General features: G+C 58.6%; 104 protein-coding genes, 1 tRNA gene and 4 pseudogenes. 64 read left to right on the top strand and 45 right to left on the bottom strand.

Annotated elements, in window-relative coordinates; genetic code table 11:
* Positions 1 to 178: 178 nt before the first annotated feature.
* The gene (locus PRI8871_RS15730) at positions 179 to 652 is read right to left on the bottom strand and encodes a hypothetical protein (RefSeq protein ID WP_108887199.1); all 474 of its coding nucleotides are present in this window, start codon (positions 650 to 652) and stop codon (positions 179 to 181) included.
* Between the two features lie 296 nt (positions 653 to 948).
* On the opposite strand from PRI8871_RS15730, the gene PRI8871_RS15725 reads away from it, so the two are divergent.
* Positions 949 to 1,752, top strand: coding sequence for a hypothetical protein (locus tag PRI8871_RS15725; protein ID WP_108887198.1), 804 nt, complete (start codon positions 949 to 951; stop codon positions 1,750 to 1,752).
* A gap of 2 nt (positions 1,753 to 1,754) precedes the next feature.
* Here the strand turns inward: PRI8871_RS15725 and PRI8871_RS15720 are convergent, their stop codons facing one another.
* Positions 1,755 to 2,093, bottom strand: coding sequence for a hypothetical protein (locus PRI8871_RS15720; protein ID WP_108887197.1), 339 nt, complete (start codon positions 2,091 to 2,093; stop codon positions 1,755 to 1,757).
* A 38-nt stretch (positions 2,094 to 2,131) separates the two neighbouring features.
* Here PRI8871_RS15720 and PRI8871_RS15715 point away from each other — a divergent pair, with 38 nt between their 5' ends.
* The 4 genes from PRI8871_RS15715 (at position 2,132) to PRI8871_RS15705 (ending at position 6,065) form a co-directional block, all read left to right on the top strand.
* Entirely contained in the window at positions 2,132 to 2,851 is a 720-nt protein-coding gene (locus PRI8871_RS15715) for a recombinase family protein (RefSeq protein ID WP_108887196.1), read from the top strand.
* Positions 2,844 to 3,005 (top strand): hypothetical protein, encoded by a 162-nt coding sequence (locus PRI8871_RS19680; protein WP_181389491.1) that lies wholly within the window; start codon positions 2,844 to 2,846, stop codon positions 3,003 to 3,005. The genes PRI8871_RS15715 and PRI8871_RS19680 overlap by 8 nt, the downstream gene beginning before the upstream one ends.
* 168 nt (positions 3,006 to 3,173) lie before the next feature.
* Positions 3,174 to 4,925: an ATP-binding protein gene (locus tag PRI8871_RS15710; RefSeq protein WP_108887195.1), complete on the top strand. Its 1,752-nt coding sequence runs from the start codon at positions 3,174 to 3,176 to the stop codon at positions 4,923 to 4,925.
* A gap of 327 nt (positions 4,926 to 5,252) precedes the next feature.
* Positions 5,253 to 6,065 (top strand): hypothetical protein, encoded by an 813-nt coding sequence (locus PRI8871_RS15705; RefSeq protein ID WP_108887194.1) that lies wholly within the window; start codon positions 5,253 to 5,255, stop codon positions 6,063 to 6,065.
* Between the two features lie 10 nt (positions 6,066 to 6,075).
* Here the strand turns inward: PRI8871_RS15705 and PRI8871_RS19675 are convergent, their stop codons facing one another.
* The 4 genes from PRI8871_RS19675 to PRI8871_RS15690 are packed head-to-tail and all read right to left on the bottom strand — an operon-like array spanning position 6,076 to position 8,568.
* Complete coding sequence (locus PRI8871_RS19675) at positions 6,076 to 6,429, bottom strand: hypothetical protein (RefSeq protein ID WP_181389490.1); 354 nt, start codon at positions 6,427 to 6,429, stop codon at positions 6,076 to 6,078.
* A 50-nt stretch (positions 6,430 to 6,479) separates the two neighbouring features.
* The gene (locus tag PRI8871_RS15700) at positions 6,480 to 7,811 is read right to left on the bottom strand and encodes a relaxase/mobilization nuclease domain-containing protein (RefSeq protein ID WP_108887193.1); all 1,332 of its coding nucleotides are present in this window, start codon (positions 7,809 to 7,811) and stop codon (positions 6,480 to 6,482) included.
* The gene (locus PRI8871_RS20235; protein WP_370742131.1) at positions 7,808 to 8,302 is read right to left on the bottom strand and encodes a plasmid mobilization protein; all 495 of its coding nucleotides are present in this window, start codon (positions 8,300 to 8,302) and stop codon (positions 7,808 to 7,810) included. The genes PRI8871_RS15700 and PRI8871_RS20235 overlap by 4 nt, the downstream gene beginning before the upstream one ends.
* Positions 8,299 to 8,568 carry a hypothetical protein gene (locus PRI8871_RS15690; RefSeq protein ID WP_219929032.1) on the bottom strand — a complete coding sequence of 90 codons (270 nt, stop codon included), beginning with the start codon at positions 8,566 to 8,568 and terminating at the stop codon, positions 8,299 to 8,301. Before PRI8871_RS15690 ends, PRI8871_RS20235 begins: the two co-directional genes overlap by 4 nt.
* Positions 8,569 to 8,686: 118 nt before the next feature.
* Here PRI8871_RS15690 and PRI8871_RS15685 point away from each other — a divergent pair, with 118 nt between their 5' ends.
* On the top strand, positions 8,687 to 9,367 hold the full coding sequence (locus PRI8871_RS15685; RefSeq protein ID WP_146188697.1) for a hypothetical protein: 681 nt from the start codon (positions 8,687 to 8,689) through the stop codon (positions 9,365 to 9,367).
* Here PRI8871_RS15685 and PRI8871_RS15680 read toward each other — a convergent pair.
* Positions 9,364 to 10,074, bottom strand: a complete 711-nt coding sequence (locus tag PRI8871_RS15680; protein ID WP_146188696.1) for a hypothetical protein — start codon at positions 10,072 to 10,074, stop codon at positions 9,364 to 9,366. The two genes, PRI8871_RS15685 and PRI8871_RS15680, sit on opposite strands and share 4 nt — an antisense overlap.
* A gap of 178 nt (positions 10,075 to 10,252) precedes the next feature.
* Positions 10,253 to 10,600 (bottom strand): helix-turn-helix domain-containing protein, encoded by a 348-nt coding sequence (locus tag PRI8871_RS15675; RefSeq protein ID WP_108887189.1) that lies wholly within the window; start codon positions 10,598 to 10,600, stop codon positions 10,253 to 10,255.
* A 178-nt stretch (positions 10,601 to 10,778) separates the two neighbouring features.
* Here PRI8871_RS15675 and PRI8871_RS15670 point away from each other — a divergent pair, with 178 nt between their 5' ends.
* On the top strand, positions 10,779 to 11,930 hold the full coding sequence (locus PRI8871_RS15670) for an RsmB/NOP family class I SAM-dependent RNA methyltransferase (protein ID WP_108887188.1): 1,152 nt from the start codon (positions 10,779 to 10,781) through the stop codon (positions 11,928 to 11,930).
* Here PRI8871_RS15670 and tkt read toward each other — a convergent pair.
* On the bottom strand, positions 11,927 to 13,918 hold the full coding sequence (gene tkt, locus PRI8871_RS15665) for a transketolase (RefSeq protein ID WP_108887187.1): 1,992 nt from the start codon (positions 13,916 to 13,918) through the stop codon (positions 11,927 to 11,929). The genes PRI8871_RS15670 and tkt overlap by 4 nt on opposite strands.
* Positions 13,919 to 14,133: 215 nt before the next feature.
* Between tkt and PRI8871_RS15660 the strand changes: the two genes are divergently transcribed.
* Positions 14,134 to 16,371, top strand: coding sequence for an ATP-binding protein (locus PRI8871_RS15660; protein WP_245897885.1), 2,238 nt, complete (start codon positions 14,134 to 14,136; stop codon positions 16,369 to 16,371).
* On the opposite strand, the gene PRI8871_RS15655 is transcribed toward PRI8871_RS15660, so the two are convergent.
* Positions 16,368 to 16,970, bottom strand: coding sequence for a sulfotransferase family protein (locus PRI8871_RS15655; RefSeq protein ID WP_108887186.1), 603 nt, complete (start codon positions 16,968 to 16,970; stop codon positions 16,368 to 16,370). The two genes, PRI8871_RS15660 and PRI8871_RS15655, sit on opposite strands and share 4 nt — an antisense overlap.
* A gap of 196 nt (positions 16,971 to 17,166) precedes the next feature.
* Here PRI8871_RS15655 and recA point away from each other — a divergent pair, with 196 nt between their 5' ends.
* From recA to PRI8871_RS15630, 5 genes are all read left to right on the top strand, one after another.
* A complete protein-coding gene (gene recA / locus PRI8871_RS15650; protein WP_108887185.1) occupies positions 17,167 to 18,240 on the top strand; it encodes a recombinase RecA in 1,074 nt (357 codons plus the stop codon).
* 137 nt (positions 18,241 to 18,377) lie between these two features.
* Positions 18,378 to 21,050 (top strand): alanine--tRNA ligase, encoded by a 2,673-nt coding sequence (gene alaS / locus PRI8871_RS15645; protein WP_108887184.1) that lies wholly within the window; start codon positions 18,378 to 18,380, stop codon positions 21,048 to 21,050.
* 53 nt (positions 21,051 to 21,103) lie between these two features.
* Positions 21,104 to 21,391: a DUF1330 domain-containing protein gene (locus PRI8871_RS15640; protein ID WP_108887183.1), complete on the top strand. Its 288-nt coding sequence runs from the start codon at positions 21,104 to 21,106 to the stop codon at positions 21,389 to 21,391.
* A gap of 345 nt (positions 21,392 to 21,736) precedes the next feature.
* Positions 21,737 to 22,009: a hypothetical protein gene (locus PRI8871_RS15635; protein ID WP_108887182.1), complete on the top strand. Its 273-nt coding sequence runs from the start codon at positions 21,737 to 21,739 to the stop codon at positions 22,007 to 22,009.
* 147 nt (positions 22,010 to 22,156) lie between these two features.
* Positions 22,157 to 22,432 carry a hypothetical protein gene (locus PRI8871_RS15630; RefSeq protein ID WP_108887181.1) on the top strand — a complete coding sequence of 92 codons (276 nt, stop codon included), beginning with the start codon at positions 22,157 to 22,159 and terminating at the stop codon, positions 22,430 to 22,432.
* A 42-nt stretch (positions 22,433 to 22,474) separates the two neighbouring features.
* Here the strand turns inward: PRI8871_RS15630 and typA are convergent, their stop codons facing one another.
* The 3 genes from typA to paaZ form a co-directional block, all read right to left on the bottom strand.
* Entirely contained in the window at positions 22,475 to 24,292 is a 1,818-nt protein-coding gene (gene typA / locus PRI8871_RS15625) for a translational GTPase TypA (RefSeq protein ID WP_108887180.1), read from the bottom strand.
* A gap of 225 nt (positions 24,293 to 24,517) precedes the next feature.
* Positions 24,518 to 25,294, bottom strand: a complete 777-nt coding sequence (locus PRI8871_RS15620) for a PaaX family transcriptional regulator C-terminal domain-containing protein (protein WP_108887179.1) — start codon at positions 25,292 to 25,294, stop codon at positions 24,518 to 24,520.
* Positions 25,295 to 25,324: 30 nt separating this feature from the next.
* On the bottom strand, positions 25,325 to 27,355 hold the full coding sequence (gene paaZ, locus PRI8871_RS15615) for a phenylacetic acid degradation bifunctional protein PaaZ (RefSeq protein WP_108887178.1): 2,031 nt from the start codon (positions 27,353 to 27,355) through the stop codon (positions 25,325 to 25,327).
* 118 nt (positions 27,356 to 27,473) lie between these two features.
* Between paaZ and paaG the strand changes: the two genes are divergently transcribed.
* From paaG to PRI8871_RS15590, 5 genes are all read left to right on the top strand, one after another.
* The gene (gene paaG / locus PRI8871_RS15610; protein WP_108887177.1) at positions 27,474 to 28,265 is read left to right on the top strand and encodes a 2-(1,2-epoxy-1,2-dihydrophenyl)acetyl-CoA isomerase PaaG; all 792 of its coding nucleotides are present in this window, start codon (positions 27,474 to 27,476) and stop codon (positions 28,263 to 28,265) included.
* Positions 28,262 to 28,687 carry a hydroxyphenylacetyl-CoA thioesterase PaaI gene (gene paaI / locus PRI8871_RS15605; protein WP_108887176.1) on the top strand — a complete coding sequence of 142 codons (426 nt, stop codon included), beginning with the start codon at positions 28,262 to 28,264 and terminating at the stop codon, positions 28,685 to 28,687. Before paaG ends, paaI begins: the two co-directional genes overlap by 4 nt.
* A gap of 12 nt (positions 28,688 to 28,699) precedes the next feature.
* The gene (paaK, locus tag PRI8871_RS15600; RefSeq protein ID WP_108887175.1) at positions 28,700 to 30,010 is read left to right on the top strand and encodes a phenylacetate--CoA ligase PaaK; all 1,311 of its coding nucleotides are present in this window, start codon (positions 28,700 to 28,702) and stop codon (positions 30,008 to 30,010) included.
* Positions 30,011 to 30,014: 4 nt separating this feature from the next.
* Positions 30,015 to 30,611 carry a TetR/AcrR family transcriptional regulator gene (locus PRI8871_RS15595; RefSeq protein WP_108887174.1) on the top strand — a complete coding sequence of 199 codons (597 nt, stop codon included), beginning with the start codon at positions 30,015 to 30,017 and terminating at the stop codon, positions 30,609 to 30,611.
* A 479-nt stretch (positions 30,612 to 31,090) separates the two neighbouring features.
* On the top strand, positions 31,091 to 31,366 hold the full coding sequence (locus PRI8871_RS15590; protein WP_108887173.1) for a transposase: 276 nt from the start codon (positions 31,091 to 31,093) through the stop codon (positions 31,364 to 31,366).
* 199 nt (positions 31,367 to 31,565) lie between these two features.
* Here PRI8871_RS15590 and PRI8871_RS15585 read toward each other — a convergent pair.
* Positions 31,566 to 32,721: pseudogene (locus PRI8871_RS15585) on the bottom strand (IS3 family transposase).
* A gap of 60 nt (positions 32,722 to 32,781) precedes the next feature.
* Here PRI8871_RS15585 and PRI8871_RS15580 point away from each other — a divergent pair.
* The 3 genes and pseudogenes from PRI8871_RS15580 to PRI8871_RS15570 all read left to right on the top strand — a co-directional run.
* Positions 32,782 to 33,504 (top strand): annotated as a pseudogene (locus PRI8871_RS15580) (IS3 family transposase); the annotation flags it as partial.
* Between the two features lie 26 nt (positions 33,505 to 33,530).
* Positions 33,531 to 34,283, top strand: a pseudogene (locus tag PRI8871_RS15575) (IS3 family transposase); the annotation flags it as partial.
* An 81-nt stretch (positions 34,284 to 34,364) separates the two neighbouring features.
* Complete coding sequence (locus tag PRI8871_RS15570) at positions 34,365 to 34,961, top strand: M10 family metallopeptidase C-terminal domain-containing protein (protein WP_108887171.1); 597 nt, start codon at positions 34,365 to 34,367, stop codon at positions 34,959 to 34,961.
* Positions 34,962 to 35,032: 71 nt separating this feature from the next.
* Here the strand turns inward: PRI8871_RS15570 and PRI8871_RS15565 are convergent, their stop codons facing one another.
* From PRI8871_RS15565 to PRI8871_RS15530, 8 genes are all read right to left on the bottom strand, one after another.
* A complete protein-coding gene (locus PRI8871_RS15565) occupies positions 35,033 to 36,109 on the bottom strand; it encodes a 2Fe-2S iron-sulfur cluster-binding protein (RefSeq protein WP_108887170.1) in 1,077 nt (358 codons plus the stop codon).
* Between the two features lie 10 nt (positions 36,110 to 36,119).
* Complete coding sequence (paaD, locus tag PRI8871_RS15560) at positions 36,120 to 36,578, bottom strand: 1,2-phenylacetyl-CoA epoxidase subunit PaaD (protein WP_108887169.1); 459 nt, start codon at positions 36,576 to 36,578, stop codon at positions 36,120 to 36,122.
* Positions 36,579 to 36,580: 2 nt separating this feature from the next.
* Positions 36,581 to 37,336, bottom strand: coding sequence for a 1,2-phenylacetyl-CoA epoxidase subunit PaaC (gene paaC / locus PRI8871_RS15555; protein ID WP_108887168.1), 756 nt, complete (start codon positions 37,334 to 37,336; stop codon positions 36,581 to 36,583).
* Positions 37,336 to 37,620: a 1,2-phenylacetyl-CoA epoxidase subunit PaaB gene (gene paaB / locus PRI8871_RS15550; RefSeq protein ID WP_108887167.1), complete on the bottom strand. Its 285-nt coding sequence runs from the start codon at positions 37,618 to 37,620 to the stop codon at positions 37,336 to 37,338. The genes paaC and paaB overlap by 1 nt, the downstream gene beginning before the upstream one ends.
* A 4-nt stretch (positions 37,621 to 37,624) precedes the next feature.
* Positions 37,625 to 38,029 (bottom strand): VOC family protein, encoded by a 405-nt coding sequence (locus tag PRI8871_RS15545; RefSeq protein WP_108887166.1) that lies wholly within the window; start codon positions 38,027 to 38,029, stop codon positions 37,625 to 37,627.
* Complete coding sequence (paaA, locus tag PRI8871_RS15540) at positions 38,029 to 39,018, bottom strand: 1,2-phenylacetyl-CoA epoxidase subunit PaaA (RefSeq protein WP_108887165.1); 990 nt, start codon at positions 39,016 to 39,018, stop codon at positions 38,029 to 38,031. The genes PRI8871_RS15545 and paaA overlap by 1 nt, the downstream gene beginning before the upstream one ends.
* A 162-nt stretch (positions 39,019 to 39,180) precedes the next feature.
* Positions 39,181 to 44,307, bottom strand: a complete 5,127-nt coding sequence (locus PRI8871_RS15535) for an Ig-like domain-containing protein (protein WP_108887164.1) — start codon at positions 44,305 to 44,307, stop codon at positions 39,181 to 39,183.
* Positions 44,308 to 44,610: 303 nt separating this feature from the next.
* A tRNA-Ser gene (locus PRI8871_RS15530) sits at positions 44,611 to 44,700 on the bottom strand.
* Positions 44,701 to 44,862: 162 nt separating this feature from the next.
* On the opposite strand from PRI8871_RS15530, the gene PRI8871_RS15525 reads away from it, so the two are divergent.
* The 7 genes from PRI8871_RS15525 to PRI8871_RS15495 all read left to right on the top strand — a co-directional run bounded on the left by PRI8871_RS15525 (position 44,863) and on the right by PRI8871_RS15495 (position 51,025).
* On the top strand, positions 44,863 to 45,675 hold the full coding sequence (locus PRI8871_RS15525; protein WP_108887163.1) for a DUF2059 domain-containing protein: 813 nt from the start codon (positions 44,863 to 44,865) through the stop codon (positions 45,673 to 45,675).
* A gap of 200 nt (positions 45,676 to 45,875) precedes the next feature.
* Positions 45,876 to 46,454: a 50S ribosomal protein L21 gene (locus tag PRI8871_RS15520; protein ID WP_108887162.1), complete on the top strand. Its 579-nt coding sequence runs from the start codon at positions 45,876 to 45,878 to the stop codon at positions 46,452 to 46,454.
* Positions 46,455 to 46,466: 12 nt separating this feature from the next.
* The gene (gene rpmA, locus PRI8871_RS15515; protein ID WP_108887161.1) at positions 46,467 to 46,736 is read left to right on the top strand and encodes a 50S ribosomal protein L27; all 270 of its coding nucleotides are present in this window, start codon (positions 46,467 to 46,469) and stop codon (positions 46,734 to 46,736) included.
* A gap of 202 nt (positions 46,737 to 46,938) precedes the next feature.
* Positions 46,939 to 47,478: a GNAT family N-acetyltransferase gene (locus tag PRI8871_RS15510; protein ID WP_108887160.1), complete on the top strand. Its 540-nt coding sequence runs from the start codon at positions 46,939 to 46,941 to the stop codon at positions 47,476 to 47,478.
* Between the two features lie 84 nt (positions 47,479 to 47,562).
* Positions 47,563 to 48,609 carry a GTPase ObgE gene (obgE, locus tag PRI8871_RS15505; RefSeq protein WP_108887159.1) on the top strand — a complete coding sequence of 349 codons (1,047 nt, stop codon included), beginning with the start codon at positions 47,563 to 47,565 and terminating at the stop codon, positions 48,607 to 48,609.
* Positions 48,597 to 49,733 carry a glutamate 5-kinase gene (gene proB, locus PRI8871_RS15500; RefSeq protein ID WP_108887158.1) on the top strand — a complete coding sequence of 379 codons (1,137 nt, stop codon included), beginning with the start codon at positions 48,597 to 48,599 and terminating at the stop codon, positions 49,731 to 49,733. Before obgE ends, proB begins: the two co-directional genes overlap by 13 nt.
* 26 nt (positions 49,734 to 49,759) lie before the next feature.
* Entirely contained in the window at positions 49,760 to 51,025 is a 1,266-nt protein-coding gene (locus PRI8871_RS15495; RefSeq protein ID WP_108887157.1) for a glutamate-5-semialdehyde dehydrogenase, read from the top strand.
* On the opposite strand, the gene PRI8871_RS15490 is transcribed toward PRI8871_RS15495, so the two are convergent.
* Positions 51,022 to 51,621: a histidine phosphotransferase family protein gene (locus tag PRI8871_RS15490; protein WP_181389487.1), complete on the bottom strand. Its 600-nt coding sequence runs from the start codon at positions 51,619 to 51,621 to the stop codon at positions 51,022 to 51,024. The genes PRI8871_RS15495 and PRI8871_RS15490 overlap by 4 nt on opposite strands.
* Positions 51,622 to 51,645: 24 nt before the next feature.
* Between PRI8871_RS15490 and PRI8871_RS15485 the strand changes: the two genes are divergently transcribed.
* The 3 genes from PRI8871_RS15485 (at position 51,646) to olsA (ending at position 53,552) form a co-directional block, all read left to right on the top strand.
* The gene (locus PRI8871_RS15485; RefSeq protein WP_108887155.1) at positions 51,646 to 51,834 is read left to right on the top strand and encodes a DUF3553 domain-containing protein; all 189 of its coding nucleotides are present in this window, start codon (positions 51,646 to 51,648) and stop codon (positions 51,832 to 51,834) included.
* Positions 51,835 to 51,957: 123 nt separating this feature from the next.
* A complete protein-coding gene (olsB, locus tag PRI8871_RS15480; protein WP_108887154.1) occupies positions 51,958 to 52,722 on the top strand; it encodes an L-ornithine N(alpha)-acyltransferase in 765 nt (254 codons plus the stop codon).
* Positions 52,719 to 53,552, top strand: a complete 834-nt coding sequence (gene olsA, locus PRI8871_RS15475) for a lyso-ornithine lipid O-acyltransferase (protein WP_108887153.1) — start codon at positions 52,719 to 52,721, stop codon at positions 53,550 to 53,552. Before olsB ends, olsA begins: the two co-directional genes overlap by 4 nt.
* A gap of 1 nt (position 53,553) precedes the next feature.
* Here the strand turns inward: olsA and PRI8871_RS15470 are convergent, their stop codons facing one another.
* On the bottom strand, positions 53,554 to 54,177 hold the full coding sequence (locus PRI8871_RS15470) for a thiamine phosphate synthase (RefSeq protein WP_108887152.1): 624 nt from the start codon (positions 54,175 to 54,177) through the stop codon (positions 53,554 to 53,556).
* Between the two features lie 199 nt (positions 54,178 to 54,376).
* Here PRI8871_RS15470 and PRI8871_RS15465 point away from each other — a divergent pair, with 199 nt between their 5' ends.
* From PRI8871_RS15465 to PRI8871_RS15455, 3 genes are read left to right on the top strand one after another with little or no spacing between them, the layout of a single operon-like run.
* A complete protein-coding gene (locus tag PRI8871_RS15465) occupies positions 54,377 to 55,123 on the top strand; it encodes an RNA methyltransferase (RefSeq protein WP_108887151.1) in 747 nt (248 codons plus the stop codon).
* A 57-nt stretch (positions 55,124 to 55,180) separates the two neighbouring features.
* Positions 55,181 to 56,323, top strand: coding sequence for a heme A synthase (gene ctaA, locus PRI8871_RS15460; protein ID WP_108887150.1), 1,143 nt, complete (start codon positions 55,181 to 55,183; stop codon positions 56,321 to 56,323).
* Between the two features lies 1 nt (position 56,324).
* A complete protein-coding gene (locus PRI8871_RS15455; RefSeq protein WP_108887149.1) occupies positions 56,325 to 57,803 on the top strand; it encodes a carboxypeptidase M32 in 1,479 nt (492 codons plus the stop codon).
* Here PRI8871_RS15455 and PRI8871_RS15450 read toward each other — a convergent pair.
* The 3 genes from PRI8871_RS15450 to PRI8871_RS19825 all read right to left on the bottom strand — a co-directional run bounded on the left by PRI8871_RS15450 (position 57,788) and on the right by PRI8871_RS19825 (position 61,515).
* Positions 57,788 to 58,477: a hypothetical protein gene (locus PRI8871_RS15450; protein ID WP_108887148.1), complete on the bottom strand. Its 690-nt coding sequence runs from the start codon at positions 58,475 to 58,477 to the stop codon at positions 57,788 to 57,790. The two genes, PRI8871_RS15455 and PRI8871_RS15450, sit on opposite strands and share 16 nt — an antisense overlap.
* Positions 58,478 to 58,594: 117 nt before the next feature.
* Positions 58,595 to 61,321 carry a DNA gyrase subunit A gene (gyrA, locus tag PRI8871_RS15445; protein ID WP_108887147.1) on the bottom strand — a complete coding sequence of 909 codons (2,727 nt, stop codon included), beginning with the start codon at positions 61,319 to 61,321 and terminating at the stop codon, positions 58,595 to 58,597.
* Between the two features lie 44 nt (positions 61,322 to 61,365).
* Positions 61,366 to 61,515, bottom strand: a complete 150-nt coding sequence (locus PRI8871_RS19825; protein WP_219929031.1) for a hypothetical protein — start codon at positions 61,513 to 61,515, stop codon at positions 61,366 to 61,368.
* Here PRI8871_RS19825 and PRI8871_RS15440 point away from each other — a divergent pair.
* The gene (locus tag PRI8871_RS15440; protein ID WP_108887146.1) at positions 61,514 to 61,783 is read left to right on the top strand and encodes an usg protein; all 270 of its coding nucleotides are present in this window, start codon (positions 61,514 to 61,516) and stop codon (positions 61,781 to 61,783) included. The genes PRI8871_RS19825 and PRI8871_RS15440 overlap by 2 nt on opposite strands.
* A gap of 79 nt (positions 61,784 to 61,862) precedes the next feature.
* Here PRI8871_RS15440 and PRI8871_RS15435 read toward each other — a convergent pair whose 3' ends face one another.
* The 6 genes from PRI8871_RS15435 to PRI8871_RS15410 all read right to left on the bottom strand — a co-directional run bounded on the left by PRI8871_RS15435 (position 61,863) and on the right by PRI8871_RS15410 (position 67,632).
* Positions 61,863 to 63,164, bottom strand: a complete 1,302-nt coding sequence (locus PRI8871_RS15435) for a branched-chain amino acid ABC transporter permease (protein ID WP_108887145.1) — start codon at positions 63,162 to 63,164, stop codon at positions 61,863 to 61,865.
* Positions 63,161 to 64,171, bottom strand: coding sequence for a branched-chain amino acid ABC transporter permease (locus tag PRI8871_RS15430; protein WP_108887144.1), 1,011 nt, complete (start codon positions 64,169 to 64,171; stop codon positions 63,161 to 63,163). The genes PRI8871_RS15435 and PRI8871_RS15430 overlap by 4 nt, the downstream gene beginning before the upstream one ends.
* Positions 64,172 to 64,217: 46 nt before the next feature.
* On the bottom strand, positions 64,218 to 64,676 hold the full coding sequence (locus PRI8871_RS15425; protein WP_108887143.1) for a hypothetical protein: 459 nt from the start codon (positions 64,674 to 64,676) through the stop codon (positions 64,218 to 64,220).
* Positions 64,677 to 64,689: 13 nt separating this feature from the next.
* Positions 64,690 to 65,403 (bottom strand): ABC transporter ATP-binding protein, encoded by a 714-nt coding sequence (locus PRI8871_RS15420; RefSeq protein WP_108887142.1) that lies wholly within the window; start codon positions 65,401 to 65,403, stop codon positions 64,690 to 64,692.
* Positions 65,404 to 65,553: 150 nt separating this feature from the next.
* Positions 65,554 to 66,330 carry an ABC transporter ATP-binding protein gene (locus PRI8871_RS15415; protein WP_108887141.1) on the bottom strand — a complete coding sequence of 259 codons (777 nt, stop codon included), beginning with the start codon at positions 66,328 to 66,330 and terminating at the stop codon, positions 65,554 to 65,556.
* Between the two features lie 105 nt (positions 66,331 to 66,435).
* Positions 66,436 to 67,632, bottom strand: a complete 1,197-nt coding sequence (locus tag PRI8871_RS15410) for an ABC transporter substrate-binding protein (RefSeq protein WP_108887140.1) — start codon at positions 67,630 to 67,632, stop codon at positions 66,436 to 66,438.
* Between the two features lie 386 nt (positions 67,633 to 68,018).
* Here PRI8871_RS15410 and PRI8871_RS15405 point away from each other — a divergent pair, with 386 nt between their 5' ends.
* Positions 68,019 to 68,429, top strand: coding sequence for a hypothetical protein (locus PRI8871_RS15405; RefSeq protein ID WP_108887139.1), 411 nt, complete (start codon positions 68,019 to 68,021; stop codon positions 68,427 to 68,429).
* Here PRI8871_RS15405 and PRI8871_RS15400 read toward each other — a convergent pair.
* Positions 68,426 to 69,424: a GlxA family transcriptional regulator gene (locus PRI8871_RS15400; RefSeq protein WP_108887138.1), complete on the bottom strand. Its 999-nt coding sequence runs from the start codon at positions 69,422 to 69,424 to the stop codon at positions 68,426 to 68,428. The genes PRI8871_RS15405 and PRI8871_RS15400 overlap by 4 nt on opposite strands.
* Positions 69,425 to 69,594: 170 nt before the next feature.
* On the opposite strand from PRI8871_RS15400, the gene PRI8871_RS15395 reads away from it, so the two are divergent.
* Positions 69,595 to 70,965: a class II 3-deoxy-7-phosphoheptulonate synthase gene (locus tag PRI8871_RS15395; protein ID WP_108887137.1), complete on the top strand. Its 1,371-nt coding sequence runs from the start codon at positions 69,595 to 69,597 to the stop codon at positions 70,963 to 70,965.
* Positions 70,966 to 71,048: 83 nt separating this feature from the next.
* Here the strand turns inward: PRI8871_RS15395 and PRI8871_RS15390 are convergent, their stop codons facing one another.
* Positions 71,049 to 71,690, bottom strand: coding sequence for a PAS domain-containing protein (locus PRI8871_RS15390; RefSeq protein WP_108887136.1), 642 nt, complete (start codon positions 71,688 to 71,690; stop codon positions 71,049 to 71,051).
* A 200-nt stretch (positions 71,691 to 71,890) separates the two neighbouring features.
* Here PRI8871_RS15390 and PRI8871_RS15385 point away from each other — a divergent pair, with 200 nt between their 5' ends.
* From PRI8871_RS15385 to PRI8871_RS15365, 5 genes are all read left to right on the top strand, one after another.
* Positions 71,891 to 72,769 (top strand): YicC/YloC family endoribonuclease, encoded by an 879-nt coding sequence (locus PRI8871_RS15385; protein WP_245897884.1) that lies wholly within the window; start codon positions 71,891 to 71,893, stop codon positions 72,767 to 72,769.
* Positions 72,770 to 72,773: 4 nt separating this feature from the next.
* Positions 72,774 to 73,418, top strand: a complete 645-nt coding sequence (gene gmk / locus PRI8871_RS15380) for a guanylate kinase (protein WP_108887134.1) — start codon at positions 72,774 to 72,776, stop codon at positions 73,416 to 73,418.
* Complete coding sequence (locus PRI8871_RS15375; RefSeq protein ID WP_108887133.1) at positions 73,415 to 73,936, top strand: gamma carbonic anhydrase family protein; 522 nt, start codon at positions 73,415 to 73,417, stop codon at positions 73,934 to 73,936. The genes gmk and PRI8871_RS15375 overlap by 4 nt, the downstream gene beginning before the upstream one ends.
* A gap of 92 nt (positions 73,937 to 74,028) precedes the next feature.
* Entirely contained in the window at positions 74,029 to 75,204 is a 1,176-nt protein-coding gene (locus PRI8871_RS15370) for a trans-sulfuration enzyme family protein (protein ID WP_108887132.1), read from the top strand.
* A gap of 3 nt (positions 75,205 to 75,207) precedes the next feature.
* Positions 75,208 to 76,248 (top strand): sensor histidine kinase, encoded by a 1,041-nt coding sequence (locus PRI8871_RS15365; protein ID WP_108887131.1) that lies wholly within the window; start codon positions 75,208 to 75,210, stop codon positions 76,246 to 76,248.
* On the opposite strand, the gene PRI8871_RS15360 is transcribed toward PRI8871_RS15365, so the two are convergent.
* Together PRI8871_RS15360 and PRI8871_RS15355 are read right to left on the bottom strand one after the other, a co-directional pair.
* The gene (locus PRI8871_RS15360) at positions 76,245 to 77,369 is read right to left on the bottom strand and encodes a glycosyltransferase family 61 protein (protein ID WP_108887130.1); all 1,125 of its coding nucleotides are present in this window, start codon (positions 77,367 to 77,369) and stop codon (positions 76,245 to 76,247) included. The two genes, PRI8871_RS15365 and PRI8871_RS15360, sit on opposite strands and share 4 nt — an antisense overlap.
* A gap of 1 nt (position 77,370) precedes the next feature.
* Positions 77,371 to 78,054 carry an FkbM family methyltransferase gene (locus PRI8871_RS15355; RefSeq protein WP_108887200.1) on the bottom strand — a complete coding sequence of 228 codons (684 nt, stop codon included), beginning with the start codon at positions 78,052 to 78,054 and terminating at the stop codon, positions 77,371 to 77,373.
* A 342-nt stretch (positions 78,055 to 78,396) separates the two neighbouring features.
* Here PRI8871_RS15355 and PRI8871_RS15350 point away from each other — a divergent pair, with 342 nt between their 5' ends.
* From PRI8871_RS15350 to phoB, 6 genes are all read left to right on the top strand, one after another.
* Positions 78,397 to 79,425, top strand: a complete 1,029-nt coding sequence (locus tag PRI8871_RS15350; RefSeq protein ID WP_108887129.1) for a substrate-binding domain-containing protein — start codon at positions 78,397 to 78,399, stop codon at positions 79,423 to 79,425.
* An 83-nt stretch (positions 79,426 to 79,508) separates the two neighbouring features.
* Complete coding sequence (pstC, locus tag PRI8871_RS15345) at positions 79,509 to 80,981, top strand: phosphate ABC transporter permease subunit PstC (RefSeq protein ID WP_108887128.1); 1,473 nt, start codon at positions 79,509 to 79,511, stop codon at positions 80,979 to 80,981.
* Entirely contained in the window at positions 80,978 to 82,306 is a 1,329-nt protein-coding gene (gene pstA / locus PRI8871_RS15340) for a phosphate ABC transporter permease PstA (protein ID WP_108887127.1), read from the top strand. Before pstC ends, pstA begins: the two co-directional genes overlap by 4 nt.
* Positions 82,307 to 82,322: 16 nt before the next feature.
* On the top strand, positions 82,323 to 83,120 hold the full coding sequence (gene pstB, locus PRI8871_RS15335) for a phosphate ABC transporter ATP-binding protein PstB (protein ID WP_108887126.1): 798 nt from the start codon (positions 82,323 to 82,325) through the stop codon (positions 83,118 to 83,120).
* Between the two features lies 1 nt (position 83,121).
* A complete protein-coding gene (gene phoU, locus PRI8871_RS15330; protein WP_108887125.1) occupies positions 83,122 to 83,871 on the top strand; it encodes a phosphate signaling complex protein PhoU in 750 nt (249 codons plus the stop codon).
* A gap of 6 nt (positions 83,872 to 83,877) precedes the next feature.
* Positions 83,878 to 84,567, top strand: a complete 690-nt coding sequence (gene phoB, locus PRI8871_RS15325; protein WP_108887124.1) for a phosphate regulon transcriptional regulator PhoB — start codon at positions 83,878 to 83,880, stop codon at positions 84,565 to 84,567.
* Between the two features lie 126 nt (positions 84,568 to 84,693).
* Here phoB and PRI8871_RS15320 read toward each other — a convergent pair whose 3' ends face one another.
* Complete coding sequence (locus PRI8871_RS15320; RefSeq protein WP_108887123.1) at positions 84,694 to 85,572, bottom strand: LysR substrate-binding domain-containing protein; 879 nt, start codon at positions 85,570 to 85,572, stop codon at positions 84,694 to 84,696.
* 89 nt (positions 85,573 to 85,661) lie between these two features.
* On the opposite strand from PRI8871_RS15320, the gene PRI8871_RS15315 reads away from it, so the two are divergent.
* The gene (locus PRI8871_RS15315) at positions 85,662 to 86,882 is read left to right on the top strand and encodes an acyl-CoA dehydrogenase (protein ID WP_108887122.1); all 1,221 of its coding nucleotides are present in this window, start codon (positions 85,662 to 85,664) and stop codon (positions 86,880 to 86,882) included.
* Between the two features lie 239 nt (positions 86,883 to 87,121).
* Positions 87,122 to 87,883 (top strand): LuxR family transcriptional regulator, encoded by a 762-nt coding sequence (locus PRI8871_RS15310; RefSeq protein ID WP_108887121.1) that lies wholly within the window; start codon positions 87,122 to 87,124, stop codon positions 87,881 to 87,883.
* A gap of 478 nt (positions 87,884 to 88,361) precedes the next feature.
* Here the strand turns inward: PRI8871_RS15310 and tsf are convergent, their stop codons facing one another.
* Together tsf and rpsB are read right to left on the bottom strand one after the other, a co-directional pair.
* Positions 88,362 to 89,237 (bottom strand): translation elongation factor Ts, encoded by an 876-nt coding sequence (gene tsf, locus PRI8871_RS15305; RefSeq protein ID WP_108887120.1) that lies wholly within the window; start codon positions 89,235 to 89,237, stop codon positions 88,362 to 88,364.
* An 84-nt stretch (positions 89,238 to 89,321) separates the two neighbouring features.
* Positions 89,322 to 90,086, bottom strand: a complete 765-nt coding sequence (gene rpsB / locus PRI8871_RS15300; protein WP_108887119.1) for a 30S ribosomal protein S2 — start codon at positions 90,084 to 90,086, stop codon at positions 89,322 to 89,324.
* Positions 90,087 to 90,321: 235 nt separating this feature from the next.
* On the opposite strand from rpsB, the gene PRI8871_RS15295 reads away from it, so the two are divergent.
* A complete protein-coding gene (locus PRI8871_RS15295; RefSeq protein WP_108887118.1) occupies positions 90,322 to 90,891 on the top strand; it encodes a helix-hairpin-helix domain-containing protein in 570 nt (189 codons plus the stop codon).
* Here the strand turns inward: PRI8871_RS15295 and PRI8871_RS15290 are convergent.
* Positions 90,888 to 92,192: a HupE/UreJ family protein gene (locus tag PRI8871_RS15290; RefSeq protein ID WP_108887117.1), complete on the bottom strand. Its 1,305-nt coding sequence runs from the start codon at positions 92,190 to 92,192 to the stop codon at positions 90,888 to 90,890. The two genes, PRI8871_RS15295 and PRI8871_RS15290, sit on opposite strands and share 4 nt — an antisense overlap.
* A 190-nt stretch (positions 92,193 to 92,382) precedes the next feature.
* Here PRI8871_RS15290 and PRI8871_RS15285 point away from each other — a divergent pair, with 190 nt between their 5' ends.
* From PRI8871_RS15285 to PRI8871_RS15275, 3 genes are all read left to right on the top strand, one after another.
* Positions 92,383 to 93,276: a PfkB family carbohydrate kinase gene (locus PRI8871_RS15285; RefSeq protein ID WP_108887116.1), complete on the top strand. Its 894-nt coding sequence runs from the start codon at positions 92,383 to 92,385 to the stop codon at positions 93,274 to 93,276.
* Positions 93,273 to 94,184 (top strand): pseudouridine-5'-phosphate glycosidase, encoded by a 912-nt coding sequence (locus PRI8871_RS15280; RefSeq protein ID WP_108887115.1) that lies wholly within the window; start codon positions 93,273 to 93,275, stop codon positions 94,182 to 94,184. Before PRI8871_RS15285 ends, PRI8871_RS15280 begins: the two co-directional genes overlap by 4 nt.
* Before the next feature lie 82 nt (positions 94,185 to 94,266).
* On the top strand, positions 94,267 to 94,965 hold the full coding sequence (locus PRI8871_RS15275) for a DUF502 domain-containing protein (RefSeq protein ID WP_108887114.1): 699 nt from the start codon (positions 94,267 to 94,269) through the stop codon (positions 94,963 to 94,965).
* On the opposite strand, the gene PRI8871_RS15270 is transcribed toward PRI8871_RS15275, so the two are convergent.
* Positions 94,962 to 95,993, bottom strand: a complete 1,032-nt coding sequence (locus PRI8871_RS15270) for a patatin-like phospholipase family protein (protein ID WP_108887113.1) — start codon at positions 95,991 to 95,993, stop codon at positions 94,962 to 94,964. The two genes, PRI8871_RS15275 and PRI8871_RS15270, sit on opposite strands and share 4 nt — an antisense overlap.
* Before the next feature lie 138 nt (positions 95,994 to 96,131).
* Positions 96,132 to 96,905: a 3-hydroxybutyrate dehydrogenase gene (locus PRI8871_RS15265; protein ID WP_108887112.1), complete on the bottom strand. Its 774-nt coding sequence runs from the start codon at positions 96,903 to 96,905 to the stop codon at positions 96,132 to 96,134.
* Positions 96,906 to 97,206: 301 nt separating this feature from the next.
* Between PRI8871_RS15265 and PRI8871_RS15260 the strand changes: the two genes are divergently transcribed.
* From PRI8871_RS15260 to PRI8871_RS15250, 3 genes are all read left to right on the top strand, one after another.
* A complete protein-coding gene (locus tag PRI8871_RS15260) occupies positions 97,207 to 99,015 on the top strand; it encodes an extracellular solute-binding protein (RefSeq protein WP_245897882.1) in 1,809 nt (602 codons plus the stop codon).
* Positions 99,012 to 99,131, top strand: coding sequence for an entericidin EcnA/B family protein (locus PRI8871_RS15255; RefSeq protein ID WP_108887110.1), 120 nt, complete (start codon positions 99,012 to 99,014; stop codon positions 99,129 to 99,131). Before PRI8871_RS15260 ends, PRI8871_RS15255 begins: the two co-directional genes overlap by 4 nt.
* Positions 99,132 to 99,192: 61 nt before the next feature.
* Entirely contained in the window at positions 99,193 to 99,408 is a 216-nt protein-coding gene (locus PRI8871_RS15250) for a hypothetical protein (protein WP_146188695.1), read from the top strand.
* 2 nt (positions 99,409 to 99,410) lie between these two features.
* Here the strand turns inward: PRI8871_RS15250 and PRI8871_RS15245 are convergent, their stop codons facing one another.
* Entirely contained in the window at positions 99,411 to 100,037 is a 627-nt protein-coding gene (locus tag PRI8871_RS15245; RefSeq protein ID WP_108887108.1) for a helix-turn-helix domain-containing protein, read from the bottom strand.
* Between the two features lie 68 nt (positions 100,038 to 100,105).
* Here PRI8871_RS15245 and PRI8871_RS15240 point away from each other — a divergent pair, with 68 nt between their 5' ends.
* From PRI8871_RS15240 to PRI8871_RS15210, 7 genes are all read left to right on the top strand, one after another.
* Positions 100,106 to 101,611 (top strand): class I adenylate-forming enzyme family protein, encoded by a 1,506-nt coding sequence (locus PRI8871_RS15240; protein ID WP_108887107.1) that lies wholly within the window; start codon positions 100,106 to 100,108, stop codon positions 101,609 to 101,611.
* Positions 101,612 to 101,676: 65 nt separating this feature from the next.
* Positions 101,677 to 102,309: a DsbA family oxidoreductase gene (locus PRI8871_RS15235; protein WP_108887106.1), complete on the top strand. Its 633-nt coding sequence runs from the start codon at positions 101,677 to 101,679 to the stop codon at positions 102,307 to 102,309.
* A 4-nt stretch (positions 102,310 to 102,313) separates the two neighbouring features.
* Complete coding sequence (locus PRI8871_RS15230; protein WP_108887105.1) at positions 102,314 to 102,679, top strand: potassium channel family protein; 366 nt, start codon at positions 102,314 to 102,316, stop codon at positions 102,677 to 102,679.
* Between the two features lie 115 nt (positions 102,680 to 102,794).
* Complete coding sequence (locus PRI8871_RS15225; protein ID WP_108887104.1) at positions 102,795 to 104,006, top strand: multidrug effflux MFS transporter; 1,212 nt, start codon at positions 102,795 to 102,797, stop codon at positions 104,004 to 104,006.
* 89 nt (positions 104,007 to 104,095) lie between these two features.
* Complete coding sequence (locus tag PRI8871_RS15220; protein WP_108887103.1) at positions 104,096 to 105,310, top strand: NADP-dependent isocitrate dehydrogenase; 1,215 nt, start codon at positions 104,096 to 104,098, stop codon at positions 105,308 to 105,310.
* Positions 105,311 to 105,424: 114 nt separating this feature from the next.
* Positions 105,425 to 105,631 (top strand): hypothetical protein, encoded by a 207-nt coding sequence (locus tag PRI8871_RS15215; protein ID WP_108887102.1) that lies wholly within the window; start codon positions 105,425 to 105,427, stop codon positions 105,629 to 105,631.
* Positions 105,632 to 105,641: 10 nt separating this feature from the next.
* Positions 105,642 to 106,625: a DUF6976 family protein gene (locus PRI8871_RS15210; protein ID WP_108887101.1), complete on the top strand. Its 984-nt coding sequence runs from the start codon at positions 105,642 to 105,644 to the stop codon at positions 106,623 to 106,625.
* A 565-nt stretch (positions 106,626 to 107,190) separates the two neighbouring features.
* Here PRI8871_RS15210 and PRI8871_RS15205 read toward each other — a convergent pair.
* A pseudogene (locus PRI8871_RS15205) lies at positions 107,191 to 107,372 on the bottom strand (aldehyde dehydrogenase (NADP(+))); the annotation flags it as partial.

The raw sequence follows: 107,372 nt of genomic DNA, 5'->3' as shown, positions 1-107,372 counted from the left end.
CGCCTGCTTCGTGCTCGGTCAGGATGCCGATGATCTGTTCGTCCGTGAATCTCGTTCGCTTCATTGTCCGTCCTCAAGTTGGATCGGACTCTAATCAACGGTGGAGGAAAAATCCCGTGGCAGGTCATGAGCCATGATTGGTTGTGATGATCGGCCAAGGGGGCGTAAGCAGTGGGTGTCACACCAAAGGTGAAACTTCGTCAAGTTCGATCTGAGAAACAGTGCCATCTATGATCCGATGAAACTGACCGATTGCATTTTTCGCTCTTTGGTCTTGGAGTTCCGCTGCACCTTTGTGACGCTCAAGGAGCGCGATCACTTCTTCCCACTGGCGCGCAGAGGAAAACATAGATGCTTTTTCGATGGTTTCACGGCTGTTTTGGGCTGTTTGCAGGCCGAGGCTGATTTCATCAAGCAATTGACCGACCAAGCCGTCAATCTGCTCAAGTGGTTCGGCGGTATCTTCAGGTATTGCTGCGAGTCTGTGACGGAGATGGATTTTCTCAGTTTGAAGGAATTGTGCCGTTTTGTGAAGTTGCGTCTCGAATTCTGTGTTGAGCTTTGACGCTGATAGACGGAGCGAGCCAACATGATGTGCTGCGCCCTGTTGCAGGCCAAGTACCTGTAAAAAGTAGCCGAAGAAATTAGACATTTTTTGATCTTACGTGCTGTGCAGAAATTATCACTATTGTCGGAATACAAAAACCATTTTTTTGGAGTTTGTTCTACGCGGTTTTAACCAGAACTAAACTGAAAGATCAATTGATTGAGATTGAACACTATTTGCACCATAGGTTGAAAATGGTGTATAATTTTGGGGTATGGTATTGAATTTAAGCGATAAAGTTATGCATTCGGGTGGTCGGGTATCATTGGGGCTCTACCGTGTGCCTTGCAATGCAAGGCACACGCGGTGTCCGGTAGGACACCGCCGAAAAGGCGGTTTCGATGGTTGATGTGATAGAGCCGCCGCGTGATGATTATAAGCTCCATTCCGCTCGCATGGCGACGGCGGAAGCTACACAGGATCAGGACGACTACAACAACGCTGTGTCCGGTGCGGATGTCGGACGCATACAGAGGCATGGCGTGCGTCAGGAAATTGACCCGATGACAGGGGAGAAGAAAGGTTCGGCGGCGGCGCGCCATGCGCGCACGTTGCAATGGCTTTTGGAAAATGATGTTGGGTATTCCACCGCGCATCGCGCTGCCACGCAGGCCATCACAGAGACATTCGAGCTTGCCGATGATATTTTGGAGCGCCTCATGCGGCAAAAGGCGGATATCGCGCTGGATATCAAAGAGGCATTGGACGACGCGCCAACTTTGCCCGATGGTCGCAAGGTTTTTCGTGATGCGAACGGGGAGGTTTATGACGAAAACGGTGAGCGCGTTGACAATGAAATCGCCGCGCATATTCAATGGATGGGCAACGAGCCGAGCTATGAGCACTATGTAGCTTTGCGCGAGAAGCAGACAAAAACCGAGGCTGCAATCCTTGATGTGAAACGCGCGGAGGCCGATCTTGGCGATTTGCAAAACGAGCTAAACCGCGAAGACCCGCCCGCCGCTATTAGTCGAGTGCAGGAAATTGAAGTTGAAGCGGAAGACATCCAGCAAAATTTACGAAATATAGAGGCAGCTTTAACCGCCGAAGTCAGCGCCTACGTCTCTAACAAGGACGTTCAGGTTGCAACAGACCACGATTTCACATCCACCGCACCGACTGGCCGACTCAAGATCGGCGGTTAGCTTTAACCAAACTCACCGCATGCATTTTCGACAACTGCCAAAATGACGGTGGTGGGATGATATCCGCCATATTGCCCCATAAAGTCGAGTATCTCGCCGTTGCGAGTGTTTGTTTTGTCTCCGAAATACCAATCATTTAAACACTGTGCTAACTCAGGCTTGGTTTGCGAGGCTATTGCGGCAGCCATCCCTACCGATGAAAATAGAAAGCTGTTTTGGGAAGGTTCGTCCCAGACCAAAAAATCTTTGGCGGTGAGTCCTTCCGCCACAGATTCCTGTGGGTAAATCATGTTCAACGCTATCGCGCCTATTGCCCCACACCACGTTGCTATGCTGTTCATAATCCATGGTTTTTTGTCATTCGCCGTCTTTACGGCATATGGAAACAGAGATAAATACAAACCCAAGGAATGCGGGGCTTTGCAAGCCTCGCTCTCCGCAGGTTGAGCCGAAAACAAGAGTGCGCGGAAAGGATCATTTTCGCACAAGCGCTAGCACCAAAGCCCGTCGCCATGGTTATATCCGTGTCTCCACTCGCGCGCAGGCCACAGATCGTCAAACCGAAGCCCTGCGCCTCGAATGCGATGCCCTACACATAGAGCATGTCTCCGCCGTTGCCGACGCACGTCCAGTCTTTGAAAAGGTCATGCGCTCCCTGCGCCCCGGCGACACATTCATTGTTCTGGATTTAGATCGGGCGTTCCGATCATCGGTCGACGCGATGCTCACAGCCGCTGATCTAAGAAACCGCAACGTCGCCTTCCGCATCCTGTCGTTACAAGTCGATACCACCACGCCGGAAGGAGAGTTGTTTTATACGCTGCTCGCTGCCTTCGCTCAGTTTGAGCGCCGCATTATTTCGCGCCGGACCCGCGAAGGGTTGGCCGCTGCAAGGAAGCGTGGCGCAAAGCTGGGCAGGCCTCGCATGCTGGATGAAGCACAAGTTTTAGCAGCCTATCTTGCGGTGGAATCCGGCGAACCCACACAAGCCGTTGCAACCGCATTCGGTGTCGCCCGCTCCACGCTGGAGCGCGCTTTTCATCAGCATGGATTAAATTACCCAGTCACCCGAAAAAAAAAGGAAAATTGCTATGAGTAAAACTATCTACGGTATTACCGAAGCCGAATTATTCCGTCTCAAATGCGCCTATTCGGCAGTTCGTGATCCGATCATTCGAGCTGAGTTCTTGCGCACGGTTGAAGCTTGGGCGCACGATCAATGGAATTGTTCGGGGAAACAGACGCAAAAGTAGACTGTTGCGAAGGCGCAGAGCATTCTAAGTTATGAGAAGTACGCTCGTGAGAGCGTCCCGTCGCTTTGCGCCTCTGCACAGCAATTCATGATATCTCACGGCATGCCATTTTACACCATGTTTAGTTTCAGTGTTCACCATGATAGCAACTTGTAGTAGATTTGTAATATGTCCGATTCCGCATACTTCCAAGTTGACCCGCAACTTGCCCGCCTTTTGGGCGAAACATACCGCTCAAGTGAACAGGCATTGAAAGAGTTGATCGACAATGCTTGGGATGCAGATGCAATTAGAGTAGATGTAAGCCTTCCAAAGCCTATGACCCAAGATGCGATCATCGTGCGCGACAACGGTATGGGCATGAATGAGGCACAAATTCGGTCTGAGTACCTTAAGATTGCGCGCGACAAACGCGCTGGCGGGAAGCAGGTTTCTTCGAAATTCAAGCGAAGGCTAAAAGGGCGCAAGGGTATCGGTAAATTTGCAGGTCTGACGGTGGCATCAAAAATGCTCCTGACGTCATGGCATGAGACTTCAACATGTCGTTTGGAGTTAGACAAAAAAATCCTTACGGAGCACAAAGGTGACCTTGAACGTGTGCCATTAAATTTTGAAGTCATTGCTGAGGCTTCTGAGAAAACAGGAACGCAAATTACGCTAACCGACTTGGATCAAAGCCTTAACTTCCCGAGGCCACACGAATTGAAACGCCTGCTTTTTCGTGAGTATGGCCGAAATCCTGAATTTCAAATTTTTGTAGATGGTGATAGCGTCGGGTTTCGCGATTTGCCTGGCCACTACGAAGACGCAACAGGGATTGCAGGTCCCGAAGGCGCGAAGCTGCGTTTCACCATCACAGATGAAAAGTCAAAAATGAAGGATCCAGGGATAAGCCTTCGCGTCGATGGCAAGATCGTGGGTCGACCATCGTATTTCGGTTTGGATGATGACCCGGAGATACCGCCTAAATTGCTGAAACAGGTCGCGGGCGAAGTCGAGATAGAAGAAGTTGCGGGTTTAGTCACTGCCGATTGGGGCGACTTGAACCAAAGTAGCAAAGTGTTGGAGCAGGTTGCTTCATTCGTCCGCGAAAAGGTTAAAGTGGCACTTTCGCAAACGCACTCAAAGCAAATTTCCGCGCAGAAGGCACGGCTCCAACGAAAAATCAAGCAGCGGCTTGAGAAACTTCCTGAAAACAGGAGAGCATCGGCCCAGCAAGCTATCGAGAAGATACTTGGCCGCTTCTATGGGGAGTCCGACGATAAGATTGCCGTGATTATCGACGTTGCGCTGGATGCTATGGAGTTGGACGGATATTGGGCGGTTCTCGATCAAATCAACAAAGCGTCAAACGGTGAGGTTCAAGACTTTGCAGATGCGCTTGACAGCTTCGGTTTGCTGGAACTCGCAAATATTGGATCACAAGCCCGTAACCGCGACATGTTTCTCACCCATCTTCACAGTCTTGCGCGCGATCAAAAGACTACGGAAGCAGCGATGCACACCGCACTTGAAAGGAACCTTTGGGTCTTCGGGATGGACAAAACGCTGATTGCGACAAACCAAACCTTCCGAAGGATCGTGTCTGACTATTTAGGTTCAAAATACAAAGGCAAGCGGGCAGATAAGCGGCCAGATCTTTTCCTCGGTGGTAGCATCTCAGGCCAGTATCTTTTGATTGAATTCAAACGACCCGACAAGGTGATCGGTAGAAAGGAAATCTCTCAGGCAGAAGACTACCGTGATGGTCTGCGACCATTACTTCCTTCTGATGCCAGAATTGACGTCATCATCATTGGCAAGAAGCGAAATCCTGAGGTCGCGTCGTTGGCAGAAGGTGTTGTTGTAGAGAGCTATGAAAGCCGGATTGCAAGTTCGCGCTCTGAAATTGACTGGATATTGAAACAACTGACAAGTTGACTGGGTAGCAGGTGAGCAATCGCACGATGACTGTCATGGCAGTCTTGGGTGAGATCGGAGTGCGTTACGCGACTACGTGTAATACACTTCGCCGAATGTGTTACAGAGCCTGTGGCGTATGTCCTTCATAGATAAGAGAACACGCAAGATGTGCGGCGTGTTACGCCGCATCTTGTACTGCGGGCGGCTCCGCCGTCCTCGGCAAAGGAGGCGTGCCGCCCCCTGTTGCATACCCCCTGCTGGCACTTGGATGATCCAGTTGAAATAGCGTTGGATGGCAGGTTATGCTCTCTACGGAATTTGAAAAAAGCAATTTTGAGGATTCACATGACACAGAGGTTGTCTAATTTGCTCGTTGGTTTAATTTCTGCCGCTTCGCTTTTAATCTACGCATTTGGCAAGAGTTTATCAGGCAAAACACTGAGTTTTCCTTTTTTTCCGGACACGCAACTAACAAGTGGCGTCGTCCTTGAAGTGTTCAGCATTACAATTGCGATATTAGGGGGGGCGCTAGTTCGCTTCGTTTCCATGTACCTTTTGAGAAAATATCGTGTTAGGAAGTTTGTAATGGGGGCAAAACATGTTGAAGGGCATTGGCTTCTTCATACGCGTCCGGGTGAGCATATTGGTAGCGATAACTCACTTTTTTATCCGGGTGTCGCGCTGATAAAGTACTCCATCGACAATCAAGAAACCGTGGTCGTGACGACAAGATTGACTGAAAGCCTTGGGACGTTCAGAACAATCTCTGAAGTAGCGCATCTCCGCACATCAGGTCCGATTGTTAGGTATTTGAATTTCTTTGACTTTAACGGCGAGAATTACCAAGGCAAGCGTGGATTCTCAAATGGTAAGTTTGTTCCAACCGATTTCTTTCGAGCGGCTCCCAGATATCTTGAAGCATCGATTTCCACGGAAGGAAGCGGAGAGACATTTCGCCAAGAGGGAATTAGGATACCCGACGGTAAAGCAAAGCGTTTCGAGCTAAAATATGGTGACGAATGGGTGAAAAAGTACCTCACTAGCGTGATTGCCAGTGATGTTGACTACAAATGGCTGCGGGAAAAAATCGAAGGTTCAACAGGTGTTGAAATAAAAGTAGACGATTTGTTTTCCACCAGCTCGGAAGGGAAAGCGTAGAAGAAAAGCCCTAGGGGTATTCGAAGTTGAGCAAGCTTCCTGCCGCGAGTGTTGCCATGTCTCTATTGCCGCTATTGAGGTGTGCAATAATTCTTCTTTCACCCTCTCGCTGTGCGTCTGAGTCAGTTGGAGCGGTTGAGAACTTGCGTACTAATTGTATGGATTCTATGTCAACTACCCCGGTCGGCGACCTGTGAATTGAGAATTGAAACTCTTCAAACAGTTCTAAACGTTGGCGTCTGTTTAGCTTATTGGGGTCTATTTTTGCGATATTATTCGTTTGCCAAGGATTTGAGTTTTGAAACTCTGTGAACAGCTTCAACCGCTTACTTGTATTTTTAAAGTACTCCAATAATTTGATCATATTCCATATATGCAATATAATTTGGCAATTTGTCAAACTTTTACGCGCGATCACCGCTCCAAGTTCGGCCCATCACGCGCTCTGTTGCGGCGTTTGGGGCGGGTGGTGCGGTTTTTGCGGTCTCGTATGAAGGCTTCTTTGGCGCGTTGGCGTTCGGCTTTTTTGGAGGCTTCTAGGGCGTTGAAGTCGTCGCGTAGTTCTTTGATGGTGTTTGCGCGTTTTTGTTGTGTGGCTTGGGCGCGGGATTGAGTTTGCGCCAATTGTTGCACTTGGCGAGCGGCTGCGGCTCGGCGTTCTTGTTCATCGCGTTGGAGGGCTTGTTCCTGAGCGCGGGCGTTATCTTCGAGCGTTTTGCGTCGCTGTCCAGTGATCCGGTCTATGAGGCCGCGCCAGCCTGTGCGGATTTTGGCGTTTCGGGCGATTTGTGCCTCACGCTCCCGCTTTTGTTGGGCTTGGTGCAATTGCGCTGCCTCCCGAACCTGACGGGCGCGGAGGCAGGATTGTTCTTCTTTTTGACGAGCTGCTTCTTCGGCTTTGTGGCGTTCTTCCTCACGGCGCAGTTCATCAAGGCGGGTTTGCACATCCTGCGCCGCCTCGTTTTGCGCGGTGGCGACATCGGGCAGGGTGGATAAATCGCCCAGACGGTCGCGCACCTGCTTCGCTTTGATGCCGACATAGCGGGAGACTGCGTAGGTCTCACCCTTATAATCGACTGCGATAGCGCCGCGCCGATCTCCGCGCGCCAGCACAAAGCCATGCGCCCGCAGGGCTTGCGCCAAGGCAGCGCGGCTATCGCTTACCGCCCAAGCATCTTGGAATATCTCTTTGGTTTTGGCGGGGTCACGTTCGGCGCGTTTGCATTGCTGCCATTCCGAAAGGGAGAAATTACGCGGATCACGTTCTTCATGCCGCACAAACCCTCGCGGCATCTGCCAGCCGTGATCACGGTATAGCTCTCTCGCCACGTCTTGCAGTTTGGAATGCGAAAACGAAAGCTGCACCGCCTTCATGTTCTCGATGTCGATCCGACACCATACGGCGTGCGCATGGCGGCGCGTTTGCCCATCCGCGCCTTTCTTCTCATGGAAAACAATGGCGCGGGGCTGGTTGGTCAGGCCAAGGGATTTTTCGACGCGGGCAACCGCATCCTCAAAATCTTCGGGCGAGGCGTCCGCATCTTTGGGCGGGTTCAACGACAAGGAAAACAAATGCTGTTTGCACTTTGTGCCGCGACTGATGGCATGGCTTTCTTGAAACGCGCCCAACAGATCATTTGCCGCAAAGCCGCGTATGTCATGCACGGTAACGCGCTCATTCTCATCCTTCAAAAGATGCCGCGCCAAGTCCCGCGCCCCGCCGCGTTGATTGCCAACGAGGATCATGGCACGCGCTCCGTTTTGAGGCCGAGCGCGATGATCAAATCCGCCCGCATCGCGGCGATATTGACGCAAGCCATTTTGATGGCGAGCGCGGTGGGCGCGTCGATTTGGACAACACCATTCTCTATCGCCCAATCCAATTGACCGAGATCATCGGCAAGGTTGCTGCGCCCGAGCAACCCCAGAACTCGCCCTAACGCCTCATAATCTTTCACCGGAAACTTGCCCCGTGTCTTGCGCGGTTTGGCATCCGCCCCAAACAAGCGTTCCCGCATATACGCGCTGCGCGACATGCCAGCGGAATCGTGGGCAAGCTGCGCTTTTTCCTCATCAGTCACACGCAGTGAAATTGTATGCGTTGCTTGTCGTTTGGCGGTTGCGGTCTCGGATGCGGGTTGTGGAACTTGCACAGGGGCAGGGGGCGTTGTTTGGGTTGAAAGCCCCTTTGCCACCCGCAAGAACGTATCCGTGATATTGTCCGGTAGCTTCTTCATGGCTTCGGCTCCGAAATATCAAAATCCACATCCCGAAGCTGTTCTTCCCAAGCCGACAGTGCCTCAAACACCGCATCGAGGTTATCCACATCACCGTAGTCCGAGGCGGAAAATGCCTTTGTCGAAGCAAATGATTTTGCTAGATTTGGATGCTCTTTGGAGTTCGAAACCCCTCCGTCTGAGCGCGCCATTTTCCATATCTTTGATTCCGCGTTTGCAGCTGGCAGAACCAGATTGCCGTTTCGGTCTGTTCCGAGTGCGGACAAAAGTACCTGTTTTTTTCATTTTGGGACAAATGTCTTCAAATGCAAGTCATTGGCAAACATGGCTTTTATGGTTGTGCGCGCATCGCTAGGAATCAACCGAAGATACAGGGGGATTCCAATGGATGCAGATCAACTCGAACTTTCACAACTTATGGTAACCAGCCAACTCCTCGAACGGCTCTCTCAGGGGGGGTATTCGCTGCGAATGCCGGCTGATTTCAGCGAAGTTCCGGCGCTGGTTGAGACGACGGGGCGTGAACGGCAGATGCCGATGATGGATGTCACACGGCATGATTTCACCCAAGGGACAGCATTTTGGTTGTTTCTGGAAAAGGACGGCGAAGTGATCGGCGGGGCCGCAGCACGGCTGGAGGATCTGGGTTCAGAGACATATCCAGCCTTTCTGTCGCGGATTGCCGTGTCCTACTATGGCGCGATACACGGACAATCCCCGGTAGAGAATGTGGCCCGCCCAGTGGTTGACCTGTTGAAGGGGCGGTTGGTCTATATTGGCGAATTGCAAATCAAGAAGGGCCATCAGGGGGATATGGCGGCGGTCAAGACATTCATGAAAATTCTGATGTCGATTGCCGCCAGCAAATGGCGGAATTTCGATGCGATGTATGCTTTTGTTTCCGAACGCCATCGGCTATTGGCCGTTGAATATGGGTTTACGGTACAGGTGAAAAACGCCATCCGCTGGCGCAACGATCCGCCTCCGGGGTGGGCAAATTCACACCGCATGGTTGTGTTGCGGCGCGTTGATTTTGAAAACGAGTTTTCCGGACGGCTGGATTAGGCAAGGGTTCTGGCAAACAGCAAGGTCAGCTCTTTGCCATTTTCATCAATCACAGGGGCAAGCACCCGGCGATAGCGCTTGTGGATGTTTCGCCCCGCGATCGAGACATCAATCGTGATGTCCTCAACCCGGTAAGGCACGGACCGGGCCTCAACATGGGCCTTCATCGTGCTTGAAATGATTTTGTGATCAAAGCGCCCGACCTTGTCGACAAAGTCATCGACGCTGTGGATGTCGAAGGTCACGCTGGCCAAACTGAACCGGCCAAGGCGTTCGGGTTGAAGCGTGCGGTCTTCGGGGCGGATGGGGCGATATAGATCGACGTGGTCCTTGATCGGCTCAAAGTTATCCAAGCGGCCGCCATTGACCTGAAGCCAATTCAACAACGTATCCGTGTCTAAGTGCTGGCCGTTTTGTCGAGCCTTTTCACGCGCTCTGAAAAGGGCGGATTCGACGATTTGTTCAGCCGTTTCCATGATCAAATCTGGGGATGAATCCTGAACTGCGGAACAGGCCAGAGAATCCGATAGGAAATGTTCCATCGGAAAGCGTAAGGCCTGTGAGATGGTGAAAAGCTCTCGGGCGGTGAATTCGACGCCCTTATTGATTTTCCCGTTTATGGTCTTGTAGTTGAGCCCGGTTTTTAAACAGACTTGACGCAAGCTCGTATTGCGGATTGCGCAGGCTTCTAAAAGCAGGTCCTTCATGGGGCATCCATTGGAGGTGAAAAATATGTCTCTATCTGGCGACACGCTAGCTTTTACCGTTGAGCGATACAACCCTTGCGTGATTAGTTGTTGGTAAGTGCTCGGGGGCCTGTAACTATGTCGTTGTTTTATAAAGACAAGCTGTCAAATCGCGATATCGACCTTCTTGAGGAAGAGATCACTCATATGTGGTTGCGGGCTGTTCTTGAGTCGCCTCCTGGGCTTCAAGAAGCCCTTCTGCGTAGGCCTGCATGCGCACACGCAAATGCGGTGGTAAGCTCGTGTAGAGACGCATTATCTCAATTGGGCCTGACAGTTCCGGGTTGCCAAGGAACTGGTCCAAAGTAACCCCGAAAAAGGCGGCGATCCGTGCGGCGTCTTCCACGTTGGTCGTGGCCGCGTCGCGGGCGACCAGTTTTCGAAGCTGGGGCAAGGATACCCCGCTGCCCCGTGCAACCTCTGGCAGCTTGATTTTATCGTCCGCCAAACGGGCAAGAAGGGCTTCGCGGAAGGTCTTTTGGGCCATTGGCAGAGTCCGATTTTGGTAAAATTGAGCGGATGTTTACAATTGTCTATTTTTTCAATGTGGACAATAGTCGTTTGTGTGTCTTGAGGGGGCTGTTTGCGACAGTGCCTGCAAATGTGGCGGTGTTCACGGCTGTTGGTTCGCGGTAAGACGGGCGAAACCCACCGCAGGATGGCCCATGACCCCCGACGCCCGCATTGCCGCCGCTATTGAAATTCTTGACGACATGGGCCGTGGCAAAGCCGCTGAGCCAGCGCTGTCGCAATGGGCGCGCGGCCATCGATTTGCTGGTTCCAAGGACCGTGCCGCCATTCGGGACATCGTGTTTGACGCCCTGCGCAAGCGCCGCAGTGCTGCCGCATCAGGCGGGGGCGAGTCTGGCCGGGCTTTGCTTCAAGGTTGGGTTCGGCTTGATGGGCAAGACCCCGATGCCATCTTCACCGGGCAAGGCTTTGCGCCGGCTCCGGTTTCGGAAAGTGAGCGTGCAGCGTGGGGCGATCCTTCCGGGCGGGATATGATGGACCTGCCGGACTGGCTGGCGGACCGGTTTGCGGCATCGCTGGGCGATGAGGTCGAACAGGTCTGCGCCGTTCAACGGGACCGTGCGCCGGTGTTCCTGCGGGTGAACGCGCTTTTGTCGGATATGGGCAAGGCGCAGGCGGCTTTGGCGGCGGAAGGGATTGAGACCCGCGCTTGCGAAACCGCGCCGAACGCGCTGGAAGTTCTGGAAAACGCACGGCGTGTGTCCGGGTCTGCCGCTTATCGGGATGGTCTGGTTGAGGTGCAAGACGCAGCCAGTCAGGCGGTGATTTCGGCCTTACCCTTGGCGCATGGCCTGCGGGTTCTGGACTATTGCGCGGGCGGCGGTGGCAAGGCGTTGGCGATGGCCGCCGATCTGCGCGGGCCGGTCGATGTGCATGACGTGGATCAGCGCCGCATGGCCGACATCCCCGACCGGGCGCAACGGGCTGGGGCGCAGCTGATCCCGGTCAAAGCGCCGAAAGGCCCCTATGACCTGATCCTATGCGATGCGCCGTGCAGTGGTGCAGGCACGTGGCGCCGTGCGCCTGAGGCGAAATGGGCGCTGACGCCTGAACGACTGGCCGATCTAAACCGCATTCAACGGCAGATCCTGGACACCTGTGCGCCGATGGTCGCTGCGGGCGGCGTGCTGGCCTATGCCACATGTTCGGTGTTGGATGAAGAAAACGCCGATCAAGTCACGGCGTTCTTGGCCGATCATCCTGATTTCACGCTGGAACGGCAAGACCGCCACTTGCCCGGGCCTGACGGCGACGGGCTGTTCGTGGCGGTCCTGCGTAAGGCTTAAAGGCGCTCTTTCACGGCGGCGACAACGGCGTCTGCCGTGATGCCGAAATGCTTGAACAGATCGGTTTCCGCACCCGACGCGCCAAAACCGGTCATGCCGATGAACGCGCCGTCTTCGCCGATGTAGCGATCCCAGCCAAAGCGCACGGCGGCTTCGATCCCGACGCGCACGGTGCCACGGCCCACAACACTGTCGCGATAGGCTTTGTCCTGCTGCTCAAATAGCTCCCAGCTGGGCATGGAAACCACAGCGGTTGCGATGCCCTCGTCCTCAAGCGCCTTTTGCGCGTCCAGCGCGATGGCGACTTCCGATCCGGTGGCCAAAAGCGTGGCCTTGCGCGGGCCTGACGCGTCAGACAGCACGTAGGCCCCAAGGGCGGCACGGTTTTCCACCTCATAGCCAGTGCGCACCGGCGGCAGCGGCTGGCGCGAGCAGATGATGTTCGTCGGGCCGTTCTTGCGGCTTAGGGCAATCTCCCATGCTTCGGCCATTTCCGTACCGTCGGCAGGGCGCAGCGTGACCATGTTGGGATAGGCGCGCAGGCTGGCCAGATACTCCACCGGCTGGTGGGTCGGGCCGTTCTTGCCGATGCCGATCGAGTCATGGCTGAAGACGAACACGCCTGGAATGCCCATCAGCGCGGCCATGCGCAGGGTGTGGCGCATATAATCCGAGAACACGAGGAAAGTCGTCCCGACCGAGACAACGCCGCCATGGGTCGTCATGCCATTCATTATGGCGCCCATTGCAAATTCGCGCACGCCGTAATGTATATAGCGGCCCGAGCGGTCGTCGGCGGTAAACGGTGCCAATTGGCGTTTGTGCTGAGTGGCGGCCTCAAGATCCGGCGCGCCCGAGATCAATTCGGGGATGGCGTCGGCCATACCGGCCAGCACTTCGCCCGAAGCACGGATACCGGCGCGGGCTTCGCCATCGGCCATACGTTGCTTGACCGAATGGATCGCGACCTCCCAGCCTTCAGGCAGATCGCCCGCGATGCGGCGGTTGAACTCGGCGCGCTTGGCCTCGGGCAGGGCGGCAAGGCGCGCTTCCCAGGCCTGACGCTCGGCTGCGCCGCGCTGGCCCGCAAGGTGCCAATTGTCATAGATCGCTTGCGGGATCTCAAATGCCGGATGCGGCCAGTTCAGATTGGCGCGGGCGGCGTCGGTATCCTCGACAAAGATCTTGCCGCCATGGGCCGCGCGATCATTCTGGATGCGCGGAATGCCAAAGCCGATGAAGGTTCGGCAGGCAATCATAGAGGGGCGCGGATCGGCCTTGGCGGCCTCAATCGCGGCAGCCACGGCCAGCGCGTCATGCCCATCCACGGATTGCACATGCCAGCCGTTGTTTTCAAAACGCACGCATTGATCTTCGGTCACGGCCTGATCGGTGGGGCCGTCATCGGTCATGCGGTTGTCGTCCCACAGATAGACCAGCTTGCCCAACTTCAGATGCCCCGCGATGGCGATGGCCTCGGCCGCGATACCCTCCATCAAGCAGCCGTCGCCGGTATAGGCATAGGTGTGGTGATCGACGATATCGTCACCGAATTCGGCATTCAGGATCTGCTCGGCAATGGCCATGCCCACGGCGTTGGTGATGCCCTGACCCAGTGGGCCGGTGGTGGTTTCGATCCCGGCCTCGATGTCAAATTCGGGGTGCCCCGCAGTGTGCGAGCCCAATACGCGGAAGCTTTTGACCTGCTCAAGGTCGATCTTGTCATAGCCCGCAAGGTGCAGCATCGCATACAGCAGCATCGAGCCATGGCCCGCTGAATGCACAAAACGGTCGCGGTCGGGCCAGTTTGGCACCTTGGGGTCAAATTTCATCTGCTGGCTGACAAGGCCCGTCACGATATCGGCCCCGCCCAAAGGCGTGCCCGGATGGCCATCGGCGGCGCGTACAATCGCATCCATCGCCAAAAAGCGGATGGCATGCCCCATCTGGCGCAAGTCTTCTGCGGTCAGTTGCGATGTCGCGGTCATATCTGCGCTCTCCTGTTCGTGCATCCAGCGATTGGTGGGTAGCCCGAGCGGTAGCCCAATCACAATTTCGGAATTGTGAAGGATCGTTAAGGAAATCTAAACTGTTCTTGAATTTACAGTAAGCAGACGATCGAGGTTGGTGTATCCTTAGGGTTGTGCGTTTGGAAGGGTTTCTTTTAAATGGAGAATCTCAGGTGCCTCGACTGGAGATGACCATGCAGAAAGACATTGGCGGCAGCATTTTTCGATGGCGGCAGACGGTGGCTGTATCGGTGCTTCTGATCCTGATCGGCAGCTATCTTGTGCTGGCGATGGACGGTGCAGGCACAATAGGTTTGGCTGGCATTGCTTTGGCGGCATGTTTCTTCGCCTTGGCGTTTTTCCCAATTGTTTGGGATTTTTTACACTTAAGGGCGGGTAGACAGGCGCTTATGCTGGCCCATAACTCCGACGCGGCGCATTGGATCACCGATTCCCGCCTGCGGATCAAGGCGGGCAATACAGCGGCCCACCGGTTTGGCGGCGATGCCCAGTCGCTCGTCGATGCTTTGGGGATGGTCTATGCGGATGCCGCCCATGTTCTGGACGTGCTACAGCAGGACGAAACCGGCGATGGCGCAACCAGTTTCGAACGGATCACCCCAATGGGCCGGTCCCGCCTGACGCTGTATCGTATCGGTTGGGGCGGGCGGTATTGGCGTCTGGAGACCGATTATTTACCCGAGCCTGCGCGGGTGTCCGAAGGCGCGGTGCCGACGATTTTGTTTGACCGAAAGGGGCGTCTGCTTGGGGCCAATGCCGCGGCACGGGCCTTGCCGGAATTTGGCGAAACCGGTGGTGCGCTGATTGATCAGTTGTTGGCGCAACAGGGCGTGGCGCAAATCGAGGGGATCAACGTGATCTGGCTCCCTGCGCCTGCGGGGATGCAGCAGGTGGCCTTGGTGCCAAGCGCATCGCCCGCGTCGCAAGGCGGCGGGATTGAGGATATGCCGCTGGCGCTGTTGCGGGTGGATCTGGATGGCGAAATTCTTGAGGCCAATCATACCGCGCGGACGCTGCTGGGCGTCGATCAGACAGAGGGGCTGCGCCTCAATGCGGTGATGCAAGGCATGGGGCGTTCGGTGACCGAATGGCTGGCCTCGGCGGCCAATGACCCGCGTGCCAGCAGTTCAGAATTCGCCCGGCTGTCCCGCAAAGATCGTGAAATCATCGTACACATCACTCTGACCCGGATCAAACGCGATGGGGGGACAGGCTATTTCGCGGTGTTGAATGACGCGACAGAACTGAAGACCCTTGAGGCGCAGTTTGTGCAGGGGCAGAAGATGCAGGCTATCGGCCAATTGGCCGGGGGCGTCGCGCATGACTTCAACAATCTTTTGACTGCGATTTCAGGGCATTGCGACCTGTTGTTGCTGCGCCATGATCAGGGCGATCCAGACTATGGAGATCTCATCCAGATCCATCAGAACGCGAACCGCGCCGCCGCTTTGGTCGGGCAACTTCTGGCCTTTTCGCGCAAACAGACCTTGCAGACCGAATTGATTGACCTGCGCTATACCATGTCCGACCTTACGCATCTGATGAACCGCCTTGTTGGAGAAAAGGTCACGCTCACCTTCGATCAGCAACCGATGTTGCCGCGCATTCGGGCGGACAAACGTCAGTTGGAACAGGTGATGATGAACCTGGTCGTGAATGCTCGGGATGCCATGCCCGATGGGGGTAACATTACGATCAAGACGGATGAGCTTGTTTTAAAAGAAGAACTGCATCGCGACAATGCGACCGTCCCGCCGGGAAAATACGTCCGATTGCAAGTGTCCGACGAAGGCTGCGGGATTGCGCCCAGCAAGTTGACCCAGATTTTTGAACCCTTCTACACGACCAAGCGCACGGGCGAAGGCACGGGGCTTGGACTGTCGATGGTTTACGGCATCGTCAAGCAAAGCGGCGGCTTTATCTTTGTCGATAGCAAACTGGACCAAGGCACTGTTTTCACGCTGTTAATGCCCGCTCAGATCCGCAGCGACGCCCCCGAAAAACCGCAGGCACCACCGCAGGTCGCGCCCAGTCCGGACGGGCCGCAATCGGGCACTGTTCTGCTGGTTGAGGATGAGGCCCCTGTGCGCGCCTTTGCCTCGCGTGCGCTGCGCCTAAGGGGGCATTCGGTAATTGAGGCCGATTCAGCCGAAGCCGCGATGCAGCTGATGGAGGATGCGGGGTTACATGTTGATGTCGTGGTCACCGATGTTGTCATGCCCGGCATGGACGGGCCGACTTGGGTGCGTCTTGCCCGCGAAGCCCGGCCCAATCTGAAGGTCATTTTCGTTTCGGGCTATGCCGAGGATGTGTTCAACGCGACCGACGGGGATGTGCCCAATTCGGTGTTCCTGCCCAAGCCGTTTTCGCTTCAGGAATTGACCGAAACCGTTCAGGCGCAATTGGGTTAAAGCGCCCCTTTGGCACTGCGCCAGATAGTGAATTCATCGGGGCAGGTCTGCGCCAACAGATCCCGCGTTGCCCCGGTTAGTTCCAGCGGCATCGAGGGCGATACATTGACCTGCGGCAAGGTGATCTTGGTCTGAAGGCGGTCTTCCAAGAACCCAAGGATCTTGGGCTGATCTTCATACTGAAACAGATGGCTGACCTTGGTGCCATTTGGGCGCGGCTCCACGAACTTGGCTTGACTGCCGACATTGGCGAAAGCGGGCCTTTGATCCATGCAATAGGCCCGCACGAATTCATCAAATGTGACCGATTTGGTCGAGCCGGGCTTGCCATCCAGAAACGGGCGTTGGCGATACCTGTACCAACTGCCCAGCCAGCTGACCGGTTCGCGCACCACGGCCATCATATCCATATGATCCGCGCCGACCTTTTCCAGCATGGGCCGGAAGAATCGATTATAGCGATAAACTGGCGCGTGCTTCAGTTCTGGCGGATCCTGCACGATCAGCCCTGCGCGATCTGCCAGCGCCTTGGCATAGGCCGATGTTCCGGTTTTCGGCACCGCTAGCATGACCAGACGTTCTTTCCAAAAGATTATCAAAGCAGAGCCTTTCTGTCGAATGCAGCCGTAAATTGCAGGTCGGGCTTAATCTATCCTTAACGATCTGCCTCAACACTCGTGAAATGAAAAGTTTCACTTGAAATGTTCTTGTTTTGGTCTCATATGGGTGAGAACAAGAGGCGAACAAAAGCAGCAATTGCCGCCCGTGCGCGGCTGTGGAATAAGGAGCCAGACCATGGCAACGGCGGATCTTTTGACGATGGATACCAAGAAGAACGCGGACCGGCAGAAGGCTCTGGACAGCGCGCTGTCGCAGATCGAACGCCAGTTCGGCAAAGGCTCGATCATGAAACTTGGCGGTGAAAACGCCATGAAGGATATCGAAGCGACCTCGACCGGCTCTCTGGGTTTGGACATTGCGCTTGGCATCGGCGGCCTGCCCAAGGGCCGGATCATCGAAATTTATGGGCCAGAAAGCTCTGGTAAGACCACGCTGACGCTGCATTGCATCGCCGAAGAACAGAAAAAAGGCGGCATCTGCGCCTTTGTGGACGCCGAACACGCGCTTGATCCGGGCTATGCGAAAAAGCTGGGTGTGAACCTGGATGAGCTGCTGATCTCGCAGCCTGACACAGGGGAACAGGCGCTGGAAATCACCGATACGCTGGTGCGCTCGGGCGCCGTTAGCTTGGTCGTCGTCGATTCGGTTGCGGCTCTGACGCCGAAATCCGAACTTGAAGGCGATATGGGCGACAGCAGTGTGGGCGTTCATGCCCGCTTGATGAGCCAGGCGATGCGCAAACTGACCGGCTCGATCGCGCGCAGCAATTGCATGGTGATCTTCATCAACCAGATTCGCATGAAGATCGGCGTGATGTTCGGCAGCCCCGAAACCACCACCGGCGGCAACGCGCTTAAATTCTACAGCTCGGTGCGTCTGGATATTCGCCGCATTGGCGCGATTAAGGACCGCGACGAAGTGGTTGGCAACCAGACCCGCGTCAAAGTCGTCAAGAACAAGGTGGCCCCGCCGTTCAAACAGGTGGAATTCGACATCATGTATGGCGAAGGCATTTCCAAGATGGGCGAATTGCTGGATCTGGGCGTAAAGGCCGGTGTGGTCGATAAGTCCGGCGCGTGGTTCAGCTATGGCGATGAACGGATCGGGCAGGGGCGTGAGAACGCCAAGAACTTCCTGCGCGAAAACACCCGCATGGCGCTGGAGATCGAGGATAAGATCCGCGCGGCGCATGGGCTTGATTTTCATATGCCCGATGACGACGGCTCGGAAGAGATTTTGGACGATTGATCCAAATCCGCTTTGGACACAGGACAAGGCATCCTTCGGGGTGCCTTGTTGCGTTTTGGGCGCCCTTGTTATGGACACCGCACCATCGCAGGGATAAACCTGCCGGGACCGCCGAAACTTAAGGCCAGAGACCGCTTATGCCGACGTTGAATGATATCCGCTCGACCTTCTTGGGTTACTTTGAAAAGCAAGGCCATCAGGTCGTGCCCTCAAGCCCGTTGGTTCCCCGCAATGACCCGACCCTGATGTTCGCAAACTCGGGCATGGTTCAGTTCAAGAACCTGTTCACCGGGGTTGAGACGCGCGACTACAAGCGCGCCACCACCGCGCAGAAATGTGTCCGCGCAGGCGGCAAGCACAACGACTTGGACAACGTCGGGTATACCGCGCGTCACCATACGTTTTTTGAAATGCTGGGCAACTTCAGCTTTGGCGATTACTTCAAGACTGAGGCGATCCCTTTTGCGTGGGAATTGATCACCAAGGACTTCGGCATTCCGAAGGACAAGCTGTACACCACCGTCTATCACACCGATGACGAAGCCTTTGAGATGTGGAAGAAAATCGGTGTTCCGGAAAGCCGGATCATCCGCATCGCCACCTCTGACAACTTCTGGCAGATGGGGCCGACCGGTCCTTGCGGCCCCTGCACCGAGATCTTCTATGATCACGGCGAAAAATTCTGGGGTGGCCCTCCGGGATCGCCCGAAGAAGACGGTGACCGGTTCATCGAGATCTGGAACATAGTCTTCATGCAGAACGAACAGTTCGAAGATGGCTCGATGCGGGCGCTGGACATGCAGTCCATCGACACCGGCATGGGCATTGAACGTGTGGCGGCGCTGCTGCAAGGCACGAATGACAACTACGCCACCGACTTGATGCGCAGCCTGATTGAGGCCAGCGCCGATGCCACCAGCAGTGACCCGGATGGCCCCGGCAAAACGCATCACCGCGTGATCGCCGACCACCTGCGGTCGACCTCGTTCCTGATTGCCGATGGTGTGATGCCGTCGAATGATGGGCGCGGCTATGTTCTGCGCCGGATTATGCGCCGTGCGATGCGCCATGCGCACCTGCTGGGCGCACAAGATCCGCTGATGCACCGTTTGGTTCCGGCGCTTGTCCGTCAGATGGGCGCGGCTTACCCGGAACTGGCGCAGGCCCAATCGCTGATTCAGGAAACACTGAAGCTGGAAGAAACCCGGTTCAAGCAAACGCTGGATCGCGGGCTGAAGCTGCTGGACGACGAATTGGCCGATCTGCCGGACGGGAAGAACCTGCCGGGCGAGGCGGCGTTCAAGCTCTATGACACCTACGGTTTCCCGCTGGACCTGACGCAGGATGCGCTGCGTGAAAAGGGCCGCGCGGTCGATACCGACGGGTTTGATGCCGCGATGGCCGAACAGAAGGCCAAGGCGCGTGCCGCTTGGGCCGGTACGGGCGAGGCGGCGGATGCCACGGTTTGGTTCGACATTGCCGATAAGCACGGTGCGACCGATTTTCTTGGCTATGACACCGAAATCGCCGAAGGCCAGATCATCGCCATCGTCCGGGACGGCACCGCGATTGATCGCCTGAACGAAGGCGAAAGCGGCTGGGTGGTGATGAACCAGACACCGTTCTATGCGGAATCAGGTGGTCAGGTGGGCGACACCGGCTATCTGCGCCGCCTTGAGGACGAAGATCATCAGGCCCGCGTGACCGACACGCAAAAAATGGCCGGTGGCGGCGTCTTTGCCCATAACATCACCGTGGAACGCGGCACCTTCACCAAGGGTGAGCCGGTCGCGCTTGAGGTTGATCATGGCCGCCGTGGTGCGATCCGCGCCAACCACTCGGCCACGCACCTGCTGCACGAAGCGCTGCGCAATGCGCTTGGCGATCACGTGGCGCAGCGCGGCTCGCTCAATGCACCGGACCGTCTGCGCTTTGACTTCAGCCACGGTAAGGCCCTGAGTGCCGACGAGTTGCGCAAGGTTGAGGATGAGGTGAACACCTACATCCGTCAGAACACCGCTGTGGACACCCGGATCATGACGCCCGACGATGCCCGCGCCATTGGTGCACAGGCGCTGTTCGGTGAAAAATACGGGGATGAGGTGCGCGTCGTGTCGATGGGCCGCGCCGATACGGGCAAAGGCTCGGACGGTAAGACCTATTCGCTTGAACTCTGCGGCGGTACGCATGTCAAACAGACCGGCGATATCGGTGCCTTTGTTCTGCTGGGCGATAGCGCATCTTCGGCCGGTGTTCGCCGGATCGAAGCGCTGACCGGCGAAGGCGCGCAGCGATACGTTGCCGATAGCATGGCCGTTCTGGGGGCTGCACTGCTAGAGCTGAAGGCCAAGCCGGATGAGCTGGTCGCGCGGATCAAGGGCGAGATGTCAAAAGTCAAGGAACTGACCAACGAAGTTGGCCAGCTGCGCCGCGATCTGGCCATGGCTGGCGGTGCCGGGCAGGGCGGCGGTGCCGAAGCCAAAGACGTAAATGGCGTGAAGTTCCTGGCACAGGTACTGACCGGCGTGTCGGGCAAAGACCTGCCGCCGCTGATTGATGAACATAAGTCGCGCATCGGGTCGGGTGCGGTTCTGCTCATCGCTGACACGGGCGGCAAGGCGGCTGTGGCGGCTGGCGTGACCTCGGATCTGGTGGGCTCTGTGTCGGCTGTGGATCTGGTTAAGGCGGCTGTGGCCGAACTGGGCGGCAAGGGCGGCGGTGGCCGTCCTGACATGGCCCAGGGCGGCGGCCAAAGCGCCGAGAACGCTCAAGGCGCGATCGCGGCGGCTGAGGCAGTGCTGAACGGCTAATCAATCGGGGCGCGGGCAACTGCGCCCCTTTGTTCTTTTGGAAAGGAAGACCCATGCATGCACTTTGGATTGCGCATGTCATCGTCAATGATGCCGAAGCTTACGGCAAATACGCGGCATTGGCTGGCCCGGCGATTGCCGAACATGGCGGCAAGTTTCTGGCCCGTGGTGGGCGCTATGTCCAACTGGAAGGCAAGGACCGCCCGCGCAATGTGGTCGCCCAATTCCCCAGCGTTGAGGCGGCGGAAGCCTGCTATCATTCCGACGCGTATCAAGCGGCCCTGTCTCACGCAAAAGGCGCAGCTGACCGCGATCTGGTGATTGTTGAGTTGACCGACTAAGCGGCGATTGGCCGGTCGGTTTGACCATGAATTGCTTTTGCCCGCATTCAGTTTCAAGCTGAGTGCGGGCTTTTGATTCGCTATAATGGCGATTGTAAGTTTCTGTTTTGCCGACAATTTAAAAAAAGTATCGGATTGTTACCGAAATCGAAACGTATCAGAATGATCCGTTTCACCCAAAATGCGGCAAAACTATGGCCTCTGGGCCACAGATCGCGTGTCAGACCGTGAAAATTTCGCGAAAATCCCGAATTTGAGCGTCAAGGTCCGGAATTACCCTCGCTTGGATCGAAAGATATTCGCTAGTCTTTCCCCACCAAAGTTTTTTCACCTGGGAGAAATATCATGAAAAAGTTGCTCATTGGCGCCGCACTGGTCGCATCGTCCTTCGCCGCACCGGCATTTGCTTGGGAAGGTCAAGTCGTGGCTTGCTACGACAAAGTGTGGGTTCCCGCAAAATATGACTATAGCAAAAAACTGATCATGGCCGCCCACAGCGAGTGGGAACACAATAAGAAGGGCCAAATGGTCAAGGTTTATTACCCTGCGGTCTACAAGCAGTCCAAGCACCTGAAAGAAGCCGGCCACTACGTAGCGGTTCAGGCGCCTTGCAAGTAAGGCCTGCTGTTTAGCACATCAAAGGCGCGGCAATTTCGGCCGCGCCTTTTTTGTTGCTAAAATCGTCTGAAAAACACAGAGCCAACCCATTTGTGCCAAAATCCCAAACGATGCTAACCGTCATTATCGCATGGACCGGAGAACGAAATGCGCAAGGCAGTTGTATCGAGCATCGCTATTTTGGCGCTATCCACCCCGGCTTGGGCCGCACGGGATCCGCATGAAAGGCTGATTGCCTGCTATGAGGAAAAGATGATGCCCGCCACCTATGAGGTGGAAAAGCGTCTGATTTCGCCTCCGATCCGAAAATACGTGCGCCGCAATGGGCGGATCGAACTGGTGGAAGACCCCGCGATTTACCGCGAACTCCGCCATGAGATCGAACCGGCCTACAAGCTGCTCGTGGAAATTCCCTGCGATTGACCCCCAAAGAAAAACCCCGGCGCTGAGGCCGGGGTTTTCGTTTTAGGCTTGTTTGGCCATCCGCTTGCGTTCGTGCGGATCCAGGTAGCGCTTGCGCAGACGGATCGCGTTCGGCGTGACCTCAACCAGTTCGTCGTCGTTGATATAGGCAATGGCCTCTTCCAGCGACAGGGTGACCGGCGTGGTCAGGCGCACGGCTTCGTCGGTGCCCGATGCGCGCACGTTCGTCAGCTTTTTGCCTTTCAGCGGGTTCACTTCCAGATCGTTGTCGCGGCTATGCTCGCCAATGATCATGCCGGTGTACACGGGCGCTTGCGCACCAAGGAACATCTTGCCGCGATCTTCGAGGTTCCACAGCGCATAGGCCACGGTTTCGCCGTTCTCCATCGAGATCAGAACACCCGCGCGACGGCCGGGGATCTGGCCTTTGTACGGGGCCCAGGAATGGAACACACGGTTCAGAACGCCGGTGCCGCGCGTGTCGGTCAGGAATTCGCCGTGATAGCCGATCAGGCCGCGCGACGGCACATGGGCCACGATGCGCGTTTTGCCAGCGTTCTGGCGCATTTCCACCAGATCGCCCTTGCGGGTGCCGGTTAGCTTTTCGATCACCGCGCCCGAATATTCGTCATCCACATCGATGGTGCATTCTTCGATCGGCTCAATACGCTGACCGTTTTCGTCTTCGCGCATGATCACCTGCGGGCGCGAGATCGACAGCTCGAACCCTTCGCGGCGCATGTTTTCAATCAGAACGCCCATCTGAAGTTCGCCGCGACCGGACACTTCGAAGGCTTCGCCGCCGGGGGTGTCTTTGATCTTGATCGCAACGTTGGACTCGGCCTCTTTCATCAGGCGGTCACGGATCACGCGCGACTGAACCTTTTTGCCATCGCGACCAGCCAGCGGGCTGTCGTTGATGCCGAAGGTCACGGTGATGGTGGGCGGATCGATCGGCTGCGCTTCCAGCGGCTTATCCACGGCAAGGGCGCAGATGGTGTCGGCCACGGTGGCCTTCGACATGCCAGCCAAAGACACGATATCACCGGCAACCGCTTCGTCGATATCCTGCATTTGCAGGCCACGGAACGCTTGGATCTTGGTCACGCGGAATTGTTCGATCTTCTGGCCGTGGCGGGTCAGCGCCTGAACGGTCTGGCCAACCTTGGCGCGACCGGTTTCAACGCGGCCCGTCAGAATGCGGCCCACGAACGGGTCAGCACCCAGCGTGGTGGCCAGCATACGGAAATCTTCGTCCTGATGTTTGATCTGCTTGGGGGCAGGCACGTGATCGACGATCAGCTTGAACAGCGTATCGAGGTTCTTGCGCGGCCCGTCCAGATCGGCATCACACCAGCCGTTGCGGCCCGAGGCGTACAGATGCGGGAAATCCAGCTGATCTTCGTCAGCGTCAAGCGAGGCGAAAAGATCAAAGCATTCGTCAAGCGCACGGTCGGGTTCGGCGTCGGGCTTGTCGACCTTGTTCAGCACCACGATCGGGCGCAGGCCCAGTTTCAGCGCTTTGGAGGTCACGAATTTGGTTTGCGGCATCGGGCCTTCTGCGGCGTCCACCAGCAGAACCACACCGTCTACCATGCTCAGAATACGCTCAACCTCGCCGCCAAAGTCGGCGTGGCCGGGGGTATCAACGATGTTGATCCGGTTGTTTTTCCATTCGACCGAGGTCGGCTTGGCAAAGATGGTGATCCCGCGTTCGCGTTCCAGATCGTTGCTGTCCATGGCGCGCTCTGCCACGGCCTGGTTTTCCCGGAATGCACCGGACTGTTTCAGCAGTTCATCCACAAGCGTGGTTTTGCCGTGGTCAACGTGTGCAATGATTGCAATATTGCGCAGGTCCATGAGGGGGGCCTTTCCATAGGTTTGGCGGTCGCCTACCCGTGCCTGCGGCAAAAGACCAGAGCCGATAGTCGCACAGACGCGGAAAAATGGCCGCAGAGGCCGAATGGTGGCACGTTTACGCCGCGTTGCCGCATCAAGAGCGATCCTTTTGCGGCGCATGTCGTCCATAGCAACGGCGGCGGTGGCGACGATCTGAGGGCGGCGCCTTGCATTGTCGGTGGCTGGTCAGGACCGCGCGCTCTCAAGCTCGGCCAGATCTGGGCGCGGGTAATCGGCCAGCAGGGCCATAACCGCATCGCGGGCTTGGGCACCTTCCCACCGCTCGGGCATCAGCGCATCGGCCAAGTATCCATCGCGCAGACGCATCCGCCGCCAATGGTGAAACGCCAAGATCCGCAGCGTGGTGCGCAGGAACAGCGGCTGAACGGCGATGCCCTTTGCCTGCGTCGCCAATTGGGCAAGGGCGCGATAGGCGGCGCGGTGGTCGGTATTCGCCACCGCATCGCGCACCCAGCCCGGCGTTTGACCGGGCTGCAGGGGGCTGGTCAGCCAATCGGCCAGCGCCGCGCCGGGGGCTTCGCCGATCACCATGCAGCGCGGGCTGATCTGAAGCGCATCGTCGGGCGCGATGTCCTGAACCTCGGCGGCTTGTAGCGTGGGCGGCGCAATCGCCAGCCAGACCTGCGCCTGTGTGTGTGGCCCATAGACCAAAGGCACCACGGCCTGCGACATGTCCCAGCCGCGCGAGGTCAGCCCATAGAAGGATTGCCGCCCGTCTTTGAAACTGGTCACCCAGCCGTCACGTTTAAGCCGGTGCAGGGCGACCCGCAGCGTTTGGTTGGAAATGCCCAGCGGTTCGAGGATTTGGCCCAATGCGCCGCCCGATATCCGGGCCTGCGCGTTGGGCAGAAGGTCGCCCAAAACCGTGACAATGACGGACCACGCCTTGAGCGGTCCGCATGTTTGTGCGTCTTGAACGATGGTTTCCAGCGTAACAGCCATGGGCCGACTATAAGTGCGGGAAGGGGGCGTTCAATAGGCGTTCATCGTCAGCAGCTCGTATTCCGCGACGGTGTCATCGTCTTGGTTGGTGAGCGTCACATGCCATTTCACTTCGCCATACTCGCCCGTGCGCTGGGTCTTTTTCTTGACCGTCAGGCGCACCTTGATGGCGTCGCCCGCCTGCACCGGCTTCATGAAGCGCAGCGTATCAAGGCCGGTGTTGGCCAGCACGGGGCCTTCGTTTGGTTCCACAAACAGGCCCGCCGCGAAGGACAGCAGCAGATAGCCATGCGCCACACGGCCCGGAAAGAACGGGTTCCGCTTGGCGGCATCGTCATCCATGTGGGCATAAAAGGTGTCGCCGGTGAAATGGGCGAAGTGTTCAATATCGTCCAGCGTCACGGTGCGGGGCGCGGTGTTCAGCGTCTCGCCAATCGACAGCTCGCCGTATGTGCGGGTGAAGGGATGCGCGGGGGCGGTGATTTCCTTGGCACCCGGCACCCATTGGCCGGTGATCCCGGTCAGGATATCGGGGCTGCCCTGAATGGCGGTGCGCTGCATGTAATGCATCACGCCGCGCACGCCGCCCATTTCCTCGCCGCCGCCAGCGCGGCCGGGGCCGCCATGCACTAGATGGGGCAGGGGCGAGCCATGGCCCGTGCTGCCCTTCATCGAGTCGCGGTTGTTGAAGTAAAGTCGCCCGTGATGCGCCGCAGCCCCCATGGCCACTTCGCGCGCCACGCTGGGATCATGGGTGATGACCGAGGCCACAAGCGAGCCCCCGCCGCGATTGACCAGATCAATCGCATGGCCCAGATCGCGATAGCCCATGATCGTGCTGACGGGGCCGAAGGCCTCGGTGTCATGCACGCGCTGCGCGGCATCGGGGTAGGCGCAATGGAACAGCATCGGCGTCAGGAAGGCGCCTTTCACGGCGTCTGCGCCCTCAACGGTGAAGGCATTGGGATCGCCGAACACACGCTCGGCCTCGGTTCCAATCAGCGCGGCCTTTTCCAGCACGTCGGCGCGTTGCGCGGTCGAGACCAGCGCGCCCATGCGCGTTGCCTCGCTCCGGGGATCGCCGATCAGGGTTTTGCCCAGCCGGTCCGACAGCGCCTCGATCAGCGCGGGCACCTGCGCCTCGGGGGCGATGATGCGGCGAATGGCGGTGCATTTCTGACCTGCTTTCGCGGTCATCTCGCGGTGGACCTCTTTGACGAACAGGTCAAACTCGGGCGTGCCGGGGGCGGCGTCCGGCCCAAGGATCGAGGCGTTGAGGCTGTCTTGTTCGGCCATGAACCGCACCGAATTGCGCAGCAGATGATCGTTCGAGCGCAGCATATGCGCGGTGTCTGCGGACCCTGTAAAACTGACCACATCCTGATAGGTCAGCCGTTCCAGCATATCGCCCAGACCACCCGCCACGAATTGCAGCGCGCCGTCTGGCAGAATCCCCGATTGCAGCATCAGACGCACGCAAGCCTCGGTCAGATAGCAGGTGGCGGTGGCGGGTTTGACGATGGCGGGAACGCCCGCAAGGAAGGTCGGGGCCAGCTTTTCCAGCATCCCCCAAACGGGGAAGTTGAAGGCGTTGATATGCACGGCCACGCCTTGCAGCGGGGTGCAAATGTGCTGACCCATGAAATTGCCAGTCTTGGTAAAGCTTTCCGGCTCTCCATCCACATAGACATGGCCATCGGGCATGTCGCGGCGGCCTTTTGAGGCAAAGACGAACATCGTGCCAATGCCGCCGTCGATATCAATCATCCCGTCCGATTGCGTCGCGCCGGTGTTGAAGCTGAGATCATAGAGCGCTTGCTTGTGTTCCCCGATGTATTGCGCCAGCGCCTTCAGCATCTTGGCGCGCTGGTGGAAGGTCATGGCACGCAAGGCAGGGCCGCCAACCGTGCGGGCGTGGTGCAGCATCGCCTCGACGTCTAGCGCATTGTTTCCCGCGCTTGCGATCACCTCGCCAGTGATGGCCGATTTGATCGAACGCGCGCCTGCGCCGGGGGCAATCCACTGGCCTGCGGCATAGCTGGCGATCTGCTGAATGGTCATGTCCGTCCTCCCACGGGAATCGAAATTCCGGCCCCTTGGCCGATGCGTTAATTATTTATTGACCAACCGGTCGGTTTACGCAACAGTCTTGTCGGAAGGAACAGGGAGGGCATCGTCGATGAGCGATACGATTCTGGTGCAACAGCACGCAGGCTGGGTCGAGATTACACTCAATCGGCCGGATCGGCTCAACAGTTTTAACGACGAAATGCATCTGGCCTTGCGTGCCGCCCTTGAGGCCGCGCGGGACGATGGTGCGCGTTGCGTTTTGCTGACAGGTACGGGCCGCGGCTTCTGTGCGGGGCAGGATCTGGGCGATCGCGATCCGGCCAAGATGACGGGCAAGCCCGACCTCAGCCAGACCCTCAAGAAATTCTACATCCCGCTGGTCACGCTGATCCGCTCGCTCGAACTGCCGGTGATCTGCGCGGTGAATGGCGTGGCGGCAGGCGCGGGGGCCAATGTGGCCTTGGCCTGCGATATCGTTTTGGCCGCCGACAGCGCCAAGTTCATTCAAAGCTTTGCCAATGTCGGGCTGGTGCCTGATGCGGGCGGTACGTGGTCTTTGACCCGTCTGCTTGGCCCGGCCCGCGCCAAGGGGCTTGCCCTGACCGCGACGCCAATCAAGGCCAAACAGGCCGAGGATTGGGGCCTGATCTGGCAGGCGCTGCCCGATGACGAATTGATGCCCGCCGCCCGCGCCATGGCCGAGAAATTTGCAAATGGCCCGACCGTTGGCCTTGGCCTGACCAAGCAGGCGATCAACGCCGCCACCACCCAAAGCTTTGACGAGCAGATCGAGATGGAAGCTCGCTTCCAGAAGATCTGCGGCGAAAGCCCCGACTACGCCGAGGGCGTCAGCGCCTTTTTGCAAAAGCGCAAACCCAACTTCACCGGAGAGCGGGAATGACCCCCAAGGAACGCGCCCAGAAATCCGCCGAGGCGCTGTGGCGCGATGACGGCGCCAGCCAGAGCTTTGGTATGCAGATCGCCGAGGTCGACGAAGGCCGCGCAACGATGACCATGGAGGTGCTGCCACGCCACGCCAACGGCCACGGCATTTGCCACGGCGGGATCATTTTTACGCTCGCCGATAGCGCCTTTGCCTTTGCCTGCAACAGCCGCAATCAGAACACCGTCGCCCAGCACAACGTGATTTCCTACATCGCACCGGGCCGCATTGGCGACGTGCTGACCGCCGATGCGCGCGAGGTTTCGACCACCGGGCGCAGCGGTATCTACGACGTGACCGTGAAAAACCAAGATGGCACCTTGATCGCTGAATTCCGGGGCTTTTGCCGCGCGATCAAAGGCCAGTTGTTCGAAGAATAAGAGAGTCCCCCGATGAAAGACCTCACCCCCAACCGCGCCGACCTTGACCCGATCGAGATCGCCTCGATTGACGAAATCCGCTCGCTTCAGCTTGAGCGTTTGAAATGGTCGTTGCGCCACGCCTATGACAACGTGCCGATGTACAAGCAGCGCTTTGATGAGGCGGGCGTGCATCCCGACGATTTGCAACAGCTTTCGGACCTGTCGAAGTTTCCCTTCACTTACAAAAATGACCTGCGCGACAATTACCCCTTTGGCCTGTTTGCTGTGCCGCGCGATCAGATCGTGCGCGTGCATGCCTCATCCGGCACCACGGGCCAGCCGACGGTTGTGGGCTATACCAAGGGCGATATCGACCGCTGGGCCGATCTGGTGGCGCGCTCCATGCGGGCCAGCGGCACGCGCCCCGGTGACATCGTGCATATCGCCTATGGCTATGGGCTGTTCACCGGCGGGCTTGGCGCGCATTACGGGGCCGAACGGCTGGGCGCGACGGTTGTGCCGGTCTCGGGCGGTCAGACAGAGCGTCAGGTGAAACTGATCACCGATTTCAAACCGTCCACGATCATGGTGACGCCGTCCTACATGCTCAATATCCTTGAGCAGTTTCACAAGATGGGCCTCGATCCGCGCGAAAGCTCGCTCAACGTTGGCATCTTCGGGGCCGAGCCGTGGACCGATGCGATGCGCAAAGAGGTGGAAGCCGCCTTTGATATGCATGCCGTTGATATCTACGGCCTGTCCGAGATCATGGGGCCGGGCGTGGCGAACGAATGCGTCGAAACCAAGGATGGCCCGGTCATCTGGGAAGACCACTTCTTCCCCGAGATCATTGATCCGGTCACGGGCGAGGTCCTGCCCGATGGCGAGGAAGGCGAGCTGGTCTTTACCACCCTCACCAAAGAGGGCCTGCCGATGATCCGCTACCGCACCCGCGATCTGACGCGCCTTCTGCCCGGAACGGCCCGGTCGATGCGCCGGATGGCCAAGATCACCGGCCGCAGCGATGACATGATGATCCTGCGCGGCGTCAACGTCTTCCCGACCCAGATCGAGGAACAGCTATTGGCGACGGGCGGTCTGTCGCCGCATTTCCAGATCGAGCTTTATACCTCGGGCCGTCTGGATGCGATGCGCGTCTATGTCGAAGCTTTGCCAACGATGGCCGATGAGGCCAGCAAAACCGCCGCCGCGCGGATGCTGACCAAGCGGATCAAGGACGTTGTTGGCGTTAGCACTGAAATTGTCGTAGGAGATCCGGGCGCTGTGGCCCGGTCCGAAGGCAAGGCCGTGCGCGTCAAAGACAACCGCAGCAAGGAATAAGCCCTTGGCCCGTACCATCGCCAGCGACCACGATCAAAAACGCGAACAGATCCTGAAATCTGCGGCCAAGATCTTTTCAATCGAAGGCTTTGATCGGGCGTCCATGACGATGTTGGCCAAGGAATGCGGGATTTCGAAGGCCAACATCTACCACTATTACACCAGCAAGGATGCGATCCTGTTCGACATCCTTGAAACCTATCTGCGGATGCTGCGCGACCGGGTGTGTGAGTTGGATCTGACGGGGGCCGATCCGGCGGAACGGCTGCGCCGGGTGATCCATGAAATCCTGCAAGCCTATCGCGGGGCCGATCACGAACACCGCGTTCAGATCAATGGCGTCAGCAAACTGCCCCCCGATCAGCAACGCATCCTGCGCACCTATCAGCGCGATATGGTGGTGTTCGTCTCGGACATCATCCGCGACACCGCGCCAGATGTTCTGGGCAAGGATGGCGAAAAACTACGCTCCGTCACAATGTCGGTTTTTGGCATGCTGAACTGGTACTACATGTGGAACACCGGCGCGGGCCCAGAGGCGCGCGAAGACTACGCGCGGCTTGTGTCTGATATGACCCTGAAGGGCGTCCAAGGGGTGTAGGGGCGTCTTCCCTATACGACTCTCACGATAAACTTGGTGGATTGACGGTTTTCACCAGTTACCGAATTCGGCGACGGTGAAAAACTGCGTCAGATGGTGCCTAGCGCGGGTTTCAATAAGGGGGAAATTTCAGTTTTCTGCATCTTATTTGACGAAACGTCGAAATTGCGGATCGTCTTTGGATTGTGTGCAATAAAACGATTCAGCCAAAGCTTATGACATTTTTACGTTCATAGAGTGTTAATATTATCAGTCGCTTGCGCGTTCAACTTGCCGCAATTGATCGTATCGACACGACATTTCATGTGGCGTGAATGGTCTAAACCCTTGATGCGTTAAGCGATTCTGTAACGGAAAAAGGCAGGAATACCCAACCTCGGTTTGGGCTCGGTTTTGTTGACTTGATCCGCCACTGAAGTGGTCCCAGAAAACTGGACAGTCAGCTAAGGTGTATCCCAAACCTTTGAAGGGATACGAGAATGGCAAAGCGCCGGAACTTTACAGATCAGTTTAAGGCCAAGGTGGCGTTGGAAGCGCTGCGTGGCGATAAGACCGTGCAAGAGATTGCCGCGAAGCATCAATTGCACCCAAACCAAGTCAGCACATGGAAGCGGCAAGCCATCGATGGGATGGCGGATGTGTTTTCGGGCGGCAAGCAGAACGGCCCAACAGAAGCGGAGGTAAAAGAGCTGCACGCCAAGATCGGGAGGCTGGCGGTCGAGAATGATTTTTTGTCGGAAGGGCTCGAAAGGTGAGCCCAGCAAAGAAGCGTTCGATGATACAGCGGGATCACCCAGATCTGAGTATCAGTCAGCAATGCAAACTGACCTGCCCCCCGAAACTTCCCTCGTTCTGATGTAGAGTTTGCTCAACCTTTTGAAGGAGCAAACGAATGCGAAAGAGGTGTTTCACCGAGGCGCAGATCATCGGGGTGATTGAGGTGCCCCTAGTTTCCTAGACACCTGCCTGTTTCAGTTTCTGCTGTCTAATCTCGAAGTCAACGGGCGACAGCATGCCGTTGTTGGTGTGCTTGCGTTTGGGGTTGTAGAACATCTCGATGTATTCGAACACGCCCCGCCGCGCGTCATCGCGTGTTAGATAGGTTTTCCGCCTGATCCGCTCTCGCTTTAGCAGCTGGAAGAAACTTTCGGCCACTGCTCTGTCATGGCAATTGCCGCGCCGGCTCATACTGGCTTCCAGATTGTGTTGATGAAGGAAGGTCTGCACTCTCGGCTGGTAAACTGCGAGCCCTGATCCGAATGGAGTTTGACCTTGTCTGAAGGCTTTCGACGCCAGATCGCCATGAGCAGGGCTTGTAAGACGAGATCCGTTGTCATCCTAGATTGGGCCGACCAGCCGATCACGCGGCGTGAGAACAGGTCGATGACGACGCAGAGATACAACCAGCCCTCGTGAGTTCGGATGTAGGTGATGTCGGTCACCCAGGTCTGGTCCGGGGCTGACGCCTCGAAACATTGCTCAAGCTTGTTCTCCGCCACGACAGCGAGCTTGCCGCCATAGCGCCCGGGACGACGTCGGTAACCTATGTGGACGGCCACACCGGCTAGGGAAGCCAGCCGCGCCGCCCGGTTCTCCGAGATACGTTCTCCTTGGTCGCGAAGGTCATCGCACAGTTTGCGGTAGCCATAGACCTTACCGCTCTCTTGCCAAGCCTGCCGGAGCAGCTCCGTCTGGCGGACATCTTCCTGGGCCCGAAGGCTCAGCGGCTCTCGAAGCCAGGCATAGAATCCGCTGAAATGGACCCGCAGCACCCGGCACATGGCCCGGATACTGAACTCCGCGCGATGCGCCCGGATGAAGGCGTACTTCATTGGGACTCGCGAGCGAAGTACGCCGTTGCCTTTTTTAGGATGTTGCGCTCTTCAGTGACCCGCGCCAATTCCCGCTTCAACCGTCGGATCTCAGCCGCCTGTTCATCCTCACGTTCGCGCGCGTTGCCCGGCTTCGCGAACTGGGCCTTCCACGTGTAGATCGACTTGTTGCTCACCCCAAGCCGCTCAGCCACCTCAGCTACTGAATAGCCTCGGTCGACAACTTGGCTGACTGCATCCTTCTTGAACTCGTCGCTGAACCGATTTTGCGCTGACATTTGTCTCTCTCCTTGGTTCCAAAATTACCAAGCAAAGCGTCTACAAATCTACGGGCACCTCAGTTCGGCTATCGCCGGATCGGGGTGATGCTGGAGCGCAAGGGAATGATCATGAACCACAAGAAGCTCTATCGGCTGTACACCGAGGAGAAGCTGGGCGTCCGGCGGCGGCGTGGCCGGAAACGGGCGCGCGGCTCGCGGACGCCGATGCCGAAGGCGCTGAGACTTGGCAAGCGCTGGTCGCTGGACTTCCTGTCCGACACGTTCGGCGCGTCCCGTCGGTTCCGCATCCTGGCGGTGAACGATGATTGCTGCCGCGAGAACCTGTGCCTGGTGGCTGACACGAGCATCTCGGGCGCACGGGTGGCGCGGGAACTGGATGCCCTGGTGCGCATCTATGGTAGGCCGGCCAGCATTGTCAGTGACAACGGGACGGAGTTCACAAGTCGCGCGATCCTGAAATGGGCGAACGACAATGGCGTGGACTGGCATTACATCGATCCGGGCAAGCCGCAGCAGAACGCCTTCATCGAGTCATTCAACGGCAGCCTCCGCGACGAGCTCTTGAACGAGGAGATGTTTGACAGCCTGGACGATGCACGCCGAAAGCTGGCGCTCTGGCGATACGACGACAACAATGTCAGATCGCACTCGTCGCTTGGCAACAAAACGCCCGCAGAAGCGCGCCGGACGCTTGAGCAATTTGAGGGCTCCGCGCCCGGCGCGCTTGCCCAAACCGAAACCCAAGATTATGAAAACCAGACCCGCAGACTCTCGTTATGAATGAGGGACCATCGGGGGGCAGGTCAAAACTGGTGCAGCTGTCGCGGTCGGCGTTCTACTACATCCCGGTCGGGATCGACACGGACACGCTGGCGATGATGAAAGAGATTGATCGGGTCTTCACCCAGTATCCGTTCTTCGGCAGCCGTCAGATCGCCGCTTATCTACGAAGAGGCGGCAAGGTTGTCGGGCGTCATCGCGTCAGGCGATTGATGGCCAAGATGGGCCTGGCGGCGATCTACAAGCGCCCTCGGACCAGCCAGCCGCATCCTCAGCATCCAGTCTTCCCGTATCTGCTGCGGAAGATGCAGATCGACCGACCCAATCAGGCCTGGTGCGCCGACATCACCTTTGTGCAGGTGCGCAACGGGTTCCTGTATCTGGTCGCCATCATGGATTGGGCCACACGCAAGGTGCTGAGTTGGCGGCTGTCAAACACAATGCACGCGGACTTCTGTGTTGAAGCTTTGAACGAGACTATCGCCAAACACGGCCCGCCCGAGATCATGAACACGGATCAGGGCAGCCAGTTCACCGGGGCGGCCTGGATCACCACGCTGACTCACGCGGGCGTGCGCATCTCGATGGACGGTCGAGGTAGATACCTCGACAACATCTTCATCGAACGTCTGTGGCGGTCGTTGAAGCAGGAGGCGATCTATCTCGAAGAGATCGCCGACGGCTTTCAGGCTCGACGCGTCATCAAGGACTGGATGGCATTCTACAACACCGAGCGGCCTCATTCCGCACTTGATCGGCAGACGCCCGACGACGCATATTGGGCGGGCTTGGAAGAGCGGAAAGCAGCATGAAACCTAAATCCGATAAACCTTAGAAACGCTGCGAACCTGTCCGAAAAGATGGCACCACTTCACTTCCGCCGGTCGGGCGATCAGTTGATCGTCGAAGAGGATGGCGGCACCGGGAAACTGATCATCGATGATCACTTCTCGGGTGTGGCCACCAACCGGATCGAGGTGTTCCGAACCACCGATGGCGACCGCTTCCTCAAGACGACCAATACCTGCACAGCCACCGATGATATCATCGTCGGTGCCAGCGGGTCGGAAACGCTTGAAGGCAACGATGGGTCCGACGTGATCGCAGGCGGCGGCAGCAAGGATGTGCTCTATGGTGGCGCGGATGCAGACTACTTTGTCTACGCAAGCGCGACCGACAGTACCACAACCTCGACCGCCCGTGACACGATCATGGACTTCAGCCAAGCCGATGGGGACATCATCAACCTGAAGGGAGTGGACGCGAATGCCAATCTGGCGGGCGACAATGCCTTCGTCTTCCTTGGCGCGGGTGCGACCACGGGCGGCGGTACGCTGGCCTATTCGTTCATCGGCGGCAACACGCTGCTGGTCGGTGACGTCGACGGTGGCGGCGATGACTTCGCGATTTTGCTGGCAGGCAACATCGCCCTGACCTCGAGCGATTTCATCCTGTAATCAGACCTTTAGAATACCAAAGGCCCCCGACCTTCGCAGGTTGGGGGCCTTTTTCGTTTCAGATCTGCGGCTTACTGATCGTAATCCACAACAACCTTGTCGGTCAGCGGATAGGCTTGACAGCTTAGGACATAGCCCTTGGCCACTTCGTCATCTTCAATCGCCTGGTTGGCGAGCATTTCAACCTCACCCTCAATCACGCGGCAGCGGCAGGTCGAACACACGCCCGCCTTGCACGAATAGGGCGCGTCAAGTTGGTTGGCGTGGGCGGCCTCAAGGATCGAGGTGTCTTTGGTCATGGTGATTGTGCGGGTCGAGCCATCAAGCGTGATGGTCGCCGTGGTGCTGTGGTGTGCGGCGTCTTCGGCAAGGCTTCGCGCCTTTTGCTTGGCGCGGCCTTGCTGGCCACTGGCGAACAGCTCGTACTTGATCTGCTCATCCTTGAGGCCCGCGCTGCGCAGCGCGGCGGCAATGCCCAGCATCATCGGTTCCGGCCCGCAGATAAAGGCGGTGCTGACTTCGCCGATATCAATCCAGCCCGAGTTGAACAGTTGCGCGCATTTTTCTTCGGTAACAAGGCCGGTGAACAGGTCGATTTCCTGCGCGTCGGATTCAAGGATATGGATCACCGTAAAGCGGCCCATATAGGTGTTTTTCAGGTCTTCCAGCTCTTCGCGGAACATGATCGTGTTCACGGCGCGGTTGGCATAGACCAGCGTGAAATCCGAGTTCGGCTCGCGGGCGAGGGTGGTCTTGATGATCGACAGAACCGGCGTGATGCCCGACCCGCCTGCAAAACCAAGATAGGATTTGCGCGCTTCAGGCTCGATCGCGGTAAAGAAGCGGCCCATGGGGGGCATCGCCTCGACCACGTCACCGATCTTGAGCTCTTCATTGGCCCAGGTTGAAAAGGCGCCGCCGTCCACACGCTTGATGCCGACTTGCAGGATGCCATCGTCCTTGCCCGCGCAGATCGAGTAGGAGCGGCGCAGTTCCTCGCCGTCGAAATCGCGGCGGAAGGTCAGGTATTGGCCTTGGGTGAAATCAAACTCCGAAGCCGCGCCATTGACGGGCTTCAGGGTGACGACCACGGCGTCGCGGATGGTTTTGCGGATGCCGGTCACTTCGAGTGGGTGAAAGCGCGCCATAGGTCCTCCCTCAGATGCACTTGAAATAGTCAAACGGTTCCAGACAGTCGGTGCAGCGCCACTGTGCCTTGCACGGGGTCGAGCCGAACTGGCTGAGTTTTTCCACATGGGTCGATTGGCAGCGCGGGCAGCGCGCAGGGCCGCCAGCGGGCTGGGGCGGTGCGATGCCGTATTCCTCCAGCTTGGCGCGGCCCTTGTCCGATAGCCAATCGGTCGTCCATGCGGGCGAGAGTTGCTGGCGCAGTTCGATCTGACTCAGGCCGTGGCCCCGCAGCGCGGTGTCGATATCGAGGTTGATGATCCGCGTTGCCGGACAGCCCGAATAGGTAGGCGTGACGGTGACAACGCAGGTCTCGCCCTCATAGGCGACATCGCGGATGATCCCCAGATCGACAAGGCTGATGACCGGAATTTCCGGATCGGGCACCGTGTCGAGCCAAGCCCAGATTTGCGCGACCTCGGGGCGCATGGTTACCACGTGGCGCCCGGATAGGCGCGTTGCAGCCACTGCATCGTGCACAGGATATGGCCCAGATGTTCCGTATGCATCCGCCCCGTGCGCCCGCCGGTGTGATGAAACGGATCCTCGGGGATGGTCAGCGTCGCCTCGGCCATCACGCGCTGAACCAGCGCATCATATTCGGCGCGCAAGCTTTTGGGATCAGGCGCAATTCCGGATTCGCACAGGGCCAGATCCACGGCGTCACTGTCGAACATCTCGCCGACATAGGGCCACAGATAGTCCAGCGCGGCCTGCATGCGGGCGTGGCTTTCTTCGGTGCCGTCACCAAGGCCAACCACCGTATCGGCCGAGCGTTCGACGTGATAGGCGGCCTCTTTGGCGGCCTTCTCGGCGATCTCGGCGACGCGGCGATCCTTAGAGTTTTGCAGATAGCCCAGCACGGTCACGTTGAAGGCATCAAACAGGAACTGGCGCATCAGCGTGCGGCCAAAATCGCCGTTCGGCAATTCGCACAGCAGCACATTTCGGAAGTCCCACGCATCGCGCAGGAAGGCCAGATCATCGGCGGTTTTGCCCTCGCCCTGAACCTCGGCGGCATAGCCAAGCCACATCTGGGTTTGGCCCAGCAGGTCAAGCGCGGTGTTGGCCAGCGCGATGTCTTCTTCCAGAACGGGGGCATGGCCGCACCATTCCGAAACGCGGTGCCCGAGGATCAGGGTGTTGTCGCCCATCCGGCACAGGAATTCGAACAGAGCCTCACTCATCACATATGCCCGATTTCGTCAGGGATATCGAAGAAGGTCGGGTGACGGTACACCTTGCTTTGCGACGGCTCAAAGATCGGGCCTTTGTCGCTGGGTGCGGTGGCGGTGATATTGGCCGCCTCGACCACCCAGATGCTGACGCCTTCATTGCGGCGGGTATAGACATCGCGGGCGTTCTTGATCGCCATTTCCGCGTCGGGCGCGTGAAGGCTGCCCACATGGCGATGGCTCAGGCCGTGCTGGCCGCGGATGAAGATTTCCCACAGGGGCCATTCTTTGGACATGGCGTTATCCCTTTCCTTGGTTCGGGCCCAGACCGGGGCCGGGCGTCGGATCAAGCGACTGGCCGAAGGCAATCAGGTGCCCGTCGGGGTCGCGGATATCAAAGTCGATGCAGCCGTAATGCTGCGGGCGGTTCATCTCGGTCGGAGAAAGCCCGGCCTCGGTAAATTCCTGTCGCAAGGCCTCGGCATCATCGACATAGATGTAAGCGGCCCAATGGGTGTTCACGCGAAGCGGTTCGCGCAGCAACTGAAGGCCAAGCGTGACCTCTCCGCGCTGGACGATGGCGAAGAACACATCCTCGTCTTCGGCCCATTGCCCGCCGCAATAAAACCCGGCACGTTCATAGAAGGCCGCCGATGCCCGCACGTCCGAGACTTGCAGCACCGGCATAGCACGCCGGGTGCCCATTATTCCGCAGCCACTTTGGCGGCGCGCTTTTTCTCGGCGTGGGCCATCAACCCATCGCGGACCCATGCGCCATCGTCCCATGCCTTTTGGCGGGCGGTCAGGCGGTCTACGTTGCAGGGGCCGTTGCCCTTAAGGACTTGGAAGAACTCAGACCAATCGGGCTCGGCAAAGTCATAGCCGCCCTTTTCCTCGTTCCAGGCCAGAGTTTCGTCGGGGATCGTCAGGCCAAGGTATTCGGCCTGTGGCACCGTCTGATCGACGAATTTCTGGCGCAGCTCGTCGTTTGAGTTGATCTTGATCTTCCACGCCAAAGACTGGGCCGAGTGCACGGATTCCGCGTCCGACGGGCCGAACATCATCAGAGACGGATACCAGAAGCGGTTGAGCGCATCCTGCGCCATGCGCTTTTGCGCGGGCGTGCCTTGGGCCATCTTCATCATGATGTCGTAGCCCTGACGCTGGTGAAAGCTTTCTTCCTTGCAGATGCGGATCATCGCGCGGGAATAGGGGCCGTAGGAGGTGCGTTGCAGCGGCACCTGGTTCATGATCGCCGCGCCATCCACCAGCCAGCCAACCGCGCCAATATCGGCCCAGTTCAGGGTGGGGTAGTTGAAGATTGACGAATATTTCATGCGACCCGACAGCAGCTGTTCGGTCAGGTCATCGCGGCTGACGCCCAGCGTCTCGGCGGCGCAATAGAGATACAGACCATGGCCCGCCTCGTCCTGCACCTTGGCCAGCAGGATCATCTTGCGTTCCAGCGTGGGGGCGCGGGTGATCCAGTTGCCTTCGGGCAGTTGACCGACGATTTCAGAGTGGGCGTGCTGGCCGATCTGGCGGATCAGCGTTTTGCGATAGCCTTCGGGCATCCAGTCGCGCGGCTCGATCTTGATGTCGGCATCAACCTTATCCTGAAAGGCGGCCTCCTCGGGGCTCATCTCCTCTCGGGATTTCAGGTTGCCGGTGGATTTCACCATTTGCGCATACATAGACGATCCTCCCTTATGGCGGTCAGTATCACCGACCGCATGGTCGGGATAAGCGAAACGACGATTCGTTGCAATCTAAATGTTACCGATGTTCGTCATCATTGAAATTTTTGTAACCCTTTTGAGTGAGGGCAGGCGGGCACACATAGGTGCCCTCTCCGACTACGCCAGTAGGTCGAACTGGTTCCCGCCGGACTGAACGATCAACTGGCTTTGGGCATCGCCATCCACCAGCGCCCATAGCAATACGCCGGATCCCTTGTGGGTGATAAAGACCTCGGACACGCTGGCATCGCCCGCGTTCGGCGTAAAGGCACGCTGCACCAAGAAGTCGGTTTTGGTCGCCCCGGCACCATAGTGCAGGATGTCGCCTTGCGCGGCGGTATAGTCCTGAATCCAGTCCGATCCGTGGGTGAACGCGCCGATATGGAAGAACTTATCCGCGCCCGCTCCGCCATTGACCCGGTCAAACCCGAACCCGCCGTTGATGAAGTCATCGCCATTGCCGCCGAACAGCAGGTCCGAAAAGCTGCTGCCGGTCAGGGTGTCGTTGCCGTCGCCGCCGATCACCGTGTCGACGCCTTTGCCGCCCAGAAGCGAGTCATCGCCCGCATCGCCGCGCAGTTCGTCGTTGCCCGCGCCGCCGTCCACGGTGTCATTGCCGCCGCCCGCAAAGACCACATCGCGCAGGTCATTGTCGGTCGTGCCACCTTCGATCAGATCATTGCCCGCGCCGCCAACCACGGTGTCGCTGCCATCGCCTGCTTTCAGCGTGTCGTCATGTTCGGTGCCAAACAGTTTGTCATTGCCGCCGAGCGCTTCGATCGTGACTGCGCGGTCGGTGATGACAGGGGTCAATGCGTCATCCCCTTCGGTGCCTTGCAGGACATTCGGTTGTTCAACCGGTTCAACGAACAAGATCGATGCCGTCGCCGTGGAAGACCCACCTTTGGAGTCCAGCAGCGTGTAGGTAAAGCTGTCGCTGCCCGCCAGATCGAAGGTCACGAAATAGGTGAACTTGCCGTTTTCCTCGAGCTGGACACTGCCGTTTTTGGGCGCGTCCAAAAGTGTGACCGTCAGGGGATCGCCATCGGGATCGCTGTCATTGAGCAGAACGTTGCCGGACAGTCCGTCGTTGATGTTGACGGTAAAGTCATCATCCACCGCGATGGGCGGCGTGTTGGGCTTGGTCAGTTTGATCAGAACGGTCGCATCGGCAAACCCGCCAGCGCCGTCCTGAACAGTATAGGTGAATGTGTCCTCGGTCGCGGTGTCATCGGATGGGGTGTATGCGAAGGTGCCGTCAGCGCCCATCTCCAACTTGCCGAACTTGGGTTCGGTTTTGACCGAAACAACCAGCGGGTCTTTGTCGGCGTCGCTGTCGTTCTCAAGGACCGAGCCTTTCAGCACTGCATTGGTTTCGGTTGAGAATTCGTCATCCACGGCAACGGGCGGCGTGTTGAACTTGCCTGAGATGTTGATCAGCACTTTGCCTTCAGCAGTGCCGCCATTGCCGTCATCAATGACATAGATAAAGACGTCCTCGACCGCCTTTTCATCGATCGGGGTATATTCGAAATCCCCGTCGGTTTTCATCGTCAACTTGCCGAACAGCGGATCGGTTTTGATCGTCACAGTCAGCGGATCTTTGTCGGCGTCGCTGTCATTGGCCAGAACATTGCCTTGCAGGACAGATGTGCGGTCGATGTCAAAGCTGTCTTCCACCGCAACCGGCGGTGTGTTGGCCGGGACAGGATCTAGCGTGATGGTGACGGTGGCCGTACTAGAGCCAAATTTTCCATCCACCGCAAAGTAAACAAAGCTGTCTTCGGTGGCCGTGTCATCCGTGTTGATATATGCAAACGTCCCATCCCTGTTCATGACCAGATTGCCGAATTTAGGGTTCTCCATCAAATGCACGGTCAGTGGATCGCCATCAGGATCGCTGTCATTGTCCAGCACATTGCCAGACACTGTGGTTTTGACCTGCGTTCTGAATGCATCATCCACAGCCAAGGGGGGATTGTTGGGAACGGTAAAGGTGAAATTGACCGAGGCCGTATCTTCGCCGCCCTTGCCGTCGGTCACCTTATAGGTGAACGCAGCATCAGAGCCGGCGGCATTGTCATAGATAAACGTCCCATCCGTTTTCAGAACCAAGGTTCCTTCGGCAGGGCCGGTGACCAAAGACACGGTCAACGGGTCGCCTTCTGCGTCGGTGTCATTCAACAGCACGTTGCCTTCGATGGTGGTGCCAACATCGGCGGTAAAGCTGTCGTCCACCGCATCGGGGCCAGTGTTGACGGTTTCACCCGAGGGCAGGGGCAGGGCGTCAGTGAGGGGCAACAGCGTTTCCAGATCAAAGCCGAAGGGGTCGCCCAGCGGATTGTTTCCTCCGTTCTTGAGGTCGCGAAAACCTGTCGCGAACTGGAACTTCTTAAAGGAAAGACTGGCCTGATCGGAAGTGGGACTGTCTTCGATATGCGACACGTTTACACCGGCAAGGCGCAGGTCAAACATCTCATCCAAGCCGAAAGGATGGTATCCGACAATGCGCACCGCCTCGATCTGGGTGCCGGTCAGAAGGTGGCCCATCAGGAAGGTCGACACCTCATCATCCTCCAAGATCAGGCCCAGTTCATTGATCGTGGTCTTGGCGCCGCGGGTTGTGATGTCGTTCAGCCCCTCAAAGGTGAAACCGGGAAGGACAAAGCCGCCGTTCACGCTGGGCCCGGTAAGACCGTCGATGAAGATTTCAAAGGTCAGGTCAATCAGCGATGACCCTTCGCCAAAGCCCGATGGGTTTTCCACACTGGCGTCCGGGAGGTTTGTTTCCAAGTTGAACTTGGTTTCATTTATCAATTGGCGGGCTTGGAACTGATCTACGCCGAATGTCTTGGATTCGAACTGTTCAAAGGCAAACTCCAAGACAATATCGCTCTCATTCACCGTGATGTTTGAGATCCGCGCATTGCCCAGCAAGGTCGATTGCGATTGTCTGGGGAAGTCTTCACCGGCCAGTCCGATCAGTTCGATGCTTTCAAAGGCTTGCCCCGTCATCATCGCCTCGATCAGCGGGGTGATTTCGGAATGCAAGTCAAGCGTGACGGTAAATTCCGGGGTCAACCGATCGGTCGTCTGCTTCGGGATGCTGAAAGAGTAGTCTATGATTTCAAAGGCGTTTCGGATCTGATCTTCTCGATCCTGTACGCCGCCCGCCAGACCTTCGATCATCAGGTAGTGATCGTTCACGCTGATTGGTGATATGTCGCTGTCGGGGGTGTTCGGGGCGTTGCCCGCGCTGTCAGTCGCGGTTCTGGTGGTGAAATCAAAGCCGAATTCGGTCGCCGGAATTGGCCCCTGCTGTTCGTCAAATTTGAAGGTCTTGATATGGACCGATTCAAACTCCAGCGATGCGCCGCTGCTTTCGCCGTTGGCATCGCCTGAACTGTCCACGTTTTGAATGCCCAGATTGGTGAAGCTGGCCTCAAACGTCGTCCGGGCGGCCTGATCCATCCCAACCACACGCAGGCTGGAGAGCTGTTGCCCCGTCAGTTCCAGCCCGGCCAGATAGTTGGCCAGCGCAGGGCCATCGACCTCAAACGACAGCTCAGAGGCGTTCATCGCGCCTTCCCGCGTTCTGCCGCTAATGGCGAGGGTGAACAATTGGTCAAAGGCGAATTCTAGCCCGTTCAGCTGAATTGCGCCTTCGAGGTCGCCAAGGTCGCGGCCGCCGTTAAACCCTTCGATGATGGCATAGAAATCATGTGTGCCTGCATAAGGCTGCGAGGATACGCCCTGCACGTCATCCGGGTTGGCCAGCCGCGCCGCCTGCTGCAACAGGTCGAACCCCATGGAAACCGACCCTTCAGGAGTGCCGTCCAAACGAGAAAATGTCTCAACGGTATAGCCGAAGGATTCAAAGTTCAGGCCCAGTTGATCCAGCCCGTCCGACAGCCCCAGTTCGGTCACGACCAGATCCCGAATATCCAGTTCAAACACCTTTTGGCCGTCTCGTTCGATGCCAATGATGGCCCCCTTCAGGTTGTCCGGAGCGGTCGCAATCAGTTCCAAAAGTTGGTCTGAGATTCCGTCTGCGTTCAGCGTAATGCTGACACCTTCGCTTTGTAGGGTAGACGTGGTGCGCGTGCCGTCCTGACCTTCGCGGGCAATCCCGAAGGTGAAGTCCTCGATCTCAACCCCGCCTTCTTGGCCATCAATCTGGGTTCCCCCGGCAAGGCCTTCGATTTTCAGCAAAAGCTTGTCTGTCAGTCCGGCGTTGCCGTTCTGTGTTCCGGGTTCCGCGGTCGCAATCGTGACGGCGTTGGTATTGGTTGTGTAATTATGTTCGAACGTATGGATTGTGCTTGCGTCGGCAAATTGGTCGACGCCCACCTGTGTCATGCTGATCTGGTCGTATTCCAGACCGATATGCGCCGTTTCGCCGTCGGTTTCAGCGCTGGAGATGCGAACATTCCCAAGGTCGGCATCAAGCAGGATACCGGGCACCGTCTCTGAGGTGCTGACACCAACCAGCCGGGCCGAGGTCAGAATCTCACCCGAGGCGGCGGCGGCCAGGATTTCGGTCAGCCCCGATCCGGGTATTATTTCCAGCTGCAAGTCGCCAAGGGTCACTGCCGATGCAACGCGCCCGCCGTCCGACAATTCGCGGCCTAGGCTTTGGTCATAGGCGATGACTTCGAACGCGCCTTCAAGGTCTTGATGCACGCTCGATCCAGTCATGCCATCGAGGACCAGAAAATATCGCCCGGCCCCCAGCGCCGCTGGCTCCGTGCTCGGTGATGCGGGTGCGATCGTGCCGGAATCGATCTGCTGAGCGATCAGGTCGTACTCGATAGCGATCTCATCAGAGATCAAGCCTGTTTCGGAGTTCACAACGAACCGGGTCAAATTAAAGGAGCCGAACACAAGGCTCAGATCGTCGAGAGAGCCTAACTGATCATTCAGGTCGGTGAATATCACATCACGCAGCCGCAGGTCATAGACGATTTGGTTGGTGCCGCCATCGACCGCAAGGCCGATGATGCGGGCATCTATGTCTGACGGCGCCCTCACGAACAGGTCGAGCAATCCGGCAAGATCATCATCCGCCGCAAAATCCAGCGATAAGCCGGCATCGACCGCGACCGAGGTTCGAAGCCCGTTGAACGTGGCTTCCGTCGTGAAGGTGAACGAATCCAACAGGAAAGCAGGTTCGCCACGATCAACTTCAAACGACCCGGACAGTTGGTCGATTTGGAAAAAATAATGAATATTCGAAACAGCCATAGCGACACCCTGAAAATACGTGATTGGAATGTCGCTATTGTAGCTGACGCATGGTCAATCACCAAAGCAATTCGGATGGCTTGGTACGTGTGCCGGGCGGGGAGTTTGAGGATGATCCAAAACGCTAAGCTGAGCAGAACGGATCATTGGGAATGCCGCGTTCTAACCGGTGTCAGACACCACCCTAAGAAATGGCAAAAACCATGGTCATCAGGGCCAGTCAGTAGGCCACTGTAATCAAGCTTGGGCTTTTTTCTGGAGTAAATGCGCCTTGCCTGATTTCCCAAGGAAATCAAAGGCAAGTGGCGGAGAGACAGGGATTCGAACCCTGGGTGGGCTTGCACCCACAACGGTTTTCGAGACCGCCCCGTTCGACCACTCCGGCACCTCTCCGCGGGGGTCTTGGTAGCGGGGCGTATAAGTAACTGCTCAGGCGGGTGCAACAGGAAAAATGAAAAAAGTTCTTCCCTTTTGTCTTTGCCCGTTTCGGCGGGTTGGAAAGGGGGCGGGGGCGCATTACTGTAAGGGGGACTGAGCCATGCAGGAGGCCTTGCCGTGATCCGCTTTATTTCTTTGGTTGCCGCTTTGTTTACGCTTGTCGCGGGGCCGGTGCGGGCTGGCGGGGCTGAGGCTTTGATGTCAGCGCTGCGCATGGATGACATGGTGGCGCTGCTGCGCGACGAAGGGTTGATCTATGGCGACGATTTGGCCGCCAGCATGCTGCCCGATGGTGCGACCGAGGCGTGGAAGCGCAACGTGTCGGACATTTACGACACCGGCGCGATGAAGTCGGTGATTCAGGCGCAATTCGATGCCGAACTGTCCGAAGACGATATCGCGCCGCTGCTGTCGTTCTTTGAAACGGACATCGGTCGCCGGATCGTCGGCCTAGAGATGTCGGCCCGTCGGGCGATCTCTGACCCGTCGGTGGAAGAGGCGTCGCGCGATTTCTTCACTGGGATTGACGGGACAGATGATCCGCGACTGGCGGCGGTCACGCGCTATGTCGAAGCCAACGATCTGGTCGACTATAACGTGGTGTCGGCGCTCAATAGCCAGTTCCATTTCTATCGCGGCCTGATCGAAGGCGGCGCGCTGGATATGGACCTGAACGAGGTGGTGGCCGATATCTGGTCGGATGAGGACAACACCCGGCAAGACACGCGCGATTGGGTCTATGCCTATTTGCTTATGGCTTATCAGCCGCTGCCCGAGGACGAACTGAACACCTATATCGCCTTGTCGCATAGCGCCGAGGGGCAATCGCTGAACCGGGTGCTGTTCGGGGCCTTTGATAAAATGTACAACGATATCTCGTATCAACTCGGGCTGGCGATTGCCCGCCAGATGGATGTGCGCGATCTGTAAGGGAAAGCTGCGCATTTCCGGGGCAAAAGGCTTGACATTGACGGGCAGGGCGCAGATACAGCGCCAACGTCAAGACGGGGCTTCGGCCCCGCCTTTCGTTTTTTATACACGATCGTCCCAAAGGACGCGCTGTTCGAGGCGGCTTTTGCCATCAACTCCGCAAGGGGCCACAGAACGCGGTAACACGAAGGAAGACACGCATGTTCGCGGTTTTGAAAACTGGCGGCAAACAGTATAAAGTTCAAGCGGGCGATGTGCTCCGCGTTGAAAAGCTGGCCGCAGATGCTGGAGAAAAAGTCCAGTTCAATGACATTCTGATGCTTGGTGGCGACTCGGTCGTTGTCGGCGCGCCGCTGATCGATGGCGCCGCTGTTCAGGCTGAAGTGATCGACCAGATCAAAGGTGAGAAGGTCATCCACTTCGTTAAGCGCCGCCGTAAGCACAGCTCGAAGCGCACCAAAGGCCACCGTCAGCAGCTGACCCTGCTGCGCGTTACCGACATCCTGGCCGAAGGCGCAGGCAACTCGGGCGTGAAATCGGCTGTTGGCGCAGGTTCGGTTGCCGCTCCGGCGACTGCCGCTGCTGCTGCACCGGCTGCTGCTGCCGCAGGTTCGGACGATCTGACCGCCATCAATGGCGTTGGCCCGGCCGCTGCGAAAAAGCTGAACGACGCTGGCATTTCGACTTTCGCTCAGCTGGCTGCTGTTGACGCCGCATCGTTCGATGCCGTCAAGGTGAAGCCTGAGTGGGTCGAGCAGGCCAAAGAACTCGCAAACTAAGGAGAGGACCAAATGGCACATAAAAAAGCAGGCGGTAGCTCCCGTAACGGCCGCGACTCAGCCGGTCGCCGTCTTGGTGTGAAACTGTACGGTGGCCAGTCGGCCATTCCGGGCAACATCATCGTGCGTCAGCGCGGCACCAAATTCTGGCCGGGTGAAGGCGTTGGCATGGGCCGCGACCACACCATCTTCGCAACTGTCGAAGGCAACGTGACCTTTGCGAAAGGCCTGAAAGGCCGCACCTTTATTTCGGTTCTGCCAGTGGCGGAGGCCGCAGAGTAAGCCGACCTTAACAGGTTTTGAAAAAAATCATCGGGGGATCGGCAGTGGCCGGTCCCCCTTTGCGTTGTTGTTGCGCAAAATTCGCGAAGATGCCCGTCTATCGGCAGGTTCGCACCACAAAGCCCGCGTATCGCGCACTTGCTGAGGAGACAGGCGCGCACCACATGGGACGTTAGGTTATAAAAGTAGGTTGGAGGAGAGCATGAGCCTGGATGTTAGGGTTGAGAAAAAGACGATAACGACGGAACGCTTTGATCTGCGTCCGGTTCGCCTGTCGGACATGGGTTTGATTGAACATTACGCATCGGATAAGCGCGTGGCCTGCAACACCAGCAGCATCCCGCACCCTTTGCCGCCCGGCACGACGGACGCCTTTGTTGCCCGTGTCACCGCGCCTGACACAACCGAAGACGTCTGGGCGCTGGATGCCACGCGGGTCGGCGGGCCGGAACTGATGGGGCTGGTGTCGCTGATGGATATGGACCGCAACCAGACTGAGGTCGGCTATTGGATCGCGCCGCAGTACTGGAACACCGGGTTCGCGTCTGACGCTGTTCGCGCCTTGGTCGAGGCGAACCCGTTCGGCAATGGGACAATGTTTGCATCGGTCTTTCAGGACAACCCGGCCTCGGCCAAGGTTCTGACGAACTGCGGCTTTGAATATATTGGCGATGCTGAGGTTTTCTCGATCGCCCGCAACGCCAAGGTCCCCACTTGGACCTATCTGAAAACGCTGAAATAGGCGGGTTGCGCGGTCTGGCCCACGCTTGAGCAATCGGCCCGTTCCCGCTACACACCGCGCAACGATGAACAAGAAAGCACAGCCATGAAATTCCTCGATCTTTGCAAGGTCTATATCCGCTCGGGTTCCGGGGGGAATGGCTGTGTCAGCTTCCGCCGGGAAAAGTTCATTGAATACGGCGGGCCGGATGGCGGTGATGGCGGCAATGGCGGCACGGTCTGGGCCGAAGCCGTGGATGGGCTAAACACGCTGATCGACTTCCGCTATCAGCAGCACTGGTTTGCCAACAATGGTCGTCCGGGCCAAGGGCGTCAGCGCACCGGCGCGGATGGCGACGATATCGTGCTGCGTGTCCCTGTCGGCACCGAGATTCTGGACGAGGACGAAGAAACCGTCATCGCCGATCTGGCCGAACTGGGCCAGCGGGTGATCTTGGCCAAGGGCGGCAACGGCGGTTTCGGCAACCTGCATTTCAAATCGGCCACCAATCAGGCCCCGCGCCGCGCCAACTCCGGTCAGGAAGGGGTGGAACGGACGCTGTGGCTGCGCCTGAAACTGATCGCGGATGTTGGCCTTCTGGGCCTGCCCAATGCGGGAAAATCGACATTCCTGTCGGTCACCTCGAATGCGCGTCCGAAGGTGGCGGATTATCCCTTTACCACGCTGCACCCGAACCTTGGCGTTGTGGGCGTGGACGGTGTGGAATTTGTCGTCGCCGACATTCCCGGCCTGATCGAAGGTGCGCACGAAGGCAAAGGGCTTGGCGATTTGTTCCTTGGTCACGTCGAACGCTGCGCTGTGTTGCTGCATCTGGTTGATGGCACCTCGGGCACCTTGCTTGAGGATTATCAGACCATCGTCAATGAGATTGAGGCCTATGGCGCCGGGCTTGAGGATAAGCCGCGCGTTGTGGTGCTGAATAAGGTCGATGCCTTGGACGAAGAGGAACGCACCTTCCTGCGCGAAGAATTGCAGGATGTGGCGGGCCAAAAGGTCATGCTGATGTCGGGTGTCACCGGCGAAGGCACGACCGAAGTGCTGCGCGCCCTGCGGTTCCAGATCGACGAAGACCGCCTGCGCCGCAAGGAAGATGACGGTGAGGGCGAGGAGGATACCGCGTGGCATCCCTGAGCTCGGCCAAACGGGTCGTTATCAAGATCGGCTCGGCGCTGTTGGTGGATAAGGCCAGCGGCGCATTGCGGGACGCTTGGCTGCGGTCGTTGGCCGAGGATGTGACCCGGCTCAAGGCGCGGGGCATGGATGTTGTGCTGGTTTCGTCCGGTTCGATCGCGCTCGGGCGCGAGGTGCTGGGGCTGCCGCGCAAGGCACTGCCCTTGGAACAATCGCAGGCTGCCGCCGCCGTCGGCCAGATCCGTCTGGCCCGCGCCTATGAAGAGGCGCTGGCCCCGCACAACATCACCACCGCGCAGGTTCTGGTCACGCTCGAAGATAGCGCGGACCGTCGCCGTTACCTGAACTCTCGCGCGACGCTGGAAACCTTGATCGGGTTCGGCGCGGTGCCGATCGTGAACGAAAACGATACGGTCGCCACGGACGAAATCCGCTATGGCGACAATGACCGCCTTGCCGCGCAGATCGCCGTTACGGTGGGCGCCGATGTGCTGATCCTGTTGTCGGATGTGGATGGGTTCTATTCGGCCAACCCCAGCACCGACCCGACCGCCCGCCGGTTCGACGTGATCGACAGCATCACCCCCGAGATTGAAGCGATGGCCGGCGATGCCACATCTGGCCTTTCCAAAGGCGGGATGAAGACCAAGTTGCTGGCGGCGAAAACCGCCGTGGCTTCGGGCTGTTCGATGGTCATCACCGAAGGCAGCCCGCTGCACCCGCTGACCCAGCTTGAAAACGGCGCGAATGCCACATGGTTCACCCCGCATCTTGATCCGCATGCCGCACGCAAACGCTGGATCGCGTCGATGAAGCCGCAAGGTACGATCACCGTGGATGCCGGGGCGGCGCGAGCGCTGGACCGGGGCAATTCGCTTTTGCCAGCGGGGATCGTGGGCGTCGCGGGCAGCTTTGGGCGGGGCGATCCAGTGACGATCTGCGCGCTGGATGGGCGGACGCTGGGCCATGGTCTGACGCGCTATACCGCCGCTGAGGCGCGGGCGCTGAAGGGGCATAAGTCCGATGAGATCGAACAGATCCTTGGCTACCCAGGCCGCGCCGCGCTGATCCACAGGGATGACATGGCGCTGACAATCGCGCATCTTACCGACCAAGAGACCTAACACATTTCAGCCGAAAGGCCCTTCCGATGAAAGACCTGACCGATATTTCCGCCGTCATGAATGACATTGGCCGCAGGGCGAAAGCTGCGGCGCGGGTGCTGGCCTATGCCAGCGCCGAACGCAAACATGCCGCCCTGATTGCCGCCGCCGATGCCGTCTGGGCCAAACGCGACGAGATTATTGAGGCCAACGCCAAGGACATGGAATTTGGCCGCGACAAGGGCCTGTCTGACGCAATGCTGGACCGGCTGCTGCTGACCGAGGACCGCATTCGCGGCATCGTCGACAGCCTGCGCACCGTGTCCGAACAGCCCGATCCGGTCGGTGAGGTGATTGAGGAATGGGATCGCCCGACGGGTCTGCACATCAAGCGCGTGCGCACGCCGCTTGGGGTGATTGGCGTGATCTATGAATCGCGGCCCAACGTGACGGCAGATGCAGGCGCGCTTTGCCTGAAGGCGGGCAATGCAGTTATCCTGCGCGGCGGGTCCGAAAGCTTCCATAGCTCGGGCGCGATCCATGCGTGTTTGGTTGAGGGGCTGAAAGCCGCGAACCTGCCCGAAGACGCGATCCAACTGGTGCCGACGCGTGACCGCGCAGCAGTTCAGGACATGCTGACGATGACCGATTATATCGACGTCATCGTGCCGCGCGGCGGCAAGGGCCTTGTTGGTCTGGTTCAGCGCGAAGCCCGCGTGCCCGTGTTCGCCCATCTTGAAGGCATCGTGCACATCTATGTCGACAAAGACGCCGACCCTGTGAAGGCGCTGAACGTTGTGATGAACGCCAAAACCCGCCGCACCGGGATTTGCGGCGCGGCCGAATGCCTGCTGATCCACCGCGATGTGGTCGATACCATTGGCCAAGGCTTGGTCAAATCGCTGCTGAACGCCGGGGTTGAGGTGCGCGCGGGCGAGGTTCTGCAAGCCATCGAAGGCACCACGCAGGCCGCGCCCGAGGATTGGGGCAAGGAGTACCTTGATAGCATCATCGCCGCCAAGGTGGTGGACGATCTGGACGCCGCGATTGACCACATCAACACCTATAGCTCAAACCACACCGATTGCATCATCACCGAGGATGACGCCGCCGCCGACAAGTTCTTTGAGCGGATCGACAGCGCCATCCTAATGCGCAACGCCTCAACCCAGTTCGCCGATGGTGGCGAATTTGGCATGGGCGCGGAAATCGGCATCGCGACGGGCAAAATGCATGCGCGCGGCCCGGTTGGGGCAACGCAGTTGACCAGCTTCAAGTACATCGTCGAAGGCGACGGAACGACTCGCGCTTAAACGCTTAGTTCTATCCCATCCGCCAGCGCCACAATCCGGGGCTGGCGGTTTGACCCATCCAGCAAAAGCCGCAAAAGGCTGAATTGCACACGGCCCGCTGGCAAGACCTCAGCGCTTTGGCCGCGCAGATGCTGCCATTCGGGCCCATCGGCGTTGACCACATCGCCACGCGCGACCAAGGTTATGCCGTCCCCGGTGGTGCGCCCCTTGATGATACCGCCTCGGGGCAGGGACGTTTCAACGCATAGAAAGGCCAGCAGAGCCATTTGAGCCAGTTGCCGCCCGACCGGGTCGCCGGTGGCCCATGTCATTTCATGGCGGCTGCCTTCGGACCATCCGTTCAGCAGGGATTGCATCGCATTTGCCGCCACCGCGCCTTGGTCCTCGGTACGGCCAAAGGCCACCCGAAACAGTTCAATCCGGGCGCGGGCATGGCGCACGCTGTCTTGGATCAGGGTGATTTCCTGCGAGCCGTTCAATTGGCCGCTCAGTTCCAGCAATTCAAGCCCATTGCAGATTGCGCCAATCGGGCTGATAAGGTCGTGGCAGATGCGCGACCCGATCAGGCCGGGCAGATGTTCGTCAAGATCTTTCAAACTGTCCTCCGACAAAGGTGACCCATGAGCGCATTGAACGCATTGCTGGAACCCGGAATGCTGGTCCGCCATCCCGCCCAACCTGACTGGGGTATTGGACAAGTCCAATCCAATGTCGGTGGGCGGATCACTGTGAATTTCCGTGAGCAGGGCAAAGTGGTCATTGATGGCAATCGTGTGATGCTAGAATGGGTTGATGTTTCGCAAGGGTAGTGGTGTGGCCTGATATCTCACCCTAAGGGCGAGTCGTGGTAAATTGCAACCCGTCCGCCAATGCTTGCCTTCATGAGGCCAGACGCCTAGAAGCAAAGCGACTTTGGCAGGACTGCAAGACCCATGACTCAATCAGAGCCGACCTATCGGGTTCGACTGGCGGAAAACGCTGACGACCTATTGGCCGCGCAACGCCTTCGCTATGACGTCTTTGTTGACGAACTGGGCGGGTCCGGCGCGATGGTAGACCATGACGCGCGGCTGGAACGGGACGAATACGACGACGTTTTCGACCACCTGTTGCTGGAAGATACGGCCCGAACTGATGGCCCGCCGCTGGTGGGGGTCTATCGCGTGATGCGCGACGATCAGGCCGCAAAGATCGGGCGCTTCTATTCCGAAGACGAATACGACCTGGCACCGCTGCGCACTTCTGGGCGGCGGTTGTTGGAGCTTGGCCGATCCTGCCTGCACCGCGATTATCGCGGCGGCGCGGGCATGTATGTGATGTGGCAGGCTTTGGCCCGCTATGTTGAAGAACACGGGCTGGAAGTTCTGTTTGGTGTCGCCAGTTTTCACGGCACGGACACCGGAGCCTTGGCCCATGCGCTTAGCTCGCTTGCCGATCGGCATCTGGCACCCGAAGAGATTTGCGTGAAATCAAAGGCTTATGAGCCGATGAGCATCCTGCCACCCGATCAGATCGACCGACGCCGCGCCGCGGTAGAAACGCCTGCACTGATCAAGGCCTATCTGCGCCTTGGCGGGTTTGTCGGGGATGGCGCCTATATCGACCATGCGTTCAACACGACCGATATCTGCCTGATCCTTGACACGACACGAATGAATGATCGCCAGCGGGCAATTTACACAGGACAGCGCGGATGACCACGACCTGGGGCGAAGGCACCGAGATTACCCCCGAAGCGCCCAAAGGGCTGGCTTGGCTGCGTGTGCTGCGCCGGGGCATTCCGATCTTTTTGGTGCTGACGATTGGCATGATCCTGAAGCTGGCGCTGCGCGTGATTGAGCGGCCTTTGTTTGGCATGGGCCGTCCGGTCACACCCTATATCACGCAGGCGGCCTGCCGTTTGTCGTTGTTTTTCATGGGCATACCGGTCAAAGCTACCGGGCCGCGCATCAAAGGGCCGGGGGCGGTGGTGGCGAACCATTCGTCCTGGCTGGATATCTTTACGCTGAATTCGCGTAAGAACGTCTATTTCGTGTCCAAGGCCGAGGTGGCCAATTGGCCCGGAATCGGCTGGCTGGCGCGGGCAACGGGCACGGTGTTCATCAACCGCGACCGGCGCGAGGCGAAGGCCCAGACCGATCTGTTCGAAACCCGGTTGAAGGCCGGTCACCGGTTGCTGTTTTTCCCCGAAGGCACCTCAACCGACGCGGTTACGGTTTTGCCATTCAAAACAACGCTTTTCGCGGCGTTCTTCACGGAAGGCCTGCGCGATATTCTTCAGATGCAGGCGGTGACTGTTCTGTATCACGCGCCCGAAGGCGCGGACCGGCGGTTCTATGGCTGGTGGGGCGATATGGAGTTTGGCGCGCATTTGCTAAGCGTGCTGGCCGCCAAAAGTCAGGGTCATGTGGAGCTGATCTACCACACCCCGGTGAAAGTGTCGGATTTCAAGGATCGCAAAGAATTGGCACGCCATCTTGAGGCGCAGGTGCGCGGCGCCCACAGGCTGACCGCGCCCGAGGCGTAACTCAGCCTTCCATCGCGGCGACAAGCGCTTTCATCGCGGCGACGGGGTCTTCGGTTTTCCAGATCTCATCGCCTATGCCGAAAAAGTCCGTGACCGGCGTCAGTTCGGTGATCAGCTTGGGGGTCAGGCCACCTTCGGCGACAACCGGCAGTTCGATCATCTGCGACCACCACTCAAACAGATCGTCTTCGACTTTTTCACCCGCGCCAAGCGCCGACATGCCGACAGGGCCAAAGCTGACGTAATCGGCACCGGCTTCACCGGCGTTCATCCCGTCATGGCGCGATTGGCCACAATAGGCCCCGACAATCGCATCCGCGCCCAGTTCTTTGCGGGCCAGACGCACAGAACGTGCGCCATCCGTCAGGTGCACACCGTCCAGACCGTGGCGTTGGGCCAGAACGACATGGGTGTCGATCACCAAGGCCACATCGCGGGCATGGGCCACATCGCGCAGCGCATCTGCGGCGCGACCAATTAGGTCTTCGTCCCGGCTGGCCAAGGACAGACGAATACATGCGACCTCCACGGCATCCAAAACCGCGGCAAGCTGCGTCGGAAAGATCGACAGCTCAAGGCTGGAGGGGGTGACAAGGTAGAGTTGCGGCAGTTCGGCCTCGGACATGGTACGCTCCGGGATTGGTGGTCGGGTGGCTATAGCGCGGTGTGGGGCAAAAGGCCATGGGATTTCGCGATGAGGCGGCGATGGGAATTGCTGCGAAAGGGGCGATATGAGGTGAATTTGCCCGGAAGATATCCGCCGCCTGCTTGAAGGATCCGGGCGTTCCGCGTAATCCGGCCCGAGGATTTCGGAAAGGAGCCCCATGCCATCAGGAACGCCGCAACCCCGCTTTGTGCTGGTCCGCCCGCAGATGGGTGAAAACATTGGCGCCGCCGCGCGGGCCATGCTGAACTTTGGGCTGGATCAAATGCATCTGGTGGCGCCGCGCGATGGCTGGCCCAATCCCTCTGCGGTGGCCATGGCCTCTGGCGCGGGGCGGGTGCTCGATGATGCGCAGGTGTCCGAAACGGTGGTTGGCGCCGTTGAGGATTGTTCCTTTGTCTTTGCCACCACGGCGCGGCAACGCGGATTGACCAAGCCGATCTATACGCCCGAACGCGCGATGGAGGTGGCCCGCGAACGCATCGCCAAGGGCGAAAAGGTGGGCGTTCTGTTCGGGCCAGAACGCGCCGGGCTGGAAAATGATGATATCGCGGTGGCCAATGCGATTATCTCGGTCCCGGTGAACCCCGAATTTGCCTCGCTCAATCTGGCGCAATGCGTGCTGCTGACGGCCTATGAATGGCGGCGTCAAACCGTTGATACGGTGGCCGAAACGGTTGAACTGGCGGGCCATGACTGGGCCACAGCGATCGAAATGGAAAAACTGGCCGAACATTATGAACAGCGTCTGGATGAGGCGGGGTTCTTTTATCCGCATACCAAATCGGACGGTATGAAGGTGACGCTGCGCAACCTCTGGAGCCGCTTGCCACTGACACGGGCCGATGTGCAAATGCTGCACGGCGTCATGCGTCAAATGGTGCGCTGGAAAGAACGCGGCGATTGACTGGACGCGGGCAGGGCAGCCCCCTAGGTTTGCCCCAACGGACGGGAGATAAAAACGATGAGCGGCAAGCGCAGCATCTTCGAAGAGGTGGGCGAAAACGCCCCCAAACCCCAGGCCCCTCAGGGCGGCATGATCGACAAAGGCCGGCGCGGTGCGCGGTCGGCCATTCGCATTTGGCTGATGGTGCTGTTTGCCATGGTCGCAGTGATGATCGTGGTTGGCGGGCTGACGCGCCTGACCGATAGCGGATTGTCGATCACCGAATGGAAGCCGCTGATAGGGGCCATGCCCCCGATGAGCGAGGCCGCCTGGCTGGCCGAATTCGAAAAGTACAAACAGATCCCCGAATACCAATTGCAGAACAAAGGCATGAGCCTTGGGGAATTCCAGTTCATCTATTGGTGGGAATGGGGCCATCGCCAGCTGGGCCGGACCATTGGCCTTGTCTGGGCGCTGGGGTTCTTTGGCTTTCTGGCCGCGCGGAAAATCCCCACGGGCTGGACCGGGCGTCTGCTGCTGCTGGGTGTTTTGGGCGGCGCTCAGGGCGCTGTTGGCTGGTGGATGGTGCATTCGGGCCTGAGCGGCGAGATGCTGGATGTGGCCAGCTATCGCCTTGCCACGCATCTTGGGCTGGCCTTCGTGATCCTTGGGTTCATCGCTTGGGATATTTTCCTGCTGGGCCGGGATGAGCGCGGGCTGATGCAGGCGCGGCGCAGCAAAGAGGCCAAGCTGTTTTCCATGAGCACGGGCCTGCTGCATTTTTCCTTCCTGCAAATCCTGATTGGCGCTTTGGTGGCCGGGATCGATGCGGGCCGCACCTATAACGACTGGCCGCTGATGGCCGGGGCTTTTCTGCCGCCGTTCCCGTTTGATCTTGATCCGGTCTGGCGGAACTTCTTTGAAAACGCTGGTCTGGTGCAGTTCATGCACCGGATGGCCGGCTATCTGCTGATGGCCTTTGGCGTGGTGGTCTGGCTGCGCGGGCGCAAATCGGCCAATACCGATACCCGGTTCCGGTTCAACGCCGTGCTGGCGATGATGGTGGTGCAAATGGTGCTGGGCATTGCGACCGTGCTTTACATGGCCCCGCTGCAAATCGCGATTGTCCACCAGTTGGGCGCGATCCTTCTGTGGGTGTTGATCCTGCGGGCCCGCTTTGCGGCGGCCTATCCGAAACCTCAATCTGTACGTGGAGTGTGACATGAGTGCCTATGATGATTTGATGCGCTTTCAACGCTCGACCGAGGCGCTGGCCAAGGTTGCAGGCCGGTTGAACTGGGATCAGGAAACGATGATGCCGCGCGGTGCAGCCGATCAGCGGGGCGAAGAATCCGCCGCGCTGGAAAGCGTGCTGCATGCCCGCCGGACTGATGCCAAGATTGGCGATTGGCTGTCTGCGATTGATGACAGCAGCTTGGATGCCGCAGGCCAAGCAAATATGCGCCTGATCCGTCACAGCTATGAGCGGAACAAGAAAATGCCCGCCGATCTGGCGGCTGAAATCGCGCGTCTGTGCAGCGTCAGCCAAGGCGTCTGGGCCGAGGCCCGCGCCAATGACGATTTCGCAGCTTTCGCGCCGACGCTGGAAACGGTCATTGACCTCAAGCGCCAAGAAGGCGCGGCGCTGGCGGATGGCGGCGATCCCTATGATGCGCTGATCGACGATTATGAACCCGATTGCACCGCCGCCGAACTGGCTCAGATGTTCGACGCCATGCGCCCCGGACTGGTGGACCTGCGGGCGGCTGTGCTGGATGCGCCCAAACCCAAAGCCCTGAACCACGAGTTTGACGAGAACAAACAGATGGGTCTGGCGCGGAAACTGGCCAAGACCTTTGGCTATGACATGGCGCGGGGCCGGGTGGATAAGGCGGTTCACCCGTTCAGCTCGGGCTCGGGGAACGATGTGCGCATCACCACCCGGACGGCGGGGCGTGATCCGTTCAACTGCATCTACTCCACCATCCACGAAGTCGGCCACGGCGCTTACGAACAGAATGTCGATCAGGCGCATCTGTTCACGCCGGTGGGCGGCGGTGTGTCGATGGGCGTGCATGAAAGCCAAAGCCGGATCTACGAAAACCAGCTTGGCCGCAGCCGCGCATTCTGTGGCTGGCTGTATAAGCAGATGGTCAAGAAGTTCGGCGATTTCGGCATTCCCGACGCCGAGGCGTTCTATAAGACCGTCAACCGTGTGCATAACGGCTATATCCGCACCGAGGCCGATGAGGTGCAGTATAACCTGCACATCATGATGCGCTTCGATCTGGAGCGGGCCTTGATCCAAGGGGATCTGGAAGTCGCCGATCTTGAGGGCGCTTGGAACGACCGGTTCAAGGCCGATTTCGGCTATGACGTCGACAAGGCCTCAAACGGGGTGCTGCAAGACGTGCATTGGCCGGTTGGCCTGCTGGGTTATTTCCCGACCTATAGCCTTGGCAATGTCTATGCGGGCTGCCTGCATGAGGCGCTGCGTGCCGATATCCCCGATCTGGATGCGCAATTGTCCAAGGGCGACACCTCGGGAGCGACCACATGGCTGCGCGACAAGGTGCAGGTGCATGGCGGGTTGATGCGCCCGCGCGAGGTGATCGCACAGGCCATCGGCGGAGAGCCGTCGGAAGCGCCGTTAATGGCCTACCTCAAGGCCAAGTTCAGCGACCTTTACGGCTTTTCATAAGCCGGGAACAAACTGCGGGTGTCGCGGCTGGTAAAGGCCGCGCCGCCGCCAAAGGGTAGGGTCAGTTGCACCCCGCCGATGGTTGCGCCCTTGTCGGTTTTGCCTGCTGTCGCGGCAAAGCGGATGCCGTTGTCAAACGTATAGGCCGCGCCGATATAGCCATAGGTCCGGTTATCGCCTTTCAGCGACTGGCCTGCGGCTCCGGCCAAAACGGAATAGTTTGCGTTGATCGCATAGCTTAAATCGACGCCATAGCGCAAACCCGAGGCGCTGCTTTTGATCACGTCGATCCCCGAAACGAACAGATCCGCCGACAGCGGGCCGCTGTCATAGGCGGCCTCAATCCCGTAGTAGAAGTAGTTGCCGGGCCGGATATCGTCCCCGGCCAGAAAGGCACCAACCTTAAACGTCTCGCTGACCGCATAGCCCAGATGCAGCGCGGCATAGGGGGCGGTCGAAAACGTGTCTTCGTATTTGCCGACGCCCACATCCACTTGCAGATCCAGCCGATCCGTCATCGGAAAAGCGACCTGCGCGACGATACGCTTGGAGTTATTGGACTGCTGCGCATTTCGCGCGATGCCAAAACTGACCGATCCTGAAACGTCCTGCGCCGATGCACTGGTCGCCGCAATACAGGCAATGGCTGCACTTGATAAAATCGATTTCCACATGAACCTGAGTCCTCTGATATGCATTCTGATAGCCTAGGCCCGCCGCCGTGCATGTCATGCGACAAAACGAAAAAGGCCGCCCATTTCGGCGGCCTTTCGCTTAAGTTTACGGCAAAATCAATCCTCGGATTGATCCTCATCGCCTTGATCGACGATCCGCGCGACCGAAACGACCTCTTCTCCGGCGCTGGTGTTGAACACCTTCACGCCGCCCGCGCTGCGGGACCGGAAGCTGATGCCATCCACCGGCACGCGGATGGATTGCCCGCGTGAGGTGGCCAGCATGATCTGATCGTCCATTTCGACCGGGAAGGCCGACACGATCGGACCGCCACGCTGCGCCTTGTCCATGGCGCCCACGCCTTGGCCGCCGCGCCCACGCACCGGGTAATCGTGGCTAGAGCTGAGTTTGCCCGAACCTTGAACGGTGATCGTCAGGATCAGGTTTTCGGCGGCCGACATTTCGGCATAGCGTTCCTGGCTGAAGTTCGGATCTTCGATGGCGTCTTCATCGTTTTCACCGTCATCGGCCAAACCGGCCACCGCGCGGCGCATCTTCAGATAGGCGGCGCGTTCCTCGGGAGAGGCTTCGAAATGGCGAATGACCGACATCGACACAACGGTGTTGTCCTCGGCCAGACGAATGCCGCGCACCCCGGTGGAATCGCGCCCTTTGAAGATACGCACATCCGTCGTCGGGAAGCGGATCGCACGGCCCGCATCGGTGACCAGAAGTACGTCATCATCTTCGGACGCAATCGCCGCATTCACAAGGCTGACACCTTCGGGCAGCTTCATGGCGATCTTGCCGTTGGATTTGACATTCGTGAAGTCTGACAAGGCGTTACGGCGCACATCTCCGGCAGAGGTTGCAAAGACGATTTGCAGATCGTCCCATTCTTCCTCATCCCGGTCGACCGGCATAATTGCGGCAATCGACACACCTGTCGGGATCGGCAGGATGTTGACGATGGCCTTGCCCTTTGAGGTGCGACCACCCGCAGGCAGGCGCCAGGTCTTCAGCTTGTAGACCATGCCATCTGTGGTGAAGAACAGAAGCTGCGTATGGGTGTTGGCCACGAACAGCGTGGTGACGGCATCGTCTTCTTTCAGGTTGCCGCCCGACACGCCCTTGCCGCCGCGCTTTTGCGCCCGGAATTCGACGAGCGCGGTTCGCTTGATATAGCCGCCCGACGTGACCGTGACGACCATGTCCTCACGCTCAATCAGATCCTCGTCTTCCATGTCACCGGACCAATCCACGATCTCGGTGCGGCGCGGTACCGCGAACAGCTCTTTCACCTCGCGCAGCTCATCGGCGATGATGCCCATGATCCGGTCGCGGCTGGACAGAATCTCAAGGTATTCCTTGATCTTACCGGCCAGTTCTTCCAGCTCGTCCGTAACTTCCTTGACGCCAATCTGAGTCAGACGTTGCAGACGCAGTTCAAGGATCGCGCGGGCCTGAATTTCCGAAAGGTTGTAGGTGCCGTCGTCATTCATCGTATGGGTCGGATCGTCGATCAAACGGATGTAAGGCGCGATATCCGCAGCGGGCCAACGGCGCGTCATCAGCTTTTCGCGCGCCTCTGCCGCATCGGCGGAGGCGCGGATGGTCGCGACCACTTCGTCCACGTTGGACACCGCCACCGCCAAACCACACAGGATATGGCTGCGTTCACGGGCTTTGCGCAGCAGATAGGCCGTGCGGCGCACAACCACATCTTCGCGGAAGTCCAGGAACGAACTCAGGAACCGGTGCAGCGTCAGCGTCTCAGGACGCCCGCCATTCAGCGCAAGCATGTTGCACCCGAACGAGGTCTGCATCGGCGTAAAGCGGAACAACTGGTTCAACACGACCTCAGCCGTCGCATCGCGCTTCAGCTCGATCACCACGCGCACGCCGTGCCGGTCAGATTCGTCCTGCACATGAGCAATGCCTTCGATCCGCTTGTCGCGGGCCGCTTCGGCGATCCTTTCGATCATCGTAGCCTTGTTGACCTGATAGGGGATCTCATCCAGCACGATGGCCCAACGATCCTTGCGGATCTCTTCCACACGGGTCTTGGCGCGAATGATCACGCTGCCACGGCCTTCCAGATAGGCTTTGCGCGCGCCGGACCGGCCCAGCATGATGCCGCCTGTTGGGAAATCGGGGCCGGGCACGTATTGGATCAGCCCTTCAGACGACAGATCGGGATCGTCGATCAGCGCCAGCGTCGCATCGATCACTTCGCCAAGGTTGTGGGGCGGAATGTTCGTCGCCATACCAACCGCGATCCCGCCCGTGCCGTTGACCAGCAAGTTCGGGAACCGCGCCGGCAGAACAGTGGGTTCTTGGTCCTTGCCGTCATAGTTCAGCTGGAAATCGACAGTGTCCTTGTCGATATCGGCCAGCAAAAAGCTTGCCGATTTGTCCATGCGCACTTCGGTATAACGGAAGGCCGCGGCCTTATCCCCGTCCATCGAGCCAAAGTTGCCCTGACCATCCAGCAAGGGCAGCGACATGGAAAAATCCTGCGCCATCCGCACCAGCGCGTCATAGATCGCGCTGTCGCCGTGCGGGTGGTATTTACCCATTGCATCGGCCACGGGGCGCGACGATTTCCGGTAGGGTTTGTCATGGGTGTTGCCCACCTCATGCATGGCGTAAAGAATGCGCCGATGCACAGGTTTTAGGCCGTCGCGCAGATCAGGAATAGCACGGCTGACGATCACGCTCATGGCGTAATCGAGATAGCTGTTCTTCATCTCATCGGCGATCGATACCGACGGGCCGCTATACGCGCTCCGAACAGGCTTATTTTCTTCTGCGTTTTCAGGGGTTTCTGGCGTGTCGCTCACGAAAGGGGCCCGTCTGTTGTTTTTCTATATCTTGTTGTGCCCCCTTATACATCAGTCAGGATGTAGGGTGCAATGCTTGGCGCGGCCTCATTTTGGCAGCCAAGGCCGAACTCTGCTAACATACTGAAAACATTGATTTCAAGTTTCAGGCGCGGCACGATTCCTGCACCAGCCATTTCAGCGAGGTGCAACATGGATCAAAGCGAAACGGAATTGATGCTCAAAGGCTATGGGCTGACCACGGCCGAGTTCTTCTACCACATGCCGGATTACGTGCATGTGCTCAACAGCTTCATCTGGCAAGAATACGACATCGCGCCAGATCATCCACGATTGTTCAAATTCATCGAATTCTGGCAGGACACGCTTGACGGCAGGCTGCATTCGGTGCGGTTCAATCACCGCAAAATGCTATCCAGCGGCGAATGGCGCAATGTGGTGGGCGAATTCACCTATCACTGACTTGCGTATTTTCTGACCATAAATATTCCTCGGGGGTCCGGGGGCAGACAGCCCCCGGCTCTGTCCGAAGTCCCAAGCCTCACCGCTCGGGCAGAAGCCCGCGCGGGCTGAACCGCAGCACCAACAGCAGCACCAGACCCATGGTCAAAAACCGCATGTGCTGCACACTGTCCAGAAGATGCGTCTTCAGCGCGCTGCCATCGGCCATACCTGCCGTAATCCCCGCCATCAGCAATTGACCCAGCGGCTCTACCTGGACCCATAGGAACCAGATCAACATACCGCCCAAAACGGAGCCAAGGTTGTTGCCTGACCCGCCAACGATCACTATCACCCAGATCAGAAAGGTATAGCGCAGCGGCTGATAGGTGCTGGGCGTCAATTGACCATCCAATGTGGTCATCATCGCGCCCGCAATGCCGCAAATGGCCGAGCCAAGCACAAACACCTGCAAATGCCGCGCGGTGACGTTCTTGCCCATGGCGCGGGCCGACACCTCATTGTCGCGGATCGCCCGCATCATCCGACCCCATGGTGATTTCAGCGCCAGCTGCGCCAGAACCAGCACAGCAATCAGAACAATCGCGCACAGGATCATATAGCCGAATTTGACGTAGAGCGTAGAGGCCGTCATCGGATCAAGCCCAAAGCCCGCCGCCGCCTCGACAAAGCCGGGATCGGCTTGCAGATCAATCTCATAGGGCAGGGGCCGTTCTAGCCCATTTACGTTTTTCACGCCCCGCGCCAGCCAGTCCTCGTTCTTCATCACGGCCAGAACGATCTCGGAAATGCCCAAGGTGGCAATCGCCAGATAATCCGACCGCAGGCCAAGCGCCGTCTTGCCAATGGCCCAAGCCGCCGCCGCCGCCAGCAAACCGCCCGCAGGCCATGCCAGCAGAACCGGCAAGCCCAGACCGCCGAGATAGCCCGTCGCAGCAGGATCAACCGCTTCAACCGCGCTGACCGCCGGGTCGAACACGGTGCGGAACACGTATAGCCCGACCAAAAGCACCGCAAATACCGACAGCCCCCGCGCCCGGCCCGTAAGCCGCTTCCACAGCATCACAGCGCCGGTGATGGTGCCAAACCCGATCAGCAACCCGATCAAAATGCCCGGACCGCCGGCTTTCCACGCCTCGGGGATGGGTTGCTCAGACACCAGCACTACGGCCAAACCGCCAAGCGCCACAAAGCCCATGACCCCAACATTGAACAGCCCGGCAAGCCCCCATTGCAGGTTGACCCCCAACGCCATCAGCGCACTGACCAGCCCCATATTGATGATCAGCAAGGCCGAGTTCCAGCTTTGCAGAAATCCGGTCGCCAAGATCAGCACGCCCACAAGCGCGAACAAGGCGAAGGTGCGTTGCGAATAGCTCATACCGATTTCCCCCGGAAAAGACCCGTCGGACGGAACAGAAGGACGATCACCAGAATGGCAAAGCTGACCGCGAATTTGTATTCGGTGCTCAGCAGCTGAACCAACCCGTCAGGCGCCAAACTTTCGGGCATCATGTAGCCCAGCACTTTTTTCCACGCGTAGGTGATGCCGATTTCCGAAAAAGCCACCACAAACCCGCCGGCAATCGCGCCAATCGGGCTTCCCAATCCGCCAACGATGGCCGCAGCAAAGATCGGCAGCAAAAGCTGGAAATAGGTGAAGGGCTTAAAGCTCTTGTCCAGCCCATAGAGAACCCCGGCAATCGTCGCCAGCGCGGCCACGATCAACCATGTCACCATGACCACACGCTCGGGGTTGATCCCCGACAGAAGCGCCAGATCTTCATTGTCCGAATAGGCGCGCATGGACTTGCCGGTGCGCGTGCGGTTCAGGAACCAAAACAGCGCCGCCACCACCAAAATCGCCGTCACCACGGTCAGGGCCTGGGTGGATTTGATCGCCAAACCTTCCTCCAGCCCGGTCGCATTCTTGAAATCACGGGCCGAGATCAAGAACCGCGCACCATCGGCAAAACGCTGATCTTCGGGGCCAATGATAAAGCGGATCACGCCGTTATAAACGAACATCACCCCGATTGAGACGATGACCAGGATCACCGGCTTGACCCTTTGCGCCCGGTAGAACCGATAGACCACCCGGTCGGTAAGCAGCATCAAGGCCGCCGTGATCGCGATGGCAAAGGGAATGGACAGAAGCGCGGTTGGCAAGGGCCCAAGGCTGACACCGGCCCCTTGCAGCGCCCAGGTGATCAGCACGGCAAACATCGTTCCCATCGCCATGGTGTCACCATGAGCGAAGTTCGAAAAGCGCAAGATCCCGTAGATCAGCGTCACCCCAAGCGCCCCAAGCGCCAGTTGGCTGCCATAGGCCATGGCGGGAACAATGACAAAATTGGTCAGCGCGACCAATGCGTTGAGCAAATCCATCAGACGTTGCCCTCCATGTCGTAAGTGGCGGTCAAAGACAGATGTTTCATTGCGACGCTCCGTCTTTGGGCGTGCAGGTGCCCAGATAGCTGATCACCATCGGACCATCGGCATAATGCATGGTATAGCGCGCCGCGCCGCTGTTCGCGACGGTTAGCAAATGCCGCGCCTCAAGCTGGCCGCCCGATAGCGACATCGCCTCAGGCGCACGCAGGCCGATCAGTTCGACATTGCCCGCATCACTGCGAAACATCGCTTGCACCACCAAAGCATCGGCAGACATGCCGCCCGACAGGCCGATCAGATCCGCCTCAAACCCGCTCGCGGCGCAGGCTTCGGCCTCATAGCATTCGGTCCCAAACCGGCAAATCATCATCACCTCAGACTGAACAGGCGCATCGTCCAGCGTCAACTGCCGCGCTTCGCCTTCGCCTGAGTGGTCATCCTCTTGCGCCATGACCGCCGAACCTGTCAGGCTCAAGGCGACGATCGCGCTCAACATCATTGGCTTCAACGCCTTATCCCCCAAGGAAACTGCGACGCACATCGTCATCGGCCAAAAGGTCTTGCCCCGTGCCGGTAAAGGCATTCGCCCCCTGCACCAGAACATAGCCTTTGTCCGCAATTTCAAGCGCTTGCCGCGCGTTCTGTTCCACCATCAAGATCGATATCCCGGTGCGGGCCACTTCGATGATCCGGTCAAACAATTCATCCATCACGATGGGCGACACGCCCGCCGTCGGCTCATCCAGCATCAAGACCTTCGGCTTGGTCATCAGCGATCGGCCTACGGCGACCTGCTGGCGCTGCCCGCCCGACAATTCGCCCGCCGCCTGATGGCGCTTTTCACGCAGAATGGGGAACAGATCATAGACCTGCTCCATCGTGCCGCGAAAATCGTCCTGACGCAGGAAGGCCCCCATCTCAAGGTTCTCCTCCACACTCATCGAGGTAAAGATGTTGTGCGTCTGCGGCACAAACCCCATGCCCTTGGCCACCCGCGCCTGGGGTGTCAGCGCGGTGATATCCTCACCATCCAGCCGCACCGCGCCCTGACGCAGATCCAACATGCCAAACACCGCCTTCATCGCTGTGGATTTGCCCGCGCCATTCGGCCCGACAATCACCGCGATCTGACCGCGCTCAACGGCAATGGTGCAGCCATGCAGAATATCCGCGCCGCGCCCATAGCCACCGGTCATGGCATCACCAATCAGAAACGGCTCAGACATGCGCGCCTCCCAGTATTTTCTGACCTGAAATATCCCGGGGTGAATTGGGCCGCAGGCCCAAGAGGGGCTGGCCCCTCAACCGCTTGGCCGACAAGGCCAAGCAATTCCTGTCTGCGCCGCAAGGCACAGGCCGCAAGATCACGTAACCCATCACGCGGCCCCTTTGTTCTTTAGACCGGTGCCAAGATAGGCTTCGATCACTTCGTTGTTCGCTTTGATATGCGCAATCGTGCCTTCGGCCAGCTTCTTGCCTTCGGCCATGACGATCACCGGGTCACAAAGTCGGCCAATGAAATCCATGTCATGCTCGATCATGCAGAACGTATAGCCACGCTCTTGGTTCAGGCGCAGGATCGCATCGCCGATCGTGTTCAGCAGTGTGCGGTTCACGCCCGCGCCGACCTCATCCAGAAAGACGATCTTGGCATCGACCATCATCGTCCGGCCCAGTTCCAGCAGCTTTTTCTGACCGCCCGACAGGTTGCCGGCCTTTTCATCCTTGAGATGGGAAATCGTCAGGAAATCAAGCACCTCATCGGCTTTCTTCAGTAGCGCGGCCTCTTCCTGCGCGATCCGGCCACGGCCGAACCAAGCGTTCCACAGCGTTTCGCCCGATTGGCCGCCGGGGACCATCATCAGGTTTTCGCGGCAACTCATCGAGCTAAATTCATGCGCGATCTGAAAGGTGCGCAGCAGGCCCTTGTGAAACAGCTCATGCGGCGGCAGGCCAGTGATGTCTTCGCCGTCCATAAAGACCTTGCCCGAGGTGGGGGGCAATGCGCCTGCGATGACATTGAACAGAGTGGTCTTTCCGGCGCCGTTCGGGCCGACAAGCCCGGTGATCGACCCTTTGGCGATCTCAAGCGACGCCCCATCAACGGCTCGAAAGCCGCCGAAATGGCGGTGAAGGTTTTCAACCCGGATCACAGTTTTATCCCCGTACGCGCATTTGTTGCGCTTTTTTTGGTGTGTGTCGGCCCGGCCTACGTGTGCAGGCCAGGCCGGTGTTCAGATCAGCAAGTCAGCCAGCGATCAGCGGAAATCGACCGTTTCAAAGGCGCTGCCGGTGATCGTGTAGTAACGATAGGTGCCAGCGGCTTCGCCCGGTCCGATCAGTTCCACGTTGGTTGCGCCGACATAGTCAACGTCACCGCCCGCTGCGATGATTTCCAGCGCTTTGCCCAGCTCGCCCGGCAGGATCGGCTCACCCGGTGCGTTGGCCACGTCCAGAACGTTTGCCGCAACAGCCGCCGAGGTGGCTTCGCCGCCCTTGGCCATTGCCAGCGCGATCAGCGCTGCCGCGTCATAGCTTTCGCGGGTGAACGAGGATTCGCCATTCACACCAGCCGCATCGGTCAGTGCTTTGAAGGCGTCCGCGCCTGCGCCCTGGCTCCATGGAACGGCGCCAAAGCTGCCTTCCATGTCTGCGCCAAGCGCTTCGACAAGCGCGTCGCCATACATGCCGTCGCCCATCATGAAGGTGTCAAACGCGCCGGTGTCCAGCGATGCCTGGATCATGCCTTTGCCGCCCTGGTCCGAGTAGCCCAGAACAACCAGCAACTCGCCACCAGCCGATGCCAGCGCGCCGACTTCTGCCGAATAGTCGGCTTTGCCGTCGTCATGCGGTGCGTTCAGGGTGACTTTGCCGCCATTGGCTTCGAACGATGCGATGAAGCTGTCGCTCAGGCCCTTGCCGTAGTCGTTGTTGGTGTAGGTCACGGCAACTTCGGAGATGCCCTTGTCCTTCAGGATGCCTGCCAGAACTTCGCCTTGACGTGCGTCCGACGGGGCGGTGCGGAAGAACAGACCGTTGTCTTCGGCGGTGGACAGTGCGGGCGAAGTCGCGGATGGCGAAATCATCGGCACGCCGTTCGGCACGGCCACGTTCGACAGAACCGCGCCGGTCACGCCCGAGCAGTCTGCGCCCATGATGGCAACCACGCCTTCGGTGGTGACAAGGCGTTCGGCGGCTGCGGTTGCCGCGGCGGAATCGATACAGGTCGAGTCAGCGCGGACTGGAACCAGCGTCACACCGTCCAGGAACTTGCCGCTGTCGTTGACTTCTTTCAGCGCCAGCTCTGCGCTGTCGGCCATCATCGGGGTCAGCGATTCAATCGGGCCGGTGTAGCCCAGAATGACGCCGACTTTGGCTTCCATCGCGTGGCTGCCAGCCAGTGCGGTGCTTGCCATCAGTGCCGAAGCGACGGTGGCGATTGCGAGGTTTTTCATTTTTTATACTCCCATGTTGGAACGTATGTCCAAAGGCCAGCCTAGGCGCGGTATCGTCAAAAGAAAAGGGGGATTGGCGCTACGGAAACGGTCGTTTTTCGCGCGTCCGGCGCGCATCAGATCGTTGTGCAACGTGCTTTCGCGCCCCGCATACCTTTTGTCCTTTATCCTTGCCCTTGACTGGTATGGCCGGTGATTTCGATGCCCTGCCGGATTGGGTCGGGCGGGCGGCATCGTGACTGGAATGGATACAGTCACGGGCCGCGCAATACGGTCCAAAGACGGCATTCTATGCGCTGTTTGCGACCGCAATTGTCCCGCTTCGCACTGGCGAAGTGAAAAGGGCTGTGGCAGGCTGCAAACACCTATACTTAAGGAGATTTCTCATGCGACGCATACTCATCGCAGCGGCCGTGGCGCTATTGCCCGTCGCCTCATTCGCGCAGGACGCTGTGTTTGACAGCTATGACGCGCTGTACAAACGCATGGTCGACCTAACCAGCAGCCGGAATATCGCCAAGCTGATGATTGAATTCGGCGGCTCGGATGAGATGACGCAGCAGCAATTGGACAGCCTAGAGGCGCGGGTGCGTCAGATCTATCCGAACGATTTCCAAACGGTGCAGCGTGTCCGCGTGCAAGAGTTTGAAAACGGCTGGCGGCAGGAAATGTTCGCGTTCTATACCGGCGTAGATTATCTTTATACCTATCTGTTGATCCACGACCGGGGCGACCGTGTGGCGGCGGTGAATTTCAAATTCAACAGCGCCTTCGACAAGGTGAATGAGGCGTTCTAGGCGCTTTCAGATTGGCTGCCGCGTTCCCGGTAGGGCGTAATGCTGTAATGGGCGCGGTAGCATTTGGAAAAATGCGACGGGCTGGCAAAGCCGCAAGCCAGCGCGACGTTGATCACGCTCATATCCGTCTGCATCAGCAAGTTGCGCGCCTTTTGCAGCCGCAGTTCCATGTAATAGCGCTTGGGGCTGCGATTTAGATAGCGGCGGAACAGGCGTTCCAACTGGCGGGTGGACATGCCCACCTTATCGGCCAATAGCGCGGGGCTGATCGGCTCTTCGATATTGGCCTCCATCATCTGGATGACCTGGCCAAGTTTTGGGTGCCGCACACCGATGCGCGTTGGCACCGAAAGGCGCTGCGTGTCGCGGTCGGTGCGGATAGAACTATAGATCATCTGGTCGGCCACGGCATTGGCCAGTTCAGACCCGCGATCGTTTGCGATCAGTTTCAGCATCAAATCGATCGAGGAAATCCCGCCTGCCGTGGTCATGCGATTGCCGTCGATGGTGTAAACCGACTTGCTCAGGGCGACCTCATCGAATTCCTCGGCGAAACTGTCGTGATTTTCCCAGTGAATGGTCGCGCGCTTGCCATCCAGCAGGCCAGCCTGCGCCATCACATGGCTGGCGGTGCAGAGCCCGCCAATGCGCAGGCCTTTGCGGGCCTCACGGCGCAACCAATTCAGCACGCGTTTCGTTGCCGCCGTCTGAATTTCGATCCCGCCGCAAAGCAGAATCGTATCGTCGCGCGCCAGTTCCGGCAAATCGCCATCCAGCTTGAATTCGGTGCCCGCCGAACAGGTGATTGTATCGCCGCCTTCGCCGGTGGTGGACCAAGTATAGAGCGTCTTGCCAGCCATCCGGTTCGCGATGCGCAGACATTCCAAAGCAGACGCGAAACTCAGCAAAGTGAACCGGGGAAGCAGTACAAAAACAAACCGCTGCGGTTTGGCCAAAGCCGGTTCAACTGGGATTGCCGTTTCGGTGCTGTCCATAGAGCGTGCATCCTTTGCGAATGTCTTTTGTCGACGTTGCGAACAGTTGGTCAGAACTGTTGGGCAGGGTCAAGGCATGCGGGCAAAAAGTATGGTGGCCTTGGCCGGATTGGTCCTGTATAGAACGGCTCTGTTATCGCAAACCGCATTGCTACACCCGGAGACCTGAAATGACTGAGTGGCAAAAATCGAACTGGCGCAACAAACCGCGGGTTCAGATGCCGGATTATACGGATCAGAACGCGCTGAACACTGTCGAGGCGCAACTGGCCAAGTATCCGCCGCTCGTTTTTGCAGGCGAGGCCCGGACACTGAAGAAAAAGCTGGGCGCGGCATCGCGTGGCGAGGCGTTCTTGCTTCAGGGCGGCGATTGCGCCGAGAGCTTTGACCAATTCAGCGCCAACGCCATCCGCGACACCTTTAAGGTGATGTTGCAGATGGCCATGGTGCTGACCTTTGGCGCCAAGGTGCCGGTGGTCAAGGTTGGCCGTATGGCAGGCCAATTCGCCAAACCGCGTTCGGCCCCGACCGAAACAATCGGCGGCGTGGAACTGCCCAGCTACCGCGGCGACATCATCAACGAATTGGACTTCACCCCCGAAGCCCGTATTCCGAACCCGAACAAGATGTTGCAGGCCTACACGCAGGCAGCGGCGACGCTGAACCTGCTGCGCGCCTTCTCGACCGGTGGTTATGCCGATGTGCACAAGGTGCACCAGTGGACCATGGGCTTTACCGAAAGCGACCGCGCCTCGCAGTACCGCGAAATGGCGAACCGCATCAGCGACGCGCTTGATTTCATGAAGGCCGCTGGCCTTGATAGCGATCAGGAACCCAGCCTGAAGACGGTTGATTTCTACACCAGCCATGAATCGCTGCTGCTGGAATACGAAGAGGCGCTGTGCCGTCTGGACTCGACCTCGGGTCAGTGGCTGGCAGGGTCGGGTCACATGATCTGGATCGGTGACCGCACCCGTCAACCCGATGGCGCACATGTGGAATTTGCCCGCGGCGTGCTGAACCCGGTTGGCCTGAAATGCGGCCCGACGACCACGCCGGATGATCTGAAGGTGTTGCTGGAACGTCTGAACCCCGCGAACGAAGAGGGTAAGTTGACCCTGATCGCACGCTTTGGGGCCGGCAAGTCGGCCGAACACCTGCCGCGCCTAATCAAGGCCGTTCAGGAAGTGGGCGCCAATGTGACTTGGGTCTGTGACCCGATGCACGGCAACACGATCAAATCGGCAACGGGCTACAAAACCCGTCCGTTCGAGCTGGTGCTGCAAGAGGTCCGCGACTTCTTTGCCATCCACCGCGCCGAAGGCACGATCCCCGGCGGTGTGCATTTCGAAATGACCGGTCAGGATGTGACCGAATGCACCGGCGGCGTTTATGCCGTGTCGGAAGAGGATCTGAGCGACCGTTACCACACCGCATGCGATCCGCGTCTGAACGCGTCGCAATCGCTGGAACTGGCGTTCCTTGTGGCCGAAGAGCTGACGAACCGTCGTCAGGATGTGGCTGCCGCGGCATCGTCCTAAGCCACGCGATCAGCGTAGAACAATCGAAAAGCCGGATGCGGGGGCATCCGGCTTTTCTCGTCTCTGGGATTGAGTGCCTGGGTTCAATCGTTTGAGACGACCAACCGCAAATGATCCATCGCAGGTTTGGGTTGAAGGTAGTCTGGCAGGGGTCGCGTTGTGATTTTCTTGCGCGTTTCCAGAAGCTTACTAAGGGGTGTGCAGGTGCTGCGCTCAATGGTGAAGCGGCGCTGATGTTTGCCCACTTTGCCAGTCGTCATCAGACAGCCCAAGCCCCGCGTCACATCGCCCATATCCGACCGCAGCGGCAGCATCAGCAATTGCCCCGCCAGCGCCGGGCGCCCAAGCGAAGACCGGCTGTGCAGATCCATCCGCACGACTGAGGGCCGGGAAAACAACTGCCGTGTCGCGCCTGCCAGTTCGGTCCGCGCCTCCATGGTGAACAGGCAGGACAAGGGCAGGCCGCTTGCCCCGGTTCCGGCCAGTTCCGACAGATGACACCCCGCCACACGAATGCGCGCCAATTCCGAGGTGATCATCTCAACGATGAACGCATATTCCAGTGCGTTTTCAATCTTCTTGGGGTGGATCTGACTGCGCAGCGGCGGTTCGCCATCGTCGCAAAGGCTGCGCCAATAGGTTTCGACCTCGGTCAGGATGCGGTCATTGTCGAACTCTGCCCGGTTCACAAAGCTCACAATGCGCGGGTCTTGATCGTCTGCCATCGATGCCTCCTGTCTGTGACCGATTATCTGAGCGATTTAGGTCTCTGTTGACTCAGGTTAGCATAAAATGCCCCTCAGTTTCGCGGCTTTTCCTAACAGATGGTTAACGCCTCACCCGGCCGCCGCGCCTTGCCATGACCGCCCGCAGGGCGTACCCAAGGGCCATTGCACGATAAGGGAGGCCAGCCATGCGCAATTCTATGACAGGCTTTGCAAGCGGTCAGGGCGAGGCATTGGGCCTTCGTTGGACCTGGGACATTCGAAGCGTCAACGGCAAAGGGCTGGATCTGCGCCTGCGGGTGCCCGATTGGGTTGAAGGGCTGGAACAGGCGCTGCGGGCCAAGGTCAGCGGCACGGTCAAGCGCGGCAATGTCACCGTGTCCCTGCGGTTGCAGTCGGCGCATGATGGCGAACGTTTGGCGCTGAACCCCGGACAGCTGGATACCGTACTTGCCGCGATGCATGAGGCCGAAGCGCGGGCCAAGGCGGTGGGGCTGACACTCGCGCCGTCCAGTGCAGCGGATATCGTTGGGCTGCGCGGCGTGTTGGATGCCCATGCCGAACCGCAAGATCCGTCGCCGGTGCGCAAGGCGCTGGTTGCAGATTTTGACAGTGTTTTGAAAGCGTTCTGCGGCATGCGTCAAGCGGAAGGCAAGCAGTTGAACGCGATCCTGTCGGGGCAGCTTGATGATATCGAACGCCTGACCGATGCGGCGCTGTCGGTGACCCATGACCGTAAGGCTGAACAGGCCGACCGTCTGCGCGCGGCACTGGCCCGGATCATCGAAAACACCGACGACATCGACGAGGCCCGCATTGCCCAGGAATTGGCGTTGATCGCAGTGAAAACCGATGTGACCGAAGAAATCGACCGCCTGCGCGCCCATATCAACGCCGCGCGGGATCTGCTGGCGACGGACGGCGCGGTTGGGCGCAAGCTTGATTTCCTGATGCAGGAATTCAACCGTGAAGCCAATACCTTGTGCTCGAAATCTCAATCAACGCCGCTGACGGCGATCGGGCTTGACCTCAAGACCGTGATCGACCAGTTGCGCGAACAAGTCCAGAATTTGGAGTAAGCCCATGTCCGACCGCCGCGGTCTATTGATCATCCTGTCCTCGCCTTCAGGCGCGGGGAAATCCACGCTTGCCAAGCGCCTGCGCGAATGGGATCCGACCATCCGGTTTTCGGTCTCGGCCACCACGCGCGCCCCCCGCACCGGCGAGGTGAACGGCGAGGATTACCATTTCCTGACCGAAGAGCAGTTCAAGGCAGACGTGGCCAATGGCGATATGCTGGAACATGCGCATGTGTTCGGCAATTTCTATGGCTCGCCCAAAGGGCCGGTGAAGGCCAGCATCGACGCGGGCCGCGATGTGCTGTTCGACATCGACTGGCAAGGCGCGCAACAGATCCGCAATTCGGACCTTGGTCGCCATACGCTATCGATCTTCCTGCTGCCGCCCTCGATCACCGAACTGCGCCGCCGCCTTGAATCGCGCGGGCAGGACTCGGCAGAAACCATCTCAAAGCGGATGCAGAAAAGCTGGGACGAAATCAGCCATTGGGATGGCTATGATTACGTTCTGATCAACGAAGATTTGCACGATACGGAAAAGCGGCTGAAAAGTATTGTCACCGCCGCCCGCCTTAGCCGAAACCAGCAACCGGGACTGAATGATCATGTCCGCAAGTTGCAAGCCGAGTTTGAGGAGGGAAATGCATGACGATTTATGCTTTGGGCGACCATCAGCCAGAACTGCACGAGGATAGCTGGGCCGCGCCGGATGCCAATCTGATTGGCAAGGTCGTGCTGGAAGAGGGCGCCTCGGTCTGGTTTGGCAGCACGCTGCGCGGCGACAACGAAGAAATCCGCGTTGGCAAAGGGTCGAACGTTCAGGAAAACACCGTTTGCCACACCGATCCGGGTTGGCCGCTGATCATTGGCGAAAATTGCACCATCGGCCATAAGGTCATGCTGCATGGCTGTGTTATTGGCGACAACACCCTGATCGGTATGGGCGCTGTTATTCTGAACGGGGCCAAGATTGGCAAAAACTGCCTGATCGGTGCGGGAGCCTTGATCACCGAAAAGAAAGAGATCCCCGATGGCAGCCTTGTGATGGGCGCGCCGGGCAAAGTGGTGCGTCAATTGGATGAATCTGCGATCGCCGGTATGACCCTGAGCGCACAGCGCTATCAGGAAAACATGCGCCGCTTCCGCAAGGATCTGCGCGAAGTGTAACAAAACGTTGACGTTTCCAAGCCCCGGCATGGTCCCCCTTGCCGGGGCTTTTTTTGTATGTCACCCCTTAGCCCAAGAACGGAGACCACAGAATGAAACGTACCTTGATGCGCCCTGATGGGCTGCCCGATAGCCTGTCGACCCCGGTTGTCACGCCGCTGATGCCCTCAGTGGTCTATGCCAGCACCTCGCCGGATGAGTTGGACAGCCAATATGAGGGACGCGCTCAGGGCTATACTTACGCCCGTGAAGGCCATCCTAACGCCGATGTTCTGGCCCGTCAGATCAACCGGCTGGAAGGCTGCGACGATGGCTTGGTTGTCGGTTCAGGTATGGCGGCGGTCACCGCGGCGCTGATGGGGCTGACACGGGCGGGCGATCACGTCTTGGGCGGCGACCAGCTTTATGGCCGTAGCCTGCGCCTGATGCGCGAAGACCTGCCGCGTTTGGGCATCGAAACCTCGCTTGCCGATCCGACCAACGTGGATGCGTTCCGGGCGGCGGTGCGGCCCAACACCAAGTTGGTTTTGCTTGAGATCGTGTCCAACCCGACGCTGCGCATTGCTGACATTGACGGCATCGCCGAGCTTTGCCGCGACAAGGGCATTCTGCTGGTGCTGGACAACACCTTTACCACGCCCAAGGCGGTTCAGGCGTTTGATCACGGCGCGGATGTTGTGCTGCATTCGGTGACCAAGCTACTGGCCGGGCATGCGGATGTAACGCTTGGCTGGGTTGGTGCAAAAGACCCTGAAATCATGCAGAAAATGCGGATTTTCGCCGTGACGACCGGTATGACGCCCAGCCCGTTTGATTGCTGGCTGGCCGAACGCGGGATGTATACTTTTGATCTGCGTTTTGACCGCACACAAGACACTGCGCGCCGCTTGGCCGATCATCTGGCGACAGCGCCGGGGGTCAAGCGCGTGCTGTACCCGACACGCCCCGATCATCCCGATGCGGCGCGGGCGCAATCAGTGCTGCAGGGGCAGGGCTGTAACATCGTCAGTTTTGAACTGGATGGCGGTCGGGCGCAGGCCAACGCCTTCGCCGAGGCCGCCAAGGGGATCGCATTCGCTCCGACGCTGGGCGATGTGGGCACGACGCTGTCACACGCAGCCAGTTCGTCGCACCGGGCGCTGACGCCAGAACAACGCGCAGCGCTGGGGATCACCGAAGGGTTCTTCCGCGTTTCGGTCGGGCTGGAAGACCCGGACGCGCTGATCGCTTGTTTCGATGACGGTTTGGCGGCCGCAAGAAAGGCCTGACGCATGAACGAACAGATGTTGCAGGACCTGGTCGAAGCCATTCCCATGCCCGCCATCCTGATCCGTATGAACGAACGGATCGAAGCGGCCAACGCCGAGGCGCGCAAACTTCTGGGCGAGGCGATTGTTCAGCGTCATTTCATCACGGCCTTGCGGCAACCTGTTCTACTTGATGCGATTGAGGCGACCCAGAAAGACGGCAAGCCGCGCAAGACCGACTATCTGACCAATGACGGGCGCAATGACACGACCTTTCGCGTGACGGTGCGCCCGGTGTCCTTGCCATCGGGGCGGGGCACGCTGATCTGTTTCGAAGACATCACCCATCTGGAAAAGGCCGGGCAGATGCGCCGGGATTTTGTGGCCAATGTCAGCCACGAATTGCGCACGCCGTTGACCGCGCTGATTGGGTTTATCGAAACGCTGAAAGGTCCAGCCAAGAACGACACCGCCGCGCTGGAGCGGTTTTTGACCATCATGGACAGCGAAGCGGGACGGATGAACCGCTTGGTGGGCGATTTGCTGTCCCTTAGCCGGGTGGAAGCAGATGAACGGGTGCGGCCAACGGATCCGGTCGATCCGGTCGCACTGATCAGTTCAACGGTCAACGGTTTGATGCCAGTGGCCGAGTCCTGCAAAGCCTCGGTGACATTGGATGTTCCGTCAAAGCCAATCCGTATCTTGGGCGATTCCGATCAGTTGCGTCAGGTGTTCACCAATCTGATCGAGAACGCGATCAAATATGGCGGGACTGGCGTCAATGTCGCGGTGTCGCTGACCGAGCCGACATACGAATCCCGCCTGCGCGGGCAAGCGGTGCGCCTGACGGTGCGGGACAATGGGCCGGGCATTGATGAGGTTCATCTGCCGCGCCTGACCGAACGGTTTTATCGCGCCGACAGTCACCGATCGCGGCACTTGGGTGGCACCGGTCTGGGGCTGGCGATTGTCAAACACATCGTCAACCGGCACCGCGGCCGGATGTGGATCGAAAGCACCTTGGGGCAAGGCACCAAGATCACCGTGTTGCTGCGGGTCGACTAGGCGTCTTCGTCCTCGACCTCGGTCGCGTGGTATTTGTTGATCCGCCGGAACCGGACCGAGAAGATTTCCTTGGCGGCCTCATCACCGGTGAAATCGCGCCATGCGGGGCCATCGCTGATAAACCCGGCCTGTTGCAATTCGCGCTGAAGCTGGGGGAAATCCAGTTCAGCCACGGCCATATGCTTGCGCGTGCTGGTTTCGGGCATCCAACTGCGCTTGATTGCTTTGAACACCGATGGCGTCTTGCCGCAGAACCCGCCGACATTTCGCTGAATGTTGCGCGTGGCACCTGACACACGGCGCACCACCATGCCGATGTTCTGATCGGCGCGGGCGCAGAAGGCCAGAAAGTGTAGCGCCGACCCTTCGGCCGCCAGAATATGGGTCGCCGCCTTATAGCGGGCCACCTGTTCATCCAGCGAATGTTTCTGCGGATGGAAAATCTCATAGCCTTGTTGAACCAACAGCTCCTCCAGCTGCTTTTCGAACAATAGCCCGCCCTTGCGCGGCCCGATCTCAGACCGGGACACATAGATCTTTTTCGGCCCCTCCGCGGCGACATCCCGCCCAAAGCGCGCGGCAACCGCGGCGCGGAACTTCGGCGAGCCGGGCGACATGGGGCCAAGGCCAAACCCTTGCCCCGGAACGAACAGACGGTCCACGCGGGTGGGCTGGCGCACGATTGTGATCGGCAGATCGCAGCCCATCAGCCGGATAAACCGTTCATGATAGCCGCGCACGGCCTCGCCTTCTTCGCCTTCGTATTTGGCATAAAAGAGCAGCCCGTTCACCGGCTGTGGCAGATGATCCAGCGCCCAAAGCCGCGTTGTGCCTTCGCATAGGAAGTGGCCGAAGTGATTATAGAGCAGCCCGCCCCAAAGCCATGCGCCGTCCATGGTGCGTTTTGGATCGGGCAGGCGGCGTGGCGGCAGCATGATCCGCCGATTGCCCCGCCAAACCGAAGCTTGGTGCACGGGGTTGCCATCGGCATCGAAAATGCCCGCCTTAAAGCTAAGCGTCAGCTTGCCCTTGGGCGTGGCCATCAGCGCGTTGTCGACGGTCAACAGATCCTCAGACCAGCTGTCCTCGGGCTTTGGCTGCAAGGTGGGGTCAACGGTCATATCAGCCCTTTACGCAGGTCCAAACGGTGCGCGATGACACCTCATCGTCTTTGACAAAACCGGCGTCCCCCAAGATGCGTTTGCATTCGCGCATGCCCGGAATGCCGTAATGGTCGGGGTGAAATTCGATCACGATGGCCCGAAACCCCGACAGATCGGCATGGCGCAGGATATCCAGTTCACCGCCTTCGATGTCGATCACCAGAACCGTCGGCATATATCCGGCACAGAAGGCGTTAAAATCCAGTGTCGGAACCATGACCTCTTGGTTGCGCTTGCCTTCCATGCGGTTCAGCGACGAGCCAAGAAAGCTGGTGCGCACGAAAAACGGAATTGATGCCGGCTGATCGGGGCCAGCCAGAAGGACGGTATTTTGTACCGAGATCGTGCCGGTCAAGTCATTGGCCTGATAAAGTGCGTTGATATGCGGCATCAGGGCGGGGTTGGCCTCAAACGATCGGATTTCCTGCGGCTTGCAGTTTTTGGCAATCACGCCGCCCACAACGCCAAGGCCCGCGCCCATTTCCAGAACGCGATCTTCGGATGTGACGACCTTCATCGCACCGGCAATTTCCTGACCTTCGTAACGGCCTTCGTTCATTCGCACGATTCGCATTTCGTTCAAAAACGGCGACTCTGGCACGCTGACGCCAAGGCAGTTTGCTGCTTCTGTGTAATCTGTCATGTTTCCGCTGCCATTTTTGCCCGTAACTATCTGCTGCGACATTTTGGGTCGCTTTTTGCCTGTTGCTAAGGGTCATGACAGGCGGTTTGGTTCATTTTAGGGCGAAACAGGGCGTTTTGGGCGGTAATCTGGCGGCAAATCGCATTTTTGTTTCAAATTTTCGTCGTTCCGAGTCACCTTTTGCGTGAGTGCAAACAGTATCGAAAGCCTGCCAGATTATCCCAAAGCATAGTCTGTCATAAAACTGTTACGTAACCGTCACAAAACCTATGCACGACAGGTCTAGCAGAAGCGCCAAGATCATCGTGGGGATGATCGAGCACTCAATCAGGAGCTACCCCAATGACTTTCAAACTGACCGCCTCCGTGCTGGCGATCGCAGCCGTTTCGGCAACCGCCGCCGCTGCCCGTGACAACGTCCAGGTCGCCGGTTCGTCGACCGTTCTTCCCTATGCGTCGATCGTCGCTGAGGCTTTCGGTGAGAACACCGACTTCCCGACACCGGTTGTTGAATCGGGCGGTTCGTCGGCTGGCCTGAAGCGCTTCTGCGAAGGCGTTGGTGAAAACACCATCGACGTTGCAAACGCTTCGCGCCAGATCAAAGACAAAGAGATCAAGGCCTGTGCCGAAAACGGCGTGACCGAGATCATCGAAGTCCGCATCGGCTATGACGGCATCGTGTTCGCATCGCAGCAGAACGGCCCGGCCTTCGAAGCGTTTGAACCGACCGACATCTACAACGCTCTGGCCCCGAAAGTCCTGAAGGACGGCGCGCTGGTCGACAACACCTACAACACTTGGGCCGAATTCAACGCCGACCTGCCGGACGTTGAAATTGCTGCCTTTATCCCGGGCACCAAGCACGGCACCCGTGAAGTGTTCGAAGAAAAAGTTCTGCGCGTAGGCTGCGAAGAATCGGGCGCTTTCGAAGCGATGAAAGCGGCTGGCATGTCGGACGATGACGCCGAAGACGCCTGCATCGACGTTCGCACTGACGGCAAGTCGGTCGACATCGACGGCGACTACACCGAGACCCTGGCCCGCATCGACGCCAATGCAAGCGGCGTCGGCATCTTCGGTCTGGCGTTCTACGAGAACAACACCGACAAGCTGAAAGTGGCCACCATGTCGGGCATCGCACCGTCGACCGAGACCATCTCGACCGGCGAATACCCGGTATCGCGTCCGCTGTTCTTCTACGTGAAGAAAGCCCACATCGGCGTGATCCCCGGCCTGAAAGAATACGCTCAGTTTTTCGTAGCTGACGAACTGGCAGGCCCCGATGGCCCGCTGGCCCAGTATGGTCTGGTTTCGGATCCGGAACTGGCAGCCACCCAAGCAGCGGTTGAAGCTGAAGCGACCTTGAACTAAGACGTTCAGGATCAGGGGGCGGCATATTTCGCCGCCCCCAATTCGTCTTTTAGACAGTTTTCCAGAACAAAGACGGGGGCCTCATGCCTTTACTCTGGCTCTTCTTGGGCGTTGTGGCGATTGCGGCGGTAGGCTACGTGCTTGGCCGCCGTCGTGCTTTGCAATCTGCCCAAGGCGACATCCGCCGACTGCATTCATTGCCGTCGTATTATGGCTCGAACGTCTTCATCAAAGCGCTTGTGCCTGGCATCGCCGCTTTGCTGATATGGCTGCTGGCGCAGCCGTTCTACATCAATTCGACTGTGTCGGGCATGATCCCCGAAACCGCGATTGCCGATGGCAGCAACCGCGGTCTGGTCATGGCTGAGGTGCGCCGCACCGCTGACGGTCTGAACAACGCCGTGGCCGTCGGGGCTATGGACAGCAATCTGGCGTCCGATCCAAATGCGGACGTCGCCGTCGTGACACAAGCGCTGAAAGATGCCGGTCAGATCGTGACCTCGGATATCACACCGACGGTTCTGGTGGCTGCACAGTCTTACCGCGCCAAAAGCAACGCTGGCCGCAATTACATGTCGGTTTTGGTGCTGCTTCTGACGGTCGTCGGGGCGGCATTGGGTCTGCGCGACAGCCATGCCGATTTCCGCGCCCGCAATGTGGTCGAAGGTTCGGTCAAGGCGCTGCTGATCGCCGCCGCCTCAATCGCGATTTTCACCACCGTTGGGATCATCCTATCGCTGGTGTTCAACACGCTTGAGTTCTTCCGCCTTTATCCTTGGACCGACTTCTTCTTCGGTCTGGAATGGGCGCCCAGCTTCTCGGGTCGTGGTGGCAGCTCCAAGCTTGGCATCTTGCCGCTGCTGTGGGGCACATTCTATATCTCGATCGTCGCGCTGGCCGTGTCGGTGCCGATTGGTCTGTTCGCCGCGATGTACCTGTCGGAATACGCCAGCCCCAAGGTCCGCGCGACCGCCAAGCCGCTGCTTGAGATCCTCGCCGGTATCCCGACCATTGTTTACGGTCTGTTTGCCCTGCTGACAGTTGGCCCGCTTCTGGTGTCGGTCTTTGGCAAGGACGGTTTGGGCTGGATGCAGGCAGGCACTGCCGTGATGACCGCAGGTCTGGTGATGGGCATCATGCTGATCCCCTTCGTAAGCTCGCTTTCGGATGACATCATCAACGCTGTGCCGCAAGCAATGCGCGACGGGTCTTACGGGCTTGGCGCGACCAAGTCGGAAACCATCAAGCAGGTGGTTCTGCCCGCCGCTCTGCCGGGGATCGTTGGCGCGATCCTGCTGGCCGCCAGCCGCGCCATCGGTGAGACGATGATCGTGGTGCTGGGGGCAGGGGCCGCCGCCCGCCTGAGCATGAACCCCTTTGACGCCATGACCACGGTGACCGCCAAGATCGTCAGCCAGCTGACCGGCGACGCGGATTTCGCCAGCCCTGAGGCACTTGTTGCCTTCGCGCTTGGGATGACCCTGTTCGTCCTGACGCTGGGTCTGAACGTCTTCGCCCTCTACATCGTGCGCAAATACCGGGAACAGTACGAATGACCGATATGAAAAACGCCTCCGACGCGCCCCGGAAACGGATTTCGCTAACCGAGACCGACGCTCACACGCGCAAGCGCAACGCCTCCGAGGCGCGGTTCAAGGCATATGGCCTTGGCGCGATCCTGATCGGTTTGTTCTTCCTTGTCGTGCTGGCCACATCGATCATCCGTTCGGGTGTTCCGGCCTTCACCCGCACCGTTCTTGAGGTTGAGTTTACGCTGACCCAAGAACAGTTCGACGCCGCGGAAAAGCAGCTGTTCAAAACCAAAGCCTATCAGGCCGTGTTCATCGACGCGATGACGCAGAAACTGACCGAAGACGGTGTCACCGCTTCTTTTGACAACGCCGCGATTGAACGTCTGCTTGGCAAGATCGGGAACGATCTGCGCGGCCATTATACCGCAAACACTGGCGATCTGGGCAAATCGGTGAACTTCATCCTGCCCGCATCCTCTCGCGTGGATGGCTATTTCAACGGTCGGGTGACCCGCGATACGCTGGTCGACAGCCGCTTCCTGCAACTGAGCGATCTGGACCTTGTGGACGCGCTGCATGATGCGGGCTTGCTGAAACAGGGCTTCAACTGGACTTTCATCACCGGCGCGGATTCGGGCGTGGACAACCCTGGCGGCGCGGGCATCGGTGCCTCGGTCGTCGGGTCGTTCTTTATGATGCTGGTGGTTCTGGTTCTGTCGCTGCCCATCGGCGTTGCCGCCTCGATCTACCTTGAGGAATTTGCCCCGCAGAACCGCTGGACCGACTTGATCGAGGTGAACATCTCAAACCTTGCCGCTGTTCCATCCATCGTGTTCGGTATCCTTGGTCTGGCCGTGTTCATTCAGTTCATGCACCTGCCGCAATCTGCCCCCTTGGTTGGCGGTCTGGTTCTGACGCTGATGACCCTGCCGACGATCATCATCTCGACCCGCGCCTCGCTGAAATCGGTGCCGCCGTCGATCCGCGATGCCGCGCTTGGGGTCGGGGCCTCAAAGATGCAGGCCGTGTTCCACCATGTTCTGCCGTTGGCCATGCCCGGTATTCTGACCGGCACCATCATCGGTCTGGCGCAGGCGCTTGGGGAAACCGCGCCGCTGCTGCTGATCGGGATGGTTGGGTTTGTGGCTCGTGGCTATCCTGACGGCTTCATGGACGGCTTCGTCGAGCCGAACTCGGCCATGCCGGCGCAGATCTACACCTGGGCCGCCCGCGCCGATGTCAGCTTCTATGACAAGGCCTGGGGCGGGATCATCATCCTTCTGATGTTCCTTCTGACCATGAACATCATCGCAATCATCCTGCGCCGCCGCTTTGAACGCCGCTGGTAAACGAGGTATGACTCAAATGTACGACGTATTGCATACGGAGAGAAACGTGACGCAGAACGATGTCAAAATCAACGCACAGGGTGTTCAGGTCTATTACGGTGACACCCACGCCATCAAAGACGTCAGCGTCGAGATCGAAGACAAGACGGTCACTGCCTTTATCGGCCCGTCGGGCTGCGGCAAGTCGACTTTCCTGCGCTGCCTGAACCGGATGAACGACACGATCGACATCTGCCGCGTGACGGGCGACATTCGCATTGACGGCGAAGACATCTATGACAAGCGGGTGGACCCGGTTCAGCTGCGGGCCAAGGTCGGCATGGTGTTCCAAAAGCCGAACCCGTTCCCCAAGTCGATCTATGACAATATCGCCTACGGCCCGCGCATTCACGGCATGGCCAGCAGCAAGGCCGAACTCGATGAGATTGTCGAACGTTCGTTGCGCCGCGGGGCCATCTGGGATGAAGTCAAAGACCGGCTACAAGCGCCGGGCACCGGCCTTTCTGGCGGTCAACAGCAGCGTCTGTGCATTGCACGCGCCATTGCAACCGAGCCTGAGGTTCTGTTGATGGACGAGCCTTGCTCGGCGCTGGACCCAATCGCGACCGCACAGGTCGAGGAACTGATTGACGAATTGCGCAGCAATTATTCGGTGGTGATTGTGACCCACTCGATGCAGCAGGCCGCGCGCGTCAGTCAAAAGACCGCCTTCTTTCACTTGGGAAATCTGGTGGAATACGGCGACACCGGCAAGATCTTCACCAATCCAGAAGACAGCCGCACTGAAAGCTACATCACAGGCCGGATCGGGTAACATGGAACACGACCTTAATCATCACATCGTCTCGGCCTTTGACCGTGATCTGGAAGGCATCCAAGCGCGCATTATGAAGATGGGCGGTCTGGTCGAAGAGGCAATCATCAACGCCGCCAAATCGCTGGAAACCCGCGATGAAGAGCTGGCCGAACGGGTCCGGTCCGGGGATGCAATCATCGACGCGCTGGAAAATCAGCTGAACGAAGAAGCCGCCCGCGTCATCGCGCTGCGGGCGCCTACGGCGGTTGACCTGCGGGTCGTGCTGTCGGTCATGCGGATGTCGGCCAACCTGGAACGCATCGGCGATCTGTCCAAGAACATCGCCAAGCGGACCGGGGTTCTGGTGCAGATGCAGCCCATCGGCGGCACCGCCGCTTCGCTGCGCCGTATGGCGCGCGAGGTTGAGCTGATGCTGAAAGACGCGCTGGACAGCTACATCCAACGCGATGAAGAACTGGCCCGCGACGTGATCGAACGCGACCGCGACGTTGACCAGATGCACAACACGCTGTTCCGCGAATTGCTGACCTTCATGCTAGAGGACACACGCAATATCACGGCCTGTATGCACCTGCATTTCATCGCCAAGAACATTGAGCGCATGGGCGATCATGTGACCTCAATTGCCGAACAAGTGGTGTTCTTGAAGACCGGTGAAAAGCCCGGTGAGGCGCGTCCGAAGATGGATGTCACCTCGACGGATGCAGCGTTGACCGGGGCAAATGGCCTTTCGGAGAGCGAGGATTGATGAGCAATGTCGGCAGATCAACCTACAGTATTGGTGGTTGAGGACGAAGCAGCACAGCGCGAAGTCCTAAGCTACAACCTTGAGGCCGAAGGCTTTCGGGTATCGCGGGCCGAAGATGGTGAACAGGCGCTCATTCTGATCGAGGAAGTGGCGCCCGACATCATCGTTCTGGATTGGATGTTGCCGAATGTGTCGGGGATTGAGGTCTGCCGTCAGATCAAAAGCCGCCCCGAAACCCGGCAGGTTCCGGTCATCATGCTCTCGGCCCGATCCGAAGAGGTGGACAAGGTGCGCGGGCTGGAAACCGGGGCCGATGACTATGTGGTCAAACCCTATTCGGTGGTCGAATTGATGGCACGTGTGCGCGCGCAGCTTCGGCGCACGCGCCCTGCGACCGTGGGCGAACGGCTGCATTACGACGACATCATTCTGGATAGCGAGACCCATAAGGTAACACGGTCAGAACAGCCCTTGAAACTGGGCCCGACCGAGTTTCGGCTTTTGTCGACCTTCATGGAAAAGCCGGGCCGTGTCTGGACGCGCGAACAGCTTTTGGACCGGGTCTGGGGCCGCGATATCTATGTTGATACGCGGACGGTTGACGTGCATATCGGCCGCTTGCGCAAGGCGTTGTGCCAATTTGGCGGCAACGACCCGCTGCGCACGGTGCGGGGCGCGGGATATGCGCTTGGTTAAGTGATCCAGCGGTGCGGCGCTTTCGCGCCGCGCATTGGGTGCTTGGCCATGCGGCCAAGCGGGTGGGGGCGCGGCCCCCGGCTTCCTGCGGAAGCCCCCCGGCGGTATTTACCAAAGAGAAGAAGACTAGCGCGGCAGAGGATCTTCGTCCTCGGCCTGCGTGGCCATCCAGTCGCGGAAGCTTAGAAGCGCGGGACTGGGCGCGCGCGATTGCGGCCAGACCAGATGGTAGGCCCCAAGGCTGAGCGGCGCTGCGTCTGAGATCGGGATCAGGTGACCTGCGGCCACATCCTCGGCAATCAGGTAGGTTGGCAGAAGTGCGACGCCAAGCCCATAGCGGGCCGCTTGTAGAATGGCGGTGAACTGGTCGAACCACAGGGCGGGCAGGGTGCCGGGATCACGCTCCTCACGCTCCAGCCAGCGGGCCCAAGCCTGTGGTCTGGTTTGGATGTGCAGCAGAGGCGCGGTCTTGGTATCTAGGCCAGGCGCTGCGACTGCCAGCACCGTTTCGCGCATCAAAAGCAGGCTATCGGTGCCGGGCCAAGGGGTTTGATCGAAATGCAGCGCGGCGTCAAAACCGGTGCCTTGGAAGGCGAAAGGCGCGAGGCTGGTCGATAGGTTCACAGTGACATCGGGATGGCGGCGGGTGAAATCGGGCAGGCGCGGCACCAACCAGCGCATGCCGAAGCTGGGCAAGATCGCCAGATTGAGCGCCCCGCCATTCGGGTTCAGTTGCAACGCCATCGTTGCATCGGTGATCTGTTGCAGCGCCCCGCGGATCGCCGTGGCATAGCGTTTGGCCTCATCCGTCAGGGTCAGGTTGCGACCATCGCGGTGCAAAAGGCTTTGGCCCAGGGCATCCTCAAGGGTTTGCAATTGCCGGCTGACCGCGCTTTGGCTGAGGCTTTGTTCATTGGCGACCGCCGTTGCACTGCCCAGACGGTCCAGCGCCTCGAGGGCGCGGAGGGCGGTCAAGGGCGGCAGGCTGCGGCGCGGAGATGACATATGCAAAAACCTCATGCTGATGTGAGGAAATGTCGTTTTTCTATGCGTAAATTGCAAGTTAATCTGCCGCAAACTCAATGAGGCCTGATATGACTGACACACCTGTTTTGAAACCGAAAGACGCGCCTGATATGGGCAGCTTTGACTGGTCTGACCCGTTCCGCATCGCCGATCAACTGAGCGATGATGAACGGATGATGGCCGAAAGCGCCCGGTCCTATGCGCAGGAAAAACTTCAACCGCGCGTGACGCAGGCGTTCAATGACGAACTGGTAGCCCCTGAAATCTTTGCCGAAATGGGCGAAATGGGCCTTCTGGGCATCACCGTTCCGGAACAATATGGCGGGTTGGGATCATCCTATGTGGCCTATGGTCTGGTCGCGCGTGAGATTGAGCGCGTGGACAGCGGCTATCGGTCGATGATGTCGGTGCAGTCGTCCTTGGTGATGTACCCGATCTACGCCTATGGCAGCGAAGAACAGCGGATGAAGTATCTGCCGAAACTGGCGAGCGGCGAATGGATTGGCTGTTTTGGCCTGACTGAACCCGATGCGGGCAGTGATCCGGCGGGGATGAAAACCCGCGCCGAAAAGATCGACGGCGGTTATCGGATCACCGGGTCCAAGATGTGGATCTCAAACGCGCCTGTTGCAGATGTCTTTGTCATCTGGGCCAAATCCGAAGCGCATGGCGGCAAGATCCGTGGCTTTGTTCTGGAAAAAGGCGCCAAGGGCCTGAGCGCGCCGAAGATCCAGAACAAGATGTCGCTGCGGGCCTCGGTCACGGGCGAAGTGGTGCTGGAAGGCGTCGAAGTTGGCGAGGATGCGCTGTTGCCGCATGTGCAGGGGCTTAAAGGCCCGTTCGGTTGTTTGAACCGCGCACGGTACGGCATTGCTTGGGGCGCGATGGGCGCTGCCGAATTTTGCTGGCATGCGGCGCGTCAGTACGGGCTTGATCGCAAACAGTTCGGTCGTCCGATTGCGCAGACGCAATTGTTCCAGAAGAAGCTGGCCGATATGCAGACCGAAATCGCGCTGGGGCTTCAGGCGGCGCTGCGCGTGGGTCGTTTGATGGATGAGGCGCAGGGCGCACCCGAGATGATCTCGATCATCAAGCGCAACAACTGCGGCAAGGCTTTGGACATTGCGCGTCTGGCGCGGGACATGCACGGTGGCAATGGCATCAGCACAGAGTTCCAAGTGATCCGCCACATGCTGAACCTTGAGACGGTGAACACCTATGAGGGCACGCATGATATTCACGCGCTGATCCTTGGCCGGTCCCAAACCGGGCTTCAGGCGTTTTTCTGATATTAGGGTGGCGGGCCGACGGTCCGCCTTCCTTTAATCCTATAATCAGTATTATGTAAATATTTGATGAGCGCTGAGGGCGCTGAATGGCGCTTTGGACAGCGCAAACGACTATCCTTACGAGGTAGAAACCCCCTGACATCTGGACAAATAAGCCTGAACCGTTAGGTTTCGTGCAACCACTCAATGGTGTTGTGCGTTACACCTCATCCCGAATGAAACAAGGATTGCGGCCCGTTATGCTGTCGAATGATGTTGAATTATTGTTGAACCTGACGAACGCCGCGTCGATTGAAACCCTGTGGTCCAACCATTGCGAGCGAATGGCTGGCTATGGGTTTGACCGGTTGATCTTTGGCTTCACACGGTTCCGCGGCGAAACCTCGCTGGGCGATCCGAACGACTTTCTGATCCTGTCGAACCACGACAAGGCCTACCTCGACCGTTTCATCGGTGATGAACACTACCGCACTGCGCCGATGGTCCGCTGGGCCTTGGAAAACGACGGTGCGGTTGGTTGGTCGGTGATGGCCGAGATGTTGGCCAAGGGCGAAATGTCTGAGGCCGAACAAAGGGTTGTCGCGCTCAACCAAGAAATGGGTGTAACGGCGGGCTATACGATCAGCTTCCGGTCGGTGTCCAAACGGACCAAGGGCGCAATAGCGCTGACCGCTAAGCCCGGCATGACGCAGGCCGAAGCGGATGAGATCTGGCGCGAACATGGTGAGGTCATCGTCTTGATGAACAACATCATTTACCTGAAGGTCCTGACCCTGCCCTATACGCCGCCAAACCAAAGCCTGACCAAGCGCCAACGTGAAGCGCTGGAATGGGTTGGCGATGGAAAGACCATGCAGGATATCGCCGCGATCATGGGGCTGACGCAGGCCACCATTGAAAAACACCTGCGGCTGGCGCGCGAGGCGCTGAATGTGGAAACCACAGCGCAAGCGGTTATGAAAGCTGCGTTCCAGAATCAAATGTTTGTGGTTGAAAGCTGATTTCGACGTGAGGTCACTTTGACCGAGCCGAAATGATGAAAATTTCAGCAAACCAAAATTATCCCTGATAATTTTGATATGCCCCGACCGGGCGATGGCTTAGCCCATGCTGCAACGCCTTGACGTTGCAAAGCTTTTTTAAAAGCAACCAAAAATTCGTGTCTGCTACGGGGAAAAGTCGGGAAAACCTGACTTCATTTACCATGCGTAAATTGGCAAGTTGTCCTTGTTCCGTGAGTGGTGGCTTTTGCCAGGGAACATGGGGAAAGAACCCGCGCGATTTCGTGGCTCTTCTTTGCTCTCCGGTTTATCCGGGGTCGGCTGCCGGGCACATTTTTTTGCCCGGTGGTCGGCGTTTTCCTGATTGATCGCGCCCCTGCCCTCAACATCCCCATCCTTCCCGACGGTGGGCGGCGTACAAAAAGGAAAACGGTGCCGCATTTCTGCGGCACCGTTTGTTTTTACGCTAGAAAAAGAATTAGCCCTGAACGGCCTTCGCAACTTCTGCTGCGAAATCTTCTTCTTTCTTTTCGATACCTTCGCCAACCTGCATGCGGACATAGCCCACGATCTCGGCGCCAGCTTCTTTTGCGGCGGCCTCAACGGTCAGGTCGGGGTTGATGACGAAGTTCTGACCCAGCAGGGTGACTTCGGCCAGGAACTTGTTCATACGGCCAACGATCATCTTCTCGATCACGGCTTCGGGCTTGCCCGACTCGCGCGCGATGTCGATCTGGATCTGACGCTCTTTTTCGACCACGGCCGGGTCAAGATCGTCTGCCGACAGCGACTGCGGGTTGGCAGCTGCGATGTGCATGGCAACCTGACGGCCAAATTCTTCGTTGCCGCCGTTCAGAGCGACAAGAACGCCGATGTTGCCCATTCCGTCGGTGGCTGCGTTGTGAACGTAGGACACAACGATTTCACCGTTGACCTTGGCCATCCGGCGCAGGGTCATGTTTTCGCCGATGGTGGCGATTTTATCGGTCAGAACGTCTGCAACGGTCTTGCTGCCCATGCTGGCCGCGGCCAGTGCGACAACGTCGTCTACGGCCAGAGCTGCGGTCGCGATGCCGTCAACCATGGTCTGGAACTCTTTGTTTTTACCAACGAAGTCGGTTTCCGAGTTCACTTCAACGGCAACACCGGTGCCGCCGTCGACTTTAACGGCCACGAGGCCCTCTGCCGCGGTACGGCCGGCTTTTTTGGCAGCCTTGGCCAGACCCTTGGTGCGCAGCCAGTCGATTGCGGCTTCCATGTCACCGTCGGTTTCGGTCAGCGCTTTCTTGGCATCCATCATGCCTGCGCCGGTCATTTCACGCAGTTCTTTTACCTGCGATGCTTTGATGGCCATGTCGGCTCTCCTCGTGTTTGAGTTTTGGGGCGGCTTTCGCCGCACCCAATGTCACGCTTTCATGTCGCTTACGCGACAATCGGATTAGGCTTCTGCCTGTTCCAGTGTTTCCTCGACAGGAGCTTCTTCCAACTCGCCCAGGTCAACGCCGGCGTTGCCCAGCTGAGCGGTCATGCCGTCGATCGCTGCGCGCGAAACCAGATCGCAATACATCGAAATGGCGCGTGCCGCGTCATCGTTGCCGGGGATCACGTAATCCACGCCATCGGGGGCGCAGTTGGTGTCAACCACGGCCACAACCGGGATGCCCAGCTTGTTGGCTTCGGCCACGGCCAGCGATTCTTTTTTCACGTCGATGATGAACAGAAGATCCGGCACACCGCCCATTTCGCGGATGCCGCCCAGCGACGCCTGCAGTTTGGTCTGGTCGCGTTCCATGCCAAGACGTTCTTTCTTGGTCAGGCCTTCTGCGCCCGAGGCCAGCTTTTCGTCGATCATCTTCAGACGCTGGATCGACTGCGACACGGTCTGCCAGTTGGTCAGCGTGCCACCCAGCCAGCGGTGGTTCATGTAATACTGAGCCGACTTTTCAGCGGCGTCTGCGATCGGCGCAGCGGCCTGACGCTTGGTGCCGACGAACAGGATGCGACCGCCGCGTGCAACGGTGTCACGCACCACTTTCAGCGCCTGGTCCAGCATCGGAACGGTCTGGGTCAGGTCGAAAATGTGGATGCCATTGCGCGAGCCATAAATGTACTCGCCCATACGGGGGTTCCAACGCTGCGTCTGGTGACCAAAGTGAACGCCAGCTTCCAGCAGCTGACGCATGGTGAACTCGGGAAGAGCCATGCTACTTATCCTTTCCGGTTTACGCCTCGGCGGGGTGTGTCCGAACCATTCGGAGCAACCGGTGGACCTTATGAGGATGTCTCCCTCAAGGGCCCGACCCCACCTGCGGGATTGAGTGGCGCGTCCTTACCCGCGATATCCATCAATTGCAAGGGGCTGAAGCCGGGAAAACGAAGGCTTGGTGAATTGGCGTTTAAATGTCATCTTTCCGTTAAGCATATAAAGGAGACACGGCGTGGCAAGTTTACTGGACGTTCATGGCTTGGGCCCGGCAATGGCGCGGCGTGTGGAAACCGCTGGCATCACCACGGTTGAGGCATTGGCTAATTCCACGCCTGAAATCCTGATGGCCATTCCGGGGATCGGGGCGGCCAAAGCCCCAAACCTGATCACCGCAGCGCAGGCCTTGTGCAACGTCACCGCCATGACCGAGGCCCCTGCCCCTGTCAAAGCGCCTGAATCGGTGGCTGAGATTGAAGACAGCGCCGCCGAGGAGCCCGCGCCTGTTGCCGAACCAGCGACTGAGGAACCGGCGAAGGCTGAGAAGAAGACCAAGAAGACGGCGAAATCGAAAAAGGCCGCCAAGGCGGAAAAAGTCAAACCCGCTTCGACCAAGAAGTCAAAACCGGAACCCGAGAAGACCAAGACGAAGGCCAAAAAATCCAAGGCAGAGAAACCCAAGTCAGACAAGAAAACGCCCAAAGCCAAGAAAGCCAAGAAAGCCAAAAAAGAAAAGGCCAAGGCGAAACCCGCCAAGGCCAAATCTAAGGGCAAAGCCAAAAAGGCAAAGAAGGCCGAGTCTTAAAGGAAGACTCGCTCGACGAACCAATAGGCACCAACCAGCGCGATGGCGGCTGAGGCCGGAACCGCAACAAAGCGGCGATAGGCGTTCAGCTTGTCCAGCTCATAGGCCGACAAGGCGCATAGAACGCACAGCATTGCCACCGGCCAAAGGAAGATATGCGCGCTTGCGCCCGTCACGTCCCGGAACCCATCTCCGTCTAGGATGACACCAAGCGCGGCGAAGATGACGGCCAGAATGGCATAGAACACCATCCCGAACTTTTCGTCGCTATCGCCGTTGTCCACTCGCAGCGCGACAAAGACCAGCAAGAAGGCCATGGCGATGACAGTCAGCTGGCCGATCTCGACCCCGATGTTAAACCCGATCAGCGCCGGGATGAACTGCGCGGCGGGCAGGCCGAAATCGCCCAGAACCGACGCAAAGCCCAATCCATGCAGCAGGCCAAAACCAAAGATCACCATGGGCCGCCATTTGTTCAGCTTGTCCGACAGGATGTTTTCGACAGCGACATAGACGATCGACGCGGCAATGAGCGGCTCCACAATGCTGCCGGGGATGTTTACATAACCAAGTGCGCCAAGCGCCAGCGTCACGGTATGGGCCAGCGTAAAGGCCGACACCTGCCACAGCAGCGTATTGAGCCGCGACGACAAAAAGAACAGGCCCAGCACGAACAGGATATGGTCCAGACCCTTGGGCAGAATGTGGTCAAACCCGACAGGAATATAGCCGGTAAAGGCCTCAAGCGCGGTCATCTGGTCGCCGCCACCCAGCGCGATATCGCCTGAACCTTCACCGCTGGTCAGATAGCCGGTATAGGGGTTCTCGACGCCCTGCTGACGCAGCACAAGCGTGCCATATTCAGCAGGCCATTTGATGTTGAGCACCTGCGGATTGGCGGGCAACGGGGCCAAGATGCGCAGCGTGCTTTCGCGCGGCAGATCCACCTCGCCCACCTCTGGCACGTCCACCGTCAGTGTCACCGGACTGTTCAGCCAGCCGTCGGTGGTGATGGCGATGGCAGACAGGAAATCACTGCGGATCGTATCGAACCGGGCCTTTAGCGCATCTGGAGGCAAGGCGCGCAGGGCATCCACGTCTTCGGCTTTGCCCGACTCGTTGGTGTCGGCCAGCCCGTCTAGGTTCACCCCGGCGATGACTGGTTCCAGCGCAATGGTCATGTCCAGCGTCAGAAAGCCGTTTTCCACCTGAAAATCGGCAATCGCGGGTTGCACCTCGTGGGCCTGAGCCGAGAGCGGCAACCACAGCGCGGCAATCAGCAGGAATAGTCGATGAAACACGAAGAAAGTCCCCCTTGGTCGTTGCCTCACAGGATGGAGCGAGGCGCGCAAAGTTCAAGGTGAAAATCAGCAGAACCAATTGTTTGCGCTTCCTGCATCGAACGTGACAGGTTCAAAGCATTGTCACCATCAACACCAGTGATCCAAGATGGCGTCTTGCGCCTGCGCTGCGCATCTTCATAAAGGGCATATGACGAACAGCCCTGATATTTTGTGCATCGGGTCCGTCCTTTGGGATGTGATCGGACGCTCTGCCAGCCACATGGAAAAAGGTGCCGATGTTCCGGGCCGCATCACGCGCCTGCCCGGCGGCGTCGCCATGAATATCGCGATGACGCTGCGCCGCTTTGGCCGCAGCCCGGCCCTGCTAACGGCAGTGGGCCGCGATGCCGAGGGCGATGAGCTGATTGCCGAATGTATCCGTATGGGGATGGTCTGTGATCATGTCTACCGATCGGACGATCTGCCGACGGATCGCTATATGGCGGTCGAGGGCGCGAACGGGCTGATCGCGGCGATTGCCGATGCCCATTCGCTTGAGGCGGCGGGGGCCAAGATATTGGCCGCGTTGGAGAATGGCACGCTTTCCAGCCGCGCCGCGCCCTATAGCGGGACCATCGCGCTTGACGGCAACCTGACCGAAGCCCTGCTGACCCAGATCGCCAGTGATGCAATGTTCCGCGATGCCGATTTGCGGATCGCCCCCGCCTCGCCCGGCAAGGCCGAGCGGTTGCAGCCTTTCCTGCGCAACGGGCGCGGGATGCTTTATGTGAACCTCGAAGAGGCCGGCATCCTGTGCCAGACCACATTCAAAAGTGCCGCCGAAGCCGGTGCACGGCTGCTGGAACGTGGCGCACAGCGGGCCTTGGTCACCGATGGGGGCCGTCCGGCCTGTGATGCCAGCGCCGATGGCGTTCTGGTCCAATGCCCGCCCAAGGTGCTGGTCACGCGCGTCACCGGCGCGGGCGACACCTTCATGGCCGCACATATGAGCGCCGAGCTGGACGGCCAACCGCGCGATGCCGCGCTGGACCGCGCCCTACAAGCCGCCGCCGCCTACGTTTCAGGAGATACCGGCCTATGAGCCTTTACCAAACTTCGCCCGCCGTCGCAGAGGCCCTTGCCCAAGGCCGCCCGGTGGTGGCGCTGGAATCGACGATCATCACCCATGGCATGCCTTGGCCGCAGAACCTTGAGATGGCGCGAACGGTGGAACAGACGGTTCGCGATGCTGGGGCGGAACCGGCCACCATCGCCGTGATGGACGGCACGCTTTATATCGGTCTGACCGACGATCAGCTGGTGGCGCTGGCCCAGGCCCAGAACGTCGCCAAACTCAGCCGGGCCGATCTGGCCGCGTGCATGGCGATGGGCGGCACGGGCGCGACCACGGTCGCCGCCACGATGATCGCCGCAGCCCAAGCCGGGATCGCCGTCTTTGCCACGGGCGGCATTGGCGGCGTGCACAAAGGCGCAGAGCTTAGCTTTGACATCTCGGCCGATCTGCCCGAATTGGCGCAGACCCCGGTGAACGTGGTGGCCGCAGGGGCGAAAGCCATCCTCGACATTCCCAAAACGCTCGAAGTGCTGGAAACCCAAGGCGTGCCAGTTATCGCCGTGGGCCAAGACGCTCTGCCCGCCTTTTGGTCGCGCGAGTCTGGCATCAAGGCGCCACTGCGCATGGACCAGCCTGCACAGATCGCCAAAGCCTTTGCCATGCGCCGCGCGCTTGGCCTGCCCGGCGGTCAGCTGATCGCCAATCCGGTCCCCGAGGCGGATGAAATCCCCGCCGATGTGATGCTGCCCTATATCACCCAAGCCACCGCCGAGGCCGAAGCCAAGGGCATCACCGGCAAATCGGTCACGCCCTTCCTGCTGCAACGGATTTTCGAACTGACGGATGGGCGGTCCCTAAAGACCAACATCGCGCTGGTTCTGAACAACGCGCGACTTGCGGCACAGATCGCCCAAGAACTAAGCGCTCTGCCCTGAAATCACGCCAATCGCGCATTAGACCATTGTGGATCGGGCCGGGGCTACCTAGGTTCGGCCCAAAGCCCCGGACCGGACAACAATGAACACACCTTTCGACCCCGAAACAAAACGCCCTGGCCTATTCGCCCGGTTCCGCTCTAGCTTTCTGACGGGGATCGTCGTGATCGCCCCGGTGGGCATGACCATTTGGCTGATCTGGACGTTGATGGGCTGGGTCGATGGCTTCGTGCTGCCGCTGGTGCCGGACCGGTTCAACCCCGAAGAATATATCGGCATCAACCTGCGTGGCGTTGGCGTCATCATCTTCTTGCTATTCACCATTTTTGTGGGCTGGGTGGCCAAGGGCCTGATTGGCCGGTCCATGATCCGTTTCGCGGAATCTCTGGTCGAACGGATGCCGGTGGTTCGGTCGATCTATTCGGGCGTCAAACAAATCGCCGAAACCGTCTTTGCCCAGTCCGAACGCAGCTTCGAAAAGGCCTGCCTGATAGAATACCCGCGCAAGGGCATATGGGCCATTGGCTTCGTGTCCACCGTCGCCAAGGGCGAGGTCCGCGACCGCGCCCAAACCTCGGGCGAATTGATGAGCATTTTCGTGCCCACCACCCCCAACCCGACCTCAGGCTTTCTGCTGTATTTCCCTAAAGAAGACGTGATCGAGCTGGAAATGACGGTGGAAGATGCGGCCAAGCTGGTGATTTCGGCCGGGCTGGTTTACCCCAATGACAAGGTCGAGGCGGCCAAAGCTGCGGCCGCCGCGAAGGCTGGGAAGTCTTAACCGAACATATGCCGCAAATCGGCGGTCTGGCGCTTGCCAAGATCGTCGCGATGATCGGTCAGGAACCGCCCCGCCGCACGGCGCCCGGCCTCTTTCAACTGCATTAACACCGCCGGTAAGGGCACCAGTTTGGTCGCCACTGACAGCTCATTCATTAGCTGATCATCGGCAATCAGATGAACCATGACATTCTTCATCGCGTCGTCCTTGATCGCACCGTCCTCAATCAGACGCTGCACAAAGGCGATGGCCCGCAATTCGCGCAGCAAGGACGAATTGAAGCTGATTTCATTGATCCGGTTCTGAATTTCCACCGGGCTGACCGGCAGATCCTCGCGCACCAAGGGGTTGATGTTCACGATCAAGACGTCGCGCGGCAAATCCGGCTCAAACAGTGGAAACAAAGCCGGGTTGCCGGTATAGCCGCCATCCCAAAACGCTTCATCCGCGCCGGTTTCCGGGTCTTCGCAATGCACCGCCTGAAACAATGTTGGCAAACAGGCCGACGCCAAAATCGCCCTGGTCGAGATCTTGTCACGGGTGAACACCCGGATTTTCCCGTCCCGCACGCAGGTGGCACAGACAAACAGGCGCGGGCCGTCCAAACTGCACACATCGTCAAAGTTGAACTTCTCCACAATCCGCTCCAACGGATTGCGATACATCGGCCCCCAAACATAGGGCGAGGCCATCTGCGACAGGCTATTGGCAAACGTATAGGGCAATGAATATTCCAGCCCGCCCGCCAAAGCGCCAAGATTGGGCATCATCCACGACATCCACTCGGGTATGCGCAGATCGTCCAGGGCCCCCATCTGCGTCCAGAGCCGGTTCAGCTCGTCTCGGGCCCCCTCACGCCCGCCACGTGCCATCCCGGCCTTGACCGCCGCGCCATTGAGCGCACCGGCCGATGTTCCCGAGATCCCGGCGATCTCGATCTCCTCCTCATCAAGCAGCCGGTCCAGCACGCCCCAGGTAAAGGCCCCATGCGCGCCGCCGCCCTGCAGGGCGAGGTTCACTTTGATCAAATCGAACTCCTTCTAAAATGGGCGCTGCGCCCCTGTCATTTTCTGACCTGAAATATCCCGGGGGTGCGGGGGCAGAGCCCCCGCGTCGGGCGGCCCGCCCGGGCCGCCATACCTTACACCTAGACCGATCCGAACCTCTTACAATGCGGTCCAACCACCATCGACGCTGATGGTTGTGCCGGTGATCTGGGCTGCTGCGTCCGAACACAGGAACACCGCCGTGCCGCCAAGCTGCTCAACGGTCGCAAACTCTTTCGACGGCTGACGTTCCAGCATGACCTTCTTGATCACGTCCTCACGGCTCATGTCGTATTTCGCCATGGTGTCGGGGATCTGCGCCTCAACCAGCGGGGTCAGAACATAGCCCGGACAGATGGCGTTGCAGGTGATCGGCTCTTGCGCGGTCTCCAATGCGGTGACCTTGCTCAGGCCAACAACGCCGTGCTTGGCCATGACATAGGCCGATTTGAACGGCGATGCGGTCAACCCGTGGGCCGAAGCAATGTTCACCACCCGGCCCCAACCGGCCTTGCGCATCATCGGCAGGGCGGCGGCCGTGGTATGGAATGCAGAACTGAGGTTGATCGCGATGATCGCGTTGTACTTGTCCAGCGGAAACTCATCAATCGGCGCAACATGCTGAATACCGGCGTTGTTCACCAGAATATCGCAGCGGCCTGCCTGCTCGACCAGCGCCCGGCAGTCTTCGGCTTTGGACATGTCTGCCTTGATGTAGCGCCCGGTCACCCCAAACTCTTCGCCCAAGGCCTTGGCCAACGCGTGATCGTCTTCGGTGTCGGTGAAGGAATTCAGCACAACATCCGCCCCGGCGCGCGCCAATTCACGCGCCACGCCCAGACCGATTCCCGAGTTTGAACCGGTGATGATGGCTGTCTTGCCCTTGAGTGTCATTTGGAAAGCTCCCGCTAGATTTGCTGCCGCACGTTAGCATGCTGCATCAGCAAAATAAGGGGTATTCGCCCAAAAGGTTCCAATGTCGCGCGACATTTCGGCACAAAAAAACGCCGGCACAAGGCCGGCGTTCAGTCATTGAGGCAGGTTTCATACAGGCAAGAAACCTATCGAGCAGTGACTTCTTTATAAGCAATTCCTCGCTCTAAGCCAAGGTAAAAGTTTGAAATCTCATGAATCCGCCGATACGCTCGGCAGTGCATACTTAGGGATAGCGGGGATCATTTCCAAAATGGCAACGATGCGTTTCACGATTCTACGGCAATCCGTGGCAGCCGCCGCCTTAATTCTGGGCGTCGGTACCGCATGGGCAGAGCCCAAGCATGGCATAGCTATGTATGGCGACCCGGCCCTGCCACCTGATTTTGTGTCCCTGCCCTATGCCAAGGCAGATGCGCCGACCGGTGGCAAAATTGTGACCGCTGAAACTGGATCCTTCGATAGCCTCAACCCGCATATCCGGAAAGGCAGTGTTCCGTGGCAGTTGCGGTTTCTTGCTTACGAAAGCCTGATGGGCCGTAGCTGGGACGAACCCTTTAGCCTTTACGGACTTTTGGCCGAATCGATCGAGGTTGGACCGAATCGAGAGTGGGCGGAATTCACCCTACGCGATGAGGCGCGGTTCTCGGACGGCAGCCCCGTCACCGTCGAAGACGTGATGTGGAGCTATGAAACGCTCGGCACCGTCGGGCATCCGCGCTACCACGGCGTCTGGGGCAAGGTCGCCAGCATGGAACAGACCGGCCCGAATAAGATCAAGTTCACCTTCAACGTCGAAGACCGCGAATTGGCCTTGGTGATTGGCATGCGCCCGATCCTTAAGAAGGCGCAATGGGACGGCAAGGACATCACGGAATCCGGGCTGGACAATATCCCGATCTCAACCGCGCCTTACGTGATCGAAGATTTTGAGGCGGGCCGTTATGTCAGTCTCAAACGCGACCCGGACTATTGGGGCAAGGATCTGCCGTTCCGCAAAGGCACCAACGTGCTGGATGAGGTGCGGATGGAGTTCTACACCGATGGCACTGCCGCGTTTGAGGCGTTCAAGGCGGGCGTTGTGAATTCATCCCGCGAATTCAGCGCCGAGAAATGGGATAGCCAATACGACTTCCCCGCCATCCAGAACGGCGATGTGGTCAAATCGATCATCGAGAATAAGCGCCCGTCGGGGATCACCGGTTTTGTGATGAACACCCGCCGCGATGCCTTCAAGGATTGGCGCGTGCGCGATGCGATGATGCATGCGTTCAACTTTGAATTCATCAATGAGGCGATGACCGGTTCCAAACAGCCGCGCATCACATCCTATTACTCAAACTCGGTTCTGGGGATGAGCGATGGGCCCGCCGAAGGCCGCGTGCGCGATTTTCTTGAACCCTTCGCGGCCGACCTTCTGCCCGGTGCGCTGGACGGCTATAGCCTGCCCGTGTCGGACGGGTCCGAACGCAACCGCGCCAATATTGCCAAAGCCATGGACATCATGGCCGAAGCGGGCTGGACCATTCAGGACGGCGTGATGAAGAACGCCGCCGGGCAGCCCTTTACCTTTGACGTGCTGCTGGCCCAAGGCTCGGCTGAGAACGAGGCGATCATTGACCTGTTCACCCAAGCCCTGACCCGGATGGGGATCACCGCCACCGTGACCACGGTCGATAGCGCCCAGTACAAAGAGCGCACGAATGCCTATGACTTCGATATGACCTATTACCGGCGCGGCTTGTCGCTTAGCCCCGGCAACGAACAAATGCTGTACTGGGGCAGCGCGGGCGTCACCGATCCGGGGTCGCGCAACTGGATGGGAATGAATTCCCCCGCAGCTGAGGCGATGATCGACAAGCTGGTCAATTCTGAGTCGCATGACGATTTTCTGGCCGCGGCCCGCGCCCTTGACCGCGTGCTGACGACGGGACGTTACGTGATCCCGATCTATCAATGGAACATCAGCCGTGTTGCACATGCCAAAGAGCTGAAATATCCAGACGTTATCCCCATGTACGGGGATTGGATCGGATGGCAGCCAGATGTCTGGTACTGGGAGGAAGAATGACGCTACGTGTCGTTGCGCTGATTGCGGCTTCGGTTCTTTTGGTCGGATGCTCGACCGTCGAAGGCATCGGTCAGGATATCTCAGGTGGGGCAAGAACCGTTCGAAACTGGTTCTGATACCGTCTTTCGCTTAACAGACCGAAAGATCCGCGCAATACTGACCGCATGATCCCTTGTGATGCGAGGTTCCCTCATGTGGTCCGAGTCCAAGCGCAACTGGCCTGCAACGCTGGCGCTGCTCAAGCGCCGGTTCCCCCGTTTGGATCAGGTGGCGCTGCAAACGCCGCCTGACAGGATCGAAGATCTGGCCCATCATCTGGCACAATTGCACGACCTGACCCCGTCAGAGGCGCAGCAAGCCTGTGATGAATGTTTTGATGGTCCGCGCCGCTAGGGTCAGGTCACGAGGGATGTCACCCAAAGGATCGTCGCATCGTCATCACTGACCGAGATGACATTATGGCCCATGGTGGAATCATAATAGGCCGAGTCCCCGCGCCGCATCTCAATCGGTTCATAGAATTCCGTATAGAGCCGAATAACCCCGGTCAGAACATACAGGAATTCTTCGCCGTCGTGGCGCACCCAGCCGTCAAATTCATCCATCGACCGCGCCCGGACCAAAGCGCGATAGGGCAGCATCTTTTTCTTGGTCAGGTTTTCCGCAAGCAGCGTGTGTTCATAAGTGGCCGTGGCGTGTTCATTGCCTTGACCCGCCTTGGTCACAGACAAACGCCCGTTGATCTGCCCCTTGGACGGGGGCGTGAACAACTGCGGCACCGAAATCTGAAGCCCGTCCGCCAATTTGCGCAGCGCGTCATAGGTGGGCGACATCTGGCCGTTTTCGATCTTGGACAGGGTGGACCGGGCAAGACCTGCCTCTTTGGCCGCCTGTTCCAGCGTCCAGTCGCGTTCTTTGCGCAGCTCGCGCACCCGCTCACCAAGGTTGAGCGGTTCGACATGTTCGTCCACGCCGCTCTCGCGCGCGATTCGGATCAGGCTTTTGGGGTCACGTTCGGTCATAGTGCCGGAATCTATAGGCATCCGCCGGAATGCTTGCAACACGTCTTGGGGCGGCGTAATCCATCGCTATGACATCTGTTTTCGATCACGGGGCCTTTGCGCCTTGCCCCGCGCCCTTCAATTTCGCGGCGCATGTCCTGGCGGCGGGTCAAACCACGCCAGACAAAATCGCCCTGTCGATCCTGAGCCTGTCGGGCGCAGAGCGTTGGAGCTATGCCCGTTTGACCGAGGCGGTTCTTGGCACCGGTGCGGGGCTGTTGGCATCTGGGTTAGAACCGGGCGACAAGCTATTGATGCGGCTTGGAAACACGGTTGATTTTCCGCTGGCCTATCTGGGTGCAATAGCGGTTGGCATCATCCCGATCCCGACCTCATCGCAGCTGACAGAAGCCGAAGTCACCAAGATCATCGACGCCATGCAACCGGCGGCGATTGTCCATGCGGCGGGCGTGCCTTGCCCAAAGACCGACGTGCCGGTCCTGACGACTGAACAGATGAAAGACTGGCGGACCCTGCCGCCTGCGCCCTACGACATGGGTGATCCAAATCGCTTATGTTACATTATCTATACCTCGGGCACCTCGGGCATCCCCCGCGCCGTGGGTCATGCGCATCGCGCGGTGTGGGCGCGTCAGATGATGATCGACGGCTGGTATGAGATGACGGCCGAAGACCGTTTGCTACACGCGGGTGCCTTCAACTGGACCTTTACGCTTGGCACCGGGCTGATGGACCCGTGGACCTGCGGTGCGACCGCGCTGATCCCCGGCGATGGGATCGCGCCGAAAGAACTTCCGCTGCTGCTGAAGCGGCATGAGGCCAGCCTCTTTGCTGCCGTGCCGGGGGTCTATCGCACCTTGCTGAAACAGCCGATTGCCTTGCCGAAACTGCGCCACGGGCTCGCGGCTGGTGAAAAGCTGTCTGACCATATTCGCGACGACTGGCGTGCCGCCACCGGGACCGAGATTTACGAGGCATACGGCATGTCCGAATGTTCGACCTTTATCTCATCCTCACCATCGCACCCGTCGCGGGATGGTGCCTTGGGCACCCCGCAAAAGGGCCGCCGCATCGCCATTCTGGGCGATGATGGTCCCTGCCCGATTGGTTCGCCCGGCGTCATTGCCGTGCACCGCGACGACCCCGGTTTGATGCTGGGATATGTCGGCGCGCCTGAGGCAACCGCGGGCAAGTTCCAAGGCGACTGGTTCCTGACCGGCGATCAGGGCCAGATGGACGAGACCGGCCAGATCCATTATATGGGCCGCGACGATGACATGATGAACGCGGGCGGTTTCCGCGTCTCACCGCTTGAGGTGGAGGCCGCGCTGATCGGGCATCCCGGCATCACCGAAATCGGCGTCACCGACATCGAGGTCAAAGAGGATGTGCGCCTGATCGGGGCTTTCTACACCGGGCCAGAGCCGCTCTCCGAAGAGGCGCTGATTGCCTATGCCGAGCCGCGCCTTGCCCGGTATAAACAGCCGCGGTTTTACAGATATCTGGAAACCCTGCCGAAAAACCCGAACGGGAAACTGCTACGAAAGGCTTTAAAGCCTTTGTTCGAAATGTGAAATATCAAACGCGCAAAAGCCCTATCCAAAGGGTTATGCGTTGAATTTTTGAAACGGAGGCCGGAATGGTCACGCTTGATATCATGTCCGATCCGATCTGCCCTTGGTGCTTTATCGGGAAAACCTATCTTGATCGCGCGTTGGAACAGCGCCCCGATCATCCCTTCACCGTGCGCTGGCATCCGTTCCAATTGAACCCCGATATGCCCAAGGGCGGCATTGATCGGCGCGAATATCTTGAAACGAAATTCGGCGGTCAGGATGGCGCGGTTCAGGCCTATACACCCGTGGTGGAACACTCCAAATCGGCGGGGCTGGATCTGAACCTAGAGGCGATCCAACGCACGCCAAATACGCTCGATGCGCATCGTTTGATCCACTGGGCGGGCGTTGAGGGCGTGCAGACGCCGGTCGTGTCGGCCCTGTTCAAAGCCTATTTCAAAGATGGCCGCGATATTGGCGATCACGAGGTTCTGGCCGATATTGCCGATGGCAACGGGCTGGATGCCTCGATGATCTTGCGCCTGCTGGGCAGTGATGCGGATGTGCGCGAAACGGTGGAACGCGATGCCGCCGCACGGGGCATGGGCGTGACCTCGGTTCCGACCTTTATCGTGGCGGGACAACACGCGGTGCCGGGCGCTCAGTCGACCGAACTTTGGCTGAAGGTCATGGACGAGCTGGTGCAACAGGCCTGAGCCGATGAAAACTTGGTTGCGGCTGACCACTCTGGCACTGACCCTATTTGCGATCGTCGCATCCGGCACGGTGTTCTTTCACCGGGTTGAGGGTTGGAGCTGGATCGACAGCTATTTCTTTTCGGTCGTCACGTTGTCGACGGTCGGCTATGGGTCTTTGGTGCCGGAAACGGATTTGGGCAAGATCGGCACGACCGTCTATATCTTTATCGGTCTGGGCGTCTTTGCCGTGGTCATTCAGCAGTTCGGCGCTTTTGCCATGCGCAAGCGTGAAGAACACATAGACATGCTGTATCAACACCTCAGCGCCCATGCGGACCCGGCCAATTTCGACGACGCCCCGCATATCAGGCCGAAAGAGGAAGAATAGTCACACCCGTCAAAGATGCATGCGAGCTATGCGCCATATGCAAGGGTGGTATCTTCTAAACCGAACTGTTCAGAAACCGCCTTGGGTGCTAGGTGTCTTGGATTAGGAGACGCCAATGCCTGCTCAAGTTTCTCGATTGGAATTCATCGCCATTATGGCGATGCTATTCGCGACAATCGCCTTTTCCATCGACTCGATGTTGCCAGCCCTGCCCGAAATCGCGCAAGAGCTGACGCCCGACAATATCAACAATGCGCAACTTGTCCTGACCAGCTTTGTGCTGGGCATGGGGGTTGGCACGCTGTTCACCGGCCCGATGTCCGACGCATGGGGGCGCAAGCCCTTGGTGCTGGGCGGTGCTGCGCTGTATATCGTGGGTTCTGCCTTGGCCTACTACGCCAACACGCTGGAACTGATGCTGGTGTCCCGTGTCATTCAGGGCCTCGGTGCCGCCGGTCCGCGCGTTGTTTCGCTGGCGATCACCCGCGATCTGTATTCTGGCCGTGCCATGGCGCGGATCATGTCCTTTGTGATGATGGTCTTTACCATGGTGCCCGCCCTTGCCCCGTCGATTGGCGCGGTGGTGATTGCCTTTGCCGGATGGCGTGCGATCTTTATCGCCTTTATCCTGTTCTCGGCACTGTCCTGCCTGTGGCTGGGTCTGCGGATGCCGGAAACGTTGGCGCGGGAAAACCGCGTGAAGTTCCGGTTTTCGACGCTCAAACACGCCTGTCAGGACATGGCCAGCCGCCCGGTTGTGGTCTGGTCGATCATCGCGCAATCCATCGGCTTTTCCCTGATCTTCGCGATGATTTCCTCGGTTCAGCAGATCTATGATGTGATCTTTGACAAGGCCGACAGCTTCCCGCTCTATTTTGGGGCCATCGCGATCATTTCGGCGACGTCCAGCATGATCAACGCCGCGCTGGTGATGCGTCTGGGGATGCGGGCAATTGTGACCTTTGTCTTTGCAGCACAACTGGTGATTTCGACCGTTACCTTGATCGTGGCACTGTCTGGCGTTGGGATCGGTACGCTCTTCGTCGTCTTCCTGATCTGGCAAACCTCGGTGTTCTTCACTGCGGGTCTAACCATGGGCAACCTGAACGCCATCACGATGGAGCCTTTGGGCCACATCGCCGGGTCGGCCGCGTCAGTCATTGGCGCTGTGTCCACGGTCATCGCCGTTTTGCTGGCCGCGCCGATTGGGTTGATGTTTGACGGCACGCTGATCCCGATCACTGCCAGCTATGCCGTTCTGGCGTTGGCCGGTGTATTGGTGATGCGCCATGTCACCCGTGTATCGGATCCGATCCCAGCGGAATAAGTTGGTATACAGTCGCATACAATCCTTGGCATCGCGACGAAAAGAGAGTACATGGGGCGCATTCCTCCTTGGACCGTAAAGGGTGCCCCATGTCCAAAATCAAAGTCACCAACCCAATGGTTGAGATGGACGGCGATGAAATGACCCGCATCATGTGGGACTTCATCAAGCAAAAGCTGATCCTGCCCTATCTTGATATCGATCTGCTGTATTACGATCTCGGGATCGAAGAACGCGACCGGACCGATGATCAAATCACCATCGACGCCGCCGAAAAGACCAAAGAGGTCGGTGTGGCAGTCAAATGCGCGACCATCACCCCGGATGAGGCGCGTGTCGAAGAATTCGGCCTGAAAAAGATGTGGCGCAGTCCGAACGGGACCATCCGCAACATCCTTGGCGGTGTGGTCTTCCGCCAGCCGATCATCTGCAAGAACGTCCCGCGCCTTGTGCCGGGCTGGACCAAACCCGTTGTCGTTGGCCGCCACGCCTTTGGCGATCAGTACAAAGCCACCGATTTCCGCTTTCCGGGCAAGGGTAAGATCACCCTGAAGTTCGAAGGCGAAGATGGCACCATCATCGAACGCGAAGTCTATGACGCACCCTCCGCCGGGGTGACCATGGCAATGTACAACCTTGACGACTCGATCCGCGACTTCGCCCGCGCATCGTTAAACTATGGCCTGTCGCTGGGATGGCCGGTCTATCTGTCGACCAAGAACACCATCATCAAAGCCTATGACGGCCGGTTCAAAGACTTGTTCCAAGAGGTGTTTGAGGCCGAATTCGAAGATCAGTTCAAAGAAAAAGGCCTGTGGTACGAACACCGCCTGATTGACGATATGGTCGCCAGTTCGTTGAAATGGTCGGGCGGCTATGTCTGGGCCTGTAAGAACTACGATGGCGATGTGCAGTCCGATACGGTGGCGCAGGGCTATGGCTCGCTCGGATTGATGACCTCGCAGCTGATGACGCCTGATGGCAAGATCGTCGAGGCCGAGGCCGCCCATGGCACCGTCACCCGCCACTACCGTCAACACCAGCGCGGCGAGGCGACATCGACCAACTCGATCGCGTCGATCTATGCCTGGACCGGCGGGCTGAAGCACCGTGCCAAGCTAGACCAGAACGACGCGTTGATGAAATTTGCCACGACGCTGGAACGGGTGGTTGTGGAAACGGTGGAATCCGGATCGATGACCAAGGATCTGGCGCTGCTGGTCGGCCCGAACCAAGGCTGGCTGACCACCATGGGCTTCCTTGAGAAGATTGATGAAAACCTGAACCGCGCATTGGCCGGGTAAAACAATCCAATTCGGCCCGCATGACGTGTTTCTGCGGGCCGAACAATTCCAAAAAACGTGTATGCCGCTTCCGTTCTTGTCCTTGGCCCCCACCAAACAAGGATCGAACATTTTATGGCCCTGCCCCCTGATTCAAAATTACAGCAATTACTGCTGTCTTCCGCCGAGTTGTCGTCGGCGTCTTTGGCGACGCGGATCGTTGTCAGCCGTCTGCGTATTGAGATCAGCAACAACAACGCGCTGCTTGGTGCAAAGCTGCAAGAGCTGAAAGATTTCGTCAGCGCCAATGACTACGCCGCCAGCGATCTGGCCAGCCTGTAAGGAACCAATCATGAAAAACGAACTTCTGAGCGTCGCGGAAGCGGCGGAGCGTATCACCGCTGGCGATGTTCTGGCGATTGCAGGCGACGAAGCGCTTTTGGCCCAGCTTCCCAAAGGCAACTGGATCGGCGGAACCTCGGTCTATTTCGTGACCGACACCGGGGGCGCTACCATCCGCGATCGTGTGTTCTGCACCACGCTCACCGATGCCGCAGCGGCCACCCCGCGCCATGTGCCCGCCGCCGATCTTGCCACCATTGCCGATGGCTATCAGCCGGGCGGCTATAGCGTTGTCCTGATCCCCGCCTTTTCATCGGCCCACAGCGCCTTTGCGATAGATGGCCAATCCTATCCGGGCCTGTTCAATCAGCCGCTGGTGGGCTGGATCGCGGGTGTTCATGTCGATGAGATCGGCAGCAAAGCCCCCAAGGTCTTTGATGGCGCAACAGGGCTGGCACATGACGACGGCGCGGTTGTGCTGCATGTGACGCTGGATTCGGGCAAGTCGGTCAATGTCGATATCGTCAATATCTTCAGCCGAGCTGACACCGGCACCACCTTTGTGTTCGAAGACACTGGGTTTGAGGCCACCACCGCCAAGGTCAACGGTGAGACCGTTAATCTGGCGCAGTACATCACCGACAACACGCTTGATACGCGCCTGCCGCTGGTGGCCAATTACGCCGGGGCCTTGGTCAATGTCTCGGTTCAGGCGGTCGACACGGACACCGGCAAGGTGGCCTTCTATGCGCCGGTCATGGCGGGCGTCGAATACCGTCAGGCCAGCGCGCTGGACAACTACGCCGCCGCTTTCGCGGACAAGACGGCCAATGCCGCCGAGAACCAGTATTCGTGCAACTGCATCCTCAATTATCTGCATGGCGAGTTGGAGGGCAAAACCACCGGTGCCTTCACCGGCCCCATCACCTTCGGTGAGATTGCCTACATCCTGCTCAACCAGACTTTGGTGCGTCTGGATGTCAAGGCGGCCTGATTTGGACTGAATTGTGGCAAGGGCGGTCGGAGCGACCGTCCTTATTTGCCTAGATTCGGGCGAGGCGCGCCCGATTCCCGCTATGCTTGTTTCTCGTTAAGAGTGAGTTTTTCGCATTCCAGAAGATCATTTTGCATGAGGAAACAAAATTAAGGCAATTGGGGCAAATTGTGGCTTTTCTCAGCCTTTTGCTTGCCACAATTTCGCCCATTTCGTATTCAGTCTGTGGGGGCCGAATTTGAAGGATACGAAAAATGATCTTCCTCATCGGCATGGCAACAGTTGCAGCTCTGGACCTGGTAGCGTTCGGAAAAGACAAAGAAAATTCGGAAGAACCGGTGGTTCAGTACTGATTTTCGAGGATGGTTTCCGCGCAAGTCGCGGCGAATTCAACCAGCATCAACCATGCACGTTTTGGTGTTCTTCAAGTTACGATGACCGGCCAATGAATGGCCAAACGCATATGCAGTAAAGCCTGAGTGGGAATGTCCCACTCAGGCTTTTTGCGTCTTTGAACCGGTGTTTATTTCAAAGGCCCCGCAATCTATGCGAGGCCTTTCGTGTCTTATCCCTGCAAGTCAGTCGGCAGGATGTTGTCTGGGATGTTCTGGTAGCAGACTGGGCGCAGGAAGCGGCGGATGGACAGGGTTCCGACCGAGGTTGCGCCAAAGTTGGTGGAGGCCGGGTACGGGCCGCCGTGGACCATGGTGTCGGCCACCTCAACCCCGGTGGGGAATCCGTTGGCCA

The organism is Pseudoprimorskyibacter insulae, assembly GCF_900302505.1.
Classification (GTDB): domain Bacteria; phylum Pseudomonadota; class Alphaproteobacteria; order Rhodobacterales; family Rhodobacteraceae; genus Pseudoprimorskyibacter; species Pseudoprimorskyibacter insulae.
Note: the sequence above shows the minus strand (reverse complement) of the source record. Positions and strands in the feature narration are given on the sequence as shown.

Coding starts and splice junctions, on each gene's coding strand:
- PRI8871_RS15730 (WP_108887199.1), bottom strand. CDS start 652: ATGTCTAATTTCTTCGGCTACTTTTTACAGGTACTTGGCCTGCAACAG.
- PRI8871_RS15725 (WP_108887198.1), top strand. CDS start 949: ATGGTTGATGTGATAGAGCCGCCGCGTGATGATTATAAGCTCCATTCC.
- PRI8871_RS15720 (WP_108887197.1), bottom strand. CDS start 2,093: ATGAACAGCATAGCAACGTGGTGTGGGGCAATAGGCGCGATAGCGTTG.
- PRI8871_RS15715 (WP_108887196.1), top strand. CDS start 2,132: ATGGAAACAGAGATAAATACAAACCCAAGGAATGCGGGGCTTTGCAAG.
- PRI8871_RS19680 (WP_181389491.1), top strand. CDS start 2,844: ATGAGTAAAACTATCTACGGTATTACCGAAGCCGAATTATTCCGTCTC.
- PRI8871_RS15710 (WP_108887195.1), top strand. CDS start 3,174: ATGTCCGATTCCGCATACTTCCAAGTTGACCCGCAACTTGCCCGCCTT.
- PRI8871_RS15705 (WP_108887194.1), top strand. CDS start 5,253: ATGACACAGAGGTTGTCTAATTTGCTCGTTGGTTTAATTTCTGCCGCT.
- PRI8871_RS19675 (WP_181389490.1), bottom strand. CDS start 6,429: ATGATCAAATTATTGGAGTACTTTAAAAATACAAGTAAGCGGTTGAAG.
- PRI8871_RS15700 (WP_108887193.1), bottom strand. CDS start 7,811: ATGATCCTCGTTGGCAATCAACGCGGCGGGGCGCGGGACTTGGCGCGG.
- PRI8871_RS20235 (WP_370742131.1), bottom strand. CDS start 8,302: ATGAAGAAGCTACCGGACAATATCACGGATACGTTCTTGCGGGTGGCA.
- PRI8871_RS15685 (WP_146188697.1), top strand. CDS start 8,687: ATGGATGCAGATCAACTCGAACTTTCACAACTTATGGTAACCAGCCAA.
- PRI8871_RS15680 (WP_146188696.1), bottom strand. CDS start 10,074: ATGAAGGACCTGCTTTTAGAAGCCTGCGCAATCCGCAATACGAGCTTG.
- PRI8871_RS15675 (WP_108887189.1), bottom strand. CDS start 10,600: ATGGCCCAAAAGACCTTCCGCGAAGCCCTTCTTGCCCGTTTGGCGGAC.
- PRI8871_RS15670 (WP_108887188.1), top strand. CDS start 10,779: ATGACCCCCGACGCCCGCATTGCCGCCGCTATTGAAATTCTTGACGAC.
- tkt (WP_108887187.1), bottom strand. CDS start 13,918: ATGACCGCGACATCGCAACTGACCGCAGAAGACTTGCGCCAGATGGGG.
- PRI8871_RS15660 (WP_245897885.1), top strand. CDS start 14,134: ATGCAGAAAGACATTGGCGGCAGCATTTTTCGATGGCGGCAGACGGTG.
- recA (WP_108887185.1), top strand. CDS start 17,167: ATGGCAACGGCGGATCTTTTGACGATGGATACCAAGAAGAACGCGGAC.
- alaS (WP_108887184.1), top strand. CDS start 18,378: ATGCCGACGTTGAATGATATCCGCTCGACCTTCTTGGGTTACTTTGAA.
- PRI8871_RS15640 (WP_108887183.1), top strand. CDS start 21,104: ATGCATGCACTTTGGATTGCGCATGTCATCGTCAATGATGCCGAAGCT.
- PRI8871_RS15635 (WP_108887182.1), top strand. CDS start 21,737: ATGAAAAAGTTGCTCATTGGCGCCGCACTGGTCGCATCGTCCTTCGCC.
- PRI8871_RS15630 (WP_108887181.1), top strand. CDS start 22,157: ATGCGCAAGGCAGTTGTATCGAGCATCGCTATTTTGGCGCTATCCACC.
- typA (WP_108887180.1), bottom strand. CDS start 24,292: ATGGACCTGCGCAATATTGCAATCATTGCACACGTTGACCACGGCAAA.
- PRI8871_RS15620 (WP_108887179.1), bottom strand. CDS start 25,294: ATGGCTGTTACGCTGGAAACCATCGTTCAAGACGCACAAACATGCGGA.
- paaZ (WP_108887178.1), bottom strand. CDS start 27,355: ATGACCATTCAGCAGATCGCCAGCTATGCCGCAGGCCAGTGGATTGCC.
- paaG (WP_108887177.1), top strand. CDS start 27,474: ATGAGCGATACGATTCTGGTGCAACAGCACGCAGGCTGGGTCGAGATT.
- paaI (WP_108887176.1), top strand. CDS start 28,262: ATGACCCCCAAGGAACGCGCCCAGAAATCCGCCGAGGCGCTGTGGCGC.
- paaK (WP_108887175.1), top strand. CDS start 28,700: ATGAAAGACCTCACCCCCAACCGCGCCGACCTTGACCCGATCGAGATC.
- PRI8871_RS15590 (WP_108887173.1), top strand. CDS start 31,091: ATGGCAAAGCGCCGGAACTTTACAGATCAGTTTAAGGCCAAGGTGGCG.
- PRI8871_RS15570 (WP_108887171.1), top strand. CDS start 34,365: ATGGCACCACTTCACTTCCGCCGGTCGGGCGATCAGTTGATCGTCGAA.
- PRI8871_RS15565 (WP_108887170.1), bottom strand. CDS start 36,109: ATGGCGCGCTTTCACCCACTCGAAGTGACCGGCATCCGCAAAACCATC.
- paaD (WP_108887169.1), bottom strand. CDS start 36,578: ATGCGCCCCGAGGTCGCGCAAATCTGGGCTTGGCTCGACACGGTGCCC.
- paaC (WP_108887168.1), bottom strand. CDS start 37,336: ATGAGTGAGGCTCTGTTCGAATTCCTGTGCCGGATGGGCGACAACACC.
- paaB (WP_108887167.1), bottom strand. CDS start 37,620: ATGTCCAAAGAATGGCCCCTGTGGGAAATCTTCATCCGCGGCCAGCAC.
- PRI8871_RS15545 (WP_108887166.1), bottom strand. CDS start 38,029: ATGGGCACCCGGCGTGCTATGCCGGTGCTGCAAGTCTCGGACGTGCGG.
- paaA (WP_108887165.1), bottom strand. CDS start 39,018: ATGTATGCGCAAATGGTGAAATCCACCGGCAACCTGAAATCCCGAGAG.
- PRI8871_RS15535 (WP_108887164.1), bottom strand. CDS start 44,307: ATGGCTGTTTCGAATATTCATTATTTTTTCCAAATCGACCAACTGTCC.
- PRI8871_RS15520 (WP_108887162.1), top strand. CDS start 45,876: ATGTTCGCGGTTTTGAAAACTGGCGGCAAACAGTATAAAGTTCAAGCG.
- rpmA (WP_108887161.1), top strand. CDS start 46,467: ATGGCACATAAAAAAGCAGGCGGTAGCTCCCGTAACGGCCGCGACTCA.
- PRI8871_RS15510 (WP_108887160.1), top strand. CDS start 46,939: ATGAGCCTGGATGTTAGGGTTGAGAAAAAGACGATAACGACGGAACGC.
- obgE (WP_108887159.1), top strand. CDS start 47,563: ATGAAATTCCTCGATCTTTGCAAGGTCTATATCCGCTCGGGTTCCGGG.
- PRI8871_RS15495 (WP_108887157.1), top strand. CDS start 49,760: ATGAAAGACCTGACCGATATTTCCGCCGTCATGAATGACATTGGCCGC.
- PRI8871_RS15485 (WP_108887155.1), top strand. CDS start 51,646: ATGAGCGCATTGAACGCATTGCTGGAACCCGGAATGCTGGTCCGCCAT.
- olsB (WP_108887154.1), top strand. CDS start 51,958: ATGACTCAATCAGAGCCGACCTATCGGGTTCGACTGGCGGAAAACGCT.
- olsA (WP_108887153.1), top strand. CDS start 52,719: ATGACCACGACCTGGGGCGAAGGCACCGAGATTACCCCCGAAGCGCCC.
- PRI8871_RS15470 (WP_108887152.1), bottom strand. CDS start 54,177: ATGTCCGAGGCCGAACTGCCGCAACTCTACCTTGTCACCCCCTCCAGC.
- PRI8871_RS15465 (WP_108887151.1), top strand. CDS start 54,377: ATGCCATCAGGAACGCCGCAACCCCGCTTTGTGCTGGTCCGCCCGCAG.
- ctaA (WP_108887150.1), top strand. CDS start 55,181: ATGAGCGGCAAGCGCAGCATCTTCGAAGAGGTGGGCGAAAACGCCCCC.
- PRI8871_RS15455 (WP_108887149.1), top strand. CDS start 56,325: ATGAGTGCCTATGATGATTTGATGCGCTTTCAACGCTCGACCGAGGCG.
- PRI8871_RS15450 (WP_108887148.1), bottom strand. CDS start 58,477: ATGTGGAAATCGATTTTATCAAGTGCAGCCATTGCCTGTATTGCGGCG.
- PRI8871_RS15440 (WP_108887146.1), top strand. CDS start 61,514: ATGGATCAAAGCGAAACGGAATTGATGCTCAAAGGCTATGGGCTGACC.
- PRI8871_RS19825 (WP_219929031.1), bottom strand. CDS start 61,515: ATGTTGCACCTCGCTGAAATGGCTGGTGCAGGAATCGTGCCGCGCCTG.
- PRI8871_RS15435 (WP_108887145.1), bottom strand. CDS start 63,164: ATGAGCTATTCGCAACGCACCTTCGCCTTGTTCGCGCTTGTGGGCGTG.
- PRI8871_RS15430 (WP_108887144.1), bottom strand. CDS start 64,171: ATGGATTTGCTCAACGCATTGGTCGCGCTGACCAATTTTGTCATTGTT.
- PRI8871_RS15425 (WP_108887143.1), bottom strand. CDS start 64,676: ATGATGTTGAGCGCGATCGTCGCCTTGAGCCTGACAGGTTCGGCGGTC.
- PRI8871_RS15420 (WP_108887142.1), bottom strand. CDS start 65,403: ATGTCTGAGCCGTTTCTGATTGGTGATGCCATGACCGGTGGCTATGGG.
- PRI8871_RS15410 (WP_108887140.1), bottom strand. CDS start 67,632: ATGAAAAACCTCGCAATCGCCACCGTCGCTTCGGCACTGATGGCAAGC.
- PRI8871_RS15405 (WP_108887139.1), top strand. CDS start 68,019: ATGCGACGCATACTCATCGCAGCGGCCGTGGCGCTATTGCCCGTCGCC.
- PRI8871_RS15400 (WP_108887138.1), bottom strand. CDS start 69,424: ATGGACAGCACCGAAACGGCAATCCCAGTTGAACCGGCTTTGGCCAAA.
- PRI8871_RS15395 (WP_108887137.1), top strand. CDS start 69,595: ATGACTGAGTGGCAAAAATCGAACTGGCGCAACAAACCGCGGGTTCAG.
- PRI8871_RS15390 (WP_108887136.1), bottom strand. CDS start 71,690: ATGGCAGACGATCAAGACCCGCGCATTGTGAGCTTTGTGAACCGGGCA.
- PRI8871_RS15385 (WP_245897884.1), top strand. CDS start 71,891: ATGACAGGCTTTGCAAGCGGTCAGGGCGAGGCATTGGGCCTTCGTTGG.
- gmk (WP_108887134.1), top strand. CDS start 72,774: ATGTCCGACCGCCGCGGTCTATTGATCATCCTGTCCTCGCCTTCAGGC.
- PRI8871_RS15375 (WP_108887133.1), top strand. CDS start 73,415: ATGACGATTTATGCTTTGGGCGACCATCAGCCAGAACTGCACGAGGAT.
- PRI8871_RS15370 (WP_108887132.1), top strand. CDS start 74,029: ATGAAACGTACCTTGATGCGCCCTGATGGGCTGCCCGATAGCCTGTCG.
- PRI8871_RS15365 (WP_108887131.1), top strand. CDS start 75,208: ATGAACGAACAGATGTTGCAGGACCTGGTCGAAGCCATTCCCATGCCC.
- PRI8871_RS15360 (WP_108887130.1), bottom strand. CDS start 77,369: ATGACCGTTGACCCCACCTTGCAGCCAAAGCCCGAGGACAGCTGGTCT.
- PRI8871_RS15355 (WP_108887200.1), bottom strand. CDS start 78,054: ATGACAGATTACACAGAAGCAGCAAACTGCCTTGGCGTCAGCGTGCCA.
- PRI8871_RS15350 (WP_108887129.1), top strand. CDS start 78,397: ATGACTTTCAAACTGACCGCCTCCGTGCTGGCGATCGCAGCCGTTTCG.
- pstC (WP_108887128.1), top strand. CDS start 79,509: ATGCCTTTACTCTGGCTCTTCTTGGGCGTTGTGGCGATTGCGGCGGTA.
- pstA (WP_108887127.1), top strand. CDS start 80,978: ATGACCGATATGAAAAACGCCTCCGACGCGCCCCGGAAACGGATTTCG.
- pstB (WP_108887126.1), top strand. CDS start 82,323: ATGTACGACGTATTGCATACGGAGAGAAACGTGACGCAGAACGATGTC.
- phoU (WP_108887125.1), top strand. CDS start 83,122: ATGGAACACGACCTTAATCATCACATCGTCTCGGCCTTTGACCGTGAT.
- phoB (WP_108887124.1), top strand. CDS start 83,878: ATGTCGGCAGATCAACCTACAGTATTGGTGGTTGAGGACGAAGCAGCA.
- PRI8871_RS15320 (WP_108887123.1), bottom strand. CDS start 85,572: ATGTCATCTCCGCGCCGCAGCCTGCCGCCCTTGACCGCCCTCCGCGCC.
- PRI8871_RS15315 (WP_108887122.1), top strand. CDS start 85,662: ATGACTGACACACCTGTTTTGAAACCGAAAGACGCGCCTGATATGGGC.
- PRI8871_RS15310 (WP_108887121.1), top strand. CDS start 87,122: ATGCTGTCGAATGATGTTGAATTATTGTTGAACCTGACGAACGCCGCG.
- tsf (WP_108887120.1), bottom strand. CDS start 89,237: ATGGCCATCAAAGCATCGCAGGTAAAAGAACTGCGTGAAATGACCGGC.
- rpsB (WP_108887119.1), bottom strand. CDS start 90,086: ATGGCTCTTCCCGAGTTCACCATGCGTCAGCTGCTGGAAGCTGGCGTT.
- PRI8871_RS15285 (WP_108887116.1), top strand. CDS start 92,383: ATGACGAACAGCCCTGATATTTTGTGCATCGGGTCCGTCCTTTGGGAT.
- PRI8871_RS15280 (WP_108887115.1), top strand. CDS start 93,273: ATGAGCCTTTACCAAACTTCGCCCGCCGTCGCAGAGGCCCTTGCCCAA.
- PRI8871_RS15275 (WP_108887114.1), top strand. CDS start 94,267: ATGAACACACCTTTCGACCCCGAAACAAAACGCCCTGGCCTATTCGCC.
- PRI8871_RS15265 (WP_108887112.1), bottom strand. CDS start 96,905: ATGACACTCAAGGGCAAGACAGCCATCATCACCGGTTCAAACTCGGGA.
- PRI8871_RS15260 (WP_245897882.1), top strand. CDS start 97,207: ATGCGTTTCACGATTCTACGGCAATCCGTGGCAGCCGCCGCCTTAATT.
- PRI8871_RS15255 (WP_108887110.1), top strand. CDS start 99,012: ATGACGCTACGTGTCGTTGCGCTGATTGCGGCTTCGGTTCTTTTGGTC.
- PRI8871_RS15250 (WP_146188695.1), top strand. CDS start 99,193: ATGCGAGGTTCCCTCATGTGGTCCGAGTCCAAGCGCAACTGGCCTGCA.
- PRI8871_RS15245 (WP_108887108.1), bottom strand. CDS start 100,037: ATGACCGAACGTGACCCCAAAAGCCTGATCCGAATCGCGCGCGAGAGC.
- PRI8871_RS15240 (WP_108887107.1), top strand. CDS start 100,106: ATGACATCTGTTTTCGATCACGGGGCCTTTGCGCCTTGCCCCGCGCCC.
- PRI8871_RS15235 (WP_108887106.1), top strand. CDS start 101,677: ATGGTCACGCTTGATATCATGTCCGATCCGATCTGCCCTTGGTGCTTT.
- PRI8871_RS15230 (WP_108887105.1), top strand. CDS start 102,314: ATGAAAACTTGGTTGCGGCTGACCACTCTGGCACTGACCCTATTTGCG.
- PRI8871_RS15225 (WP_108887104.1), top strand. CDS start 102,795: ATGCCTGCTCAAGTTTCTCGATTGGAATTCATCGCCATTATGGCGATG.
- PRI8871_RS15220 (WP_108887103.1), top strand. CDS start 104,096: ATGTCCAAAATCAAAGTCACCAACCCAATGGTTGAGATGGACGGCGAT.
- PRI8871_RS15215 (WP_108887102.1), top strand. CDS start 105,425: ATGGCCCTGCCCCCTGATTCAAAATTACAGCAATTACTGCTGTCTTCC.
- PRI8871_RS15210 (WP_108887101.1), top strand. CDS start 105,642: ATGAAAAACGAACTTCTGAGCGTCGCGGAAGCGGCGGAGCGTATCACC.